This is a genomic window from Mycobacterium sp. MFM001, assembly GCF_003402475.1.
GTDB lineage: Bacteria > Actinomycetota > Actinomycetes > Mycobacteriales > Mycobacteriaceae > Mycobacterium.
The window spans coordinates 1-106,421 of sequence record NZ_BFAB01000014.1 but is presented as its reverse complement, the minus strand read 5'-3'; the positions used below and the strand labels follow the sequence as shown (position 1 = coordinate 106,421).

Annotated in this window: 103 protein-coding genes; 40 read left to right on the top strand and 63 right to left on the bottom strand. The window is 65.8% G+C overall.

The window, feature by feature from the left end; all coding sequences use genetic code 11:
* Positions 1-26 precede the first annotated feature (26 nt).
* Positions 27-428 (bottom strand): hypothetical protein, encoded by a 402-nt coding sequence (locus tag MFM001_RS20690; RefSeq protein WP_238159312.1) that lies wholly within the window; start codon positions 426-428, stop codon positions 27-29.
* A gap of 232 nt (positions 429-660) precedes the next feature.
* On the opposite strand from MFM001_RS20690, the gene MFM001_RS20685 reads away from it, so the two are divergent.
* The 3 genes from MFM001_RS20685 (at position 661) to MFM001_RS20675 (ending at position 2,695) form a co-directional block, all read left to right on the top strand.
* Complete coding sequence (locus MFM001_RS20685) at positions 661-1,425, top strand: hypothetical protein (RefSeq protein WP_116377146.1); 765 nt, start codon at positions 661-663, stop codon at positions 1,423-1,425.
* Positions 1,422-2,036, top strand: coding sequence for a hypothetical protein (locus tag MFM001_RS20680; protein WP_116377133.1), 615 nt, complete (start codon positions 1,422-1,424; stop codon positions 2,034-2,036). The genes MFM001_RS20685 and MFM001_RS20680 overlap by 4 nt, the downstream gene beginning before the upstream one ends.
* Positions 2,037-2,167: 131 nt before the next feature.
* Entirely contained in the window at positions 2,168-2,695 is a 528-nt protein-coding gene (locus MFM001_RS20675) for a hypothetical protein (protein ID WP_116377132.1), read from the top strand.
* Positions 2,696-2,715: 20 nt separating this feature from the next.
* On the opposite strand, the gene MFM001_RS20670 is transcribed toward MFM001_RS20675, so the two are convergent.
* Genes MFM001_RS20670 through MFM001_RS20615 form a run of 12 tightly spaced genes read right to left on the bottom strand, consistent with a single transcriptional unit; the run spans position 2,716 to position 17,190 of the window.
* Entirely contained in the window at positions 2,716-4,437 is a 1,722-nt protein-coding gene (locus tag MFM001_RS20670) for an MCE family protein (RefSeq protein ID WP_116377131.1), read from the bottom strand.
* Positions 4,438-5,712: an MCE family protein gene (locus MFM001_RS20665; protein ID WP_116377130.1), complete on the bottom strand. Its 1,275-nt coding sequence runs from the start codon at positions 5,710-5,712 to the stop codon at positions 4,438-4,440.
* Entirely contained in the window at positions 5,709-7,130 is a 1,422-nt protein-coding gene (locus tag MFM001_RS20660; RefSeq protein ID WP_116377129.1) for an MCE family protein, read from the bottom strand. The genes MFM001_RS20665 and MFM001_RS20660 overlap by 4 nt, the downstream gene beginning before the upstream one ends.
* Positions 7,127-8,245 (bottom strand): MCE family protein, encoded by a 1,119-nt coding sequence (locus tag MFM001_RS20655; protein WP_116377128.1) that lies wholly within the window; start codon positions 8,243-8,245, stop codon positions 7,127-7,129. The genes MFM001_RS20660 and MFM001_RS20655 overlap by 4 nt, the downstream gene beginning before the upstream one ends.
* Entirely contained in the window at positions 8,238-9,272 is a 1,035-nt protein-coding gene (locus tag MFM001_RS20650) for an MCE family protein (protein WP_116377127.1), read from the bottom strand. Before MFM001_RS20650 ends, MFM001_RS20655 begins: the two co-directional genes overlap by 8 nt.
* A complete protein-coding gene (locus MFM001_RS20645; RefSeq protein ID WP_116377126.1) occupies positions 9,269-10,456 on the bottom strand; it encodes an MCE family protein in 1,188 nt (395 codons plus the stop codon). Before MFM001_RS20645 ends, MFM001_RS20650 begins: the two co-directional genes overlap by 4 nt.
* 12 nt (positions 10,457-10,468) lie before the next feature.
* Positions 10,469-11,332 (bottom strand): ABC transporter permease, encoded by an 864-nt coding sequence (locus MFM001_RS20640; protein WP_116377125.1) that lies wholly within the window; start codon positions 11,330-11,332, stop codon positions 10,469-10,471.
* Complete coding sequence (locus MFM001_RS20635) at positions 11,329-12,141, bottom strand: ABC transporter permease (protein ID WP_116377124.1); 813 nt, start codon at positions 12,139-12,141, stop codon at positions 11,329-11,331. The genes MFM001_RS20640 and MFM001_RS20635 overlap by 4 nt, the downstream gene beginning before the upstream one ends.
* Complete coding sequence (locus MFM001_RS20630; RefSeq protein ID WP_116377123.1) at positions 12,131-13,300, bottom strand: thiolase family protein; 1,170 nt, start codon at positions 13,298-13,300, stop codon at positions 12,131-12,133. Before MFM001_RS20630 ends, MFM001_RS20635 begins: the two co-directional genes overlap by 11 nt.
* Entirely contained in the window at positions 13,297-14,469 is a 1,173-nt protein-coding gene (locus MFM001_RS20625; RefSeq protein WP_116377122.1) for an OB-fold domain-containing protein, read from the bottom strand. The genes MFM001_RS20630 and MFM001_RS20625 overlap by 4 nt, the downstream gene beginning before the upstream one ends.
* A gap of 13 nt (positions 14,470-14,482) precedes the next feature.
* On the bottom strand, positions 14,483-15,688 hold the full coding sequence (locus tag MFM001_RS20620) for a CaiB/BaiF CoA-transferase family protein (protein WP_116377121.1): 1,206 nt from the start codon (positions 15,686-15,688) through the stop codon (positions 14,483-14,485).
* A complete protein-coding gene (locus MFM001_RS20615; RefSeq protein ID WP_116377120.1) occupies positions 15,685-17,190 on the bottom strand; it encodes an aldehyde dehydrogenase family protein in 1,506 nt (501 codons plus the stop codon). Before MFM001_RS20615 ends, MFM001_RS20620 begins: the two co-directional genes overlap by 4 nt.
* A gap of 257 nt (positions 17,191-17,447) precedes the next feature.
* On the opposite strand from MFM001_RS20615, the gene MFM001_RS20610 reads away from it, so the two are divergent.
* The 4 genes from MFM001_RS20610 to MFM001_RS20595 are packed head-to-tail and all read left to right on the top strand — an operon-like array spanning position 17,448 to position 20,579.
* Entirely contained in the window at positions 17,448-18,149 is a 702-nt protein-coding gene (locus MFM001_RS20610) for an SDR family NAD(P)-dependent oxidoreductase (protein ID WP_116377119.1), read from the top strand.
* Positions 18,150-18,167: 18 nt separating this feature from the next.
* A complete protein-coding gene (locus tag MFM001_RS20605) occupies positions 18,168-19,028 on the top strand; it encodes a mycofactocin-coupled SDR family oxidoreductase (protein ID WP_116377118.1) in 861 nt (286 codons plus the stop codon).
* A gap of 10 nt (positions 19,029-19,038) precedes the next feature.
* Entirely contained in the window at positions 19,039-19,242 is a 204-nt protein-coding gene (locus tag MFM001_RS20600) for a ferredoxin (protein WP_116377117.1), read from the top strand.
* Positions 19,239-20,579 (top strand): cytochrome P450, encoded by a 1,341-nt coding sequence (locus MFM001_RS20595; protein WP_238159311.1) that lies wholly within the window; start codon positions 19,239-19,241, stop codon positions 20,577-20,579. The genes MFM001_RS20600 and MFM001_RS20595 overlap by 4 nt, the downstream gene beginning before the upstream one ends.
* A gap of 62 nt (positions 20,580-20,641) precedes the next feature.
* Here MFM001_RS20595 and MFM001_RS20590 read toward each other — a convergent pair whose 3' ends face one another.
* Both MFM001_RS20590 and MFM001_RS20585 read right to left on the bottom strand, forming a co-directional pair.
* Positions 20,642-21,820, bottom strand: coding sequence for an acyl-CoA dehydrogenase family protein (locus MFM001_RS20590; protein WP_116377115.1), 1,179 nt, complete (start codon positions 21,818-21,820; stop codon positions 20,642-20,644).
* Entirely contained in the window at positions 21,804-22,802 is a 999-nt protein-coding gene (locus MFM001_RS20585; RefSeq protein WP_116377114.1) for an acyl-CoA dehydrogenase family protein, read from the bottom strand. Before MFM001_RS20585 ends, MFM001_RS20590 begins: the two co-directional genes overlap by 17 nt.
* 317 nt (positions 22,803-23,119) lie before the next feature.
* On the opposite strand from MFM001_RS20585, the gene MFM001_RS20580 reads away from it, so the two are divergent.
* The 4 genes from MFM001_RS20580 to MFM001_RS20565 are packed head-to-tail and all read left to right on the top strand — an operon-like array spanning position 23,120 to position 26,641.
* Positions 23,120-24,208 (top strand): amidohydrolase family protein, encoded by a 1,089-nt coding sequence (locus MFM001_RS20580; RefSeq protein WP_116377113.1) that lies wholly within the window; start codon positions 23,120-23,122, stop codon positions 24,206-24,208.
* A gap of 16 nt (positions 24,209-24,224) precedes the next feature.
* Positions 24,225-25,370 carry an amidohydrolase family protein gene (locus tag MFM001_RS20575; RefSeq protein ID WP_116377112.1) on the top strand — a complete coding sequence of 382 codons (1,146 nt, stop codon included), beginning with the start codon at positions 24,225-24,227 and terminating at the stop codon, positions 25,368-25,370.
* Entirely contained in the window at positions 25,371-25,763 is a 393-nt protein-coding gene (locus MFM001_RS20570; RefSeq protein WP_116377111.1) for a Rieske 2Fe-2S domain-containing protein, read from the top strand.
* A gap of 11 nt (positions 25,764-25,774) precedes the next feature.
* Positions 25,775-26,641: an alpha/beta fold hydrolase gene (locus MFM001_RS20565; RefSeq protein WP_116377110.1), complete on the top strand. Its 867-nt coding sequence runs from the start codon at positions 25,775-25,777 to the stop codon at positions 26,639-26,641.
* A gap of 5 nt (positions 26,642-26,646) precedes the next feature.
* On the opposite strand, the gene MFM001_RS20560 is transcribed toward MFM001_RS20565, so the two are convergent.
* Complete coding sequence (locus tag MFM001_RS20560) at positions 26,647-27,099, bottom strand: hypothetical protein (RefSeq protein ID WP_116377109.1); 453 nt, start codon at positions 27,097-27,099, stop codon at positions 26,647-26,649.
* On the opposite strand from MFM001_RS20560, the gene MFM001_RS20555 reads away from it, so the two are divergent.
* The 8 genes from MFM001_RS20555 to MFM001_RS20520 all read left to right on the top strand — a co-directional run bounded on the left by MFM001_RS20555 (position 27,098) and on the right by MFM001_RS20520 (position 34,205).
* Positions 27,098-28,330 (top strand): NADH-ubiquinone oxidoreductase-F iron-sulfur binding region domain-containing protein, encoded by a 1,233-nt coding sequence (locus tag MFM001_RS20555; protein ID WP_116377108.1) that lies wholly within the window; start codon positions 27,098-27,100, stop codon positions 28,328-28,330. The genes MFM001_RS20560 and MFM001_RS20555 overlap by 2 nt on opposite strands.
* Positions 28,331-28,338: 8 nt before the next feature.
* Positions 28,339-28,638: a ferredoxin gene (locus MFM001_RS20550; protein WP_116377144.1), complete on the top strand. Its 300-nt coding sequence runs from the start codon at positions 28,339-28,341 to the stop codon at positions 28,636-28,638.
* On the top strand, positions 28,635-30,278 hold the full coding sequence (locus MFM001_RS20545; RefSeq protein ID WP_238159310.1) for an OB-fold domain-containing protein: 1,644 nt from the start codon (positions 28,635-28,637) through the stop codon (positions 30,276-30,278). Before MFM001_RS20550 ends, MFM001_RS20545 begins: the two co-directional genes overlap by 4 nt.
* Positions 30,275-31,141: an alpha/beta hydrolase gene (locus MFM001_RS20540; protein WP_116377107.1), complete on the top strand. Its 867-nt coding sequence runs from the start codon at positions 30,275-30,277 to the stop codon at positions 31,139-31,141. Before MFM001_RS20545 ends, MFM001_RS20540 begins: the two co-directional genes overlap by 4 nt.
* Positions 31,141-31,950: an NAD(P)-dependent oxidoreductase gene (locus MFM001_RS20535; protein ID WP_116377106.1), complete on the top strand. Its 810-nt coding sequence runs from the start codon at positions 31,141-31,143 to the stop codon at positions 31,948-31,950. The genes MFM001_RS20540 and MFM001_RS20535 overlap by 1 nt, the downstream gene beginning before the upstream one ends.
* A complete protein-coding gene (locus MFM001_RS20530; RefSeq protein WP_116377105.1) occupies positions 31,947-32,735 on the top strand; it encodes an NAD(P)-dependent oxidoreductase in 789 nt (262 codons plus the stop codon). The genes MFM001_RS20535 and MFM001_RS20530 overlap by 4 nt, the downstream gene beginning before the upstream one ends.
* Before the next feature lie 73 nt (positions 32,736-32,808).
* On the top strand, positions 32,809-34,014 hold the full coding sequence (locus MFM001_RS20525) for a cytochrome P450 (RefSeq protein ID WP_116377104.1): 1,206 nt from the start codon (positions 32,809-32,811) through the stop codon (positions 34,012-34,014).
* On the top strand, positions 34,011-34,205 hold the full coding sequence (locus MFM001_RS20520) for a ferredoxin (RefSeq protein WP_045384414.1): 195 nt from the start codon (positions 34,011-34,013) through the stop codon (positions 34,203-34,205). Before MFM001_RS20525 ends, MFM001_RS20520 begins: the two co-directional genes overlap by 4 nt.
* 158 nt (positions 34,206-34,363) lie before the next feature.
* On the opposite strand, the gene MFM001_RS20515 is transcribed toward MFM001_RS20520, so the two are convergent.
* From MFM001_RS20515 to MFM001_RS20455, 13 genes are all read right to left on the bottom strand, one after another.
* Positions 34,364-35,206: an SDR family oxidoreductase gene (locus MFM001_RS20515; RefSeq protein WP_116377103.1), complete on the bottom strand. Its 843-nt coding sequence runs from the start codon at positions 35,204-35,206 to the stop codon at positions 34,364-34,366.
* Position 35,207: 1 nt separating this feature from the next.
* Positions 35,208-35,495, bottom strand: coding sequence for a DUF1330 domain-containing protein (locus tag MFM001_RS20510; RefSeq protein WP_116377102.1), 288 nt, complete (start codon positions 35,493-35,495; stop codon positions 35,208-35,210).
* 8 nt (positions 35,496-35,503) lie between these two features.
* Positions 35,504-35,692 (bottom strand): ferredoxin, encoded by a 189-nt coding sequence (locus tag MFM001_RS20505; protein ID WP_116377101.1) that lies wholly within the window; start codon positions 35,690-35,692, stop codon positions 35,504-35,506.
* Positions 35,689-36,972: a cytochrome P450 gene (locus MFM001_RS20500; RefSeq protein WP_116377100.1), complete on the bottom strand. Its 1,284-nt coding sequence runs from the start codon at positions 36,970-36,972 to the stop codon at positions 35,689-35,691. The genes MFM001_RS20505 and MFM001_RS20500 overlap by 4 nt, the downstream gene beginning before the upstream one ends.
* Positions 36,973-37,081: 109 nt before the next feature.
* Positions 37,082-37,588, bottom strand: a complete 507-nt coding sequence (locus MFM001_RS20495) for a hypothetical protein (RefSeq protein ID WP_116377099.1) — start codon at positions 37,586-37,588, stop codon at positions 37,082-37,084.
* Positions 37,585-38,184: a TetR/AcrR family transcriptional regulator gene (locus tag MFM001_RS20490; protein WP_116377098.1), complete on the bottom strand. Its 600-nt coding sequence runs from the start codon at positions 38,182-38,184 to the stop codon at positions 37,585-37,587. The genes MFM001_RS20495 and MFM001_RS20490 overlap by 4 nt, the downstream gene beginning before the upstream one ends.
* 90 nt (positions 38,185-38,274) lie before the next feature.
* Positions 38,275-39,423, bottom strand: coding sequence for an acyl-CoA dehydrogenase family protein (locus MFM001_RS20485; protein ID WP_116377097.1), 1,149 nt, complete (start codon positions 39,421-39,423; stop codon positions 38,275-38,277).
* 3 nt (positions 39,424-39,426) lie between these two features.
* Entirely contained in the window at positions 39,427-40,572 is a 1,146-nt protein-coding gene (locus tag MFM001_RS20480) for a thiolase family protein (RefSeq protein ID WP_116377096.1), read from the bottom strand.
* Entirely contained in the window at positions 40,565-41,368 is an 804-nt protein-coding gene (locus tag MFM001_RS20475; protein ID WP_116377095.1) for an enoyl-CoA hydratase/isomerase family protein, read from the bottom strand. Before MFM001_RS20475 ends, MFM001_RS20480 begins: the two co-directional genes overlap by 8 nt.
* Positions 41,361-42,554, bottom strand: a complete 1,194-nt coding sequence (locus tag MFM001_RS20470; protein WP_116377094.1) for a CaiB/BaiF CoA-transferase family protein — start codon at positions 42,552-42,554, stop codon at positions 41,361-41,363. Before MFM001_RS20470 ends, MFM001_RS20475 begins: the two co-directional genes overlap by 8 nt.
* Positions 42,555-43,313 carry an SDR family NAD(P)-dependent oxidoreductase gene (locus tag MFM001_RS20465; protein ID WP_116377093.1) on the bottom strand — a complete coding sequence of 253 codons (759 nt, stop codon included), beginning with the start codon at positions 43,311-43,313 and terminating at the stop codon, positions 42,555-42,557.
* A complete protein-coding gene (locus tag MFM001_RS20460) occupies positions 43,313-44,479 on the bottom strand; it encodes an acyl-CoA dehydrogenase family protein (protein ID WP_116377092.1) in 1,167 nt (388 codons plus the stop codon). Before MFM001_RS20460 ends, MFM001_RS20465 begins: the two co-directional genes overlap by 1 nt.
* An 89-nt stretch (positions 44,480-44,568) precedes the next feature.
* The gene (locus tag MFM001_RS20455; RefSeq protein WP_116377091.1) at positions 44,569-45,864 is read right to left on the bottom strand and encodes an amidohydrolase family protein; all 1,296 of its coding nucleotides are present in this window, start codon (positions 45,862-45,864) and stop codon (positions 44,569-44,571) included.
* 234 nt (positions 45,865-46,098) lie between these two features.
* On the opposite strand from MFM001_RS20455, the gene MFM001_RS20450 reads away from it, so the two are divergent.
* Genes MFM001_RS20450 through MFM001_RS20420 form a run of 7 tightly spaced genes read left to right on the top strand, consistent with a single transcriptional unit; the run spans position 46,099 to position 51,721 of the window.
* Positions 46,099-46,629 (top strand): carboxymuconolactone decarboxylase family protein, encoded by a 531-nt coding sequence (locus MFM001_RS20450; RefSeq protein WP_116377143.1) that lies wholly within the window; start codon positions 46,099-46,101, stop codon positions 46,627-46,629.
* 4 nt (positions 46,630-46,633) lie between these two features.
* Positions 46,634-47,911: an aromatic ring-hydroxylating dioxygenase subunit alpha gene (locus tag MFM001_RS20445; protein ID WP_116377090.1), complete on the top strand. Its 1,278-nt coding sequence runs from the start codon at positions 46,634-46,636 to the stop codon at positions 47,909-47,911.
* Positions 47,895-48,230, top strand: coding sequence for a hypothetical protein (locus MFM001_RS20440; protein ID WP_116377089.1), 336 nt, complete (start codon positions 47,895-47,897; stop codon positions 48,228-48,230). The genes MFM001_RS20445 and MFM001_RS20440 overlap by 17 nt, the downstream gene beginning before the upstream one ends.
* 3 nt (positions 48,231-48,233) lie before the next feature.
* Positions 48,234-49,448 carry an amidohydrolase family protein gene (locus MFM001_RS20435; RefSeq protein ID WP_116377088.1) on the top strand — a complete coding sequence of 405 codons (1,215 nt, stop codon included), beginning with the start codon at positions 48,234-48,236 and terminating at the stop codon, positions 49,446-49,448.
* The gene (locus tag MFM001_RS20430; protein WP_116377087.1) at positions 49,432-49,851 is read left to right on the top strand and encodes a nuclear transport factor 2 family protein; all 420 of its coding nucleotides are present in this window, start codon (positions 49,432-49,434) and stop codon (positions 49,849-49,851) included. The genes MFM001_RS20435 and MFM001_RS20430 overlap by 17 nt, the downstream gene beginning before the upstream one ends.
* Positions 49,848-50,936, top strand: a complete 1,089-nt coding sequence (locus MFM001_RS20425; protein ID WP_116377086.1) for an acyl-CoA dehydrogenase family protein — start codon at positions 49,848-49,850, stop codon at positions 50,934-50,936. Before MFM001_RS20430 ends, MFM001_RS20425 begins: the two co-directional genes overlap by 4 nt.
* Before the next feature lie 50 nt (positions 50,937-50,986).
* Entirely contained in the window at positions 50,987-51,721 is a 735-nt protein-coding gene (locus MFM001_RS20420; protein WP_116377142.1) for an acyl-CoA dehydrogenase family protein, read from the top strand.
* Between the two features lie 79 nt (positions 51,722-51,800).
* Here MFM001_RS20420 and MFM001_RS20415 read toward each other — a convergent pair whose 3' ends face one another.
* On the bottom strand, positions 51,801-52,973 hold the full coding sequence (locus tag MFM001_RS20415) for an acyl-CoA dehydrogenase family protein (protein WP_116377085.1): 1,173 nt from the start codon (positions 52,971-52,973) through the stop codon (positions 51,801-51,803).
* A 195-nt stretch (positions 52,974-53,168) separates the two neighbouring features.
* Between MFM001_RS20415 and MFM001_RS20410 the strand changes: the two genes are divergently transcribed.
* The 4 genes from MFM001_RS20410 (at position 53,169) to MFM001_RS20395 (ending at position 56,946) form a co-directional block, all read left to right on the top strand.
* Positions 53,169-53,825, top strand: a complete 657-nt coding sequence (locus MFM001_RS20410; RefSeq protein WP_062540046.1) for a TetR/AcrR family transcriptional regulator — start codon at positions 53,169-53,171, stop codon at positions 53,823-53,825.
* A 270-nt stretch (positions 53,826-54,095) separates the two neighbouring features.
* Positions 54,096-55,226, top strand: coding sequence for a cytochrome P450 (locus MFM001_RS20405; protein WP_371685589.1), 1,131 nt, complete (start codon positions 54,096-54,098; stop codon positions 55,224-55,226).
* A gap of 40 nt (positions 55,227-55,266) precedes the next feature.
* A complete protein-coding gene (locus MFM001_RS20400) occupies positions 55,267-56,103 on the top strand; it encodes a mycofactocin-coupled SDR family oxidoreductase (protein WP_116377083.1) in 837 nt (278 codons plus the stop codon).
* A 15-nt stretch (positions 56,104-56,118) separates the two neighbouring features.
* A complete protein-coding gene (locus MFM001_RS20395) occupies positions 56,119-56,946 on the top strand; it encodes an SDR family NAD(P)-dependent oxidoreductase (RefSeq protein WP_116377082.1) in 828 nt (275 codons plus the stop codon).
* Here the strand turns inward: MFM001_RS20395 and MFM001_RS20390 are convergent.
* On the bottom strand, positions 56,943-58,154 hold the full coding sequence (locus MFM001_RS20390; protein ID WP_116377081.1) for an alpha/beta hydrolase: 1,212 nt from the start codon (positions 58,152-58,154) through the stop codon (positions 56,943-56,945). The genes MFM001_RS20395 and MFM001_RS20390 overlap by 4 nt on opposite strands.
* A 122-nt stretch (positions 58,155-58,276) precedes the next feature.
* Between MFM001_RS20390 and MFM001_RS20385 the strand changes: the two genes are divergently transcribed.
* Entirely contained in the window at positions 58,277-59,713 is a 1,437-nt protein-coding gene (locus MFM001_RS20385; RefSeq protein ID WP_116377080.1) for a wax ester/triacylglycerol synthase family O-acyltransferase, read from the top strand.
* Here the strand turns inward: MFM001_RS20385 and fadD12 are convergent.
* Positions 59,710-61,263: an acyl-CoA ligase FadD12 gene (gene fadD12, locus MFM001_RS20380; RefSeq protein WP_238159314.1), complete on the bottom strand. Its 1,554-nt coding sequence runs from the start codon at positions 61,261-61,263 to the stop codon at positions 59,710-59,712. The two genes, MFM001_RS20385 and fadD12, sit on opposite strands and share 4 nt — an antisense overlap.
* 73 nt (positions 61,264-61,336) lie before the next feature.
* Entirely contained in the window at positions 61,337-62,149 is an 813-nt protein-coding gene (locus MFM001_RS20375; RefSeq protein ID WP_116377078.1) for a lysophospholipid acyltransferase family protein, read from the bottom strand.
* Between the two features lie 140 nt (positions 62,150-62,289).
* Between MFM001_RS20375 and MFM001_RS20370 the strand changes: the two genes are divergently transcribed.
* Entirely contained in the window at positions 62,290-63,369 is a 1,080-nt protein-coding gene (locus tag MFM001_RS20370) for an NAD(P)-dependent oxidoreductase (protein WP_116377077.1), read from the top strand.
* Between the two features lie 68 nt (positions 63,370-63,437).
* Here MFM001_RS20370 and MFM001_RS20365 read toward each other — a convergent pair whose 3' ends face one another.
* The 10 genes from MFM001_RS20365 to MFM001_RS20320 all read right to left on the bottom strand — a co-directional run bounded on the left by MFM001_RS20365 (position 63,438) and on the right by MFM001_RS20320 (position 74,171).
* The gene (locus MFM001_RS20365) at positions 63,438-64,292 is read right to left on the bottom strand and encodes an LLM class F420-dependent oxidoreductase (protein WP_116377076.1); all 855 of its coding nucleotides are present in this window, start codon (positions 64,290-64,292) and stop codon (positions 63,438-63,440) included.
* Entirely contained in the window at positions 64,289-66,676 is a 2,388-nt protein-coding gene (locus MFM001_RS20360) for a CoA transferase (RefSeq protein WP_116377075.1), read from the bottom strand. Before MFM001_RS20360 ends, MFM001_RS20365 begins: the two co-directional genes overlap by 4 nt.
* Positions 66,677-66,679: 3 nt before the next feature.
* On the bottom strand, positions 66,680-67,639 hold the full coding sequence (locus MFM001_RS20355) for an enoyl-CoA hydratase/isomerase family protein (RefSeq protein WP_116377074.1): 960 nt from the start codon (positions 67,637-67,639) through the stop codon (positions 66,680-66,682).
* Positions 67,632-68,762, bottom strand: a complete 1,131-nt coding sequence (locus tag MFM001_RS20350; RefSeq protein ID WP_116377073.1) for a Xaa-Pro peptidase family protein — start codon at positions 68,760-68,762, stop codon at positions 67,632-67,634. The genes MFM001_RS20355 and MFM001_RS20350 overlap by 8 nt, the downstream gene beginning before the upstream one ends.
* The gene (locus MFM001_RS20345; protein WP_116377072.1) at positions 68,762-69,988 is read right to left on the bottom strand and encodes a Xaa-Pro peptidase family protein; all 1,227 of its coding nucleotides are present in this window, start codon (positions 69,986-69,988) and stop codon (positions 68,762-68,764) included. Before MFM001_RS20345 ends, MFM001_RS20350 begins: the two co-directional genes overlap by 1 nt.
* Before the next feature lie 21 nt (positions 69,989-70,009).
* A complete protein-coding gene (locus MFM001_RS20340; RefSeq protein WP_192887010.1) occupies positions 70,010-71,071 on the bottom strand; it encodes an amidohydrolase family protein in 1,062 nt (353 codons plus the stop codon).
* Between the two features lie 147 nt (positions 71,072-71,218).
* On the bottom strand, positions 71,219-72,460 hold the full coding sequence (locus MFM001_RS20335) for a cytochrome P450 (protein WP_116377070.1): 1,242 nt from the start codon (positions 72,458-72,460) through the stop codon (positions 71,219-71,221).
* Between the two features lie 3 nt (positions 72,461-72,463).
* The gene (locus MFM001_RS20330) at positions 72,464-72,658 is read right to left on the bottom strand and encodes a ferredoxin (protein ID WP_116377069.1); all 195 of its coding nucleotides are present in this window, start codon (positions 72,656-72,658) and stop codon (positions 72,464-72,466) included.
* Positions 72,655-73,341, bottom strand: coding sequence for a TetR family transcriptional regulator (locus MFM001_RS20325; protein ID WP_116377068.1), 687 nt, complete (start codon positions 73,339-73,341; stop codon positions 72,655-72,657). Before MFM001_RS20325 ends, MFM001_RS20330 begins: the two co-directional genes overlap by 4 nt.
* A gap of 17 nt (positions 73,342-73,358) precedes the next feature.
* Positions 73,359-74,171 carry an SDR family oxidoreductase gene (locus MFM001_RS20320; RefSeq protein WP_116377067.1) on the bottom strand — a complete coding sequence of 271 codons (813 nt, stop codon included), beginning with the start codon at positions 74,169-74,171 and terminating at the stop codon, positions 73,359-73,361.
* A 272-nt stretch (positions 74,172-74,443) separates the two neighbouring features.
* Here MFM001_RS20320 and pstS (MFM001_RS20315) point away from each other — a divergent pair, with 272 nt between their 5' ends.
* The 3 genes from pstS (MFM001_RS20315) (at position 74,444) to pstA (ending at position 77,542) form a co-directional block, all read left to right on the top strand.
* Entirely contained in the window at positions 74,444-75,565 is a 1,122-nt protein-coding gene (pstS, locus tag MFM001_RS20315) for a phosphate ABC transporter substrate-binding protein PstS (RefSeq protein WP_116377141.1), read from the top strand.
* A gap of 13 nt (positions 75,566-75,578) precedes the next feature.
* Positions 75,579-76,562 (top strand): phosphate ABC transporter permease subunit PstC, encoded by a 984-nt coding sequence (pstC, locus tag MFM001_RS20310; protein WP_116377066.1) that lies wholly within the window; start codon positions 75,579-75,581, stop codon positions 76,560-76,562.
* A gap of 74 nt (positions 76,563-76,636) precedes the next feature.
* A complete protein-coding gene (pstA, locus tag MFM001_RS20305; RefSeq protein WP_116377065.1) occupies positions 76,637-77,542 on the top strand; it encodes a phosphate ABC transporter permease PstA in 906 nt (301 codons plus the stop codon).
* A 12-nt stretch (positions 77,543-77,554) separates the two neighbouring features.
* On the opposite strand, the gene MFM001_RS20300 is transcribed toward pstA, so the two are convergent.
* Together MFM001_RS20300 and pstS (MFM001_RS20295) are read right to left on the bottom strand one after the other, a co-directional pair.
* Positions 77,555-79,519 (bottom strand): serine/threonine-protein kinase PknD, encoded by a 1,965-nt coding sequence (locus MFM001_RS20300; RefSeq protein WP_116377064.1) that lies wholly within the window; start codon positions 79,517-79,519, stop codon positions 77,555-77,557.
* A 22-nt stretch (positions 79,520-79,541) separates the two neighbouring features.
* Positions 79,542-80,651: a phosphate ABC transporter substrate-binding protein PstS gene (pstS, locus tag MFM001_RS20295; protein ID WP_116377140.1), complete on the bottom strand. Its 1,110-nt coding sequence runs from the start codon at positions 80,649-80,651 to the stop codon at positions 79,542-79,544.
* 166 nt (positions 80,652-80,817) lie between these two features.
* Here pstS (MFM001_RS20295) and MFM001_RS20290 point away from each other — a divergent pair, with 166 nt between their 5' ends.
* From MFM001_RS20290 to MFM001_RS20280, 3 genes are all read left to right on the top strand, one after another.
* Entirely contained in the window at positions 80,818-81,501 is a 684-nt protein-coding gene (locus MFM001_RS20290; protein ID WP_116377139.1) for a TetR/AcrR family transcriptional regulator, read from the top strand.
* Between the two features lie 111 nt (positions 81,502-81,612).
* Entirely contained in the window at positions 81,613-82,470 is an 858-nt protein-coding gene (locus tag MFM001_RS20285) for a metal-dependent hydrolase (protein ID WP_116377063.1), read from the top strand.
* Between the two features lie 17 nt (positions 82,471-82,487).
* Positions 82,488-83,375 carry a metal-dependent hydrolase gene (locus tag MFM001_RS20280; protein ID WP_116377062.1) on the top strand — a complete coding sequence of 296 codons (888 nt, stop codon included), beginning with the start codon at positions 82,488-82,490 and terminating at the stop codon, positions 83,373-83,375.
* Between the two features lie 69 nt (positions 83,376-83,444).
* Here MFM001_RS20280 and MFM001_RS20275 read toward each other — a convergent pair whose 3' ends face one another.
* From MFM001_RS20275 to MFM001_RS20195, 17 genes are all read right to left on the bottom strand, one after another.
* Positions 83,445-84,998, bottom strand: a complete 1,554-nt coding sequence (locus MFM001_RS20275; RefSeq protein WP_116377061.1) for a virulence factor Mce family protein — start codon at positions 84,996-84,998, stop codon at positions 83,445-83,447.
* A 3-nt stretch (positions 84,999-85,001) separates the two neighbouring features.
* Positions 85,002-86,123, bottom strand: a complete 1,122-nt coding sequence (locus MFM001_RS20270; protein WP_255422441.1) for a virulence factor Mce family protein — start codon at positions 86,121-86,123, stop codon at positions 85,002-85,004.
* Positions 86,120-87,676: a virulence factor Mce family protein gene (locus MFM001_RS20265; RefSeq protein WP_116377060.1), complete on the bottom strand. Its 1,557-nt coding sequence runs from the start codon at positions 87,674-87,676 to the stop codon at positions 86,120-86,122. The genes MFM001_RS20270 and MFM001_RS20265 overlap by 4 nt, the downstream gene beginning before the upstream one ends.
* Positions 87,673-89,220: an MCE family protein gene (locus MFM001_RS20260; RefSeq protein ID WP_116377059.1), complete on the bottom strand. Its 1,548-nt coding sequence runs from the start codon at positions 89,218-89,220 to the stop codon at positions 87,673-87,675. The genes MFM001_RS20265 and MFM001_RS20260 overlap by 4 nt, the downstream gene beginning before the upstream one ends.
* On the bottom strand, positions 89,217-90,257 hold the full coding sequence (locus MFM001_RS20255; RefSeq protein ID WP_116377058.1) for a virulence factor Mce family protein: 1,041 nt from the start codon (positions 90,255-90,257) through the stop codon (positions 89,217-89,219). The genes MFM001_RS20260 and MFM001_RS20255 overlap by 4 nt, the downstream gene beginning before the upstream one ends.
* Complete coding sequence (locus tag MFM001_RS20250) at positions 90,254-91,471, bottom strand: MCE family protein (protein WP_116377057.1); 1,218 nt, start codon at positions 91,469-91,471, stop codon at positions 90,254-90,256. The genes MFM001_RS20255 and MFM001_RS20250 overlap by 4 nt, the downstream gene beginning before the upstream one ends.
* Positions 91,472-91,476: 5 nt before the next feature.
* Positions 91,477-92,346, bottom strand: coding sequence for an ABC transporter permease (locus MFM001_RS20245; RefSeq protein ID WP_116377056.1), 870 nt, complete (start codon positions 92,344-92,346; stop codon positions 91,477-91,479).
* A 1-nt stretch (position 92,347) separates the two neighbouring features.
* Positions 92,348-93,064, bottom strand: a complete 717-nt coding sequence (locus MFM001_RS20240; RefSeq protein WP_116377137.1) for an ABC transporter permease — start codon at positions 93,062-93,064, stop codon at positions 92,348-92,350.
* Between the two features lie 247 nt (positions 93,065-93,311).
* A complete protein-coding gene (locus MFM001_RS20235; protein WP_116377055.1) occupies positions 93,312-94,145 on the bottom strand; it encodes an alpha/beta fold hydrolase in 834 nt (277 codons plus the stop codon).
* Positions 94,142-94,720 (bottom strand): NADPH-dependent FMN reductase, encoded by a 579-nt coding sequence (locus tag MFM001_RS20230; protein WP_116377136.1) that lies wholly within the window; start codon positions 94,718-94,720, stop codon positions 94,142-94,144. The genes MFM001_RS20235 and MFM001_RS20230 overlap by 4 nt, the downstream gene beginning before the upstream one ends.
* An 8-nt stretch (positions 94,721-94,728) precedes the next feature.
* Complete coding sequence (locus tag MFM001_RS20225) at positions 94,729-95,718, bottom strand: cyclase family protein (RefSeq protein ID WP_192887007.1); 990 nt, start codon at positions 95,716-95,718, stop codon at positions 94,729-94,731.
* Positions 95,706-96,500 carry a coniferyl-alcohol dehydrogenase gene (locus tag MFM001_RS20220; protein WP_116377054.1) on the bottom strand — a complete coding sequence of 265 codons (795 nt, stop codon included), beginning with the start codon at positions 96,498-96,500 and terminating at the stop codon, positions 95,706-95,708. The genes MFM001_RS20225 and MFM001_RS20220 overlap by 13 nt, the downstream gene beginning before the upstream one ends.
* The gene (locus MFM001_RS20215) at positions 96,497-97,798 is read right to left on the bottom strand and encodes an LLM class flavin-dependent oxidoreductase (RefSeq protein WP_116377053.1); all 1,302 of its coding nucleotides are present in this window, start codon (positions 97,796-97,798) and stop codon (positions 96,497-96,499) included. Before MFM001_RS20215 ends, MFM001_RS20220 begins: the two co-directional genes overlap by 4 nt.
* A complete protein-coding gene (locus MFM001_RS20210) occupies positions 97,795-99,507 on the bottom strand; it encodes an FAD-binding protein (RefSeq protein ID WP_116377052.1) in 1,713 nt (570 codons plus the stop codon). Before MFM001_RS20210 ends, MFM001_RS20215 begins: the two co-directional genes overlap by 4 nt.
* Positions 99,504-100,403: a 3-carboxyethylcatechol 2,3-dioxygenase gene (locus MFM001_RS20205; RefSeq protein ID WP_116377051.1), complete on the bottom strand. Its 900-nt coding sequence runs from the start codon at positions 100,401-100,403 to the stop codon at positions 99,504-99,506. Before MFM001_RS20205 ends, MFM001_RS20210 begins: the two co-directional genes overlap by 4 nt.
* Positions 100,330-101,991 carry a bifunctional 3-(3-hydroxy-phenyl)propionate/3-hydroxycinnamic acid hydroxylase gene (locus MFM001_RS20200; RefSeq protein ID WP_116377050.1) on the bottom strand — a complete coding sequence of 554 codons (1,662 nt, stop codon included), beginning with the start codon at positions 101,989-101,991 and terminating at the stop codon, positions 100,330-100,332. Before MFM001_RS20200 ends, MFM001_RS20205 begins: the two co-directional genes overlap by 74 nt.
* Positions 101,988-102,857, bottom strand: a complete 870-nt coding sequence (locus MFM001_RS20195; protein ID WP_116377134.1) for an alpha/beta fold hydrolase — start codon at positions 102,855-102,857, stop codon at positions 101,988-101,990. Before MFM001_RS20195 ends, MFM001_RS20200 begins: the two co-directional genes overlap by 4 nt.
* Before the next feature lie 99 nt (positions 102,858-102,956).
* Here MFM001_RS20195 and MFM001_RS20190 point away from each other — a divergent pair, with 99 nt between their 5' ends.
* Together MFM001_RS20190 and MFM001_RS20185 are read left to right on the top strand one after the other, a co-directional pair.
* A complete protein-coding gene (locus MFM001_RS20190; RefSeq protein ID WP_371685586.1) occupies positions 102,957-103,625 on the top strand; it encodes an IclR family transcriptional regulator in 669 nt (222 codons plus the stop codon).
* 11 nt (positions 103,626-103,636) lie between these two features.
* On the top strand, positions 103,637-105,235 hold the full coding sequence (locus MFM001_RS20185) for an FAD-dependent oxidoreductase (RefSeq protein WP_116377048.1): 1,599 nt from the start codon (positions 103,637-103,639) through the stop codon (positions 105,233-105,235).
* Here the strand turns inward: MFM001_RS20185 and MFM001_RS20180 are convergent.
* Positions 105,232-106,281 carry a phosphotransferase gene (locus tag MFM001_RS20180; RefSeq protein ID WP_238159306.1) on the bottom strand — a complete coding sequence of 350 codons (1,050 nt, stop codon included), beginning with the start codon at positions 106,279-106,281 and terminating at the stop codon, positions 105,232-105,234. The genes MFM001_RS20185 and MFM001_RS20180 overlap by 4 nt on opposite strands.
* Positions 106,282-106,421: the final 140 nt, after the last annotated feature.

The following is a 106,421-nucleotide window of genomic DNA, read 5'->3' as shown; positions in this document are numbered from 1 at the left end:
CTGACACTGAGACGACGGTAACGGCGCTACGTATCGGCGCGCACCCAGGTCGTATGACCGTCATGGCCTATACAGACCAGAAACAGACCGTCGGGCGCCTGCGCAACGTAGTTCTGGTACCGGGTGCAGTCGGCACCCTCCTCCTTGACTCCCGCCATCGGGGGCGACCGGAACCATCGGGGTTCGTATCGCCTCGGCGAGCCGCAAAACATCAGCCGCCCGGGCTGTGAAGTGACGGGAACTGTGTAGTCTGCGGTTCCGAAGACGTAATAGGTGGTGTTGTCGCACGGCGCACCCAGGACGACATGCGGCATGATGCCAGGGGTGCAGTCGGGGTAGTCGCAGACAGTTGGCCCGGCCGCCGCAGGCGGTGCCGCCAGCCCACCTATGCACAGCAACGCCGCAGCCACTGCCACGATGAATCGCACCCGATTACTCTGCCACAGTCGGAAAGAAAGTTCTTCTCTTCGGAGAAGACCGCCAGAACCGAGTAGCTCCCGGGCGTCGAATCTTGTGCAAACCGGTGCCCGCTTCGTTCGCGAACAATCGACGATTTGCCCACGTCGAGCGATATGGCTCTCACTGTTCGATCGCGGCGATGAACGCCTGGAAGCAAGTGATAATGTGGTTCTCCGTGCAGGAGCCGACCAGGAGGTCATCATGCCGCCGCGGCAGCGTCCACCGGAAGGGCTCGACGACGATCCGCGCGATGCTCCGGGCAACGAGTCCGATCCCGACGCAATTTCGGTAGCCGAAGCCGACGCGCAAGCCGCCCAGGCGGAAGCGCGCGCTAAGGAGGCCCGGGCACGCGCGACACGGCTGCGCCAAGCAGCCGATACCGCAACCAGCGACGAGAGGGACCTCGGCGAAACTGCCGGCGACGGCGACGCCGAGGAAACTGTCGCAAAACCAGCCAGTGCGCGGCTACGGTGGCTGCGCCGGCCGGGACGGAAAGCGGTAGTTGTTGGCGTCGGGGTTCTGCTCGCCTCCGCCTCGCTCGGCGCGAGCGGCTACATGGTGTGGCAGCACCGCGTCATCATGCACAAACGGCAGCTCGCCCCGGAGTTCGCTGCGGCGGCCCGGCAAGGGGTCATAACGTTCATGTCGATTGACCCCCACCATGCGAAGGAGGACGTCCAGCGCATCATTAATGCGTCCACCGGCGAGTTCAAGGCACAAATCGAGGCGCGATCAGCCTTCATGGTTCAACAAGCCGAGGAATCGAAGGTCGTCAGCAAGGCGACGGTGGAAGCCGTCGGTGTCGAGTCTGTGAACGACAATTCGGGAGTCGCACTTGTCGCGGCGAAATCTGATGTCACCAATGCTGATAACACAAAACGGCCTCCGATGTTGTGGCGGCTCAGCGTCAAGCTCGAGCGAGACGGTGGTCAACTCAAGATGTCCGGAGTTGACTTCCTGCAATGACTGTCGAGCAGAAGTCGTCGCCAGACACCATGGAGAATCCGTCTGTCAGCGATGCGGAGGACGGGTCTGCCGACAGATCCGCGCGCGCCAGCGGACTGGCCGTGATCACGCGCCTGGCCCTCCGCTGTCTGGCGGGCTGGCGTTCAATACTTGCGGCAGCCTTGGTCACTGCCGCCATCGGCGTTGCTGCCGGTTTGTTCTTTTTTCAGTACCGTCCGGATCAGCGGATCGGCGACACGGCGGCACGTCAGGCAGTCCAGGCGGCTTCGGACGGTGCCGTGGCGGTGGTGTCGTACTCATACGAGAATCTGGACCGCGATTTCGCGAAGGCGAAGTCGCACTTAACCGGTGAATTTCTGGCCTACTACAACAAGTTCAGCGAGCAATACCTCGCACCGACGGCGCGGGAGGGGAAACTCACGGCGACCGCCAAAGTGGTGCGAGCCGCCGTGTCGGAGTTGCATCCGGATTCGGCCGTCATATTGGTGTTCCTTAACCAGGACACGGCAAGTAAGGAAAAGCCACAACCGTTGACGACAGCCAGCAGTGTCCTGGTAACGCTGACAAAGGTCAACCGATCTTGGCTCATAGCAAAGTTAGACCCACTGTGATGGCTCCTGCGGCCGGTGCCGCGAATCGGCACCCCAACGACGGAGCCGGTGCTACTCTCATCGCTCAACGACGCCGTTGCCGGCGCCGAGAAACCCGTGTAAACGGTTCGAACTGCGTCAAGGAGGACGCAATGCGTTCAGCGGCAACGATTGCTACCGCGATAGTGTTGGCAGCCAACGCATTCGGCGCCTTAGGCCCCACCGCGTCCGCTGGGGCGACAACGAAGGAAGATGTCGCTCTCAACGGGACTTATCAAGTCACATCCAACGGCAATTTGGCCAAGATCAATCGCCAGTACAATCAAGAGGCGGTGGTCACCACAACGTGGACGATCAGCTCCACGTGCGCCACCTTCAATGAATGCAGCGGCACGGTGAAAAGCGCTCAGGGGTGGACCGAACCACTAAGTTTGCGTGACGGCCTCCAGTGGTATGTCACACACAACGTGCCCGACTGGGAAAGGTGCGAGGACGGTACCGCATTCACGGGGCGCCAGGAATTCTATTTCTATCCCGTGGACCCCAACGGCAGCGGTGCAGTGCAGATCGGGTCACCGACGCTGACTGGCAAGGATAAGACGATCGGTCCAAGCGGCGCCTGCGGACAGAACCAATGGCTTACCGTCGAAATGCCATTGCGGCTGGACAAGATCGGGTGATCGGGCGTCCGTAACCGGCTTCAGGTGGGCAGCATGTCCTGCCACTTCTTGGCCTCAGCCGGCTTCACCAAATCTGACTGCTGGTATACGTGGCCGTCACCACCGACATATCGACCGGTTCGCGGATCGTAACGGGCGGTCGCGACCCGCGGTATGGGCTTACGCACCTCAGGCGCGAACGAACTGGGAGCCGCCTGCGGACCCCCACCTTCGGCTTTGTCGGGTGGTGTGGGCATCGCGGGTGGTGAGGGCGGCGTCGGGCGTTGCGGAACCTCGCCCGGCGCAGGAACATCCAGCGGCGCTATCGCCGGAAAATCAGCCGCCTGTGTCGACATGTTGGCCGATGAAGGCACCGGTGGCGCGGCGTATCCCGGCCCCGGAGGTCCGTAGGTTCCTCGCGGCCCCGGCGGTGTACCGCGCGGGACCGCCCCGGGCGGCAGCGGTGTTCCCTCGACGGGTCCGAAGATCCTGTCGTTGACGGTAACCCGATCGTCAGGCGGGATCCCCTGCGAAAGCAGGTTCGGGTCCAGCGGGGACGGGCCGAGCGTATGCTGGCGCATCGCCAGCGGCATGTAGGGCTGATCGCTCTTGCAGATTTCCACTGTCGGGGCGCGCTTTCCGGGCTTGTCCATGCACGGGTAGTTGCGGGCGCCGCGCACCGAGAGTGGGGAATCCTGCGGCAGTTTGCAATACAGGCCGTCCGGAGTGTCGATGTCGCTTTCGTCGTCCGGCGATCGCCACTGGCTTTGTGGCATGAAGCCGACCGTGCAGATAGGCGGATCGTCGACGGTGAGCGCGAAGTCGCCATGGGCCAAACCGTTCGGCCAGTTCGTGCCGTTGGCCGTTTGCTCAACGGCAACCAGCGGCGGCAGCAACACCAGCAACTGCTCCAGTCCGGGGTGGTAGGTGACACCGATCTGGCCGATCGTGGTGAGGTTGGCCAGCAGAATCGGGAGCGTCGGTTTGACCTGCTCGAGCAGGGCAGTGGCTTGTTTTGCTGCTCCGGGTCCCTCTTGCAACACGGTGCGAACCTTCGAATCATCGGCAACCAACACATCCGAGATGCCGGCGAGGCTGCGCGCCCACGTTCTGATCGAGTCGGTCGTCTGGGCCTGCGCCTCCAGGAACGGTCCGCTGTCCTCGATCAGGGCGCGGGTGCGGTCGACGACGGCGTTGGCGTCGCCGGCGATCCGCGCGGACGAGTCCGAAAGTGACGCGAGATCGTAACCGGAGCCATTGAACGCCTGAAACGACTCGTCGAGTAATTGACCGAGTTTGTTCTTAGGGATGCTGTTGACCAGCGCACTGACTTGATCGAGCATAGGCCCCACTGCTTGCGGAATCGTGGTGTCGCGCATGGCAATTACTGAGCCGTCGCGCAGATACGGGGGTGAGTCGGTTCGTGGCCGCAAATCCACATATTGCTCGCCGACCGCGGAAACGCTGCGCACCTCGGCCTTCAGGTCTGCCGGGATCTTGGGCGAGGTACCAAGGGACAGCGTCGCTTTCGCGCCGTTAGGCGTCAGGTTTACCGCCGTCACCTTGCCGACTTGCACGCCGCGGTAAGTCACATTGGAAAACCGATAGAGGCCACCGGTGGCAGGTAGCTCCAACGTGACCGTCATCCGCCCAATGCCCAGCAGAGTCGGCGCTTGGATGTAGAAGAGAACCATCGCGACCACACCGATGATCCCGACGATGGCGAAGATCGCCAGCTGGATTCGGACGAAGCGCGACAGCATCTATCCGCCGCCTTCCATGGGCGGGATTCCCGGCTGCACAGCAGCGGGCCCCGGCGCGGGAGCAGGTGACGGCATATCCGCCGGCGGCACCGGTGGCGGATTGGCCGGTGGCGGTGGGCCCGGCAACGACGCAGCGTTAGGCGGTGGCGCCGGGCCGGGCGGTGCAGCACTCACGCCGGCGTGCAGGGGATCGAGTGTGTAATTCAAGTAAGGCGGGTCACCCGGTGCCGGTGGTTCGATGGCCTTCAGCTGCCCCCAGTGGGTTCCCAAGAACGGTCCTTGCTTGAGGCGCGGAATCGTAAGGTCGAGTTCTGCAAAAACATTGAAGTAGTCGCCGCGAACCGCACGATCGACAAAATTCTGAGTGAACGGAAAGACCGCCGACCCCGCGATCGCCGCATCGAGATCGGGCCCGACGTCGGCGAGCGCTCGGAGCGTCGGCTCCAGGTTTTTCAGGTTCTTGACCAGGTCGGCCTGGCTGTCATTGACAAGCTTGGTAGCGGTATCGCTGAAGACCCGAAGTTTGTCCAGCGCTTCCGTCAGGCGCGGCCGCTCATTGATCAGCACCTCCAACGCCGGGGGGACCTTGCGCAGCGCCTCGGTGAGGACGTCGTGCTGTGCGGCGAAGGTGCTGGCAAGCTGGTTCAGCGCCTGGATGGACGACACGATGTTGTCGCGCTGTTGGTCGAGCGTGCCCACGAACTTGTCCAGGCGGGTGAGCAGATCCCGCACGGCGCCCGCCCGACCGGACAGGGCGGCGCTGAAATTGTGGACGATTTCACCGAACTGCCCCAGCCCGCCGCCGTTGACGACCACCGATAGCGACGAAAGGGTTTGCTCTGTCGATGGATACGTCGACGCCCGGTTCAGCGGGATGGTGGCGCCCGGTTGCAGTCGCCCGACCCCCGGCTGACCGAGCGGCGGATTGAGCTCCAAGTGCATCGACCCGAGCAAGCTCGTCTGACCTACGCTGGCTACCGCGTTGGCGGGGATGACGACATCGCGCTTTACCGAGATCTCGACGTCGGCGTGCCATCCCTTCACTGTCATCGGACCGACGCTGCCGACAATGACATCGTCGATCATCACCGGCGAATTCGACTCCAGCGTAGCGACATTAGCGATCTCAACGTGATAAGTGTCGGCACCCGCCCCGCGTCCGACCGCGCCTGGCAGTGGTAGTGAATTCAGTCCGTGAAATGCGCATCCGGTCGCGGTCAGCACCACGCAGCAGCCAGTGGCGACCACTCGCCGAACGGCGACCCGGGCCGTCATGGCTGCGGCCCTTCAGCGGGCAATGGCCCCGGCAGAGGCGGTGGCGGTGGCGGTGGCGGTGGCGATTCCATCGGTACCGATGGCGCGGGCGGCAACGGCATCGCGGCACCCGGTATCCGCGCCGGCGGCACCGCCCCCGGGGGTCCCACCGGGTCACCCGGCAAGCCGGTGTACGCGGACACCGCCGGCGGGATCTCGGGCGCTCCGGGCTTCGGACCTTCCCCACCGGGCGCCAGGCGCGGCTCTGCGTAAATGATGTTTTCCGGGTTCGCCGACGGCATCAGGAATGGGTTGACCGGGAACGGCAGGTTGTTGTAGTTGAGCACCCGCAATCCGGGGCCGAGGAACAGGGCGCACAACTTGCCCGACTCGACCGAAGTGACATTCTCGACGCTTGCCATCTGCGAGCAGCCGGGAATCGGCAACGGAACAATCGCACCCGACTGGGTAGAATTCGCGAAATTCACGATTCCGAATCCACCGTTGATGGTTCCGGTGTCCGGGTTGTAGTCGTTCATGAAGTTAGCGATCGCCGTCGGCGCGCCGTGCAGAATGTTCTCCAGCGCCATGTGCTGGTCGACGAGCGGCTGGGTGGCGTCCGCCAATCGCGCAATCTGCTCACTGGTCTGGTCGCGGGTTTCCGCAATGAACCGCTGCACCTCGCCGACCGCCGTGGACAGATTTGTCAGCGCGGCGTCCAGGTCGGATTTGCTGTCGTTGACCACGCTGGTGAGGGTGGCCAGCCGGTTGTTGAACTGGACGACCTGGACGTTGCTGTCACGCAGCGCGGTGACGAAAGTCTGCAGATTCTTGATGATATCGACGATGTTGCCGCTACCGTCGGCCAGGATTCGGCCCACCCCCGACAGTTGGGCCAACGTCTGACGCAATTTGTCGCCGTTACCCTCCAGCGCGTTGGCGGCACTGTCAATGAACCGGCCTACCGACGTGCCCGACACGCCACTTCTTGGCCCCAGATCGGTTGCCAGCCGCATCAATTGGGTCTTGACCTCATCCCACTCGACAGGCACCGCGGTGCGTTCGACCGGTATCGAAGCGCCGTCGCGCATGACCGGGCCGCTGTCCCGGTAGGTGGGCGTGAGCTGGACGTAGCGGGCAGCGACCAGATTCTGCGCGACGATCACCGCTTTCGCGTCTGCTGGAATGGGCACGCTGCGGTCCACGTGCAAGATCATCTTGGCCCGCGTCCCCTCGGGCTGGATGGACTTGATCGTGCCGACCTTCACACCGGAGACGCGCACCTCGTCACCCGGATAGATCGCGGTAGTGGTAGTGAAGTAGGCCGTGATGGTCTTGGGGCGGAAGAACGTGTTGCGGACAAGCACAGCCCCACCGACAACGACGAGTCCCGCCAAGGCGATTGCGAGCCAGACCGTCAGCCTGTTGCGCGGGATCATTGTGTCCCTCCGATTCGGCCGCCCAACGTACAACCAGGGCACTCCGGAATCCCGTTGTACGGGAAGGGGATCAGCGACCGCGGTACGGGCGACGGGAAACCCGGACCGCGAGCCGTATCGAAGGTGCGGAACCCCCACAAATAATCGAGGAACGGCCCGAAGATCTGCGGAATAGAGAGGTTCGGCACGAACGCCGAGTAGGAATACATGCTGGAAACGGCCTCGCCAAGCGTGATTTCAAATTTCGCGAGGCCCGGCAGCGCTTTGGCGATGTTGTCGCGGTTCTTCTCCAGCATCGCAGTCACCGAATTCAGCTTCTGCAGCGTCGGCGCCAATTTGCTCTCGTTGTCGTGTACCAATCCCGACAACTGCTGGGCCACCACCGACGTATTGGCCAGCAATTCGACGATCTCTTGCCGCCGCGCGACCAGCACTTGGAGCAGGTCGTCGGAATTCAAGATCAGCTTGTTTATTTGCTGGCTGCGTTCGGACAGGATCCCGGTGACGTCGCTGGCGCTCTTGAGCAGTTGGCCAAGTGATTGATTGCGGCCGTTGAGGGTTCGCGACAGCCGGGTCAGCCCGTCAAAGGTCGGACCCAGTTGCGGCGCGATCTGGTCTAGCGTCGCGGACAACGTGTCGAGCGACTGGTTCAGCGATTGGGTGCTGGTCTCCGAGGTGTTGGTGGTGAGGTCGCTGACTGCTTCGGTCAACGAGTACGGCGATGACGTGCGCGAGGTTGGGATCACATCCATCGGATGCATCATGCCGCTGCCCGCCGACTCCAACGTCAACATGCGCGCGCCCAGCAACGTACCGGTCTTGATGTGCGCGGTGGTCTCCGACCCGAGCGGGATGTTGCCCTTGAGCGTGAACGTCACCAGTGCATCGCCGTGACGCAGGGCGACATTTGACACCGAGCCGACCTTGATGCCGGACACCGTCACATCGTTGCCCACGGCAAGGCCGCCGGCTTCAGAAAACAACGCCTGGTACCTGACGGCCGTCGCCATCGACACCAGCCGGTCAGGCGACAAGCCAACCAGGATGACAAGCACAATCAAGACTGCGCCGATGAATCCGGCCTTGATCAGCCCAACTCCGCGGTACTTAAGCATGGGGTTCCGCGCACCTTCCCGCTTCTGACCTAAACAATGGGGCTACTACGGTCTTGCCGTTCAGATCGGTGCCCCGGATCGTCAAATAGCAGACGTAGTACGGAATCGTGGCACCCATGGTGCCCAGTCGCACCAGTTTGCGGTAGTTCTTCGGCATCAGCTGGATTGTGGCGTCGATTCGGTCTTTGTCCTGGTCGAGCAGTGGCGCCACCCGACTCAGCTGTTCCACCGTGCCGGCCAACGGACGCCGTGCGTTGGACAGCAGATCCGCGAGCGACGCGGTTCCATTGCTCAACGACTCGATCGCTCTACCGATGGTGTCGCGATCGCCCGATAATCCGGTGACCAGTCTCTCGAGGCGATCGACTGCGCCGGAAAATTTGTCGCCGTCCTTTGCGAGGGTGGCCACCACGGTGTTGAGACTGTCGATGAGTTGCTGGACCGTTTGGTCGTTGTCGGCCAGGGCATTCGAGAACGATGTGGTCTTCGAGAACAGCGACTCCAGATCTCCGCCTTCACCCTGAAAGATCTGGATGAGCGATGCGGTCAGCGCGTTCACGTCTTGTGGATTAAAACCCTGGATAACGGGTTTCAGCCCGCCAAGCAGCAGATCGAGATCAAGCGCCGGTGCGGTCCGGCCGACGGGAATCTGTCCCCCGGCCGGCAGCCGCTTGGTCGACCCCGGGCCGTCGACGAGTTCCAGATAGCGATCGCCGACCAGGTTGAGGTAGCGAACGGCAGCCTTGGTGCCCTCGGTGAGAACGATGTTGCGGTCGGCGTTGAATTTCACCAGGACCTTTTTGTCCGGGAGCAGCGAGACGCCGCCAACCGTTCCCACCCGAATGCCGGCCACTCGCACCGAATCTCCGGTCTTCAGGCGCGATGCGTCGGCGAACACCGCCGAATATCCGGTCGTCGAACCGGTTCGGTATTGGCCGAAGATGAAGAACAGGAACGCGGTCAGCATCGCCATCACGACCCCGAAGACCCCGAACTTGACCGCCGTCGCGCGCATGGAGCCTCTCATCCGGGCTGCCCGATCTGGGCGGAGTTGCGCGGCGGCCCCTCAATCGGCCCGTACAGCAACTGCTTGAGTCCGTCAAAATTGAGCAGCAGCTGCTGGTTCCCGTACTTAAACGGGTTGGCGCCGGTGTCGGCGACCACATACTTCGCATAGGTGTTGAAGGGCACCTTCGGCAGATACATACACTGCGGGCCGCCCGTCGCCGCAACCTTGGGCAAGTCGGTCGGATAACGATAACGTTCAGAGCCCCACAGAATAGTGGCCGAAATGTAGATGCCCGGTTCCGTTAGCGGCGGAGAATGTGACAATACGGCGAGGCCGCCGAGACCGCAGTTGAGGGCCTCGTTGTACTGATTAGTGAGATCGGTGGTTGGCACCAGCAGATGTAGCACATTTGTCAGCGGCTGGCGGTTGGTGCCGAGGACATCATTGCCGGCGTCCGCCAAACCGATGGCGCTGAGCAATAACTCGTCCAGATTGCGTTGCTCATCGACGATTGACTTGCTGATCGTTGCCGCATTGTCGACGGTCTTGACGAGGTCCGGCGCCGCGTCGGCATAGGCGCTGGCAACTGCGGGAAAAATTGCGGTGTCTCGGCTCAATGCGGATAGGCTTGGATCCAGCTTCGCCAGAAACGAATCCAGATCGCTGAGCGCCTGACCGATCTTTTCGCCCCGTCCGCTGAATGCCTTCGCCAAGGCCCCCAGGGTTTCGTTGAGCTTGGCGGGATCAATCCTGTCCAATACCGACGTGAGTCGTTGGAAGACCGTGTTGATTTCGACCGTGACGTGTTGGCTGTCGAGCACCTGACCGGCGTGGAGCGACTGCGGCGAAGGCTCCGCCGGCGGCACCAGGTCGACGAACTTGGCGCCGAACACCGTTGGCGACGTGATGTCGACGAGCACGTTGGCCGGAATCAAGTGCATATTCGAGGGATACATCGCCAGGTGAAGAACCGCTTGGCCGTTCGGCCGCGACTCAATCGAGGCAACTCGACCCACTTGCACCCCGCGCATTTTCACCTTGGCGTCCGGGTTCATCACCAGGCCCGCCCGTGACGAGATCACAGTCACCGGCACGCTTTCGGTGAAACCGCCCTGGAACAAGCCCACGGCGACGGCGACGATAGCAGCGATTACGGCCACGGTCGCCAGACCCGTCAGTGCGCGTATCCCAGTGTGTTGCATCGAATCCTTTCCTTATCCCGAGAGGTTGAAATTTCCGTTGGAGCCGTAGATGGAAAGCGAAACCAGCAGCGTTACCGATATCACGACGATGAGCGAAGTACGGACCGCATTGCCCGTTGCGACCCCAACGCCCTCGGGCCCGCCCGAGGCGAAATAGCCGAAGTAGGTGTGTACCAATAGGACTGTGACCGCCATCAGGATGGCCTGCAAGAACGACCACAACAAGTCGATCGGATTCAGGAATGTATCGAAGTAGTGGTTGTAGAGGCCAGCTGATTGGCCGAACAGCACGACTGTGGTGAATTGGCTTGCAAGGAAAGACAGAATCACGGCAATGCTGTACAGGGGGGTGATCGCCATCAGACCCGCGATGATCCTGGTGCTGACCAAGTACTCAATGGGGCGGATCGCCATGGATTCCAGTGCATCGATCTCTTCGCTGATCCGCATGGCACCCAGCTGTGCGGTAACACCGGCACCGAAGGTGGCTGCCAAACCGATCCCGGCAACCACCGGCGCAGCGATGCGGACATTGATGAATGCCGCCAGGAACCCGGTCAGCGCTTCGATACCGATATTACCCAGCGAGCTATAGCCTTGAACCGCGAGCGTGCCGCCCGCGGCCAGCGTCAGGAATCCGACGATCACGACGGTCCCTCCGATCATCGCCAAAGTCCCTGCGCCCATGCTGATTTCGGCGATCAGGCGAATGACCTCGCGCCGATAGTGGACGACCGCGTGGGGCATGCCAGCGATCGCACGGCCGTAGAACAACGTGTGATCACCCAATGCGGCCAAAGTGCCGACCGGCCTACGCCATTGGCCCAGGACACGAAACGTCCGGGGGTAGGTGGCTCGCAGCGTTCGTACAGTCATGATTTGCTCGAGAATCGGATGCCGATCGCGGTGACCACCACGTTGATGACAAAGAGCGACATGAATGCGTACACCACGGTCTCGTTGACGGCGTTGCCCACCGCCTTGGCGCCCCCGCCGGAGACTGTCAGGCCCCGATAGCAGGCCACCAAGCCGGCAATCACCCCGAACAAAGCTGCTTTGATGCAAGAGATGATCACCTCGGGCACCCCGGTCAACAACGTGATGCCGGCGGCGAACGCGCCCGGATTGACGTCCTGGACAAACACAGAGAAGATGTAGCCCCCCAATATTCCGATGATCACGACGAGGCTGTTGAGCAGCAGGGCCACTAATCCCGACGCGAGCATGCGTGGCGTCACCAGGCGCTGCACCGGGTTGATCCCGAGCACCTCCATCGCGTCGATCTCCTCACGGATGGTTCGCGACCCGAGATCGGCGCACATTGCCGTCGCCCCAGCGCCGGCCACGATCAACACGGTCACCAGCGGACCGACCTGAGTGACCGCCCCGAACGCGGCACCCGCGCCGGACAGATCGGCAGCACCTAGTTCGCGCAGCAGGATGTTGAGAATGAAGCTGACCAGCACCGTAAACGGTATGGCCACCAGCAGCGTCGGCGCTAATGAGACCCGCGCGACGAACCACGACTGCTCCAAAAACTCGCGCCATTGGAACGGTCGGCGGAACACGAATTTCACCGCGTCGGCAGACATCGCGAAAAGCCCGCCGACAGCCTGCATTGCGCCGGAAAGGCCGCCCGGCAGGCTGATCCCTGTAGACCAGCGCTCCGCCCCTTTACTCGCCATCGGCGCCCGGTCCTTCCAGGATTGTGACGGCAGAAACCGCCGTCGGACCACCGATGTTGTGCGCCAAGCCAATTCGTGCACCGTCGACCTGGTTGACCGCCTCGCCGCGCAACTGGGCGAACAGCTCAACGCATTGGGCCACCCCAGTTGCCCCGGGCGGGTGGCCCTTCGACTTCAGGCCGCCGCTGGGGTTCACCGGCAACGCGCCACCGACACTGGTCACTTCTTCCTCGACGAGTTTGTGCGCGCCGAATCGTTCGGCGAATCCTAGGTCTTCGTAACTGATCAGCTCGATCCCGGTGAAGTAGTCGTGGACTTCGGCGACGTGCACATCCGACGGCGTCAGACCGGCCATCGCGAACGCGCGTTTGGCGGCGCGAACACTGGCCGGAAATGTCGTCATATCCGGCTTGTGTTGGTGCATCACCGAATCCAACCCGAGCCCGACACCCCGGATCCACACCGGACGGTCGGTGAACCGGTCGACCACATCCTCCGCAGCGAGCACCAGCGCGGCGGCGCCGTCGCTCTGCGGCGCACAGTCGTAGAGACCGAACGGGCTGACCACGGTCGGCGCATTCAACGCCTGCTCGAGGGTGATCTCGAAACGCAAGCGCGCCTTGGGATTGTTGACTCCGTGCCGGTGATTCTTGACCGCGACCATCGCCATGTGTTCTTTGGTGGCGGCCGACTCGTGCAGGTAACGCGCGACGTGCAGGGCGAATCCGGCGGGCGCGACCAAGCCCAGCGGATAGTCCCACGCCATGTCGCGAGCCATCGCCTCCCACTCCCACAGCAGGTCTTTCGACGCGGTTTCGCGGAGCTTATCGGCGCCCATGACCAGTGCGACGTCGAATGCGCCAGATGCGACCCCGAAGAGCGCGTTGCGCACGGCGTCGTTGCCGGTGGCGCAGGAGTTCTCCACCCGGGTGACCGGGAGGTCGGGCAGCCCGAGGGTGTCGGCCAGGATGCCCGACGGGAAGCCGTCGGTGGTTCCCATAGCGCCGAACCAGGCGGCTTGCAGATCGCGCTTGGCCAGCCCCTTGTCAACGCTTGCCGCGCAGTCGGCGAACGCCATCGGCAGCAGGTCTTTGATGCCCAGCGCGAAGTGCTCGGCGAAAGGCGTCATGCCGGCGCCGACGATGGCCACTCGCCTCACGCCGCCTCCTCGGGTTCGAAGGCGTAACCGTAGTCGGGAACACCCGACCGCACGGCGATTCTGCGCAAAACGAGACGCCCCTTCTCGCCGATCCGGACGCTGTCGGGCTCGGCGCCGGTCACTTTCACCAGTGCCCGCACGCTGCAGTCGTCGAGCTCGACGATCACCAGCGCATACGGCGTCCGCAAGCCCGGCACCGGCATGTGCACCGAGACCGCGGTGTAGACGGTCCCGGTACGCGGCAGCGGCACCAGCTCGTAGTCGGTGGCGAGCGCGCCGTCGTCACCGACGCGGTAGCGCGGCGGGAAGTCCAGGTCGTCGCTGTCGGCGTATTTGCCTGCCTCCCAACGGACTTTGGCCTCGAATGCCCGCTCGTAAGCGGCCAGCGAGATCGCCAGATCGGTGCCGGCGATGAACGTGGTCTCCGGCATCTGGCGCGCCGGCGGCTGATGCCGGTAGATCCGCGCCGCCCCGCCGACCACGGTGATCCCGGACAGGCTGGCCTGCTCGACGGCCACCAGCCGCCCGGTGGTTTCCGAGGCCGCCATGTCGGCGAGCGCGAACAGCCCTGAGCTTGCTCCGATGGTGGGTAGCCGGGGCTGCTGTCCGGTGGACAGTTCGAGTGCCTGCTCGTGTTCCACACCGGCCACGGCCAACGGAGTGTCGACCCAGGCCGCCTCCAGTGAGGCCACCACGCCGCGTTGCTGCAGCAGCCGCGGATCGCCGTAATCGTGCACCACCCCAACGGCGTTGCGGGTACGCACCGGCAGGCTGCGCGCGATACGGGCAGCGGTTCGGACATGCAGACCGTGCTCGGCGGTCAATACCGCTGCCGCGCCGGCCGGATCGAGGTCCATGCCGATGATCAGCGTGCGCGGGCGCGCCGAGCTCAACGCGTCCAGCGTCGCCGGCGCCCCGCCGAGCCGTTCGTCGACCTCCAGTTCGGGATCCAGGCCCAGCCCGGCCAGCAGCACCGCCGCGTTGCTGCTCTCGGTCAGCGGCAGACATCGGCTCACCACGACAACCCGCTCCACCGCGCCGCCGCCGCTCAACGCCGCGCGGCCCGCTTCGACGGCCAACGTGATGGCGTCCTCGTCGTCGCCGGCCACCCGCCGATGGGGCGCGCCCCAACACGGCAGGTAAGTGCCAATAGCAGCGACGTGCGGCATCGAGTCCCCCGACTTATGTGACGGCGCCGGCCGTCTTGAGCTCGATAATGCGGTCCCAGTCGTAACCGAGTTCCATCAAGATATCGTCGGTCTGTTCGGCGAACCCGGGCGCGGGGCCGGTTGCGGGTGCGGCGACGTCGAATTGCACCGGGTTGGCGACCAATTCGAGTTCGCCGGCCCGCACCACGTATTCGTTGGCCCGGATCTGCGCGTCGTTGGCGGCTTGCAGGGTGTCCTGCACCGGCGCCCACGGCCCGGACAGCGTCGCGAACCGTTCGCTCCATTCCGCCAGCGTGCGGGTGGCCATCACCTTGGACAGGATCTCCACCGCCTCCGCGGTGTTGGCGGCGATCTTCTCGTCGGTGGCGAAGCGCGGATCGTCGGCGAGTTCGGGCTGATCGATGTGCCGGCACACGTCGGCCCAGAACTTGGACGCCTGCATCATCACGAAGGAGATGTAGCGGTTGTCCGACGTCGCATAGAGCCCTACTAGCGGGTTGATCGGCGAACCGTGCACACCGGGCGGAAACGCCTCCATCCGCTGGCCGAGGTGGACGGTCAACGCCACGGTGTGTCCCAGCGACCAAAGGCCGCTGCCCAACAACGAGACGTCGACCACCGACGGCTCGCCGGTGCGTTCGCGTTTGAGCAGTGCGGCTGCGATGCCGCCGGCCAGGTTGGTCCCGGAGATGGTGTCGCCGTAGGCAGGTCCGGGCGGCCCGATCATCCCTTCCATTGCGGGCGGGGTGATGGTCGCGGCGGTCCCGGCGCGGCACCAGAAGGCGGTCATGTCGTAGCCGCCCTTTTCTGATTCGGCCCCCCGCGGTCCCAGGGCACTGCCACGCGCGTAGATGATCTTCGGGTTGACCGCGCGGATGTCGTCGACGTCGATGCCGAACTTCTTGCGGTGTCCCGGAAGGAAACTGGTCAGGAAGACATCCGAACGCCGGGCCAGCTCGAGGAGCACGTCCTTGCCTTCGGGTACCGACATGTCCAGGCCGATGCTGCGCTTGGCGCGGTTGGCGTGCTCGATGTTGGGATTGGGATCGCCTTCGACCCGCAACAGACCGGTCTGGCGCAGCCCGCGCTGGGGGTCGCCGGTGACCGCGTGCTCGACCTTGATCACGTCGGCGCCCCACTCGGCCAGCACCGCGCCGGCCGACGGGACGAACCCGTACATGGCGACCTCGAGAACGCGGATACCTTCTAACGGTTTCATCCCGCCGCCTTAACGGGTGCGGCAAACGTCTTGCGCTCCAAGAACTCCTCCAGTCCGGCGACGCCCATCTCCCGGCCGATACCGGACTGTTTGAAGCCGCCGAACGGGCTGTTGGCGCCGAAGTAGTTGCCGCCGTTGATCGAGAACGTTCCAGTCCTGATCCGGCGGGCCACGGCCAGCGCGCGGTCCGCATCGGCGCTGAACACCGCGCCGGACAGGCCGTAGATGGAGTTGTTGGCGATCCGCACGGCGTCGTCGTCATCGTCGAACCCGATGACCACCAGCACCGGCCCGAAGATCTCCTCCTGGGCGATCTCGCTGTCCGGGTCGACGTTGGTGAGCAGGGTCGGCGCGTAAAAGTAGCCCGGGTCGATCTTCTTGCCGCCGGTGACCAGCGTGGCGCCGGCGGCCACAGCGCGCTGCACCATGCCGTCGACCTTGTCGCGCTGGCGCTCGTTGATCAGCGGGCCCATATAGGTTTTCGGGTCGGCCGGGTCGCCGTGGCGGACATGCGCGAAGTTGGCAGCGACCATGTCGACGATCTCGTCGTGGTGCTTGCGGGGCACCAGCAGCCGGGACGTGAGAGCACAGCCCTGCCCGGCGTGGGTGACCATCGAAAAAGCCGCGAACATGCTCGCGGTGGCGAAGTCGGCGTCGTCAAGCATGATGGCCGCCGACTTGCCGCCCAGCTCGAGGAACACCCGTTTGACGGTCTCGCTGGCCGCGGCCATGATCTTGCGGCCGGTGGGCGTGGACCCGGTGAAAGTGACGACGTCGACGTCCGGGCTGGTGGTCAGCGCGGCGCCGACGGCCGGGTCCGACGACGTCAAAACGTTCACCACGCCGGGCGGAATGTCGGTGTGGTTGGCGATCACCTCGCCGAGCGCCAAGGTGACCAGCGGGGTGTCCGGTGCGCCCTTGAGCACCACGGTGCATCCGGCGGCCAGCGCGGGCGCCAGCTTGGCCAGCGCCAGCTGGTTGGGGTAGTTGTAGGCGATGATGGCCCCGACCACCCCGGCCGCTTCCTTTTCCACCCAGCGGTGATGAAGCATGCCGCGCGATTCGACCTCGCCGATCTCTTCGGTCATCGGGTAGGTCCGCAGCAGATCGGCGTAGTAGCGGACGATCCCGATCGGCTCGTCCAGTTGCGCCCCTTGGGTCAGCGCTCGGGTGGCGCCGACCTCGGCGATCGTCAGCGCCCGCAGTTCCTCGGCGTTGTCGAGCAGAGCCTGATGCAACTGGTCCAGGCAGCGGATCCGTAAGTCGACGTCGGTCGACCAGTTCGTGGTGTCGAATGCGCGACGGGCTGCGGCGATGGCTTGTTGGGCTTCGGCAGCTCCCGCGTCCGGCGCGTAACCGAGGACGTCGCCCGTCGCCGGATTGACCGAAGCGAAGGTGCGGTCGGCGGTGACCAGCCGGCCGTCGATCAGCAGCCGCCGGTCGCCGGCGTCGCTCCCCGCGTCAGCACCTGCGATGGTCGCAGCCGCGTCCTGCGATGGCATGCCAGCCTCCTCGGCACATCGGTAATTTCATTCTCATCCCCGGCGAATCATACATTCAGCGTGCGAGAATTCAACCAAACGGGAGAAACGAGACTGCCGTACTCGCAGGGCGGCGGCCCGCTTCGACCGGACGCCGTCTGCGCAGGCAGATCACGGTTTCCGGTGAGCCTTGCGGCACCGCGCGGCGTGAGAGTAGGGTTCTCATATTCGGAAGGGAGATTCTTTGTGACTGAGACGGCCTCTGGCAAGGTCGGGGCATGAGGACCGCCGTCGTCACCGGTGGTGGATCGGGCATCGGCTTGGCCATCGCGCAGCGGCTGCGCAAGGACGGCCTTCAGGTCGCGACGATCGATCTCAAACCCTCGGACACCGAGCTCGCGTTCACCGCGGACGTGACCGACCGTTCGCAGGTCGACGCCGCGCTGTCGGCGATCCGCGAGCAGCTCGGCCCGGTCACCGTTCTGGTCAACGCCGCGGGCCTCGACGGGTTCAAGCGGTTCACCCACATCAAGTTCGAGGACTGGCAACGCGTCATCGACGTCAACCTCAACGGGGTGTTCCACATGATCCAGGCGGTGCTGCCCGACATGCTGGAGGCCGGCTGGGGCCGCATCGTCAATATCTCTTCCTCGAGTACGCATTCCGGCACCCCACACATGGCCCACTACGTGGCAGCCAAGTCCGCGGTCAACGGGCTGACCAAGTCGCTGGCGCTGGAGTACGGCCCCAACGGCATCACCGTCAACGCGGTGCCACCCGGCTTCATCGACACCCCGATGCTGCGCAAGGCCGAGGAACAAGGCTTTCTCGGCGATATCGAGAAGAACATCGCCGCTACTCCGGTGCGCCGGATGGGCAAGCCGGAGGACATCGCCGCCGCGTGCGCCTTTCTGGTCTCCGAGGAGGCCGGCTACATCACCGGACAGATCTTGGGCGTCAACGGCGGTCGGAACACATGAGTATCGAAAGGAAACCCTGTGGGACGTGTTGAGGGCAAAGTCGCATTCGTCACCGGCGCGGCGCGCGGTCAAGGGCGCAGCCACGCGGTGCGGCTGGCCGAAGAGGGCGCCGACATCATCGCTGTCGACGTATGCCACGACATCGAGACCATCGGCTACCCGATGGCCTGCCCCGAAGACCTCGACGAGACCGCCCGGCTGATCGAGAAGACCGGCCAGCGCGTGGTGATCGCGCAGGCCGACGTTCGCGAAGCGTCGCAACTTCGTACCGCATTGGACAGCGGGCTGGCCGAATTCGGCAAGCTCGACATCGTGGTCGCCCAGGCCGGCGTTGCGGGTATGAAAGGCCAACCGCCGCTGCAGGCGTGGTGCGACGTGATCAACACCAACCTGATCGGCACCATCAACGCGATTCAGGTGGCGTTGCCGCACCTGAAGGAGGGCGCGTCGATCGTCGCCACCGGATCCACTGCGGCGCTGATGGACACGGCCAAGAAGGACAACCCCGGCAACGACCCGGGCGGCATGGCCTACGTGCACTCCAAGCGGGCACTGTCGACCTATGTGCACGACCTCGCGACCGAGCTTGCGCCGCTGGGGATTCGGGCCAACGTCGTGCACCCGACGAACACCAACACCCCGATGCTGCAGAGCGAGCCGATGTACCGCTCGTTCCGGCCGGACCTCGAGAACCCGACCCGGGCCGACGCCGAGCCGGTTTTCGGTGTGCAGCAGGCGATGCGGATTCCGTTCGTCGAGCCCGAGGACATCAGCAACGCGGTGCTGTGGCTTGCCTCCGACGAAGCGCGGTACGTCACCGGCGTGCAGTTGCGCGTCGACGCCGGCGGCTACCTGAAGTGGTACGACTTCAGCAAGTAAGGGGAAGACGATGAAGGTTTGGGTCGACCCGGAACGCTGCCAGGGCCACACACTGTGCGCCATGATCGCGCCGGATTCTTTTGAGCTCGACGACATCGAAGGGCACTCCTCGGCGGTCACCGAAGACGTTCCGCCCGAGCAGGAGTCGAAGGTGCGCGAAGCGGCTCATTCCTGCCCGGAGCAGGCGATCATAGTGACGGAGACGGGGCGTTGAGCGACCGCAAGAAGAATCAGTATCACTTCGACCGGCACACGCCCGAATACCGGCTGCAGTTCGAGAAGATCACCGAGGAGATGCACGCCAAGTGCCCGGTGGCCTGGACCGACACCTACGGCGGGCACTGGGTTGCCGCCGGCAGCCAGGCGGTGTTCGAGCTCGCCCGTTGCCCCGCCGTCTCCAACGATCACGACGTCAATGGCGAACGCCGTGGCTACCAAGGCATTTCGATCCCGGTGGCCAAACGCGCCAGCGGCGTTCGGGGCGGCATCCTGGAGATGGACGAGCCGGAGCACCGCACCTATCGCAACGTGCTCAACCCGTACCTGTCGCCGGCCGCGGTCAAGCGCTGGCAGCCGTTCATCGACGAGGTGACGCGCGCGTGCCTGGACGAGAAGATCGAGGAAGGTCGCATCGACTTCGTCGACGACCTGGCCAACATCGTGCCGGCCGTGCTGACCTTGGCAATGCTGGGCATCCCGCTGAAGAAGTGGTCGATCTACAGCGAGCCGGTTCATGCGTCCGTGTACACCCCCGAGCACTCACCCGACATGGAGCGGGTCGTGGCCATGCACCGCCAGATGGGGCTGGATCTGCTCAACAACATGCTGGAGATTCGCGAGAACCCGCGGCCCGGCATTGTGAATGCGTTGCTGCAGATGAGAATCGACGGTGAGCCGGCTCCCGACATCGAGATCCTGGGCAACCTCGGGTTGGTGATCGGCGGCGGGTTCGACACCACCACCGCGCTGACCGCTCATGCGATGGAATGGCTCTCACAGCACCCCGACCAGCGGGAGCGGCTCAGCCGCGAGCGTGACACCCTGCTCGATCCGGCGACTGAGGAGTTCCTGCGCTACTTCACCCCGGCGCCCGGCGACGGCCGCACGTTCTCGGACGATGTGGAAGTCGAGGGAACACACTTCAAAGAGGGTGAGCGGCTGTGGATCTCGTGGGCGATGGCCAACCGTGATCCGTCGGTGTTCCCGGAGCCCAACGAGATCGTGATGGACCGTAAGGGTAACCGGCACTTCAGCTTTGGCATCGGCGTGCACCGCTGCATCGGGTCCAACGTGGCCCGCACCGTGTTCAAGTCGATGCTGACCGCGGTGCTCGACCGGATGCCCGACTACCAGTGTGACCCCGAAGGCACCGTGCACTACGAAACGATCGGTGTCATCCAGGGCATGCGAAAGTTGCCGGCCACCTTCACTCCCGGCCGCCCGCTCGGCGCCGGCCTGGACGAGACGCTGGAGCGGCTGCAGCGAATTTGCGACGAGCAGGGCCTCGCGAGGCCGATTACCGAACGCAAAGAAGCGGCCGTCATCGACTGAGCCGCCCACCCCACGTGGAGCCGGCGTCACGCTCAACGTCGCGCGTGGCGCCGGCTTCACACTTACCCGTGCGGCAGGCCGAGGACCCGCTGGGCGATGATGTTGCGCTGGATCTCCGACGTGCCGCCGGCGATAGTGCCAGAGAAGCTGCGGGCATAGCGCTCGAACCAGCTGGCGAAGTAGTGGTCGAGATTCATTGGCGCATAAGGCCCCGTGAGTGCGGGGTGGACGAGCCCGTCGGCGCCTGCCGCCGACAGCGCATGCTCGGAAGCCTTGAGCTCCGCCTCCGAGCCGAGCAGCTTGAGCACGGACACCGCCGACACGTCTTGTTCACCGCGGGCGGCGCGCGCCAACGCCGCCGACCCCAACAGGCGCAACGCCTGGTGATCCATCACCAGGGTCGCGTACTGGTCGCGCTCCAGCGCGGTCTTCGGGTGGAAGTCGCTGATCAGGTTGTCCAGCCGGTCGGCGAACCCCAGCCACATCATCGTGCGTTCGTGCCCGAGCGACCCGTTGGCCACTCGCCAGCCCTGGTTGAGCGGCCCGACGAGATTCTCGGCCGGCACCCGGGCATCGGTGAAGAACACCTCGTTGAAATCCAGGTCGTCGATCGAGCAGATCGACGGGAACGGCCGGCGAGCCACCCCAGGGGTGTCAGTGGGAATCAGTAATGCGCTGATGCCCTTGTGTTTTGGTGCGTCGGGGTCGGTGCGGACGAACGTCAACAGCACGTCGGCGTCGTGCGCGCCGGACGTCCAGACCTTCTGCCCGTTGACGACGAACTCGTCGCCGTCGCGCACGGCCTTCGTGCGCAGCGACGCCAGATCCGAACCCGCACTCGGCTCGCTCATCCCCAGCGACGCGGTGATCTCGGCGCGAAGGATCGGCACCGCCCAGCGCTGCTTTTGCTCGTCGCTGCCGAACGAGAGCAGCGACGCCGCAACGATATTCACGCCCTGCGGGTTGAAGCTGTGGTAGATCCGTCGCCGGCACAGCTCCTCGAGGTGGACGAACTGCTGCAACACCGTGGCGTTGCGCCCGCCGAACTCCGGTGGCTGCCCGGGCAACAGCCAGCCGTTGTCGAACAGCAGCCGCTGCCAGCGGCGCGCCCAGGCGGGCATGTGCGACACGGACTTCGGCCGTTCCACCGCTTCGGCGGCCGCCGCGGGCAGATGCTCGTCGAGGAACGCGGCGAATTCGGCGCGAAAAGCCTCGACGTCGGAATCAAAGGTGAGTTGCACGGTATTCCTCGGCGATCATGGCCCGGTGCTCCGCGGCGCCGCCGAGCATCAGCTCGCCGGCCTTGGCCCGCTTGAGCGCGAATTGCAAATCGTTCTCCCACGTGAAGCCCATCGCGCCGTGCAGTTGCAGGCCGTGGCGAAACACCAGCGATTGGCACTCACCGGCCGCCGCCTTGGCCATCGCGGCCGCCAGTCGGCGCCGGGGATCGTCTTCGGCGATCGTCAGCGCGGCGAAGTATGCCAGCGCCCGGGCCCGCTGCACCGCCACGTACATGTCGACGGCCTTGTGCTGGACGGCCTGGAACGAGCCGATCGGAACGCCGAATTGCTGCCTGCTGCTTACGTGTTCGAGAACCAGGTCGAGGATGCGTTGGCAGGCGCCGACCATCGTCATCGCCATCCCGGTCAGCGCGACGTGGCGTGCGCGCTCGGTATCGGCGCCGAGCCGGGCGGTGTCGGGCACCCGGACCCCGGCGAACGTCACGTCGGCGACGTGCAGCACCGGGTCGAACACCGATGCGCGACGGGCGGATACCTGGTCGGCGCCGACGACGAACACCGCCGCGTCGGTGACCACCGCCAGCCGCTCGGCCCGATCCCCGTCCAGGACATGGCGAGCGGTGCCGTCGAGCACCCAGCCGTCACCGTCCCGGCGCGCGGAGACGCCGCTGTAGACGGCGGTCCCCGACCCGTGCGGGTCGAACCGATCGCCGACCAGCGGTGCGAACTGGGTCATCGTCGCCAGATAGGGAGTGGGGTCGGTGGCGCGGCCCAATTCCTCGGTCACGATGGCCAGCTCCACCGCGCTGGCCGGATCGTTCAGCTCGGTCCAGCCGAGGTCGACATAGACCTTCCACACCGCGGAGGGGTCGGCGCCGTCTTCGGCCACGCTGCGCACCAGCGCCGGCGGGCACTGCTTGGCGACCACATCGCGCACCGTTTCCTGCCACAGCCGCTGATCAGCGTCGAACTCTAGAAGCATCGTCCGAGAATAGCATTCTCATTAGCGAAAGTATCCATCTCAGTCGAGGCGAAACGGCTTGTTGCCCTGAGTCCCTGGGCTTATGGGTCTTCAGCGGCGGAGGCCCGTGCGACATGGGCCAGCTGGGCAGGGCCGTCCCAGAATGTTATTCTCGCGCTGGAAGAACTTGACTTACAGTAGGGCGCGGCCACCAGCCGTTCGATTAATCGAAACGCTTACCGGAAACCCGTTGAATGGCGGTAAAGTGGAATGTTAGGTTACCTAGCGGATCGCCAACTGGCCCGACGCAGCGGTCGGAGCCGCGGAGGGTGGTTTAGGTGATAGAACACCCGGACGGAACCCGCACGCCGGTCATCGACGCCAGCGTGCACATCTTCTTCGCGTCCACCCCCGAGTTGCGCGAATTCCTTCGCGAGCCGTTCAAAAGCCGCGGATTTCCCGACTACGAGATGGATTGGTACGGCGCCCCGGGCAGCGAATACGCACCCGACACCCACGGGCCCGACCGTGGCTACCCCGGATCGGATCCGGATTTCGTCGGCCACCAGCTGTTCAACGAGCGCGGCGTCGACGTCGCGGTCCTACACCCCATGGGCCGCGGCATCATGCCCGACCGGCACCTGGGCAGCGCGCTGTGTGCGGCGCACAACGAGATGCTGGTGTCGCGCTGGCTGGAGCACGGCCAGTACGGTCAGCGGTTCCGCGGCACGATCCGGCTCAATCCCGACGACATCGCCGGCGCGCTGCGCGAACTCGCCCGCTACAAAGACCACCCGCAGGTGGTGCAGATCGGCATCCCGCTGCAGTCGCGCGAGCTCTACGGCAAGCCGCAATTCTGGCCGCTGTGGGAAGCGGCCGCCGAGGCGAACCTTCCGGTGGCGGTGCACATCGAAACCGGTGAGGGCATTGGGTTTCCGCCGACGCCGTCGGGACACACCCTCACTTACGAGCAGTACGTCAGCTTCATGTCGCTGAACTACCTGTACCACTTGATGAACATGATCGCCGAGGGCGTGTTCGAGCGGTTCGAAACGCTGAAGTTCGTCTGGGCCGACGGCTGCGCAGACTTCGTGACGCCGTTCATCTGGCGGATGGACACCTTCGGACGTCCGCATCTCGAACAGACGCCGTGGGCGCCGCGGATACCGAGCGACTACCTGCCCGGTCACGTGCACTTCGTCGCGGGCCGCTTCGACGGGCCGGGCGACGTCGAGTTCGCCGGCGAGTGGTTCGGCTTCACCGGCAAGGACGACATGGTGATGTTCGGGTCCAGTTACCCGCACTGGCACATGAGCACGCTGTCGGTGCCGAGCGCGTACACCGCCGAGCAGCGCGACAAGTTCTGCTGGCGCAACGCCGCCGAGCTCTACGGCATAGACATTCCGGCCCCGTTGGCCGCACAGTAGATAAAGGGAGGCCACGATGACGCTCACACAGACTCAAGAACGGGTTCCCGCCGCCGAGCGCATCGCCGTGCGGTGCGTGGACTCCGACGTCCACCCAGTGCCCAAGCGCGGCGAGCTGACTCAATACATCCCGGAGCCGTGGCGGAGCAAGTTCTTCCTCGACCACAAAGTGGGCGAGCTGATCTACTACGACGCTCCGGACTACGCGCACGCCTTCGCGATGCGGGTGGATACCTTCCCGCCGGACGGCGAATTCCCGGGCAGCGACCCGGACATGGCGTTCCGCCAACTGATCATGGAGGCGGGTTCCGACATCGCGATCCTGGAGCCGGCTGGCCGCACTCCGCGGCTGCCCGAAGCGCACCAGGCGATGTGCGCCGCGCTCAACGACTGGCAGGCCCACCACTGGCTGGACAGCCACAACAACTGGCACGAGCGTTGGCGCGGCTCGATCTGCGTCGCGATCGAGGACCCGCAGGGCGCGGCCCGCGAGATCGAAAAGTGGGCCGGCCACCCCTACATGGCGCAGATCCTGATCAAGGCCGAGCCGCGGCCGTCATGGGGCCACCCGATGTACGACCCGATCTGGGCGGCCGCCACCAAGCACGACATCACCGTGAGTTGCCACCTGTCGCGCAGCAACTACGAGATGCTGCCGATGCCGCCGGTCGGATTCCCCAGCTACAACCACGATTTCATGGTGACCTACTCGCTGCTGGCCGCCAACCAGGTGATGAGCCTGATCTTCGACGGCGTCTTCGACCGCTTCCCCACCCTGCGAATCGTGTTCGTCGAGCACGCCTTTTCCTGGGTGCTGCCGCTGATGTGGCGGATGGACGCCATCTACGAGGCTCGCAAGCCGCGAATGGACATCAAACGCAAGCCGTCCGAAATCCTCAAGGAGCACATCAAATTCACCACCCAGCCGCTGGACTACCCGGAGGACAAGACCGAGCTGACGCGGGCGCTGGAGTGGATGGAGTGCGACAAGATCCTGCTGTACTCCTCGGATTACCCGCACTGGACCTTCGACGATCCGCGCTGGCTGGTCAAGCATTTGCCCAAAGCCGCCCGTGAGGCCGTCATGTTCAAAAACGGCATCGAGACCTATCACCTGCCGGAGACGGTTCCGGTGCTCGAAGGTCAAGTACGGGTGTTCTGAATGCCCGAAGAAGTCAAGCGGCCCCGGCTTGCCCAGGGTCGCGAGCACGTCGTCGCGACGGTGGACGAAATTCCGCCCGGCACACATAAATTGGTGCCGATCGGGCGGCACGGCGTCGGCGTGTACAACGTCAACGGCACGTTCTACGCGATCGCGAACTACTGCCCGCACCAGGGTGGACCGCTATGTTCGGGGCGCGCCCGTGGCCGTACGGTCGTCGATGAGTCCGCGCCCGGCGATGCGGTGATGGTCCGCGACCTGGAATACATCTACTGCCCCTGGCATCAATGGGGTTTCGAGCTGGCCACCGGGACGACGGCGGTCAAACCGGAATGGAGTATCCGCACCTACCCGGTGCGGGTCGTCGGCAACGACGTGATGGTGCAGGCATGAGCGGAGCAGGGGTGTCTTCCATCGAGATCAACGGCGGCAACGTTGTCTACGAAATCCTCGGCAGCTCAGGCGACCTCATCGTGTTGACACCTGGCGGCCGATTCAGCAAGGAGATCCCCGGTCTTCGCCCGCTGGCCGAGGCGCTGGTCGACGGCGGGTATCGGGTGCTGCTGTGGGACCGGCCGAACTGCGGGGCGTCCGATGTGCAGTTCTACGGGCAGAGCGAGTCGCACATGCGCGCCGAAACACTGCACGGCCTGCTGACTCGGCTCGACCTCGGGCCGTGCATCATCGCCGGCGGCTCGGGCGGCGCACGGGATTCGATGCTGACCACGATGCTCTATCCCGAGCTGGTGACCAAGCTGGTGGTGTGGAACATCGTCGGCGGCATCTACGGAACCTTCGTCCTCGGTTCGTATTACGTGATTCCGAGCATCCTCGCGGCGCGCGGCACCGGGATGGAGGGGGTGGTGAAGGTCCCCGAGTGGCGCGAACGCATCGAGGAGAACCCCAACAACAAGCAGCGATTCCTCGATTTCGACCGCGACGAGTTCCTCAAGGTGATGCTGCGCTGGCTCAACGCCTTCGTGTCCAAGCCGGGCCAGACCATTCCCGGGGTGGACGACGAAATGTTCGACCGGATCACGGTTCCCACACTGATCATCCGCGGCGGGGAGAACGACTGGGATCACCCCAAGCGCACTTCGCTGGAGGTCAGCTGCCTGATCAAGGGATCGAAGTTGATCGATCCGCCGTGGCCCGAGGACGCCTGGGAACGTGCAGCCGAAGAACGGGCGGCGGGCAAGGTCGACCGCTTCAACATGTTCGACACCTGGGTGCAGGCCGCCCCCGCGATTCTCGAGTTTCTGGACGGCTGATGGCTTTACGTGGTGAGAATGTGGACCTCGCAGTTCAGCGAGGCCTCCAGCGCGGTGTGAATGCGGCTTTCCGGGATGCGCTCCAGATCGGCCTCGCGCAGCGTCACGTACACGACGTCGAACCCCTCGTGGCCGGGAACCCGCCGGATCTCGCCGGTGAGCCCGAAGCCGGCCAGTACGCCGTACGCGTCGTCGTCGGTGCCACGGCTGACATAGGTGACGACCCCCGGCACCGGATTGGTGCCGAAAGCCTTGGCGCACAACTCGACAGCGGTCTCCTTGACCGCGTCGGCGCCGCTGCCGGCGATCAGCAGCTGTACTTCGCGGGGGGACACCGGCAGCACCTCGGCGCCGGTCGCCTGCGCCAGTTCCAGGAGGGTGGCCATGCCCTTGTCTAACTCTGCCTCGGTGAGCGCGCCCGACGGGTCGACACCGACCCGCACCACCGCAGTCCGCATGGCCCCCAGCCTAACCGTCGCCGCCTGGCCCGACCTTGCACCGCGACTACTGGGCGATGCGCCCAGTAGTTACCGCCCCTTGGCGTCGGCCGACGACCTGCTCGGCGAGGTCGACCGCAGCGGGCTGCTCGGCCGCGGGGGTGCCGCGTTCCCGCTCGCGGTCAAACTGCGCACGGTGCGGGACAACGGCCGCGCTGCGGGTGGCGCTGTCGTCGTCGCGAACGGCGAAGAGGGAGAACCGGCTTCGGTCAAGGACCGCTGGCTGCTGCGCAACCGGCCGCACCTGGTGCTCGACGGGCTGCGCCTGGCGTCAGCGATCGTGGGCGCAGACCGCGCCTATGTCTATGTGTCCGACCCGCAATCGGCGCGCAGCGTCGAGGAAGCGGTGTTCGACGACCTCGGTGTTGCGGTGAGCGTGCGACTCGTCGATCCGGGCTACGTGGCCGGCGAAGAGACGGCAGCGGTACGCGCTCTCAACGGTGGCCCGGTCAAGCCGACCGACAAGCCGCCCCGCCCGTTCCAGGAGGGGGTCGGTGGGCTGCCCACGCTGGTAAGCAATGTCGAGACGCTGGCCAATCTGCCCTATTTGCAGGAGCATGGCGCCGCGGCGTTTCGCGCCCAGGGCACGCCGCTGTCGCCGGGCACCTTCCTGATGACGATCACCGGCGCCGGCCGGCCGCCCGGGCTCTACGAAATCCCGCACGGTCTGCCGTTCACTGAACTGCTTGGGCTGCATGGTATTTCACCTGACCATGTCAAGGGTGTGCTGATGGGCGGCTACTTCGCGGGGCTGCTCAACCGCGACGTGCTCGACGCGACGCTGGACCACGAGACGCTGCGCAGGCTCGGTAGCGGGCTGGGCGCCGGCGCCATCACGGTGCTCACCGACGACTGCGCGGTCGCCGTCGCCGCGTCGGTGCTGGCGTACTTCGATCGCGAGAACGCCGGGCAGTGCGGCTCGTGCTTCAACGGCACGGCGGCGATGGCAGCGGTGGCCGGCGCGTTGCGCGACGGGGTGGCGACCAGTGAGGACCTGACCCGGCTGCGGCGCTGGTCGGTGATGCTGCGCGGTCGCGGCGCCTGCGCGACGCTAGACGCCGCCTGCAATATGGCGGCCAGTTTGCTCAACCAGTTCCCGCATGCGGTGGATCGCCACCTCGAGAACGCCTGCGAGACATGCCATGCCGCGGTGTTTCGCGCCCACCGACCCTACGAGGTGGAGTCGCTATGACCGAACGCATGACGATCCGCCTGGACCGCACCATCTGCGACGGCTTCGGCATCTGCGCCAGACACGCCCCGAAGTATTTCTCGCTCGACGACTGGGGTTACGCGTCGCTGATCGGCGACGGCACCGTCGCCGAGGAAGACCACGACGCCGTCATGCGCGCACTGCTGGACTGCCCGGTGCACGCGATCATGGAGGTCGGCGAGCACCGACCCACCGGCACCCATCCCCCGTCGTCCGCCACTGCGGAGGACCCTGCCGCCGGCGTCAAAGCCGAGGACAACGAAGCGGAGTGGGGGTTCACCCGGTGACCGGACGCCCGCTGCCCCTGCTCACGCCCGACAACGAGTTCTTCTGGAAGTCAGGCGAAGACGGCACGCTACGGCTGCAGGAATGCACCGACTGCAATGCTTTGATCCATCCGCCCGCTCCGGTGTGCCGGTATTGCCGGTCCCACAACATAGGTGTGCGGGCGGTGTCGGGTCGAGGCACGCTGGCCGGCTTCACCGTCAATCACCGGTTCAGCCTGCCGGACCTGCCGGCGCCGTACGTGGTGGCGCAGGTGGCGATAGCCGAAGATCCGCGAGTCCGGTTGACCACCAACATCATTGAGTGCGAGCCTGATCAGCTTCAGCTCGGCCAGCCGGTGGAGGTCGTCTTCGAGCAGGCCGACGACGTGTGGCTGCCGTTGTTCCGGCCGGTAGCAGGTCCCCTAGGCGCTCTACCCGTCGACGAGATCGCGCCGGAGAGTTTCGGTGCGCACGTGCGGCCGATGCTGCGCCGCGAGAAGTTCGAGGACAAGGTCGCACTCACCGGGATCGGCATGTCGGACATCGGCCGCCGGCTGATGGTGCCGCCGCTGCAACTGACCGTGCAGGCCTGCGAGGCCGCGATCGCCGACGCCGGCCTGAGTCTCGACGACATCGATGGCCTGTCAACATATCCCGGCGGCGGCAATCTCGGCGGCTTCGGCGAAGGCGGGGTCACCGCACTCGAAGCTGCGCTCGGAATCCGGCCGGTGTGGCACAACGGCGGCATCGAAACCTTCGGACCGGGCGGGTCGGTGATCGCCGCGATGCTTGCGGTTGCCGCCGGCCTGGCCCGCCACGTGCTGTGCTTCCGCACCTTGTGGGAAGCCACGTACAACGAGTTGATGAAGCAGGGCAAGATCGTTCCGCCCGCCGGGCGAACCGCCAGCTGGCAGTATCCGTTCGGCGCCACCTCGGCCGCGCACACGCTGGCGATGAACGCGCAGCGGCACATGCACCGGTACGGGACGACGAAGGAGACGCTGGGCTGGATCGCGCTGAATCAGCGGGCGAATGCCGAACTCAACCCGTCGGCGGTCTATCGGTCGCCGATGACGATGGAGGACTACCTGGGCGCGCGGCCGATCACCACGCCGTTCGGGCTCTACGACTGCGACGTGCCCTGCGACGGAGCCATCGCCGTCGTCGTGTCCGCCGTCGACGCAGCCCGCGACCTGGCCAAGCCGCCGGTACTGGTGGAGGCGGTGGGCACCCAGATCATCGAGCGGATCGACTGGGACCAAAGCACGTTGACCCACGAGCCTCAGGTGCTCGGCCAGTCGGCACACATGTGGTCGCGAACTTCGCTGCGGTCCGAGGACGTCGACGTCGCCGAGTTGTACGACGGGTTCACGATGAACTGCCTGTCCTGGATCGAGGCGCTGGGCTTTTGCGAGATCGGGGGCGCCCGAGAGTTTTTGGACGGCGGCAAGAACATCGCCCGCGATGGCCTCCTGCCGCTGAACACGCACGGCGGCCAACTGTCCCACGGCCGCACCCACGGCATGGGCCTGCTGCACGAAGCGGTCAGCCAACTGCGCGGCGAGGCCGGCGAACGCCAAGTCGCCGATGCCAGCGTCGGCGTGGTCAGCAGCGGCGGCCTGACACCGAGCGGCGTGCTGCTGCTGCGGGCCGACACATGACCTCGCCGGGCCCCCGGGTGGTGATCGTCGACGGCGTCCCGATGTCGGCGCTGGTCGCTGAGGCCAGCGAGCCGCGGGCCGTCGTCGTCGCACTGCACGGCGGAGGCACCACCGCAACGTATTTCGACTGCCCAGGCCATCCGTCGCTGTCGTTGCTGAGAACCGGTGCAGCGCTTGGCTTTACGGTGATTGCACTCGACCGACCGGGCTACGGCAGCTCCGCGCCCTACCCGGAGGCAATGGTCGAGCCCGAGCAACGGGTCCGGCTGGCCTACGGCGCCGTCGACCGCATTCTCGGCGACCGTCCGAGCGGGTTGTTCGTGGTGGCCCACTCGAACGGCTGCGAGCTGGCGCTGCGGATGGCCGCCGATCCGCGCGGCGAAGATCTGCTCGGAATCGAAATGGCCGGCACCGGAAGGCATTACCATCCGGCAGCACGCGAGGTTCTCAAGGCGGCCAGCGCGACCCACCGGCCGCCTGGCCTGCGCGAGCTCCTGTGGTATCCCACGGAGCTGTATCCGCCCGAGGTACTCGGCGGTCTCACAAACTCCGCCACCGGCGCGCCGTACGAAGCGGCGATGGTCACCGACTGGCCTCGCCGTGACTTTCCCGCACTGGCCGCGCAGGTGCGGGTTCCGGTACGATTCAGTGTCGCCGAACACGAAAAGGTGTGGCAGTCCGATGCCGCGGCGCTGGCCGAGATCGCTGCCATGTTCTCCGCCTCGCCGCGATTCACCGTCAACGAGCAACACGGCGCCGGCCACAACCTCAGCCTCGGCCACACCGCTGCCGAATACCACCAAAGCGTGTTTGCTTTCGTCGACGAATGTTTAGCCCCCGACGCGGATTTGGAGGCCGGTTGATGCATGTCGGATTTATCGGGCTGGGCAGCCAGGGCGCCCCGATGGCACGGCGGATCCTCGAAGCCGGCTACCCGACGACGTTGTGGGCGCGCAGGCCTGCGTCGCTCGAGCCGTTCGCCGACACGGCGGCCAAGGCGGCCGGCTCGCCGGCCGAACTTGCCGCGGCCAGCGACCTGATGTGCCTGTGTGTAGTGGGTGACGCAGACGTGGAGGAAGTCGCCGACGGGCTGTTGGCGGGCGCCAAGCCGGGCAGCGTGATCGTCGTACACAGCACGGTGCATCCCAAGACATGCCAAGAGTTGGCCAAGAAGGCCGCGGCCCAGGATGTCTCGGTGATCGACGCACCGGTGAGCGGAGGCGCCCCGGCCGTCGAACAAGGTCGTCTCCTGGTGATGGTCGGGGGTGACCCCGAGGTGGTGGAGCGCTGCCGCCCGGTGTTCGAGACCTACGCCGATCCGATCGTGCACCTCGGTGCGCTGGGCTCCGGACAGACCACCAAGCTGCTGAACAACCTGCTGTTCACCGCGAACCTGGGAACCGCGGCAACCGCCCTGTCGCTCGGCAAGGCACTGGGCGTCTTGCCGGACCGCCTCACTGAGGTCATCTCGCGCGGTAGCGGGAACAGCTTCGCGCTCAACGCTCTTGGCGGCGACACCGATGGTTTGGACCGCCTTGCCGGGCTTGCCGGTGCGCTGCTGCAGAAGGATGTCCGCCTGGTCGCCGACATCGCCGAGACCGCCGGCGTCGACGGCGGCGCGGTACTTGATGCGGCCGACGCCACGCTGGCGCTGATGGAACATCCCCGGTGAGAGTCGGATTCATCGGCGCAGGACGGATGGGCCGGCCGATGGTGGCCCGGCTGGTCGAGGCGGGCCATGCTGTCCGGGCGCTGGGCCGATCCGACGAAAAGCGGGCAGCCGTCAGTCAATTGGGTGCGACGGCGGTGGCGGACGTCGCATCGGTGGCAAGCCAGGCCGACGTCGTGGTGGTCTGCGTCTTCAGCGACGAACAGGTGCGCCAGGTCTGTCTGGACGGCGGCCTCTCGATGGCTCCCGGATCGGTATTGGTCGTGCACACCACCGGAAGTCCGCGCACGGTTGAGAACATCGCCAGGTCGCTTGCGGTCGAGGTGGTCGATGCCCCGGTCAGCGGCGGCCCGCACAACGCGGCCGCAGGCGAGCTGACGTTGTTCGTGGGCGGCACCGACGAGGCGGTGGCGCGGGCGCGACCGGTATTGAGCTGCTACGGCGATCCGGTGCTGCACGTAGGCCCGCTCGGCGCCGGCCAGAAGGTCAAGCTGGTCAACAATGCGCTGTTCGCGGCGCAGATCGGGTTGCTGTCGGCGTCAGTCGACCTCGGGGATCGGCTCGGTATCCCCGAGCCGACGCTGCTGGCGGCACTTCCGCATGGCAGCGCCGCCAGCCGGGTACTGGACCTGGTCGCGGCGGGCGGCTCCGTCGCATCGTTCACCCAAATGGCCGGTGAATTCGTCGGCAAAGACGTCGCCGTGGTGCGCGGCGTCGCCGCCGAACTGGGCAGTGATCTCGGGGTGCTGGAAAACGTGATTGAGGTGTTTTCTTCCCGAGAAAAGTGATTTACCGTTAGCGTTACAGTCAAGCCTTCCGTCGTAAAGGCTCCAGCCGCCAGCCCGCCGCTGAGGAGATGCAATGACCAAGCCAAAGGTGGTCTTCGATCCGTTCTCCGAGGAGTTCTTCAACAATCCGTTCGAGATATATCGACGAATGCGCGAGGACGCCCCCCTCTACTACGACGAGCGAGAAGACTTCTACGCGTTGACCCGCCACGAGGACGTTGCCGCAGCCCTCAAGGACTTCGAGACCTTTTCCTCCAGCCGTGGCTGCGACTTGGCGATGGTGCGCAAGGGCATTTCGCCCGAGCAGAGGTCGATCATCTTCATGGACCCGCCCGAACACCGGCACATGCGGAGTCTGCTCAACAAGGCGTTCACGCCCCGCGCCGTCCAATCGCAGCAGCCGACGGTCGAGGCGGCGATCGACAAGTACCTGAGCAAGGCCGATCCCGACAACTTCGACGTCGTGCAGGACTTCTCCGCGCCTTTCCCGGTCGAAGTCATCACCACGATGGCCGGGGTCCCGGAGGAATACCGCCAACAGGTGCGGCACTGGATCGATACCAGCCTGCACCGGGAACCGGGACAAATCGAAATCTCCGAAGCCGGCATGCAGGCCAACGTCGAGACCGCAATGTATTACTACGGGTTGGTGCAGGAGCGCCGCGAAAAGCCGCAGGACGACATGATCAGCCGACTGATCGCCGCCGAAGTCCCCGGCGAAGACGGCAAGATGCGCCGCCTCGACGACATCGAGATCTGCGGTTTTGCGACGTTGCTGGGCGGCGCGGGCGCAGAGACGGTGACAAAGCTAATCGGCAGCGCGGCAGTGATCTTCGCCCGCCACCCCGACCAATGGCAAAAGCTCTACGAGGACCGCAGCAAGATCCCGGGTGCCGTCGAGGAGTTGTTGCGCTACGAGGGGCCAGTGCAATACAACGTCCGCTACACCTTGAAAGAAGCACACGTCAGCGGTGGCACGATTCCCGCCGGCAAGCCGGTGTTCTTGATGAAGGCCGCGGCGAACCGCGATCCCGATGCCTTCACCGACGCCGACACTTTCGACATCGAGCGCGATCACACCGAGGCGCAACATCTCGGGTTGGGATACGGGATTCACAGTTGCCTGGGCGCGGCATTGGCCCGAATGGAAAGCCGTATCGCACTGGATAGGTTGCTGGACTTCATGCCCCGCTACGAGGTGAATTGGGAAGATTGCCGGCGGGTGACCATGCAGAATGTTGCGGGCTGGCTGAATGTGCCGGTGAAGGTGCTGCGATGAAAAAAGTCGAAGTCGATTTCGGTCTGTGCGAAAGCAATGGCGTCTGCATGGGCATCATCCCCGAGGTGTTCCACCTCGGCGACGACGACATGCTGACCGTCCTGCAGGACGAAGTCACCCCGGAGAACGAGGAACAAATCCGCGACGCGGTGCGACAGTGCCCGCGGCAGGCCATCTCGATCAAGGAGTAGCGGCGGGCGGACCCCGCAGCATCGGTGCCGCCAGGTATCGCCGATCGGCAAGCAAATATACGCAAATCGGCGAAACCCTTGCTGCGAATCGGCGACATAAAGACCGCGAATCGGCGACACCTTGCGAGCCACCACCGTTCTAACTGCGGCTCAACCGGTTACGGCTTGCGCCCCACGGTCAGCTTGTCCCGCAATGTCATCGAGGCCACCGTTCCGCCGTCGCACAGGATGTCGGTACCGGTGAGGTAGCCGGCTTTCTCGCTCGCGCAAAACGCCAGTAGTTCGGCGATCTCCTCCGCCTTCCCGAATCGCTTGAGCGCGGCGTAGTTGACCATTGCACCGGCACCGCTTTGCTCTTCCAGCCGGCCCATCGCGGTGTCGATTGAGCCCGGCGACACCGACAGGATACGTGCGCCGCGGCTCCCGAATCGGCCCGCCTGCGACGTGCAATACCACCGCACAAAACTCTTGCTGATGCTGTACGCCATGCCCGGTCGCGCCCTCTCCGGAACCAGGCCGCACACCGCCATCATCTTTTTCATGAATGCGCGCTCGTCGCGCAGCGCTGTGCTGAATCGTTTTGTCGGAACAAACGATTCAGGCAACATATGTGCTGCCATCGACGCGACGTTGACGATCGCGGAGCCTTCACCGACGACCTTGAAGAAACTCTCGTTGACGTTGACCGTGCCCACCGCATTGATCCGCATGATCATCTCGGCGCCGCCCATGCTCGGACTCACGCCCGCCGTGTGAATGACGGATGCGACCGTTCCCAGCGCGCTCGACGTCTCGACAAGTTCCGCGACGGACTCCCGGTCGGTGATGTCACAGACCACCGCCGTAGCTACGATGCCCGAGTCCTTCAGCTCGGTCGCCGCGTCATCCAGCCGATCACCGTCGACATCGCTGATGACGACGGGATACTCGCGGCCGACGATCTTCGCCGTCGCCAGTCCCATGCCGCCGGCCCCGCCGGTGATGACCGAAACTCCTTGCACGTCAGGCAAAACCGGCGAGGATCACCGCGTTGCAGTCGGCGGCCGCCTGCCGCAACTTGGCCGCTTTCTGGTAGCCCTCGGATTCATACCAGGCACGTGCGGCATCGACCGATTCGAATTCCAGCACGACGGTCTGGTCGCCGTGCCAGCTGCCTTCGACCACCTTCGGGGCGGTATCGACCGCGAGGATGTTGACGCCGGCCATCGCGCCTCCGGCGGCCTTGGCGTAGGCCTTCATCCCCTCCGGATCTTTGATGGCCTCGGTGAGAATGACGTAGCCCTTTGGCATTTGAACCCCTAACTCGCTTCGATGGCCTGCTCGGGACAATCTTTGACGGCGTCCCGGACCGCGTCCTCGAACTCGGCGGGAATCTCGGCCACGGTGACGACCGAATAGCCGTCGTCGTTGATTTCGAACACCGACGGGCAGATGGTGGTGCAGATCCCGTGCCCGCGGCAGCGCTCCTCGTCGACTCTGGCCTTCACCGACCATCCTCCAGATCGAATTCAAGGTGCAGTTCGGTCAGGCCGCGCAGGATATAGGTCGGCACATACTGATAACGCCGCTCGCCGGCCGGCCCGTGCTTGCTCTCCGAAATCCTGATCTCGGTGGTGCGGTCGAGCAACCGCTCGATCGCCACCCGAGTCTCTGCCCGCGCCAACGGTGCACCGGGGCAGCTATGAATCCCCCGGCCGAATGCGATGTGCTGTCGCGCGTTCTTGCGGGCCGGGTCGAAGGTGTCCGGGTTTTCGAATCGCCTCGGGTCCCGGTTGGCGGCCCCGTTGACCACCATCACCGTTGTGCCCGCAGGGATTTCGACCCCGCCGACGCTGGTCGACACCCGGGACAGCCGGAAGTCGCCCTTGACCGGGCTCTCGATGCGCAACGCCTCCTCGATGAAGTTGGGGATCAGACTGCGGTCACTGCGCAACCGCTCCTGAATGTCGGGACGCTCTCCGATGACTTGCAGTGCCGCGCCGAGCAGCCGCACAGTGGTCTCCTGGCCCGCTGAGAACACGTTGGTGGCGACGCGAGCCACGTCGGTCACATCCGGAACCGATCCGTCGGGGAACGTGGCGGTCGCCAGTCCGGTCAGCACGTCGTCGCGGGGCGATCGGCGCCGATCCTCGATGTAGTCCGAGAACGTGCCGTACAGGAACTCAAGTGGACTGTGCGACAACGACTTTTCACCGGTGCTGCCGACCCCGCCGCCCGCGTTGCGGTGAATGCCTTTGACGAACTCGCCGCGGTCTTCTTCCGGCACACCCAAAAGGTCGGCGATCACCAGCAGCGTGAACGGGCCCGCGAACCCCTTGATGAACTCGCCGTGACCCGGCGCCAGGAAATCGTCGAGCACCCGATCGGCCAGCACCCACATGGCGTCTTCGTTCTCCTTGAGACGCTTGGGCGTAATCAACCGCATCAGCAGCGCACGGTGATTGGTGTGGGTAGGCGGGTCGAGCGTGGGCAGCTGGTCGCTGAACGGCAACTCGTCACGATGCTGCTCGATCAGCTCGGTCACGTCGTCGCCCTCGAGCGGCACTGGGAAGCCGGGGAACGGACCCGTCACCGAGATGCACGACGAGAACGTCTCGGCGTTGTTGGCAACCTCGACGGCCTCCTCCCACCCGGTCACCATCGTCACCCCGTGATGCGGTTCGCGGGTGACCGGGCACTTGCCGCGCAGCGCGTCGAAGTAGGCGTAGGGGTTCTCGAGGAGCCGGTCGTCCCGGAAGAAATCCATCGCGGTCAACTCGTCCGCCATCCTGCTGCTCCGTTCGCGCAATCTCAGCTAGTGAGAATGTCCCTCTCAGCTATGAGTATTACATTTCCATAGGGAGCGCTTCGACGTCAACGGAGCAGAGTGGCGGGGGTTAGCTGGCGGGAATGAGGTCGGCCGCGACGGACGGGGACACCATCGCGCCGCTGCGGAAGGACTCGACATCGCCGATGGGGCATGCCGGCATCCCGGCCGCCGCGAGGGCCTGGGCCTTGAAGGCTCGGGCGGCGGCGCTGAGCCGGTGCTGGACGAGCCCGACATTGTCGTTCAGCTCGGGCGGCCAGGTCTCTCCCCACAGCGTTACCTCGGTGACGCCGTGGTCGAGGGCCTGCAGCACGCCCTGCCGAACCCTCGAATCGCATCCGATGAGGTCGGCGGCGGCGGCCAGGGTCTGCGGACGCGGGCGCTGCCCCACCGTCGCCAGCGCGTATTCGAGGTCGACAACCCCGGCGCCGAGGATCTGCAGCGGCCGCTCGTCGGGATGGTCGGCGACCAGGACCGTCACGTCCCAGCCGGCCATCGCCCGGTCGAACAGCCAGCCGCCGGCGAACTTCACCACGTCGACGACGTCGGCGGCGACCACATCGAGCTGGTACCTCACGTCGTCCTCGGCGGTGCCAGGTCCCGAGCCAGCGATTCCGCGTACTCCTTGAACGCTTCGGTCAGTGGTATCGAAGGGTCGAGCAACCATGTGGTCTCCATTCCGGTGATGAAGGCGAGAATCTGCACCGCCTTGACGGTGACGTCTATATCCATGCGGAACTGGCCGGCCTCCTGGCCGCGCCGGATGAGGCCGGTGATGATCCCGACCGCGTCCTGGTAGCGGGTGAGCAAGCGGTCGTGCAGCGGCGCGTCGGGGTCCATGTTTTCGGCCAGCAGCACGGTGTAAGTCCCGACCAACTCGGGTGAGCGGTGGAAGCGATCCGCAACCGCCGCGATTTCCGAGATCAGGTCGCCGGCCCGGTCGGCGTGGGCGTCGTCGTCGGCGTCGCGGGCATCGACCACCGCGTGCAGCAGCTGTTCCTTGGACTCGAAATGGTGCAGCAAACCGGCCGGGCTGACGCCGGCCTCACCGGCGATCTGCGCCAAGGTCGTGTTGCGCCACCCGTTGCGGGTCAGCAGCCGCTGCGCGACCTTGAGTATCCGCTGTTTGCGGTCCTCGCCTTTGGCCAGCAGCGTCTCATACGGCCGCGTCACCGGACTCCTTCGAATCAACCAACTGAACACACAGTAGGTTGGTTGAGGCGATGTGACAAGGGTCTCAGCCCGCACATTTTCTGCGGGCGGTCACAACCCGAGCGACTTGGCGATGATCACCTTCATCACCTCGCTGGTTCCCGCGTAGATGCGGGCCACCCGCGCATCGGTGTACAGCCGGGCGATCGGATACTCCATCATGTAGCCGTAGCCGCCGAACAGCTGCAGACAGCGGTCGACGACGCGGCCCTGCATCTCGGTGCAGAACAGCTTCACCCTGGCCGCATCCGCGCCGGACAGCTGGCCCGCGACCAGTTCGGCGACGGCCCGGTCGACCATCGTCTGCGCGGCCTCGATCTCCGCCGACATCGCCGCCAGTTCGAACTTGGTGTTTTGGAACGACGCCACCGGCGTGCCAAAGGCCTTGCGCTCCTTGACATAGTCGATCGTCGCGGCGACGGCCGCTCGGGCCTGGGCCACCGAGCCGACGGCGACGGTCATCCGCTCCTGCGGCAGGTTGTGGCCGAGGTACCCGAACGCCTCACCTTCCTCACCGAGCCGATTGGCCACGGGGACACGGACATCCGTGAACGACAGCTCGGCGGTGTCCTGCACCTTGCAGCCCATCTTGTCCAACGCGCGGCCCTTGACGAAGCCGGGCATGCCGTCCTCGACCACCAGCAGCGTCAGCCCGCGCCGGCGGTTGTCCGGATCGGTCGACGTCCGCGCCACCACGATGACGAGGTCCGCCAGAAGGCCACCGGTGATGAACGTCTTGGCGCCGTTGAGGACGTAGTGGTCGCCGTCGCGCACCGCGGTGGTGCGGATACCGGCCAGATCGGAACCGGTGCCGGGCTCCGTCATCGCGACCGCGGTCAGCAGCGTGCCGGCGGCCAGACCGGGGAACCAGCGCTGCCGCTGCTCGTCGTTGGCGTAGTGCAGGAAGTACGGAAGGATCACCTCGAGCTGCGTGCGGACGGTGCCCATCGTGACCAGGGCCCGGGCGGCTTCCTCTTGCAGGATGACGTTGTAGCGGTAGTCGTTTAAGCCCGAGCCGCCGTACTGTTCCGGGATGGCCATGCCCAACATGCCCAGCGCGCCGAGCTTTTCGAAGATCTCCCGCGGCATCCGGCCGGCCTTCTCCCAGTCGGCGTAGTGCGGTTCGATCTCTTTCTCGACGAAATCGCGGGCCAGTTGGCGGAACGCCTCGTGGTCTTCGGTGAACAGGTCGCGACGCATATCTCAGGCCACCAGTTCCACCAGCGTGGCGTTGGCGGTGCCGCCGCCCTCACACATGGTCTGCAATCCGTAGCGAATCCCATTGTCCCGCATGTGATATGCCATCCGGGTCATCAGCACCGCACCGGAAGCGCCGAGCGGGTGGCCCAGTGCGATGGCACCGCCCAGTGGATTGAGCCGGTCTGGATCGGCGCCGGTTTCGGCCAGCCAGGCCAACGGCACCGGCGCGAACGCCTCGTTGACCTCGAACACGCCGACGGCGTCGATCGAGACGCCGGCCTTCTTCAGCACCTTCTCGGTGGCCGGGATAGGGCCGGTGAGCATCAGCACCGGATCCGCTCCGGTCACCGCCCCGGCTCGATAGCGCACCAGCGGAGTCAGCCCGAATTCCAGTGCCATCGCGGCGGTCGTCACCAGCAGAGCCGCCGCCCCGTCCGAGATCTGCGACGAGTTCCCGGCGTGGATGACGCCGTCGTCGAGGAACGCCGGCTTCAGCCCGGCCAGCTTCTCCACCGTGCTGCCGCGGCGCACTCCCTCGTCCTGGTTGATGACGTCGTCGCCGACGAACACCGGGACGATCTGCGCGTCGAACGCGCCGTTGTCCTGGGCTGCAGCGGCCAGTTCGTGCGAGCGCACCGAATACTCGTCCAGTTGGGTGCGGGAAAAACCCCACTTCTTGGCGATCTTCTCCGCGGAGATGCCTTGGTTGAACGAGAAATTGTCATAGCGCTCAAGGACTTTGGGTCCGTACGGCATCCCGGTGGCCCGCGCGGCGCCCAGCGGCACCCGGCTCATCACCTCCACCCCGCCGGCCACCACGACGTCCTGCTGACCCGACATGACCGCCTGCACCGCGAAGTCGAGGGCCTGCTGGCTTGAGCCGCACGCCCGGTTGATCGTGGTACCCGGAATGCTCTCCGGCCAGCCCGCCGCCAGCACCGCGTAGCGACCGATGTTGCTCGACTGGTCCCCGACCTGCGACACGCAGCCCCACACGACGTCGTCGACGATCCCCGGGTCGATCCCGGTGCGTTCCACCAATTCATTGAGGACGATGGCCGACAGGTCGGCGGCGTGCATGCTCGACAGCCCGCCGTTGCGTTTGCCGACCGGGGTGCGCACCGCCTCGGCGATGACTACTTCACGCATCTGTCTGCTCCGATCTCGAAACCGCCCACCGACCAGTAAACGACGGCTCGCGCTTCTCGGCGAACGCGGCATAGGCTTCTGCCGCGTCGGCGGTGGCGAAGTTGACGGTCTGCGCGCGGGCCTCGTTGGCCAGCGCATCCCGCAGCGTCCGGTCGGCACCCTCGTTGAGCAGTGCCTTGGTCTGCGCCAGCGCGATCTGCGGCCCGGCCACCAGTTTGGCGGCCAGGTCGGTGACAAAGGCGTCGATCTCGTCGCCCGCCACCACCCACGTCACTAGATCCAGCGCCTGGGCCTCGTCGGCGTCGATGGTTTCGGCCAGCAGCGCGAGCCGCTTGGCCTGTTGCAGCCCAACGATTTTCGGCAACAACCACGACCCGCCCAGATCCAGTGACAGTCCGCGCTTGGCGAAAATCTGGCAGAACCGCGATTCCGGCGTGGCCACCACGAAGTCGCATCCGAGCGCCAGGTTCCAGCCGGCGCCGACGGCAACTCCGGTCACCTTGGCGATCGTCGGTCGCGGTAGTTCGTGCAGCGCCAGCGCCACGTCGGTGAGTAGCTGTAGTTTGTCGACGGGATGCGCGTCGTCGGGTGTGGAGATGTCGGCGCCGGAACAGAATGCCCCGCCGGCTCCGGTGACCACGACCGCGCGCACGTCGGGGTCCTTGCCGGCGGCGGTCAGCGCCTTGGCGAGCGCGATCCACAGCTCCCGGTTGATCGCGTTCTTGCGCCGCGGCCGGTTCAGGGTCAGCGTGCGCACGCCGTCGCGGTCGCTGGACAACAGCACGGGCTCAGGCATACGCAGGTCCGATGGCGCCTTGCGCACGCAGCGCGGCGATTTCGTCGTCGGCCAGGCCGAGTTCGGCGAGCACAGCGTCGGTGTGCTGCCCGAGTCCCGGCACCGCGCCCATCGGGGCCTGGTAGCCGGCGACGACGGGCGGCGGCAGCAGAGCGGGGATCGGGCCTGCCGGGGTGTCGACCTGACGCCAGCGGTCGCGGGCGCTCAACTGCGGGTGTACCAGCACCTCGCTGGGCACGTTGTAGCGCGCGTTGCCGATTCCCGCGGCGTCTGCGGTCTTCTGCACGTGCTCGAGGTCGTGCTCGGCGCACCAGGCGCCGATCGCCTCGTCGAGGACGTCGCGGTGCGCGACCCGGCCGGCGTTGGTGGCGAACCGCGGATCGTCGGCCAGGTCGTGGCGCTGCAGAATCTCACGCGAAAGCCGTTGCCACTCTTGGTCGTTGGTGGTGCCCAGCACGACCGTCTGGCAGTCGGCGGTAGCGTAGGCGCCATACGGCGCCACCGCCGGCGAGCTCATGCCCAGCGGCTGCTGGTCGATACCCGAGTGCTGGGTGTAGGTCAGCGGGTAGCCCATCAGGTCGGTCATGGTGTCGAACAGGCTCACGCTGACAGACCCGCCGCGTCGCGAATACAGCAGCGCCAGGATGGAGATCGCCGAATACAGCCCGGTGCTGATGTCGGCCACCGGCGGACCGGGCTTGGCCGGGGCGCCGGGATAGCCGGTGACGGCGCACGCACCGGATTCGGCTTGGGCCAGCAGGTCGTAGGCGCGTTTGTGCGACAGCGGGCCGCCTGCGCCGTAGCCGTCGATCTCGACGGCGATCACATCGGGGTGGCGCTGTGCCAGAGCATCGGACCCGATACCGAGCCGGGCGGTGGATCCCGGCGCCAGGTTGGACACCAGCACGTCGGCACGGTCGAGTAACCGATGCAGAAGATCCAGACCCGCAGCGGTTTTCAAGTCGAGCGTCACCGACTCCTTGCCGCGGTTGGCCCAGACGAAGTGCGCGGCAAGCCCGTTGACGACGTCGTCGTAGTAGCGGGCGAAGTCTCCGCCCTTCGGGTTTTCCACCTTGATCACCCGTGCACCGAAATCGGTGAGCACGCGGGTGCACATCGGGGCCGACACGGCCTGTTCCAGCGCCACCACGGTGACTCCCGCGAGTGGCGCCTGTGATTCGGGCATCTACATCACCATGCCGCCGTCCACCGGCAGCACCTGACCGGTGATGTAAGACGCCGCATCGGAGGCGAGAAACACGAACGCGCCGGCGACCTCGTCGGGCTCTGCCCAGCGCTTCAAGGGAATGCGGTTCATCATGTTGGCCGCGAATTTCTCGTTGGTCCGGATGGTTTCCGTCATCGGCGTCGCGGCCAGCGGCGCCAGTGCGTTGACGAGGATGTTCTTTGTGGCGAACTCGCGCGCAAGGGATTTGGTGAAGCCGATGATGCCCGCCTTGGCCGCGGAGTAGTTGACCTGCCCCAGCGTGCCGGTCAGCCCGGCCGCCGACGTCACGTTGATGACGCGCCCGGTGCCGTCGGTGGGAATGTAGGGCAGCGCGGCCTGAGTGCAGTTGAACGCGCCCATCACGTGGATGTCGAACAACAACCGGAACGACTCTTGGCTGGTCTTCTCGAACATTGCCGGCCGCGTCACACCCGCGTTGTTCACCAGGATGTGCAGCTTGCCGTCGGCGAGAGCAGCCGCCTGAGCGGCCGCGGCGTCGGCCGAGTCGCGATCCGAGACGTCCAGCGCAACGGCCTCGGCGCGCCCGCCCGACGACGAAATGCGTTCTGCCACAGCAGCGGCCGCATCCTTGTCGACGTCGGTGACAAGCACCGCCGCACCCGCGTCAGCCAGCGCCGTCGCGACGGCGGAGCCGATGCCGCCCGCTGCTCCGGTGACCAGCGCGGCGCGGCCGGACAAGTCGAAATACCGGCTCATCAATAACTCCTCGGCAGTTTGAGTGTGTGCGATCCCAGGAAATTCAGAATCATCTCCTGGCTGATCGGCGCGATCTTCATCAGGCGGGCCTCGCGGAAGTAGCGGGCGACGTTGTACTCCTCGGCGTAGCCCATGCCGCCGTGGGTCTGCAGCGCCCGGTCGGCGGCGGTGAATCCGGCATCGGCACACAGGTATTTCGCGGTATTGGCTTCGCGCCCACAGGATTTGCCGTTGTCGTAGAGCCAGGTGGCCTTGCGCAGCATTAGCTCGGCGGCGTCCAGCCGGGCCAGCGAGTCGGCCAGCGGGAACTGGATGCCCTGGTTCATCCCGATCGGCCGGCCGAAGACCTCGCGGTCGGTGGCATATTTCACCGCCCGGTCCAGCGCGACCCGCCCGATGCCGAGCGCCTCGGCGGCGATCAGCATCCGCTCCGGGTTCAGCCCGTCGAGAATGTACTGAAAACCCTTGCCCTCCTCGCCGACCCGGTCCCCGACCGGCACCTCCAGGTTGTCGATGAACAGCTCGTTGGAGGACACCGCGTTGCGGCCCATCTTGCGGATGGGCCGCACGTCGACCCGGCTGCGGTCGAGGTCGGTGAGGAACAGCGTCATGCCATCCGTCTTCTTAGTGACCTCGTCATAGGTCTGGGTGCGGGTCAGGAGCAGGATTTTCTCGGACTCCATTGCTTTGGAGATCCACACCTTGCGGCCGTTGACCACGTAGTGATCGCCCTGCCGCTTGGCGAACGTGGTGATGCGCGAAGTATCCAGGCCCGCACCGGGTTCGGTGACGCCGAAGCAGACGTGCAGATCACCGGTGGCCACCCGGGGCAGGGTGCGTGCCTTGAGCTCGTCGGAACCGTGTACCACCACCGGCTGCATCCCGAAGATCGACATGTGGATCGAGCTGGCGGCGTTCATGCCGCCGCCGGACTTGGCGACCTCCTCCGCCAGCAGCGTGGCCTCGGTGATACCCAGGCCGTGACCGCCATACTCGGTCGGGATCGTCATCCCGAGCCAGCCGCCGTCGGCGATGGCCCGGTAGAACTCGGAGGGGAATTCGTGCGCCTGGTCGCGCTCCATCCAATAGTGGTCGTCGAACTTCGCCGCCAGCTCTGCGACCGAGCTGCGGATCAGCTGCTGATCATCGGTCAGCTCGAAATCCATGCTCTACTCCTTCGCGCGAGCAGACGCAGAATCGCACGATTGCCGCCCGAATGGTGCGATTCTGCGTCTGTTCGCCAGCGGGTGCCGCCTCAGTCAGTGTTGCCGGTCAATGACTTCGCGCTGGCGGCGAACTCCGCGAACGACGAGCCCGAGCGCTCCTTGTGCTGCGCCAAAGCCCGTATCGAAACGTCGTGTCCCTCAGCGGCTTTGCGCAGCGCGCCGACCGTCGCCTGCTCGCGGGAGATGTGGCTGAACGGGTCGAACGAGTACCAGCGCATCGCGTTTTCGTGGGTGATCTTGTTGATCTCGTCGTCGGGCACGTTGTTGTCGGACAGCACCTGCCACAGCTCCTCGGGAGCGCCCGGCCACATCGAGTCGCTGTGCGGGTAGTCGGCCTCCCAGCAGATGTTGTCGATGCCGATCATCTTGCGCAGCGTCACACCCACCGGGTCGGAGATGAAGCACGTCAGGAAGTGGTCGCGGAACACCTCCGACGGCAGCTTGCCGCCGAAGTTCTGGTGCGTCCAGGTCGAGTGCATCTCGTAGGTGCGGTCGACCCGCTCCAGGAAGTAGGGAATCCACCCGGTGCCGCCCTCGGAGAGTGCGATCTTGAGGTCCGGATACTGCTTGATGGGCTTGGACCACAACAGATCTGCCGCCGCCTGCACGATGTTCATCGGCTGCAGGGTGATCATCACGTCCATCGGTGCGTCCGGTGCGGTGATCGCCAATCGGCCCGACGACCCGATGTGCACGTTGAGCACGGTGTTGGTGTCGCACAACGCTTTCCACAACGGGGTCCAGTAGTCGTCGTGGAAGCTGGGGTAACCCATCGCGGCCGGGTTCTCGGTGAACGTCAGCGCGTGCACGCCCTTCTTGGACACCCGACGGACCTCGGCGGCGCATTTCTCGGCGTCCCAGATCACCGGCAGCGCCATCGGGATGAACCGCGCCGGGTACGCCCCGCACCATTCGTCGATGTGCCAGTCGTTGTAGGCCTGCACCAGCGCCAGCGAGAAGTCCGGGTCTTCGGTGGCGAACAGCCGCCCGGCGAATCCCGGGAACGACGGGAAGCAGATCGAGCCCAGGATGCCGCCGGCATTCATGTCCTTGACCCGCTCGTCGACGTTGTAGCAGCCGGGCCGGATCTCGTCGAGCCCGGTTGGCTCGATCCCGTACTCCTCCTTCGGACGGCCGGCCACCGCATTCAGCGCGACGTTGGGGATCACGGTGTCGCGGAACTGCCAGGTGTCGGAGCCGTCCGGGTTGTGCACCAGCCGCGGAGCGTCGTCGATGTACTTCTTCGCCAGGTGGTTCTTGAACATGTCGGGCGGCTCGACGATGTGGTCGTCGACGCTGATCAGGATCATGTCGTCTTTGTTCATTGGACGGTCCTTTCCCTCTCTATGAAAATTAGCTTCTCAGATCGCGAGAATCAACATCTTGCTCCGCGTAGCGGCGCGCTGACGGCGCAACGACGCTACTCCTGAGCCGGCCTCCGCGGCCCTTGTTTGCGCAGGTGGCCACCACCTTCTTTGCCGCTATTGACCAATCGGGCGGATCGTGGAAATCTATTGGTCAAATATGAGAATATGATTCTCCAAACCGAGGAGGACTCTATGCGGCTGTCCCCGCTGCCGGCGGACGAGTGGGACGACGCTGTCCGGCATGCGGTGGCCGGGATGCTGCCCGAGGAGCGGCGGAACCCGGACGATGCGGGCAACCTGCTGGCCACCCTGGTGCGCCATCCCGACCTGACCCGCGCGTTCCTGCGGTTCAGCTTCTACCTGCTGTCCGCCTCCACGCTGCCGCCCCGCATCCGCGAGCAGGTGATCCTGCGGGTCGCGCACCGGCGAGGCTGCACCTACGAGTGGACACACCACGTGAAGCTGGGCAAGAAAGCCGGCCTGTCCGACGCCGACATCGCCGCGATCCAATCCGGCGACCCGGCAGATGATTTCGACCGCGCGGTGGTGGGCGCCGTGGACGAGCTCGACGAGAAGTCCAACCTATCGGATGCGACCTGGTCCGCGCTGAGCGATCGGCTGGACGAAAAACAGCGGATGGATCTGGTCTTCACGATCGGGGGCTACACCGCACTGGCGATGGCCCTGAACACCTTTGGCGTCGAAGTGGAACAAGAGAGGTAGAACCGTGCCACATTTTACCAAGCCGGCCGCGGGAAGCTGGACCGAGAACTATCCGGACCTGGGCACCGGGCCGGTGGACTACACCGACTCGATCGACCCCGCGTTTTTCGAAGCCGAGCGCGAGGCGATCTTCAAGCGGACCTGGCTCAATGTCGGCCGGGTGGAACGGCTGCCACGCACCGGCAGCTACTTCACCAAGGAGCTCCCGTCGGCCGGACCGGGTATGTCGGTGATCGTCGTCAAGACCAAGGACGGGTCCGTCAAGGCCTATCACAATGTGTGCCGTCACCGCGGAAACAAGCTGGTATGGAACGACTTTCCACACGAGGAGACGTCGGGCACCTGCCGGCAGTTCACCTGCAAATACCACGCGTGGCGCTACAACCTCGACGGTGAGCTGACGTTCATCCAGCAGGAGGACGAGTTCTTCAACGTCGACAAGAGCCAATACGGATTGGCGGGAGTCCGGTGCGAGGTCTGGGAAGGCTTCATCTTCATCAACTTCGACGACAACGCGGCACCGCTGATCGACTACCTGGGACCGCTTGCCAAGAGCATCGAGGGCTATCCCTTCGGGGAGATGACCGAGACCTACTCCTACCGGGCCGAGGTCGGCAGCAACTGGAAGCTGTTCATCGACGCGTTCGTCGAGTTCTACCACGCGCCGATCCTGCACCAGGGGCAGTACACCAAGGAAGAAGCCGCCAAGATCCAGAAGTTCGGCTACGAGGCACTGCATTACGAACTGGCCGGCCCACACAATCTGCAGTCGACCTGGGGCGGTCAGGCACCGCCCCCGGACATGTCCATGGTCAAACCGATGGACCAGGTGTTGCGCAGCGGGCTGTTCGGCCCATGGGACAAGCCGGAGATCATCGAGAACCTCGAGCTGCCACCGGGCGTCAACGTGAAGAGGGTGCCGCAATGGGGCATCGACTCGTGGCTCTTCTACCCGAACTTCATGCTGTTGATCTGGGAGCCGGGCTGGTTTTTGACCTACCACTACTGGCCTACCGCGGTGGACAAGCACATCTTCGAGTGCACGCTGTATTTCGTTCCGCCGCGCAACGCCCGCGAACGCCTGGCCCAGGAACTGGCCGCAGTGACGTTCAAGGAGTATGCGCTGCAGGACGCCAACACGCTGGAAGCGACCCAGACCATGATCGGCACCCGGGCCGTCAAAGAGTTCCTGCTGTGCGACCAGGAAGTCTTGATCCGCCATCTGCACAAGACGACCGCAGACTACGTGAAGGAGTACCGCAACAATGGCCACCGCAAATAAGCTCCCTGCCGAGTTCGCGGATCTGGAGCCGTTTTTGGATTGGGATCTGGCCACCGAGCCGGAGCGCTACGCCAAACGGCTGGCCTCGTCGATGAGCGAACTGCAGGAGTTTTACGACGTCGCCTTCCCCCGCCTGAACGACGTGATCGCCTACTGTGACAAGTTCCCGTTGGATGACCTGCCAGAGGACGCCCGCACACTCATGCACATGATGCAGTCGTTGATCATGGTGTCATTTCCGGTGGAGGCGTGGAAGCAGCCCCGCGTCCCCGACAGCGGCGCCGCATGGGTGGAGCTGATCAGGGAGCCGGTGATCTGAACCGTGTTGACGCTCAAGGCAGCTGGGCTTCTCGACGTCGACGCCGGCGAGATCGTCCGGCCCGGCGTCTTGCGGATCGACGGCGAGCGGATCGTCGGTGTCGGCGGCGCACCGGAAGGTGACGTCATCGATCTCGGCGAGGTGATCCTGCTGCCCGGACTGATGGACATGGAAGTCAACCTGCTGATGGGCGGCCGCGGCGAAAAGCCCGGCCTGTCACAGGTTCAGGACGACCCACCGACCCGGATGTTGCGCGCGGTCGGCAACGCGCGCCGCACGCTGCGAGCCGGGTTCACCACCGTGCGCAACCTCGGGCTGTTCGTCAAGACCGGCGGGTATCTGCTCGACGTCGCGCTCGGCAAGGCGATCGACGCCGGCTGGATCGACGGCCCGCGGGTGGTGCCGGCCGGACATGCGATCACCCCGACCGGCGGGCACCTGGATCCGACGATGTTCGCCGCGTTCGCGCCGCACGTGCTGGACCTGACCGTCGAGGAAGGCATCGCCAACGGCATCGACGAGATCCGCAAGGCGGTGCGCTACCAGATCAAGCACGGCGCCCAACTGATCAAGGTGTGCTGCTCGGGCGGTGTCATGTCGATGACGGGACCGCCTGGCGCCCAACATTATTCCGACGACGAACTGTGCGCGATCGTCGACGAGGCGCATCGGCGGGGCCTGCGGGTCGCCGCGCACACACACGGCGCCGACGCGGTCCGGCATGCGGTGGCAGCCGGGATCGACTGCATCGAGCACGGCTTTCTGATCGACGACGACGCCATCGCGATGATGGTCGAGCACGGCACCTTCCTGGTCACCACCCGCCGGCTGGCCGACGCGATGGATGTCTCGCATGCGCCGCCCGAGCTGCAGGAGAAGGCCGCCGAGATGTTCCCCCGGGCGCGCAAGTCGGTGCTGGCCGCGTACGAGGCCGGCGTCAAGATTGCGGTCGGCACGGATGCCCCGGCGATTCCGCACGGCCGCAACGCCGACGAGCTCGTCACGCTGGTGGAGCTGGGGTTGCCGCCGCTGGCGGTGCTGCGGGCGGCGACGGTCACGGCGGCCGAACTGATCGACGTCACCGACCGGGGACGGCTGGCCGAGGGGCTGCTCGCCGATGTCATCGGTGTGCCAGGAGATCCGTTGTCCGACATCAGCGTTACCCAGAATGTGCAGTTCGTCATGAAAGGCGGCAAGGTGTATGCCAACAAGAACTGACGACCTCGTCGAGATTCAGCAGCTGCTCGCCCGCTATGCGGTCACCATCACCCAGGAAGACATCGACGGGCTGGTAGCTGTGTTCACGCCGGACGGCACCTACAGTGCGTTCGGCGAAACCTATTCCCTGGACCGGTTTCCCGTGCTGGTGGACGCGGCCCCCAAAGGCTTGTTCCTGACGGCGACACCGGTGATCGAGATCTCCGGAGACACGGCGACCGGCACGCAGCCACTGTGCTTCATCGACCATGCCACCCACGACATGCGCATTGGCTACTACAACGACACCTATGTGCGCACGGCCGACGGCTGGCGGCTGAAAACCCGCGCGATGACGTTCATCCGGCGCAGCGGTGTACACGACTCCGGGCGACCGCATGCCGTCGGTCGTCCTCCTGCATGAAAGTCGAGCAGTTCCGGGCCGATCTGCGCGCCTGGCTCGACGACAACGACCTGACGCCGGGGCCGGATCGTTCGCTGCAGGGCCACATGCGCCAGCTCGCCCGTGTGCACCGGGCGCTGTACGACGCCGACTGGATGCGCTACGGGTGGCCCGTCGAGGTCGGCGGATTGGGCGGCCCGGCAATGCTTCGCGCGGTCGTCGGCGAAGAGGTGGTCGGCCGCGGGCTCGCCGAGCCCGGCCCGTATTCGATGGTCGAGGTCCTTGCGCCCACGATGATCGATTACGCCCCGCCGGAACTCGCCGCCGACATGGTGCCGCGGCTGCTGTCCGGTGCCGAGCAATGGTGTCAGGGCTTTTCCGAACCGGGTTCGGGCAGCGATTTGGCGTCACTGACCACCCGCGCGGTGCCCGAGGGAAACGACTGGATTGTCAACGGGCAGAAGGTGTGGACCAGCTTCGCGCAGTACTCGACGCGATGCATCCTGCTGACCCGGACCGCGCCCGGCCACGACGGCATCACGGCGTTCTTCGTCGACATGGACACGCCGGGCATCACCGTTCGGCCGCTGCGCACCATGCACGACGTCGACGAGTTCTGCGAGGTGTACTTCGACGACGTGGTGATCCCCGGCGACCGAATGCTCGGCAAGCCCGGAGACGGCTGGCGACTCGCGATGGACCTGCTGCCCTACGAACGCTCCACCTGCTTCTGGCAGCGCATCGCGTATCTGTACGCGCGCTTCGACCGGCTGATCGCCGAGGCGATGGATACGGACGATTCCGCCTTAGGCACAGCATTTTTAGCGCTGCACACTCTGCGCTGCCGGTCCCGCGCCACCCTGCACCGGCTCGCCGACGGTGCGCGGCTGGGGCCGGAGACCTCGATCGACAAGGTGTTGCTGGCCGGCGCCGAGCAGCGCCTCTACGACACGGCCCGCGACCTGCTGCCCGGCGTCGTCGAGCTCGACGAGTCGGACTGGCGCACCGAATTCCTCTACTCCCGCGCTGCGACCATCTACGGCGGCACCGCCGAGATCCAGCGCAACATCATCGCGCGCCGCCTGTTGGATCTGGGCAAGGAGTGAGCGTGGACACCGAATCCTTGCAGCTGCTCGAGGATGCGTTGCGCAAGACGATGGCGACGGCCTCGGGCGGGGAACTCGACGCGGCGCTGGCCGACCTCGGCTGGCTCGACATGCTCGACGAAATGCCCGACACCGCAATCCCCTTGGTGTTCCGCCTACTCGGCGAGTCCGGTGCCCATGCGCCGGTGCTCAACGACGTCGTGCTGCGCGCCGCCGGACGAGACGGCGGCGGAACTGTGCCGCTGCCGTACGCCGGCGGTTCGTGGGTCGTCTGGGAACGCAGCGGAACGCCCGGTTCGGTGCTCGGCGGTGACCTGCCGCTACAGCGGGTGGACGGCGGCGAGCCGGTGCCGCTGGCCGCCGGACGGCATGCGCTGGGCTGGTGGCTGGTGGGCGCCGGCAGGGCGATGCTGTCGCTGGCCCGCCAACACGCCTTGGACCGTGTGCAATTCGGCCGACCGGTCGCGTCGTTTCAGGCGATCCGGCATCGGCTGGCCGAAACGCTCGTCGCGGTCGAGGGCGCGGAGGCCACGTTGCTTGCCGCGTCCGACGACCTGGGCTGCTTATTGGCCAAGGCCGCCGCCGGCCAGGCGGCGTTGACCGCCGCCCGCCACTGCCAGCAGGTGCTCGGCGGGATCGGCTTCACCGCCGAGCACGAGCTGCATCGGCACGTGAAGCGAGCCCTGGTATTGGATGGATTACTCGGCAGCACGCGGGAACTCACGAAGGAGGCGGGAGCCATCCTGCGGGCCAACGGAGCTGCACCGCGGCTGGCTCAACTCTAAAACCGACATTGACTCTGCGTCGACGGCGCAAAAGTGCGAGTAGGTAAGGCCGTGGACGCAGAGTCAACGAGCGTGTGGGTTAGCGCGGCAGGCCCAAGACCCGCTGAGCGATGATGTTGCGCTGAATCTCCGACGTGCCGCCGGCGATCGTGCCGGCGAAACTGCGAAAGTAGCGATCGAACCAACTGCCGCAGTGGGCATCGAGGTTCAGCGGCGCGTACGGACCCGTGACGTCAGGGTGGACCAGTCCGTCGGTGCCCGCGGCGTTCAGCGCATGCTCGGAAGCAATCTGCACGGCCTCCGATCCCAGCAGTTTCAGCACCGAGAGGCCGGGCACATCCTCCTCGCCGCGGTCGGCGCGGGCAAGGGCCGCCGATCCGAGCAGACTCAACGCCTCGAAATCCATGGCCAGCGTGGCGTATTCGTCGCGCTCCAGCACGCCCGACGGACGGAAATCGACGATCAGCTCGCGCAGCCGGTCGGCGTAGCTCAGCCAGAGCATCGTGCGCTCGTGGCCGAGCGAGCCGTTGGCCACCCGCCACCCCTCGTTCAGTGGGCCGACCAGATTCTCGGCGGGCACGCGTGCGTCGTTTAAGAACACCTCGTTGAAGTCGACGTCGTCGCGGCCCGACGCCGACGCGAACGGCCGGCGCGTCACGCCGGGAGTATCGGTTGGGATCAGCAATACGCTGATCCCCTTGTGTTTTGGCGCGTCGGGGTCGGTGCGCACGAACGTCAGCAGCACGTCGGCGTCGTGGGCACCCGACGTCCACACCTTCTGCCCGTTGACCACGAAGTGATCCCCGTCGCGCACCGCCCGCGTGCGCAGCGAGGCCAGATCCGAGCCTGCCCCCGGTTCGCTCATCCCCAACGCGGCGGTCATCTCGGCGCGCAGGATCGGTACCGCCCACCGCTGCTTTTGCTCGTCGGTTCCGAAAGAGAGCACCGACGCCGCGATGATGCCGATGCCCTGCGGGTTGAAGCTCTGATAGACCCGTCGCCGCGACAACTCTTGTAAGTGCACGTACTGCTGCAACACGGTGGCGTTGCGTCCACCGAACTCCGGCGGGTTGCCCGGCAGCAGCCAGCCGTGGTCGAACAACAGCCGCTGCCACTGCCTTGCCCACTCCGGAATGTGCGACGTCGAGCGTGGCCGTTCGGCCGCGCATGCTTCGTCGGGCAAATTCTCGTCGAGAAACGCGACGAATTCGGACCGGAACGCTTCGACATCGGCGTCAAACGCGAGCTGCACGGGTACTCCTCGGCGACAGAGCCCGCAGTTACGGATTTCGCTTCCGCGGACAACGCGAAGAGAATACTATTCTCATGATGAGAAAGTTACAATCTCGGACACGTCGTCCGTGAGGGGGTCTAGACACCGATGGCACGGCGTTCTCCGGTACAGTCCAATCATGTTCTCCCCTCACGGCAATCGTCCGGGCCGCCGGTGACAAGCCCGAGCGAGGAGCCTGCCTGGAAGCAGCGCGCGGTCGAGCGCTCCATCAAGACGGCAAAGCTGCGGGCGGCACAGCGCGTCCAACGCTTCCTGGACGCCGCCCAGGCCATCATCATCGAAAAGGGCAGCACGGACTTTACCGTCCAAGAGGTCGTCGACCGCTCGCGGCAATCGCTGCGGAGCTTCTACCTGCAATTCGACGGCAAGCACGAGCTGCTGCTGGCACTGTTCGAAGACGCGTTGAGCCGGTCCGCCGACCAGATCCGCGCCGCGACCGCCAGCCACGCCGACCCGCTCGAGCGGTTGAAGGTCGCAGTCGAGCTGCTGTTCGAGGCGTCGCGCCCAGACCCGACGGCCAAGCGACCGCTGTTCACCGACTTCGCGCCCCGGTTGCTGGTGTCACACCCCGCCGAGGTCAAAGTGGCTCATGCGCCGCTTCTGGCGTTGCTGACCGAGCTGATGGAAGAGGCTGACGCGGCCGGGCAGCTCCGGGCCGGCATCAGCCCCAAGCGCATGGCCGCGATGACCATGCAGACCGTGATGTTCATCGCGCAGTCCAGCGGCGGTACCGACGACGCGACGGTGCACCCGATCACCGCCGATGAGGTGTGGGACTTCTGCTCACGCGGATTCGTGGGCGAGAAGTAGGCACTCGGGCGCAAGGGAATTCGTTCACATATCGCACAATCATGCCGCTGCGAGAAGCGTATTCTCGGATAATGAGAGCATAAGATGCCGTAAACGGATTCGAGATTGACACTCCGTAGCCACGGGTGACAGAGTTCAGGTGCAATAGGGACGCAGATCCCCGCGAGAACATGGTTCCGGTGAGAGGCAGCAATACCCGTGACACTCAGCGCTACCAGCGAGGCGTATTACGACCCGTACAACCCCGAACTCAACGCCGACCCCTACCCCATGTTTCGCCGGCTTCGCGAGGAAGCGCCGCTGTACTACAACGAAGCGCATGACTTCTACGCGCTGAGCCGCTTCGCCGACGTCGACGACGCACTGGTCGACCACGAAACGTTCAGCTCGGCCCGCGGGGCGATCTTGGAACTGATCAAAGCCAACATCGAAGTCCCTTCCGGTGTCCTGATTTTCGAGGATCCGCCGGTCCACGACATCCACCGCAAGCTGCTCGCGCGGATGTTCACGCCGCGCAAGATCAACGAGCTGGAAAGCAAGATCCGCGAATACTGTGTGCGCTGTTTGGATCCGCTGATCGGCGCCGATCGGTTCGACTTCGTCGCCGATCTCGGCGCGCAGATGCCGATGCGGGTGATCGGCATGCTGCTGGGCATCCCCGAAACCGATCAGGAAGCCATCCGGGATCGCTCGAACGCCACGATGCGCACCGAAGAAGGCAAGCCGATGGAAATCGCGCAGCAGGGCTTCGATACCGGTGAGGCCTTCGCGCAATACATCGACTGGCGTGCCGAGCACCCGTCCGACGACATCATGACGGAGTTGCTCAACGTCGAGTTCGTCGACGAGACCGGCACCACCCGTCGGCTGACTCGCGACGAGCTGCTGATCTACGTCAACGTGGTGGCGGGCGCGGGCAACGAGACCACCACCCGGCTGATCGGCTGGACGGGCAAGGTGCTGGCCGAGCACCCGGACCAGCGGCGCCAACTGGTCGACGACATGTCGTTGATTCCGCGTGCCATCGAGGAGTTGCTGCGTTTCGAGCCGCCGGCTCCGCATGTCGCGCGCTACGTCACCCGGGACGTCGAATACTACGGCCAGACCGTCCCGGCGGGCAGCGTGATGATGATGCTGATCGGGGCCGCCAACCGCGACCACCGCCAATTCCCGCCCGACGGCGACGTTTTCGACATCCACCGCGAGCTCCGCCAGCACCTGTCATTCAGCGTCGGCACGCACTACTGCCTCGGATCGGCGCTGGCCCGGCTGGAAGGACGCATCGCGTTGGAAGAGGTCTTGAAGCGCTTCCCCGAGTGGGACGTCGACCTCAGCGTCGCCAAGCTGTCCCCGACCTCCACGGTACGGGGTTGGGAATCGATGCCGGCTGTGATCCGCTGAGCCGCAGCAGGTTTGAAACGTCAACGGAAACGAGGTAACGATGGCAGGGCGAGTTGAAGGAAAGGTCGCGTTCATCACCGGCGCGGCACGCGGCCAGGGCCGGGCGCACGCAGTGCGGTTGGCGCAGGAGGGCGCCGACATCATCGCGGTCGACATCTGTAAGCCGATAGACAGCGTGCAGATTCCGCTGTCCACACCGGAAGATCTGGCCGAGACCGCCGATCTGGTCAAGGGTCTCAACCGCCGCATCTACACCGCCGAAGTCGACGTGCGGGATTTCGACGCGCTCAAGGCCGCTGTCGACGCCGGGGTAGAGCAGCTCGGTCGGCTGGACGTCATCATCGCCAATGCCGGTATCGGCAACGGCGGGCAGACGTTGGACAAGACCAGCGAACGCGACTGGACCGACATGATCGACGTCAACCTGTCCGGGGTGTGGAAGAGCGTGAAAGCCGGTGTGCCGCACATACTTGCCGGCGGCCGCGGCGGTTCGATCATCCTGACCAGCTCGGTCGGCGGCCTGAAGGCCTACCCGCACACCGGTCACTACGTCGCCGCCAAGCACGGCGTGGTGGGGCTGATGCGGACGTTCGCAGTTGAGCTGGGCCAGCACATGATTCGGGTCAACTCGGTACATCCGACCAACGTGAACACCCCGCTGTTCATGAACGAGGGCACGATGAAGCTGTTCCGGCCCGACCTCGAGAACCCGGGGCCCGACGACATGAAGGTCGTCGCGCAGATGATGCACACGCTGCCGATCGGCTGGGTGGAGCCCGAAGACATCAGCAACGCCGTGCTGTTCCTGGCGTCCGACGAATCCCGCTACATCACCGGTGTCACCCTGCCGGTTGATGCGGGCAGCTGCCTGAAGTAGCTAGAGTCCCGTCTCATGGACGGGTTCGACGGGCGTGGCGCGGTCATCACCGGCGGCGCGAGCGGCATCGGCTTGGCCACCGCGCGTGAGCTCGCCCGCCGCGGTGCCGGCGTGGTGCTGGGAGACATCGAACAGGCTGCGCTCGACGCGGCCGTGGCGGGTTTGCGCGCCGACGGCTTCGAGGCGCACGGCGTGGTCTGCGATGTCCGGCACCGCGACGACGTCGCCCGGCTCGCCGACGACGCGTTCCGATTAATCGGCGGCGTCCACGTCGTTTTCAACAACGCCGGCGTCGCGGTGGCCGGGCCGGTTGCGCAGATGTCGCACGACGACTGGCGCTGGGTGATCGACGTCGACCTCTGGGGCCCGATTCACGGCGTCGAGGCCTTCTTGCCGCGACTCCTCGAGCAAGGCGAAGGTGGCCATCTGTTGTTCACGTCGTCGTTCGCCGGGCTGGTGTCCAATGTCGGGCTGGGGCCCTATTCCGTTGCCAAATATGGCGTTGTCGCGCTCGCCGAAGCGCTGGCCCGCGAGGTGAAACCGGACGGTATCGGGGTGTCGGTGCTGTGCCCGATGCTCGTCGCCACCAACATCGGCAACTGCGAACGCAACCGCGGCGCCGACTACGGAACGCCGGCGACGCAACCGGTTTCGGAGCCGGTCACCGTCGGACAAGACGATGTCCTCGGCGCCGACGACGTCGCTCGGCTGACCGTCGAGGCGATGCTGGCCAACCGGCTCTACATCCTGCCGCACCGAGAATCACGCGGCTCGATCCGCCGGAGGTTCGAACGTATCGACCGCACCTTCGACGACCAGGCCGCCGACGGGTGGGACTACTAGCTGGCGGGATTGACCAAGCGCGCCAGGTGGTTTCGGTGCATCTCGTTGAGGAACAGCCCGATCGCGGTGACCGATGTGCCGGTCCGCGCGCGATCGACCAGATCGAAGCCGTGCCCAGCGCCGGGCAATTCCAGATAGCTGACCGTCGATCGGGAGACCGCGTGCAGCCGCTCCACGAACGCGCGCGCCTCGTCCACCGGGATCACGGTGTCGTTGGTGCCGTGAACCACGAGAAACGGTGGCGCATCGCTGCGGACGTGTGTGATCGGCGAAGCTTTGCGGAAGACGTCCGGATGATCGACGAACGTCTTGCGCACGACGATTCCTTCCAGGAACCGCACGAACTCCGCCCGTTGCGGCGCGGAGCGATCCTCCCAGTCGTAGCGCCCGTAGATACCGACCACGGCGTCGACCGATGTGTCGGCGTCGGCCGCTAGTTCGGCGCTGAATTCCCTGTCGTCACAGGTCAATCCGGTCAGCGCAGCCAAATGACCGCCGGCCGAGCAACCTGCGATGGCCACGAAGTTCCGGTCGCCGCCGAACTTGTCGGCGTTAGCACGCGCCCACGCCACGGCGGCCTTCACATCCAGGATGTGCCTGGGCCAGCGATGCCGCGGCGAGACACGGTATCCGACCGACAGGCATATCCAGCCTTGCGCGGCCAGATGCGACATCAGGGTGTAGCCCTGCAACTTTCGTTCGCCGATGATCCAGGCGCCACCCGGCACGAACACCAGTACCGGGGCAGGGCGATTGGGTAGATCCGGCCGCCGCCACACGTCAAGCACCTGCTCCGGCGCGCTGCCGTAGCGCACACTGCTGCGGTACAGGAAACGTTGGCGCTGCCGGCCGGCCCGCAACACCGGCGGCAGCCGGTCTTCGGCCGCCCACTGCACATCGAGACGATCTATCGGCAAGAACTGGCTCAGCGCAGCTGCGGCCGCTGCGGTGGTCTGTTCGCGGACCGTGCCCGGGATCAGGGCGTCGGCGCCGTTCGGCTGCTTGCGGCGTACCGCGGAGCCGAGAACCGTGGGAGCGTTCCGCGCGCACCACGCGCCCATCGCCGCGACGACGCCAACCGGGGCCAAATGCTTGCCGATCACCGGCAGGGCGGCACACGCGTCGCTGACCGCGATCGCACAGTCGATCGGACGAGCCCTGCGCAGCCACTTGGCTGGTAAAAGCGGCGCAGGTCGCGGTGGGCGCATTTCGGCAGCTTACCCGGCGGAGCGCGCCGATAGTCGGAATCTGGACAGGCAATTCGAGTTTCGTCAAATCGCCAGATCAGGACGGCCCCAAGTGGTTCCATTGTCGCGGAGCGAGGTGGGTTATGAAGCGACTCAACGGCATGGACGCCATGCTGCTTTACAGCGAGACACCCAACCTGCACACCCACACCTTGAAGATCGGGATTGTCGACGCCGCCGGCTTCGACGGTGAATTCGGCTTCGAAGCGTTTCGGCGGGTTGTCCCCCAGCATGTCCGGCTCCTGGCACCTCTGCGCTATCGGCTGGTGGAAATTCCGTGGCGGCTGCACCACCCGATGTGGTTGGAGAATTGCGAGCCGGACCTCGACTACCACGTACGACGGGTGCGCGTTCCCGCCCCGGGCGGTCGACGACAACTCGACCAGGTGATCGGCGACATCGCCAGCACCCCGCTGGACCGCAGCCGTCCGCTGTGGGAGTTCCACTTCGCGGAGGGCTTGGCGGACAATCACTTCGCGATCATCGGCAAGGTGCACCACGCGCTGGCGGACGGGATGGCATCGGCGAACCTGCTCGCAAAGATGGTCGATTCCCCGAACTCGGTCCAGGTTTCGCAAGGCAGCACCGCTTTAGGCGCCGAGCCGTCGACGTCAGAGCTCCTGCGGGCGGCCGGCCGCGATCACCTGCAGCAGGTCGCCGCGCTGCCCGGTCTGGTTCGCGACGCCGCTCGTGGGTTCCGGCAGGTGCGGCAACGATCCAAGGAGCGCGACGACAATCCTGATCTGGCCAAGAACTTCAACCCGCCACCCACATTTCTCAATCACGTGGTGTCGCCGGTGCGGACGTTCGCGACGGCGGCACTGGCGCTCACGGACGTCAAGCAGACCGCGAAACACCTCGGCGTGACGTTCAACGACATCGTGCTGGCGACGGCCGCTGGCGGGTTGCGCGAACTGCTGTTGCGCTACGACGGCAGAGCAGACCGGCCGATTCTCACGTCGGTACCGATCAGCACCGACAGGTCGCCGGACCGGATTACCGGCAACGAGATCAGCGGCCTGTCGGTGTCGCTGCCGGTGCACATCGACGACCCACTGGAACGGGTGAAACTGACTTCGTTGTCGACGGCGCGGGCCAAGGAGGACCTCGATCTGCTGGGCCCGAAACTCCAGGGCCAGCTGATGGAATACCTGCCGCCGCTGCTGGCTCCTGCTTTGTTCCACCGGCAATCGAAACGTGCCACTCGCAACAGAGCGATGAACATCGCGGTTTCCAACGTGCCGGGACCGCGGGAACGCGTGCACGTCGAAGGCGTACCAGTGTCCGAGTTCTATTCCGTGGGAATCCTTTCGGCGGGCAGCGCCTTGAACATCACGGTTTGGAGCTACGCCGACCAACTGGACATCTCAGTGCTCTCCGACGACCGTACCTTCAACGATGTACATGAGGTGACCGATGCACTGGTGCACGCGTTCGGCGAAACACGCAGAGCGGCAGGGCTTCCCGGGGAGCTGACAGTTGTCGACACGGCGATGGCTCCCGCTGGCCCGCCCGATTAGTCGTCGCCTACTTTGGCCCGCAGCTCGGCACGCAGGATCTTGCCGGTACTGCTGCGCGGCAGCTCGTCGAGCACGATGATCTCGCGCGGCACTTTGTAATTGGCCAGGTTTTCCCGGATGTGCGCCTTGAGCGATTCCGGCGTGGCCGATGCGCCCGGCACGAGCACGACGAACGCCGCCAGGCGCTGGCCGTACTCGACGTCGTCGACGCCGAGCACCGCGGACTCGGCGACCTCCGGATGCGCCGCGAGCGTCTTCTCCACCTCGATGGGGTACACATTTTCGCCGCCGGAGACAATCATCTCGTCGTCGCGGCCGACCACGAACAACCGGCCTTCCGTGTCGAGATAACCCAAGTCGCCCGAGGCCATGAAGCCGTCGTGAAAATCCTTGGTTTTACCTGACGTGTAGCCCTCGAACAGGGTGCCGCTGCGGACGTAGATCTGGCCCACCTCGCCGGTCGGCAGCTCGTGCAAATCCTGGTCCAGGATGCGGATCTCGGTGCCCGGGGCCGGCTTTCCGGCGGTATCGGGTGCCGCGCGCAGGTCTTCGGGTGTGGCGCTGGCGATCAGGCCCGCTTCGGTCGCGTTGTAGTTGTTGACGATCACGTCGCCGAATTCGTCCATGAATGCGGTGACCACATCCGGGCGCATTCGCGATCCCGACGCGGCGGCGAACCTCAGCGACCGGCAGTCGTATCGCTTGCGCACCTCCGGCGGCAGATCCATGATGCGGTCGAACATCACCGGAACCACTGCTAATCCGGTGGCGCGGTGCCGGTCGATGAGTTGCAGGGTGGCTTCCGGATCGAACTTGCGCCGCGTCACGATCGTGCACGCCATCGACGCGGCGAAGATCAACTGGGAGAACCCCCAGGCATGAAACATCGGCGCGGCGATCACGACGGATTCCTCGGCGCGCCAGGGCGTCCGGTCCAGGATCGACTTGAGCGCGCCCACTTCACCGCTGGTCATCCGGGCGCCTTTGGGCGTCCCGGTGGTGCCAGAGGTCAGCAGCACTGTTCGCGCTTTTTCCGTGGCGCGCTTGGGTTGTCGGCCGGCATGCGCCTCGATCAGCTTCTCGACAGTGACGGCGTCACCTGTCGGGTTGTCCGTCCAGGCGACGATCCGTCTCGCGTCGGGCCGGTCGGCCAGCGCGCGCTCGACGCTGTCGGCGAACTCTTCGTCGTAGACCACGGTGTCGGCGCCTTCGCGGGCCACCACCTCGGCCAGCGCCGGTCCGGCGAACGACGTGTTGAGCAGCAGCACGTCGGCGCCGATGCGGTTGGCCGCAACCACTCCCTCGACGAAGCCGCGGTGGTTACGGCACATGAGCCCGATGGTTTTCGGTTGGCCACCGGGCTGGTTTTGCAGCGCAGCGGCGAAAGCGTCGCAGCGCTGGTCGAGTTCGCGCCAGGTCAACATGCCCAGTTCGTCGACGAGTCCGGGGCGTTCCGGACATCGCTGCGCCGCTGAGGCGAAACCTGATGTGGCAGCTAGGTTTTCGCGACGCATCACGGCAGCCATCCGGATGTACTTGTCCGGCCGCATCGGCGCGATCAGCCGCGCCCGCCACAACGTGTCCAGCAGGCCGATCGTCTGGCCGACACGGTCGATCACGGTGTCAGCCCAGCACCGGGAAACGGCGCTCGCGCGCCAACTCGTCCAGGGCCCGCTGCATCACCTCGCGCACATACTCGTCGACCTCGTCGACGTCGGGTTCGTCGCCGAACCGGGCGACGATGTCGATCGGCTCGAGCACGTGGGTGACGATCTTGGTCGGCAGCGGCAAGTTGGGCGGGAAAGTGGCGAAAACGCTGAACCCGAACGGGAATCCGAACGACAGCGGCAGGATTTTGGTCCGGGCCGCACGCGCGATCGGACCGAGCAGTTTCGCCAGACCCGTCCCGCGCATCAGGTACAGCTGGGTTTCCTGACCGCCGATCGACACCGCCGGCACGATCGGCACACCCGCCTCGATAGCTGTCCGGACATACCCCTTTCGCCCGGCGAAGTCGATCGTGTTCTGCTGCAACGTGGGCCGCATGGCGTCGTAGTCGCCGCCCGGAAACACCACCACCAGGTGGCCCGACCGCAAGGCATTCGCGGCGTTCTCCGGATTGGCCCGAATGAAACCGGTCCGCAGCAACGCCGTGCCGATCGGCCCGATGAAGATCATGTCGTGGCTGAGCGTGTGGATCGGGCGGTCATAGCCGAACTTCTCGTAGAACTCGACGGCAAGGATCGGCACGTCGGCCGCCAGCTGGCCGCCGGAGTGGTTGGCGACGAGCAATGCGCCACCGGCAGGCGGAATGTTGTCGAGGCCGCGCACCTCGGTGCGGAAGTAGCGGCGCAACACCGGCCGCAGGGCGTCGATGATTCGTTTGGTGAACCGGGGATCCCATTTGGCAAGCTCCGCGATGTCGGCTTCGCTCATCGTTCTTGGTTCTCCCCTTGACTACAGCCCGCCCGATACGCCGGAAAGAGCGCATTATCTGCGGATATAGTACTCTCTGAAATCGAGAATGTCATATTCACGCCGGGCGCGGCCATGTCCGGGGGGCGTAGGGGGTGAGCATGTCCGAAACGGTGCTTGTCACGGGTGGGTTCGGGCTGGTCGGGTCGGCGACGGTCCGGCGCCTGGCTGCCGACGGGCGCCGGGTGGCGGTGGCCGACCTCGGCACTGCCGCCAACCGCAAAGCGGCACGTACGCTGCCGGCCGGGGTCGAGGTCCACCTGACCGACCTGACCGAGCCCGGTCAGGTGGATCGGCTGGTGTCCGCGGTAGCGCCGGCCGCAATCGTGCACCTGGCGGCCGTGATCCCGCCGACGATCTATCGCCACGCCCAACTCGCTCGCAGGGTCAACGTCGACGCCACCGCGGCACTGGTGGCCGCCGCCGAGGCTCAGCCGAATCCGCCGCGCTTCGTCCATGCGTCGAGCAACGCCGTCTACGGTGCTCGCAACCCGCACCGCATGTCCGGTGCGGTCACCGCGAGCACGCCGGTTCGGCCGTCCGACCTGTACAGCCAGCACAAGGCGGAAGCCGAACATCACGTGCGATCGTCGAGCCTGGAGTGGGTGGTGCTGCGACTCGGCGGTGTGCTGAGCGTCGATCCGGCCGCTATGCCGTTCAGCGCCGACGCACTGTTCTTCGAAAGCGCGCTGCCCACCGACGGGCGTATGCACAGCGTCGATGTTCGCGATGTGGCAGCAGCGTTTGCGGCGGCCACCACCGCGGACGTGGCACGCGAGATCTTGTTGATCGCCGGTGACGAGTCACACAAGGTGCGGCAGGGCGAAGTGGGGCCAACCCTTGCCGCCGCTCGCGGGATGGCCGGAGTGCTCCCGACGGGCCGACCGGGTGATCCGAGCCGCGACGACGCGTGGTTCGTCACCGATTGGATGGACACCACGCGCGCGCAGCAAGCGCTGAAGTTCCAGCGGCACTCGTGGCCCGACATGGTCGCCGAGATGCACTCCCGCGCAGGCTGGAAACGCTACCCGATGCGCGTTGTGGTCCCGTTCGCGCGGGCGCTGCTGCGACGGCGGGCGGCCTACCGCGACAGCCCCGGCCGGTACGCCGATCCGTGGGGAGCCATCCGCTCCAGGTTCGGCGACCCGGCACCGGATCGTCAGAGCACCCAGGTGGATTAGCCGGGTCCCAGCTTGGGCTGCCCGGTCTGCCGGCCAGCTGAATGTCGGAGGGGCCGATCGCCACGAAATCAGCCTGCCACAGGGGATTTCGCGATGTACTCGTCGGCGAATCTGGCGATCCCGTCGAGCGCTTCGCGGGTGCGCTGCCACGGCGCCACGATCAGCCGGTCGATGCCGGCGTCGGCGGCGCGCCGCACGTCGGCCACGGACGTGATCGGCACCGACGTGGTGACGGACGGCTTACCGCTGCGACCCTGCTCGGTCCACAGCCGGGTCAGCGTGCGCACCGAGTCCGGGAGCCGGTCCAACGTGTGGTTCATCGGCAGCCAGCCGTCGCCGAATCGGGCCACCCGGCGCAGCGCGGCCTTGGCGTCGCCGCCGATGTGCAGTGGCGGCCCGCCCGGCTGCACCGGCTTGGGCTCGAACATGACTTCGCCGAAATCGAAGAAACGGCCGTGATGTTCGATGCTGGGCTGGGTCCACAGCGCCCGGCAGACCTGCAGCGCCTCGTCGACGCGGGCACCGCGGCTGTCGAAGTCCAGCCCGACCGCGTCCCATTCCTCACGCAGCCAGCTGGCGCCGACCCCGAAATCGAATCGCCCTCCGGACACGATGTCGAGGGTGGCCGCGGCGCGGGCGCTGACGAACGGATGGCGCAGACCGATGTTGTAGACGTAGGTGCCCAGCCGGATGGTGCGGGTCTGCGCGGCAAGGAAGGACAAATAGTTCAGCGCGTCGAAGATCGGCGTCTGCGGCGGCACCGGCGGGTGCGTGTCGCCGTGGTGCGGGCTGCCGCTCATCGCGGCGGGCAGCACCAGATGCTCGGGCAGCCACACCGACTCGAATCCAAGCTCCTCGGCGCGGCGGGTCAACTCAGGCCACACCCCGGGATGCGCGCGGGCCAGCGGAATACCGAACTTCATTGTGCCTTGGCCTTTCTCGCGGCCCCCGGTGCTCGTCCGATGATGCCATCGGCCTCCAGCTCGGCGATCTGCGGGTCGGTCAGCCCCAGTTCGGTGAGCAGCTCGTGGTTGTGCTGGCCGAGCAACGGCGCGGGTTGGCGATGGAATCGCTGCGGCCCGCCGGACAAGCGCATCGGCACCGTGCTGTGCGGAGCCGAGGCGTTCACCGGGTGCTCCACCTGTTCGAAAAAGCCGCGAAAAGCTAACTGCGGCAACTCGGTCTGCCGGTGAGGCTGCATCACTTTCGCCACCGGCACGCCGGCGCCCCACAGGCGACCGACGATCTCGTCGCCGCGGCGGTCCTCACACCAGGCGGCCAGGTGCGCGTCGATCAGATCGTGGTGTGCTCGACGGCCGGCCTCGGTGCCCAGCGCCGGGTCCGTCACCCACTGCGGTCGGCCCAGCGCGTCACACAGGGCTGCCCATTGCTGGTCGGTGGCCACGGCGATCGCCACCCAGCTGTCCAGCCGGCCGAATTCGTCGACGTCGGCGGTGCGGTAGAGGTTCTGCGGGGCGGCCGTCGGCCCGCGATTGCCTGTCCGCTCCAGCAGTGCCCCGTAGGCCGAGTATTCGATGACCTGCTCGGCGGCGATGTTGACCGCGGCGTCGACCATTGCGGCTTCGACCAATACGCCCTGGCCGGTGCGGCGCCGGTGTTCCAGCGCCAGCAGCAGCGCGTTGAGCGCATGCACTCCCGCGTTGGGATCGCCGACCGAGTAGGGCTCGTAGGGGTTGCGGTCGGGATAGCCGGTCAACCAGCTCAGCCCCGACGCGGCCTCGATCACGTAGGCGAACGCGGGGTTGTCGCGCCACGGCCCGTCGAGCCCGAATCCGGGCATGCGCAACAGGATTGCGTCGGACCGCAGCTTTTGGACGGCGGCAAAATCCACACCGATCTGGTCGAGCACCCGCGGCGTGAAGTTCTCGACGATCACGTCGGACGTTGCGATGAACCGGCGCAGAAGATCTCGTCCCGCAGACGTCTGCAGGTCCAGCGTCACGCCTCTCTTGTTGGTGTTCAGGCCCGAGAAGATCGGTGAGCGTTCCCACCATTGGTCTTCGCTCGTCGGGACGCCCGCGATCAGTCGGGTGCCGTCGGGCTTGCTGGTGGACTCCACGTGGATGACCTCGGCTCCGAGCATCGCCAGATAATGCGTGCAACATGGACCGGCCCAGAACGTCGTCATGTCCAGCACGCGTAAGCCATTGAACGGCAAGCGATCCGAAGTTGACCCGGAAGGCTGCCGTGCCGGGCCAGGGGCTTGACGGTACTGTGCGGTGTGCTCACCGAGCCGCGGCGCGGGCTGCGGCGCACGCAGAAACGCCGGCGTCATGCGGTAAGGGTGGTCGGGCCGGCAGAACCCGTCGCGGGGATTCGTGGTGAACGACCGGCGATGCTGGAAGTGGTCCAGGCCGGTGATGTTGGCGCCGTTGGCCACCGGCGCGTTCGGGATCCGGAATGCGGTGGCCAGCTCGCGGGTCTCGTCGACGGTCTGGCTCGCCACCCATTCATAGATCTCGTCGGCCTTCTCGTTGGCCTGCTCGGTGATCGACAGCGGCGAGTCCTCGTCGATCCACTCCTGGTGACCGGTCATCGCGCACAGGTCGAACCACTGCTGCGCGGTTCCACAGCCGACGTCGACCAGGCCGTCCTTGGCGCGGGCGATACCCGGGACGGTGAGCTTGCGGGCGTCCCGCCACGGCCGGCCCAGCATTTCGAAATACGTGACCGGGTAATAGGTGAGGCCCAGGATCGCCGTTTCCAGCATGGACAGATCTATGAGCTGACCGCCGCGCTGAAGAAAGGTCAGCGTCGCGGCACTGGCATAGGCGCCTGCGAAGTATTCCCCGACCTGCCCGCCGACGAACACCGGTGCGCGATCAGGTGATCCACGGCCCAGCCCGACGATTCCGCCCGACCAGGCCTGCAGGGTGAATTCGGTGGCAGCGCGGTCGCGCCACGGACCCTCCAGCCCGAATGGTGTGATCGCGGTGACTACCAGATGCGGGTGGGCGCGGTGCATCTCAGCCGGTTCGAATGCGTCCGCGATTGTCGAACCGCACGACCACACCACGGCGTCCGCCGATGCCAGCAGTTCGTTCACGAAGTCGACGTCGGTCGCGGGGTCGGCGACGACACTGTGCTTGGAGCAAGCCAGGAAGCTGAACAGCGCGCCGTCGGTTTCGATGTGAGCGCCCGAGGCCGACCATCGGCGCAGCGGATCTGCTTGCGGCGACTCGACTTTGATCACCCGGGCACCGCCGTCGGCCAGCAGTTTGGTGCAATAGGCGCCCGCGATACCGCTGGAAAGGTCGACGACCGTGTAGCCGTTCAGCGGCTCCACCGGCTACCCCTTCTTCTTGTTCTTCTTGCGGCTGGACTTGCTCAACCGAAACTCCGGCGGAAACTTGCTGTCGTTGTCTTTGACCGCGTCGCCCAGGCCGCTGTCGATGGCGTCGTCGAGCATCAGATCGTCCCCGTCGGGGGTGACACCGCTGCCCATCGACTCGAAGAACGCGCTCAGCAGGCTGCCCATGTATTCGCCCTGGTACTGCTTGACCACCTCGAAGAACATCTTCTGCATGAAGACGGTGTCGGTGGGCCGGTTACGCGCGCACGCCAGCGCATACTTGTCGACCTCGGCCTCCAGCTCGTCGCGCGGCACGACCTTGTTCAGGAAGTTGCAACCGAACATCTCGTCGGCGGTGAAAGGCCTTCCGGTGAAGACCATTTCCTGAAATTTGCGCAGCCCCATCGTCTGGACCCAGGTCCACATTCGCGGTCCCCAGCCGTAATAGCGGAACGACGGGTGACCGAACAGCGCGTCGTCGGAGGCGATCACCAGGTCGGCGTCGGCGGCCTGATAGAAATGCCAGCCGTAGCAGTATCCTTTCGCCTCGACGATGCTGATTTTCTTGAATTCCTGAAGCGCTCGGTTGCCGGCTTGCGAATTCGCGTACCACGCGCTGATCGTGGCGCCGTGGCGAAACGACCCCTTCGGCGGGTATTTAACAGCATCGTCGTCCAGCCGCAGCTCGGCGAGCCGGAAGGCGGGCGAATCCTGGCCTTCCATGAACTCGGGCAGGTCGGCGCCGCTGCCGAAGTCGTCGCCCACGCCGCGGATCACCACCACCTTGACGTCGTCGTCGACATTGGCGCCGCGCAGCAGATCGGCGTAGCGAAGCCGCGCCGCCACGGTGGGCGCGTTGAGAAACTCGGGACGGTCGAACGTGATCGTCGCGATCTTGGTCTTCGGGTCCTTCGCGTAGCGGATGATCTCTTCTGGCGGAGGAGCCTTGTCAGGCATGGACTACGCCTTGCCACGACGGGCTCGACGTCAGCACCTCGGGGCCGTCGGCCGTGACCAGCACCGCCTCTCGGCCGAACACCGCGCCGACGCCGCGTTCCCAGACGTAGCCGGTGACCGCCAGCACCATGCCGGCCTCGAGGTGTTCCTCGGCTGCGGTGGCCGGCAAATGCGCCGACACCACCGGCGGGTCGAAGCCCATGCCCAACCCGCGCGCCACCGGCATCGGCGGCAGCGGCTCGCCCGCGGCGTGATACGCGGACAGCAGCTCCGCGGCCGGCGCGCCCGGTTGGCACGTCTCGTACAGCCTGCCCCACAACAAATCCCAGCGGCGGTACAGGTCGGCGGCGCCATCGGATTCGCCGACGGGCCAGGTGCGCCCGACCTCTCCGGTATAGCCGCCGCCGAGCACGCCCGCAGAGAACGCCACCAGGTCGCCGGCCTGCACGCGCCCGTCGTCGCTGCCGCGCCGCCACGGGTGCTCCCGCGACGTCACCCACGCGGCGTCCTGTGTCGACGGAGTGCTCACGCCGCCGGCCGTCATGGCCTCCAACAGGACGCCGGCCAAGGTCTTTTCGGCGACGCCGGGGCGCAGCTCGGTAACCGCAGCGGCCAGCGCGTGCTCGGCGACGCGGATGGCCTCGCGCAGCGCGACCACCTCCTCGGCGGTCTTGATGCGACGGGCGGCACGCATGGCCGCCTCGCCGTCCACCAACTCCGCGTTAGGGAAAGCCACCGGCAACAACTGGGCGAAGCCTGGGGAAAGTGCGTCGGTGCCAACACGTTTCGCGTCAGCGGCGCCGTCGATGCCCTGCAGCACCGAGATGGTGTTCATCGGGTTCCAGGCGATGCCGTAGAGGTTCTCGTGCGGGATGTCGTCCGGAACGCCCTCGTCCCAGGTGGACAGCAGGTGGATCGCCCCTGTCGCCCGGACGACAACACAGGTCGGTCCGAACGGGCGCGTGCCAGCCACCCACAGTTGCGGTGCCCCGGCGACATAACGCACGTTGGCTTGCCGCCCGAGCACCAGCACGTCGAGATCGTTTGCTTCCATCTGGGCCAGCGCGCGCTCGCGACGCCCGGACCGCAGCGCCCGGTCGTCGGGCAGAACCTCAGTGGCCATCAGCGCGCCCCATAGGGGTCATAGGGGTAGTCGGTCAACCGGATCCAGCCTTCCTCGGTGATGACGATGATCTCTTCGCTGCGATAACCGCCGGTGCCGTCCTCCCACACCACTGGCTCGAGCACCAGCACCATTCCCGGCTCGAACACGAAGTTCTCGTCGAACTCGTCGCCCAGATCGGTTCCGATCATGGGTGTTTCGGCGGCGTTCACACCGATCCCGTGGCCCAGGTAGAAGTGCGGCAGCCACGGTCTGGTGCCCCCGTTGGCCTTCGTCGCAGCCCGGCCCAACTCGGCCGCGGTGGCGCCGGGTCGGGTCACCTCGAGCACCGCGGTCATGATCTCCTGCCACCGATGGAACTGCGCCTGCTGGCGCGGTGTCGGCTCGCGGCCGACTACCCAGGTGCGGCCGAAGTCCGAGCAGTAGCCGGCGTAGGTGATGGACACATCGGTCCACAGCACGTCGCCGGCGGTCAGTTCACGCTCAGTTGTCAACAGCGGCAACGCTAAATCACCGTGAGTGGTCCACACGCCGTCGGCCTTGCTCGAAGGCATCACCTGCCAGATCGGCTCCAGCATGCTGGCCATCGCGCCCAGCTCGAACGCGCGGCGCAGGAAGCTCGCCGACAGGTCGATCTGCCGAATGCCCGGCGCGAGTGCGGCCTGCACGTCGACCATCGCCTGGTCGGTGATCCGGCATGCAGTGCGAATGCAGGCCAGCTCGTCGGGCGTCTTGATGAGCTTGGCGGCGCCGATCACCTGGGCAGCGTCGACGGGCCGGCCGGCCCGGAACAGCCGCTGCTGCGCGCGCCGCATCGCCCCGGTCAATTCGTCAACGGCGACAACCGCGTTCGCGGGAACCAGTTCGGCGACGGTGCGCGCGAAGCTTTCCACGCCCTCGTCGAATTCCAGATACACCGGGCCGTGCAGATGGTCGGCGGGCAGCCCCGACTCCGACGACGTGCCCTCGCGGAACGGCAGGAACAGGTGCGGCCAGGGATCGTCGGCGCGCACCACCGCGACCGGGCGCTCGACGTAGGACAACCCAGCGTCACCCAACGGCCAGCTAGCCCCGGTGGCATAGACGACGTTGTTGTTGCCCAACAGGATCAACGCGTCCACCCCGCGGTCGGCCATCGCCGCACGCAGCCGCGCACCAGTCTCCGAACGCATCCGGTCAAGGTCCGGGGTATCCGGGATCTGCAGCGCAGACGGCGGAGCCTGCATAAACGTCGTCACGAAACCGCCTTACAGACCAAGGAACTCGGTGATGTTGCCGCTGACGATCTTTGCGGCGGCTTCCGGCCCGACGGCGTCGACGACCGCGGCCAGCGACTTCTCCGAATAGCCGTACGTGCTTTCGTTGTGCGGATAGTCGGAAGACCACATCACCTTGTCGACACCGATCTTGTCGATCAGCTGCAGGCCCAGCGGGTCCACCATGAACGACGCGCTCATGTGCTTGTCCCAGTAGTAGCGCACGTCATGCTCGACCGGCCGGTTGAACATGTGCTGATACGATGCGACCAGGTGCTCGGCGTCCTGCAGAGCCCATGGCACCCAGGCGATCCCGCCCTCGAACCACCCGATCCGCAGATTGGGGTGGCGATCGAGGATACCGGCGAAGATGTACTTGGAGAACGTCTCCCGGAACCCGTCGATGTTGATCATCATGCCGACCACCACACTGTTGAACGCGCACGGCGTTTTCGGCGGAGTCTCGCCGATGTGGTGGGTGACCGGCAGCCCGGACTCCTCGATTTCGTCCCACACGGGGCTCATCGCATCACTTGCGTAGTCGATGATGTTGCCGTCGTCGTCCTTGCCCGGGTTCAACGGCAGCAGGAATGTCTTGAGGCCCAACGATTTCAGCTCGGCGAGTGTCCGGCGGGTGCCCTTCGGATCCCACCAGTTGATCAGGCCCGCGCCGTAGAAGTGACCGCCGGAGCGCTCCTGCAGCTCGGCGATGTACTCGTTGTAGATGCGGAAGGCGAGCTCGCGAAGTTCCTTGTCCGGGTAGTGGAACAGCGCCAGGATCGCGTTGGGGAACGCCAGCTCCTTCTCGACGCCGTCGTCGTGCAGCTCCTGGATGCGTGCCTCGATGTTGGTGCTGCCGGCGCCCGGCAGATCGTCGTATTGCATCAGCACCGCGCTGAAATCGCCCGGCAGGAACGACTGCCCCTTGCGGCCGACCTGATAGGCGCCGTCCTCGTACCAGATGCGCGGCGCCTTGTCTTTGAGGTTCTCCGGGAAGCGCTCGTAGAAGATGTCCTCGGCCAGCGAAATGTGGTTGTCCGCAGAGAAAACCACTGTGCCTTCGGGCAGGCCGACGTTGCCGAGGTCGGCGTGTCCGCGCCGATCCTTGGGGGCGCCGTAACCTTCGGGCGGGTAGAGCGAGACGGTGCTCGTCATGATTGATCCTCCAATCGGATCGGCTCGGGTTTGAGGGTAGTCATCTCACCAGGCCACCGGAAGTTCGTAGACGCCGTACGCGAGGCGGTCGTGTTTGAACGGAATCTCCTCGATCGGCACGGCGAGCCGCAATGTCGGGATGCGGCGCAGCAGTGTGTGAAAGACGATCTGCAGTTCGGCGCGGGCGAGCTGCTGGCCCACGCATTGATGTCTGCCGTAGCCGAACGCGACGTGCTGACCTGCGCCCTCGCGGGTCACGTCGAGCTCGGCCGGCTCGGGGTAGACCTTGGCGTCCCAGTTCGCCGGCGCCAGATCGATGATGATGCCCTCGCCGGCCCGGATTGTCTCGCCGGCGATTTCGATGTCCTCGATCGCGACGCGGCGCTGGCCGTTCTGGATGATCGACAGGTAGCGCAACAGCTCTTCGACAGCGTTCGCAACGACTTTCGGGTCGTCGGTGTCGCGAAGGGCTGCCAGCTGGTCGGGGTTTTCCAGCAGCGCCAGCACCCCGAGCCCGATCATGTTGGCGGTGGTCTCGTGCCCGGCGATCAGCAGGCCGGTGCCCAGTTGGGCGGCTTCGCGCACACTGAGCTCGCCGGCCTTGACGCGCTCGGCCAGGTCCGACACCGCGTCCTCGGCCGGGTTATCCATCTTGGTCTCGACCAGGTTCGCCAGGTACTTGGCCAGCCCGGCCGCACCCTTGGCGGTGTCCTCGCCGGTGGCATAGCGGGCAAGCCCGATGTTGGCGTGGCGCTGGAAGAACTCGGCGTCTTCGTACGGCACACCCAGCAGTTGGCTGATCACAAGCGACGGCACCGGTAAGGCCAGGGCGGTGACGATGTCGGCGGGTTGCGGCCCGGCCAGGATCGCGTCGATGTGCTCGTCGGTGATCTGCTGGATCACCGGGCGCAGACCCTCAACCCGCTTGAAGGTGAACGGCTTTGACAGCATCCGCCGGAACCGGGTGTGCTCCTCGGCGTCCGAGGTGAACACCGACCGGGGGCGCTTGTGCACGGTCGACAGCATGCCCTCGTTCCAGTGCGGAAAGCCGGGCCGACGGTCGTCGACGCTGACCCGGGAGTCGGCGAACAGCGCCCGCACTTCGTCGTAGCCCGTGATCAGCCACGGTGTGCTGCCGTCCCAGATCCGCACCCGCGACAGCGGTTTGGCTTCCGCGAGTGCCATCACGTCCGGTGGCGGCGCGAACGGGCAGCCGCCGTCGCGGGCCATCGGATATTCCGGTACGCCCGAGGCGGTATCGGTAGTGCCGGTGAGGGTGTCGGACACGTCTCACTCCTCGATGTAGATGGCCGACGCGGGACAGCCCGCAGCGGCGCTGCGGGCGCCCTCGGCCTGCTCGGGCGACGGGTTCTCGTTGAGCAGCACGACGACACCATCCTCGTCGCGCTGGTCGAAGATCTCGGGGGCGCGCATCACGCAGTTGCCCGACGACGCGCACTTGTCTTGGTCGACAACGACTTTCATCGGCTACTTCTTTCGCTCACCGGCGCCAGCCACAAGCCCACGATCGCGTCGATGAGGCCGGATCCGGCCGTCTGCCACGACGAGCGGGATGCCGATGTACCGCTCGCCATTGCCCGTTCACGATCCGCGCACGTGTGCATCAGCAGATTGCGGGCCATCACGTTGCGCTCCACCCGGACGTCGTGGGGCAATTCGGGAAGGCAGCTGTTGATGCCGTCGATCACCCGAACCAGCGACGGGGATGTCAGCGCATCTTTGACGATGATGTTGTGGTAGGCCGGGTCCGTCATCACCTGCGCGGCGAAGCGCGCATACCAAGTGGGATTGCCCAGCGCCGCAAGGTGATCGGTGAGCGGCCGCACCAGACAGGCCACCCAGTCCCGCATCTCGGTGGACTCGCCCATCTCGGCCACCATCTGCTCGCGCAGTCGCTCGATGGGCACCCGGTGCTTGTGCTCGATCGCCCGCACCAGATCGGTTTTGGTGCCGAAGTGATAGCCGACGGCGGCGTTGTTGCCCTGCCCCGCGGCCTCGCTGACCTGGCGGTTGGACACCGCGAACACACCGTGCTCGGCGAACAGCCGCTCGGCCGCAGTCAGGATTGCCTCCTGCGTTGTGCTGGCCCGCTCGCTGCGCGCGGCCCTCGCCGTGGTCACGGGGTTAGTCAACCCCTCCCCGCGCATTAAGTCAAGCGATTGATTTAATCCTTCGGAGCGCTGCGCCGCCGGATCGGCTTGCCGATCGAGGTGCCGCCGTCGACCGGCAGCACGGTCCCGGTGACATAGCGGGCGCGATCGGTGGCGAAATACAGCGCGGCCTCGGCGACGTCGTCGGGCGTGCCTTCGCGCTGCAGCGGACGGTCGGCGCGCATCTGCTCGCGGGTCATCCGTTCGAAACGCTCGAGTTGTTCCGGCGACATGCCGCTCGCCGAGGAGGTCAGCAGAGGCGTGGGGATACTGCCAGGCGCGATGCAGTTGACTCGAATGTCGTAGTGCGCCAACTCGATTGCGGCGGATTTGGTGAACTGGATGACCGCCGCCTTGGAGGCCCGATATGTCATCACCCCGCCGCCGGCCTGAATCCCGCCGATCGACGACACGTTGACGATCGAGCCGCCGCCCGTGTTCGCCATCTGACGCGCGGCGTCACGGGTGCCCGCCATGACACCGAGCACGTTGACCGCCATGACGCGCTGGAAGTCGGCGAGGTCGTCCTCGAGGAAACTGCGGTGCATCCTGCTGGAGATGCCGGCGTTGTTGACCATGACGTCGAGGCCGCCGAACCGCTCGACCGCGAATGACACCAGAGCGCCGACCTCGTCGGGCTCGGCCGTGTCCGTGCGCCGGAAGGCGGCCTGCCCGTGCGCGTCCGCGATCACGCTGCCGCGGTCGGCGTCGATATCGCCGACGACCACCCGGGCGCCCTCCGCCAGGAACCTCTCGACGATGCCGGCGCCGATACCCGATGCTCCGCCGGTGACGATCGCGACCTTGCCGGCTAACTCGTTGACCACATCGAAGAGTTAATCGGCGCGCTCTCGGTTAAGTCAAGTGCTTGATTTAGCGGCAGCGGCGGACCCGTCGTCGCCGTTCGCCGAAAAAGCACCTGGAATTCTCGACTGGGAGGTCGTCGTGCTGATACGTTCGCCTCGGTGGGGCCCTTGATCAACGATGCGTCTACGCGGTGCCGGCCTTCAACGGCTGCGGACCCACTGGCCGTGCGGTTCGGCCTGACCCGTAGGCGCGGTGAAAGTTGTCGTCACCTCTACTGTTCGAAGGAGCCGATTTGAAACTCAACCGATTTGGCACCGCACTGGGTGTCATGGCCACTGGTGCACTGGTGCTGTCGGGGTGTGGCAGCAACAACAACAACACCAACGCGAATGAAGGCCAGGCGCCGTCCGGTTCGTCGTCTGCAAAGGTCACCTGCGGCGGGCAGAAAACGCTGAAGGCCAGCGGGTCGACGGCACAGGCCAATGCGATGGCCCGCTTCGTCAACGCGTTCGAACAGGCATGCTCGGGTCAAACGTTGAACTACACCGCCAACGGCTCTGGTGCAGGGATCAACGAATTTCTGGGCAAACAAACCGATTTCGCGGGCTCGGACGTGCCGCTGAGCGCAGACGAGGCAACCAAAGCCCAGGAGCGGTGCGGCTCGCCGGCGTGGAACCTGCCGACGGTGTTCGGGCCTATCGCGGTCACCTACAACATCAAGGGCGTCGACAAACTGGTTCTCGACGGGCCGACCGCAGCCAAGATCTTCAACGGCACGATCAAGACGTGGGACGACCCTGCGATCAAGGGCCTCAACGGCGGCGCCAACCTGCCCGCCGAGCCGATTCACGTCGTGTTCCGCAGCGACGAGTCCGGGACCACCGCCAACTTCCAGGAGTATCTCGACGCGGCCTCGGACGGCGCCTGGGGCAAGGGCGACGGAAAGACCTTCAACGGCGGTGTCGGTGAGGGCGCCAAGGGCAACGACGGCACGTCGGCGGCGGTGAAGAACACCGAAGGGTCGATCACCTACAACGAGTGGTCGTTCGCCCAGGCGCAGAAGCTGAACATGGCCCAGATTGTCACCTCGGCCGGTCCCGACCCGGTGTCGATCAGCAGCGACTCGGTCGGCAAGACGATCTCCGGCGCGACGATCAAGGGCCAGGGTCACGACCTTGTGCTCGACACCAACTCGTTCTACAAGCCGACGCAGGTCGGCTCGTACCCGATCGTCCTGGCCACCTACGAGGTCGTCTGCTCGAAGTACCCCGACCCCCAGGTCGGCACCGCGGTGAAGGCCTTCCTGGAGACCGCCATCGGCCCGGGCCAGGATGGCCTGGCGGACAACGGGTACATCCCGATCCCCGACAAGTTCAAGTCGAAGTTGTCGGACTCGGTCAACGCCATCTCCTGATCCCCCAGGCTTGATGGCCCGACGTTCGCCGCCGCGTCCCGGTACGCCGGAGTTGACGGTGACGAGTGTGGAGGCTGCGCGGCGCGGCGACCGACTGTTCAAGTCGGTCGCCGTCGCCGCCGGTTTGACAATCGTCGCCGCGATCGCGCTGATCGCAATATTCCTGCTGGTCAACGCGGTGCCCTCGCTGCTGGCGAATCACGCGAACTTCTTCACCAGCGCACAATTCGACACCACCGATCCCGAAAATCTGGTGTTCGGCATCCACGACCTGTTCATGGTGACGGTGCTGAGTTCGTTGTTCGCTCTAGTGTTGGCCGTGCCGGTGGCGGTCGGGATCGCGGTGTTCCTCACCCAATACGCGCCGAGCCGACTCTCGCGTCCGTTCGGCGCAATAGTCGACCTCCTTGCCGCGGTGCCGTCGATCGTGTTCGGGCTATGGGGAATTTTCGTGTTGGCGCCGATGCTCGAGCCGTTCGAGCTGTTGCTCAACCGGGACCTGGGCTGGTTGTTTCTGTTCAAGAAGGGCAACGTGTCATTGGTCGGCGGCGGCAATATCTTCACCGCCGGGGTCGTGCTCGCCGTGATGATCCTGCCGATCATTTCGTCGGTTTCGCGAGAAGTGTTCCGGCAGACTCCGCATCCGCAAATCGAGGCGGCGCAAGCGCTCGGCGCGACGAAGTGGGAAGTCATCCGAATGACCGTCTTCCCGTTCGGCCGTAGCGGTGTCATCGCAGCGTCGATGCTGGGTTTGGGCCGCGCGCTGGGCGAGACGGTGGCGATGCTGGTCATCATCCGCGCTGCGGCCCAGCCCGGGAATTGGTCCCTGTTCGACGGTGGCTACACGTTCGCCTCCAAGATCGCCTCTGCGGCAAACGAATTCACCGAACCGCTGCCGACCGGTGCCTATATTTCCGCCGGATTTGTGTTGTTCGTCCTGACATTCATCGTCAACGCGGCTGCCCGCGCGGTCGCCGGCGGGAAAGTCAACGCATGACCCGCGTCGGCGACGATGCAGAGCCGGAGTGATGTGGGGGTACCACCCGCTTGCGGGGGAGAGGAGCGGCGCACATGAGCAGCGTCACGCTTTATCGGCCGGTCAAGGGCGCGGCGTTTCTCCACATCAGCATCGGGCGGCGGATCAAGGACAGCGTCGCGCGAATACTTTTCCTCACCTCGTTCGTCGTCGCGATGGTGCCGTTGGTCTGGGTGCTCTGGGTGGTAGTCAAACGAGGCTGGTACGCCATCACCCGGCCCGACTGGTGGACTCATTCGCTACGCGGTGTCCTGCCGGAACAATTTGCCGGCGGGGTGTATCACGCGCTCTATGGAACCCTGGTGCAGGCCGGGGTTGCCGCCCTGCTGGCGGTGCCGCTCGGAATCATGACCGCGGTGTACTTGGCGGAATATGGTCCGAGTCGCCTGACCCGGTTGACCACGTTCATGGTCGACGTACTCGCCGGGGTGCCCTCGATCGTGGCGACGCTCTTCATCTTCAGCCTGTGGATCGCGAACTTGGGATTCGAGCAGAGCGGCTTCGCCGTATCGCTGGCGTTGGTGTTGCTGATGTTGCCGATCGTGGTGCGCGCCACGGAGGAAATGCTCAAGCTGGTCCCTGACGAATTGCGAGAAGCCAGTTACGCCTTGGGTATTGCGAAATGGAAGACGATCGTGCGGGTCGTCATCCCGACAGCACTGCCGGGCATCATCTCCGGTGTCCTGTTGTCCATCGCACGCATCATCGGCGAAACCGCGCCGGTGCTGGTGCTGGTCGGCTACAGCCGCTCGATCAACTACGACATCTTCAGCGGCAACATGGCCACGTTGCCGCTGCTGATCTACACCGAGCTCGACAACCCCGAACACGCCGGCTTCTTGCGGGTGTGGGGCGCGGCGCTGACCCTGATCCTTGTGGTGGTGGTCGTTAACCTGATCCCTGCCGCGGCGACCCGCCTGCTGGCAGCGCGCCGACGTTAGCGCCCGCCAACGTCAGCTTGGCGGCAGCTTCACCACCCGGTCGTTGCCCCGGTCGGCAATGTAGACGTTCCCGTCTTTGTCCACCGCCACATCCAATGGGGTGTTGAGGCCGGTGAACGGCAGCACGACCGGCTTGTCCGACCCCGCCGGCAACTTCACCACCTGACTGTTGTCGTGTTCGGTGACGTAGATGCTGCCCGCACCGTCGACGGCGATACCCCAGGGCGCGGACAGACCGGTGAACGGCAAGTCGCTCTGGTTGTTCGACCCGGCGTCCAGCTTCACCACCCGGTTGTTGTCGGTGTCGGTGACGTAGACGTTGCCGGCACCGTCCACCGCCACACCATCCGGGTTAGTGAGGCCGTTGAACGGCAGATCGGTCGGGTTGCTCGAGCCGGCGTCCAGCTTCACCACCCGGTTGTTGCCGCGGTCGGCGACGTACACCGCACCGGAACTGTCCACCCACAGACCCTCGGGATAGTTGAGGCCGTTGAACGGCAACGTGGTCTGACTGTTCGACCCGGCGTCCAGCTTCACCACCCTGTTGTTGAAGTCGGTGACATACACGGCGCCGGCACCATCCACGGCGACCCCTTGCGGCTCGTAGAGTCCGGTGAACGGCAGCACCGACGGGCTGCTCGACCCGGGTGCCAGCTTCACCACCCGGCCGTACATGCCCTGGTTGGTGACATACACGTTTCCGGAGCTGTCCAGCGCCACCCCGCCGGGCGAGAGGCGGAAGTTCAGGCCGTTGAACGGCAGCACCGATTGTCCGCCCGCGTTCTGGGAGGGATGCGACGGCCCGAACAGCAGGATCGCAGCGGCAACCACGACGCCGACGACCACGAGTGCGATGGCGCCCATGATCGCCCAGCGCCTGCGTTGGTCGTCGGCCTCGGGTGCCTTGCTGAAGTCCGGCGCACCCGCGGGGCCGGTCGAGGCCGGGGCAGGAGGCTGGCTCTGCCAGCGACTGCCGCCGGTGTCGGGGGGCGGTGACCACGCCGGCTGGGTCCACGTGTCGGGGCGGGGACCCGAGCCGGTGGAATGGTCGCGGAAACCGGCCAGACGCGGATCGGCCGCGCTGCCCAGCAGGGTGGCATTCTCGCCTTGCCGCAGAATCGAGGTGGCCTGGTGCTGGTCGGTTGTGGTCAAGGTCTCGTGGGCGGCCGCGGCCAGGTCCCCTGCGCTGCGGTAGCGATCCTCCGGATTCTTGGCCATGCCTTTGGCGATCACCTCGTCCAGGGCAGCCGGCACCTCGGAGGGCCGCTGCTGGCTGGGCCGCGGAGCGGGTTGCATCAGGTGCGCCGCGATCAGCTGTTCGATGCTGTCCACCCGGTACGGCGGCGCGCCGGTCAAACACTCGGCCAATACACAAGCCAGCGCATAGATATCGGACTTGTAGGTGACGTCACTGCCCGAAAACCGTTCCGGGGCCATGTAGTTGTAGGTTCCGATCGCGGTGCCGGTTTGGGTCAGCCCAGGATCGGTTGCGGCGCGGGCGATCCCGAAATCCACCAAGTAGGCGAAGTCGTTGCCGGTGATCAGAATGTTTTCCGGCTTGACGTCGCGGTGAGTTACCCCGGCGGCGTGCGCGGCGTCCAGCGCGGAGGCGATCTGGCTCACGATAGCCACCGCCCGCGCCGGGCTCAGTGGACCGTTGCGCGCCAGCAGAGCGCGCAGCGAGGTGCCTTCGATCAGCCGCATGTCCACGTAGAACTGGCCGTTGATCTCGCCGTAGTCGTGGATCGGCACGACGTGCGGTTCGGTCAAGCGTCCCGCCGTGTCGGCTTCGCGTTGCATCCGCGCGCGAAACTCCGGGTTGCCGGAGAACTGCGCCGAGATCAGCTTCAGCGCCACCACCCGATGCTTGCGGGTGTCCTCGGCCTCGTAGACCTCACCCATACCGCCGCGGCCCAGCAGCCGCCTCAGCTGGTAGGGCCCAAACCATGACCCCACCCGCGAACCCGGCTCGGTCACCGTCGACGCTCCCTTCGGCTCATCACGAGATGGCGTTCACTGCCGTCTCGAGTTTCGATTGGAAAGACCTCGGCAGCGGGATGGACCCGTACTGGTCCAATCCATCTTGTCCCGAGCCAATTGCGGCCTGCAAAAACGCTTTGACAGCGGGCCCGGTCGCGGGATCCGGGTACTTCGAGCAGACGATCTCATAGGTCGCCAGCACGATCGGGTAGGCGCCGGCTTGCGTCGGCTTGTAGAACGACGACGTGTCCAACACCAGGTCGTTACCCTGTCCCGCGATTTTGGCCCCGCTAATCGTCTTGCCGACTGTTTCGCTGGAGATCGAGACCGGGTCCGGACCGGCCGACGTGATGATCTGAGCCATGCTCAACTGCTTGCCCACCGCGAACGACCACTCGTTGTAGGTGATCGACCCGTCGGTTTGTTGCAGAAGCGCCGACGTGCCGTTGTTCCCTGCGGCGCCCTGGCCCACACCCCCGTTGAACTCCTCCCCGTCGCCTTTACCCCACGCACCGTCGGACGCGCCGTCGAGATATTTCTGGAAGTTTGCGGTGGTCCCGGACTTGTCGCTACGGAAGATGACGGTGATGGGCGTGGACGGCAGGTTGGTGCCTTTGTTGAGCCCGGCGATCGCCGGATCGTTCCACGTCGTGATGCCGCCGTTGAATATCTTCGCCGTCGTGGGTCCGTCCAGGCTCAGCGAACTCACGCCCTTGAGGTTGTAGGTGACGGCGATCGGACCGAACACAACCGGCAGGTCCCAGGCCGGCGAACCACACCGCGCCGCCGCCCTGTCGGGTTGGCCCTTCGATGGATCCAGCGCCACATCCGAGCCCGCTAAATCGGTTGCGTTACCGATGAACTGCTCCACCCCTTTGCCAGAACCGATTGCGGCGTAGTCGAGCGTGTGGCCCGGGCATGCGCGGATATAGGCGTAGACGAATTGTTCCATCGCATTTTCTTGTGCGGTCGAGCCGCTGGCCTTGAGCCGCTGCTTGCCGCCGCACTGCACCGGCACCGACGCGGCGCTGGATTGCGATGAGCTGTTGGAATTGCTGCCGCACGCGGAGAACACCAGCGCACTGGCGGCCAGCAGGCTCAGCGCGGCGCTGCATCGCTTGAACTTCACGCAAACCACCTTCCGTCGCATACCTGCGTCGTTGCTTGGCAACAGTCGGCATAGAACGCCGAGCCTACCGACAACCCTAGGCGTTTCGAGGATGAACGACCGTGCGTTTCGGCCCGCCGCAATCGAGTACGTGCTGTTCAGCACGGCCTGCGGATACCATTGGCTGGTGTCCACGGAGGCTCTCGGCGGGCGACTGCCCGAATTGACCGGCGACGCCAGAGTCGATCGCTGGCGTGAGCACCGTGCCGCGGTACGGGCCGAGTTGGTCGAGGCGACGCTGCGGGCGATCGAGGAATACGGCCCAGACCTGTCCATCGACGACGTGGTGCGCACGGCCGGCGTTCCGCGGCCGAAGCTCTACCGGTTCTTCGCCGACAAGGACACGTTGTTCAGCGCCGTGGGCGAACGGGTGCAGGCCATGGTGCTCGAGCGCGTGGTTCCCCGTTTCAGCGAGGCCGGCACCGCGCGGGAGTTGGTCCGCTCGGCGGTGACAACCTATATCGACCTGGTCGACGAGCGGCCCAATCTATTCCGCTTCCTGGTCGGGTCCCAGTTCACCGAGCGCCGCTCGACCGAGGCGTTGATCGAGGGCGGCAGGCCACTGGCCAACGCCACCACCGAGGTGGTGGCCGGCATCTTGCGGGCGCGCGGCGGGCAGGCGGACGACCTGCAATACGCCGTCGATGCTTTGCTGGGCGGGGTGGCGCTCGGCGTGCTGCGCTGGCTGAACGAGCCGACGATCAGCAAAGCCGAGCTCATCGAGCAGCTGACCACCTTCCTGTGGGGCGCGTTGTCGGCAACCGCCGCCGCGCGTGGTCTGGCGCTCGATCCGGACGAAAAACTCTCCTAGCGCTGGTTTCCCTGACTCTTGCGGGCCGTGGTGGCCCGCGGTACTGTGACGACAGGCACATGGTACTGGTAGTACTAGGTACTGGAAGTTCGAAGAAGGGCCATCGGAGTCATGGCGAACGCGACGCAGGCCAGTTATCCGACGACGAGGCGGATCCGCTTCCGGTTCGGCCAAGACGAGACGTACGGCAAGTACTTCGTCAACAACGACATGGTGTTCAGCCACTTCGTGGCGGGGCTGTCAGGCTCCTTCCCGCCGGGCGAGGAAGCATTCATCCGATCGGTACGCCGATACTCCGACCGGATCACCGAACCGGTGCTCAAGAAACGGGTCAACGGCTTCATCGGCCAGGAGTCGACCCACGGGCAGGAGCATCGGCGGCTCAACGAGAAGCTCATCGAGAGGGGTTACCCGATCGGTTGGTGGGACTCAGAGTCGTTGAAGCAGAAGCGACTTCGGTTCGAAGAGTGGCTGGGCGGCCGGCGCCACCTGGCGCTGACCGCGGCCGCCGAGCATTACACCGCGGTGCTCGCCGAAAGGGTGTTGTCCAGCGCTGAAATTCAAGCGATTCCCGGCGACGCGGAAGTGTGGAACCTGCTGAACTGGCATGCCCTGGAAGAGCTGGAACACAAGTCGGTGGCGTTCGACGTGTATCGCGCGGTAGGCGGTTCCGAACGCACCCGCATCACGGTGATGGCCGTGCTGCTTGCGGTGATGATTCCGCTCACCACCGTCTTGTTGGCGATCGGTCTGGCGCGCGACCCGATCGCACGGCGGCATCCGCTGCGGCTGCTGCGCGAGACCTACGACTTGTACCGGGGTCCGTTCTTCAAGGGCTTGATCGGCCAGCTCGCGAAATACCTGCGTCCGGGCTTCCACCCGGACGACATCGACACGACAGCACTTTTGGAGCAGTGGCGCGAAGAACTCTTCGGCTCCGAGGGCGTCCTCGTCGACCACCTCAAGTAACCAAGGAGAAGATCGTCATGGGTGCTGTGCAGCGGGCGACAGCCGAAACCCTTTCGCCCAGAGCGTATCCCAAGGTCCGGCGGATCCGGTTCAGGTTCGGCGATCCCCGCCCGATGAAGCGTCACTTCGTCGAGGGCGACATCGTGCTGAGCCACCTGACCGCGCTGCTGTCGGCGATATTTCCGCCTGGCGAGGAGGGATTCATCAGGTCGGTGCGGCGCTTCGCCGACCATGTGACCGACCCGGAGCTCAAGAAGAGGGTCGCCGGATTCATCGGCCAGGAGTCGGTGCACGGCCAAGAGCATCGACGGCTGAACGAGCAACTGGTCGCGATGGGTTACCCGCTGGTGCGCATGTTCATGTTCGACCACGACAGCCGACGCCACAAACTGATAGTGCGCTGGGAGAACCGGGTGCCGGGCTACCTGCATTTGGCGTCGACGGCGGCGGCCGAGCACTACACGGCGACACTGGCTCAGCGGATGCTCTCCGACGAGATGCAGGCCATCCCAGGCGATCCCGAGGTCCGCAACCTGCTCAACTGGCATGCCATCGAGGAGCTGGAACACAAGTCGGTGGCGTTCGACGTCTATCGGGCGGTCGGCGGGCCGGAGTGGATCCGCATCGGGGTGATGGCGGTGATCTACGTGCTGACCATTCCGATCGTCACGGGCGGCGTGATTCTGTCGATCATGATGGACCCCAGCGGATGGCACCCGATCACGGTGTGGCGCCAGACGATCGGGGTCTTCCGGGGACCGCTGCTCAAAGGCGTGATGGCGGATCTGCGCAAGTACATGAGGCCGGGTTTCCACCCCGACGACATCGACACCAGCGAGCTGCTGGAAGTCTGGCGGCGGGAATTGTTCGGCACCGACGGCGCCCTGGTCGACCACCTCAAGTAGGCGGCCGGCTCACTTTGAGATCGCGTGCAGGGTCGTGATTTTCGCGAATCAACAGCCCTGAGCGCGATCTCAACGAGCCGGAGCCGGCGCCAGCATCTGCTTCCACCCGTCGTCGCCGATATCGCCGGAGTTCTCCAGGTTGTACTTGACGCCGTCGGGGCCCACCACTTCTCCGCTGGACGGTAGATAGACGGCCGCCGGGCTCGACGGTGTGTAGACACACGGGTTGGGCTGCTGTCCGTTGCACTGCACCGTGCCCGAACCCGGCCGGGACAGCGGATCGTTGACCGGTGGCGGTGTGCCGGGCACCTTGTCGGCCTGCAGCGGGTTCAGTCCGTTGTTGACCGACGGCGCCGGTATCACCTGGCCGGGGTTGACCGGCTGGTCACAGCGGGCGCCGGGCGCCGGGCAGTTGCGAATCTGGTTGGGGTCGCCGTACCACGGGTTGGTGCCCAGGGGCACATACGGTTTGGGGTCGCGGCACTCGCGCGGCGTCGCGGCACGTTTGCCCGGCACGTCGACGCAGGGCAGGTTGCGCGCCCCGCGCACCACGTTGGCCGGAGTGTCTTGGGGGATCTTGCAATACGTGCCGGTCGGCAGCGGCGCCGTGCTGGTGTCGGCCGGCGACCGCCACTCCGACGCCGGCAGGAATCCGGTCAGGCACGGCGGCGGATTGTTGAGCGACAGGTTGAAGTCCATCAGCACCGACCCCGGGGCCGACGCGATTGCGGACTGCGCGACAGACCCGATCTCCGGCAGGAACACCAGCAACTGCTCGAGACCTTTGTTGTAGCGCTTGAGCATGTCGGCGACGATTTCGAGGTTGGCCACCGTCTGCGGCAGCGCCTCGCGGACGTCGCTGAACACCTCGGCGACCTGATCGGCGGTCGGTGGGGCCTTCGACAGGATGCGTTGCAGGCTCGTGTCGTTCTGGGCAACCTGCGCCGTCAGGACGTTCAGGTTGTGAGACCAGCGTTCGATCGAATCACCTGAGGTGACTTGGCTGTCGATGATCGGTGCGGAATTCTGGATGATGTCGTTGACGTCGGAGAGGTTGTTCTTGAAGTCGCCGACGATCGTCTGGGTCGAGTCGACCAAGCGCTGCAGCGCGGGCCCCATGCCGCCGACCGCTTGCGCGGTCTCGTCGAGCAGCGAGGCGATCTTGTTCTTGGGCAACACCGACAGGCCGCGGTTGGCGGCGTCCAGCGCAGGCCCGATCTCGCTGGGCACCGTGCCCTTGGTGATGGTTTGGCCGGGCGAGAAGAACTTTCCCGGATTGCCGGTGGACACCAGGTCCAGGTATTGCTCGCCGACTGCCGACACCGAATGCACGTTGGCGGTGGCGTCGACGGGGATTCGGTAGCGCCTGTCGATCGACAGGGTGGCCCGCGCGCCCGTCACCGTCGGTACAACCTTGGTCACTTTGCCGATCTGGATGCCGCGATAGGTCACGTTGGAGGTGCGATACAAACCGCCCGAAGCGGGCAGATCCGCGGTCAGCGTGTATTGGCCGATGCCGATCATGCTCGGGATGCGCAGGTAATACCAGCCCAGGGCGACGAGTGCGACCACCGTCAGAATGGCGAACACGATCAGCTGGTAGCGGATGAAGCGGGTCAGCATCGGTTACTCACCCCGTTCCACCGGGGCGTCGGCCGGGTTGAGCGAGAACCGGATGTCGGGGACCATGGTTGCCGGGTCACGCCCCCACGACTGCTCGAGCGCGCGCAGCATTCCCGAGATTCCGGTTCCGGAAAAGACCGCATTGTCGATGGTGCTCAGCGTGAGGTCGAACGACCCGGAGACGTTGATGTAGTCGCCGCGCACGATCTTCGGCACGCTGTCGATGGTGAACGGCGGGGAGAGCAGCAGCCCCAGTGCGTCCACCAAATACGGTGAGGCAAGGCCGAGTTGCTTCAGCGGTCGCTGCAGCAACTGCAGATCCTGGTGCAGATCGCCCCGTGAAGCCGACAGCGTCTGGTCGGTGATGTCGCTGAGCCGGCCCACCGCGTCGACAGCGTTGATGAACAGATCTCGCTGGTCCGCGAAATGCTTTGCCAGGGGCGGGAATTCGGTGAGCGCCCGATCGATGACATCGGAGCGTCCGCCCACGTAGCCCAGCAGCCGGTTGGTCGAATCGATCGCGTGGGTGACATCGCCGCGCTGCTGGTTGAGCTTCGCGACAAAGGTGTCCAGCTTGTGCAGGAAGTCCCGGAACTGCTGGGCCCGTCCATGCAGCATGTTGTAGACCTCGTTCTGGATCACCTCGATGTTCGGAATCCCGCCGCCGCGCAGCACCATCGCCAGGCTGGCCAAGGTCTGCTCGATCGAGGGGTAGGCCGATGCGTTCCTCAGGGGAATGGTGTCGCCGTCCTTCAGCAACTGCGGCGACGGGTTCGGCGGCGCGGCCAGTTCGACGTGCTGAGAACCCAGCAGACTGGTCTGGCCGATCTTGGCGGTGGCGTTCTTCGGCAGCCGAACACCCTTCTCCAGGTCTATCGTCAGCGTGGCGACCCAGTTCTTCAGGTTGATGGCGCGCACGGTGCCGACGAAGACGTCTGCCACCAAGACCCGGCTGTTTCCGTTGAGCGCCAACGTGTTCGGTATCTGCACGTAGACGGTGTAGGAGCCTGGCCCGCTGCCTGGCCCGCCGGGCAGCGGCACATTGGAAATGCCGCGCCAGTTTCCGCACGACGTCAGCACCATCACGGCCACCAGCACCGCCAGTGCTTGGCGGACGCGCCTCACTGGCTTGGCCCTTCGGCGGCGCCGAGCGGAGCTTGCGCCGGCGGCGGTGGCGGCGGGGCGGCCGTCGGCGACGGCAGCGGCTGCGGATACCACGGCGGCGGCAGCGGGTTGTTCTGGTCGTAGGCATTGGGCGGCCCGGGCATGTTCTGCCCCGCCGGTGGCGGGGTGATGTCCGGGCCACCCATCAGCTCCTCCAACGATTCCGGCGTCAACATCGCTGCCGTGAACGGTCCGACCTGAACGCCCTGCATCCCCGGCGCGACGATCCAGCCCGGCTCCGAGTTTCGGTGCGACCACGGGGTATCCCGCGAAAAGATCCCGGGAACCGTAGTGTCCTTGTACCCGGGCGGCGGCTGCAGCCGCGGCTCGGAGTAGGCGATGTTCTTGGGCAAGGTGTCGGCGGAGCTGAACAGGTTCATCCCGAACGGCGCGTAGTTGAACTTGATCGCGTCCAGAATCGGCGCCAGATACTGCGCACACAGCTCGGCGGATTCCTGATAGCCCAGCCGGCTGCCGGCCTGAATTGCGCTGCAGATGAACTGCATTGGGTTCGCGAAGTTGACCAGCGCGGGCACCCCGGTCAGGCTGCCGTGCGCGGGCTCGTAGATCCCGAGCACGTTGGCGGCCATCGTGGGCAGGATGTGTAGCGCGGTCTCCAAACCGTCCCTCGGGGTTTCCTGCACGATCGCGGTGGTCGCTTCGGAGAGGTTGTTGACGTCGTGGGCCAGCACCTCACGGTTCTCCGAAAAGAACGTGCGGGCCGTGTCCAACAAGTCGTCGGTCTGCTGAATCGCGTTGGCGGCGGCCTGATCTGAGGTGGTCAGCGCATTCGTGAACTGGGCCAGGTCCTTGTTCAGCGCGACGAACTGTTGATCGTCTTGGTGCAGGGCGTTCACGAACAGCGCCAGGCTGCGCAGCACGGCGAAGAAATCGCCACGCCCCTCGTCGAGCGTGGTCAGGGCCTCGGACAGGTTGTCCAGCGTGGCGTTGATCTGCTTGCCCTTGCCGGCCAGCCCGTCGGCGAACGATTCCACGATGTCGCCGAACGGGCCCTTGGGCTGTTCGGGTGTGGGGCCGAGTTTGTCGATGATGTTGGTGAATTGGTTGCGCAGGTCGTCCCATTCCACCGGTACCTGGGTGCGTTCGATGGGGATCACCGCGTGGTCGGCCAGCACCGGGCCGCCCTTGTACGGCGGCTCCAGCTGGATGGCCCGCGACGCCACCAGCGTCGGGTTCAGAATCACCGCCTGCGCGTTGGCCGGCACTTTGTAGCGGCTCTGGTAGTGGAAGGTCACTTTCATCTTGTCGCCGGCCGGCTCGATCTTGTCGATCGCGCCGACGCGGATGCCCATGATCTGGACCTTGTCCCCCGAGTACAGCGCGTCGGCTTGCGGAAAGTACGCCACCACAGTGGTATTCGTCAGCCGGTGATAGACCTGCCAACCGACGAATGCGGCGATCAGACTCAGCAGCAGCACTGCCGACCCGATGACGACCGACGCCCGCGACAGCGACGGCAGCCGCAGGTTGTGGATGTCGAAGATGGTGCTCAATACTGGCCTCCGGTCCCGTCAGGCGTGATGAACGGCGCGGGGAGTTGCGGGCCGGGTCCGGGCGGTGCCGGCGGTCCCGGCGGCAGCCCGGGCGCGAACGTCGACGGCGGCGCGGCCGGGCCAGGCGGCCCCAGCGGCTCGCTGCGCGAGCCCGGCGGCCCCGGCGCGATCGGCACCGGAGTGCCCGGAACGTCCGGCGGCGCCTCGCCCGGCCGCCCGGCGATCGGGATCCCCGGCGTCGGCGGTAGCCCATGGGCGTTGGGAGGCAACGGCCGAACGTCGGGTAACGCCGGGTACGGCCCATTCGGCCCGAACGGGCCTTGCTCCTGATCGACGCCCGCACACGGCATCGGATTACCGGGCCGGGGCAACAATTCCGGCGGCGGCGCATACGAACACGGCGAACCGGGCGCCACCGCGGGCCCTGGATGATCCGGGGTGCCCTCCAACACCGGCGGCGCGGGCGGCGGCGCACCGTTGGGGAACCGGGTGCCGTTGGGGTCGGGGAACCGGAACGCCGGCAATCCCGCGCTGCGCCAGAAGTCTTCGGGATCGATGCCACGCTTCTTGAACGCCGCGTCCACCCACGGCTGCAGAATCCAGTACGGCAGGATGTTTGCGACCATCACCTTGAAGTACGGGCCGGAGCCGACCGCCTCGCTCAGCGCCGCGGTGTAGTTCCGCAGCGTGGTCAGCACCGACGCCAGGTCGTTCTTGTGCTTGGCCAATACGTCGGTGACGGTGCGCAATTGCTCGAGCAGGTGATGCAGGTTGGGGTTGTCGCGCATGAGCCCGCGCACCTGGGTCGAGAACGACGCGACGTTCCTCAGCAGCGCCTCGACGGCGCGCCCGCGTTGGTTGAACGCTGCCAGCAACGCCTGGGCGTTCACCAGCAGTGCGTTGATTTGCTTGCTGCGGTCACCGAGGACGTCGGCCACCTTTCTGGCCCGCTCGAGCAGGTGCCTGATCTCCTCGTCGCGTTTGCCCACCGTCTCGGAGAACTTGGCCACCCCGTCCAGGGCGGCGCTCAAGTGCGGGTAGGTCTGATCGATGGTGTGCGACAACACATTCAGCGACCGCTTGACGGTCTCGATGTCCCAGCCGGCGGCGGCCTTGGTGACGTCGAAGAACGCATCGTAAATCTGGTATGGGGTGGTGCTTTGGCCGAGCGGCAAAACGCCTCCGGGGCGCAGCTTTTCGTGGCCGCGCGGCTCGATCTCGAGCACCTTCTTTCCCAGGATGGTCTCGGTCTTGATCGCCAGCCGGCTCTCGGTGCCGACGGTATGCGTGCCCGTCGAGAACTTGATCAGAATGTGATCGCCGTCGATTTTGAGGCTCTGCACAATGCCGACGTCCTTGCCGGCGATGCGCACCTTGTCGTTCTTGCTCAATCCGCCGGTGTCGGTGAACTGCCCGTAGTAGCTCGGGCTGGCGAACAGCATCGGGACACTGCTGAAGCTTTGGCCCACGCCGACGACGAGCAGCGCCACCACGATCGCCAGCGCCCCGATGCGGACCCGGTTGGCGGGTTCGAGCGTTCTCATTGCCGGGTGCACCTACCCGTCGGCTGCTGCCAGAGCCTGACCGTGCGGACCGGTCCGCCGGGCTGCAGCCCGTTGACCGTGAGCGACGCGTCGCACAGGTAGAAGTTGAAGAAGTCGCCGTAGATGCCGCTGGCGCGACCGATGCGGTTGAACGCATCCGGCAGCTTCGACAACATGTTCTCGAGCCGGTCGCGCCCGTCGACCAGCGGCTGCGCGATGACCTCGAGGTGGCTTACGGTGTCGTGCAGCAAGCTTCGGTTGTCGGCCAGCAGATCGGCCACCGTCCCGGCGGCGTTGCTGATATGCGCCGTGCCGGCCGCCAGCGGATCGGCGCGGTCCTTCAAACCGGTGACCAGTTTCTCGACGTTGTCGACGGTCGCGTCGAACTCCTTACGGTGCTTGACCGTGGTGTCCAGCACCGTGTTCAGGTTCTTGATCACCTCGCCGATCGCGTCGTCGCGCTGCGCCAGATGTTCGGTCAGCTGCGCGGTTTGGTCGAGAATGTCGTTGATGGTGCCGCCCTCACCCTGGAACACGGTGATGATGGCCGACGCGAGGCTGTTGACCTTCTCGGGATTGAGCGCCCGAAACAGCGGCTTGAAACCACCGATCAGCGCGTCCAGGTCCAGCGCCGGCTGGGTGCGGGCCAGCGGGATGAATCCGCCGGGCGGAAGCACCCGGTCGGCGTTTTCGCCTGTGCCGCGGTCGAGTTCCAGATAGCGGTTGCCGATCAGGTCCTGATAGCGGATCGCTGCGGTTGTCGATTGGTACAGCTGGATCGAGCGGTCGACGGTGAAGTCGACCCGGATTCGCTTGTCCCCGTCTATCAGGTCGACGCTTTTGACCTTGCCGACCTCGACACCCGAGGCGCGGACGAACTGCCCGGCCCGCAATCCGCTGGCATTGGAAAACTCTGCGGAATAGCTGTTGGTTTTGTCGAATCGGATCTGGCCGAAAACAATGACGATGACGGCGGTGAACAACAGCTGCACTGACGCGATGGCGGCGAGTCGAATAATTGTTCCGCGGATTTTCATGGGTTGATCGTGTACTCCCCGTACTGGCGTCCCCACACGTATTCGGTGGCGATAGGCTGGCTGATTTCAAAGTGGTTGTACGGCGCGATGCTGTTGCCGGTGTCCATCACCAGGTAGGGCGCCGGCCACAGGTCGCGAGTGATCGGCTGCCAGCAACCCGCCGAGCCGCCGGGTCCGCCGCGGGCGTTCACCCGCGGCAAGTTGTCCGGATAGATGTATGGGTTCTCCGCTCCGTTGAGCGAAACACCAAGCCGCGCAGAGTAACTGTTGCCGCTTTCCAGTTCCCCGATCTTGGGGACGAGTTTGGCGAAGTTGCGGAAGGTGCAGAGGATCTCTGGGCTGTAGGTGTCGAGCAGCCGGGCGGTGGGCACCAGATCGGCGAGCAGGCGCTGCAGGTACGGCCCCGCCTTCTCGAAGGTGTCCGCCGCGGTGTTGGCGAAGCCGGTCGCCGCCAACAGCGCGGCATCCACGTCGGCCTGTTGGCGGTTCAGCGTGCGGGCAGTGGTGATCGCATTGTTCAGGGCGTCAAAGAGATTCGGTGCATTGTCGGCGTAGATGTCGCCGAGGGCCGCGAGCTGCTGGATGTCGTGGCGGATGGTGGGCATCTGCGGGTTGACGTCGTCGAGGATCGCGTTGCCGTTGACGATCGACTGACCGAACCGCTCGCCCAGCCCGCTGAGCGCCTGCGCGGCCGCGGAGAGCGTCAGGTTCACCTTGACCGGGTCGACCTTCTCGGCAATCTGGGTGATCGTCTCGAACAAGGTGTTGAATTCGGTGGTCACCGAGATCGCGTTGATCACGTGCTGCGGTGTGATCCGTTGCGGCGACGGGTTTTGCGGCGACGTGAACGACACGTACTTGTTGCCGAACACGGTCGTCGCCTGGATCTTGGCTTTGACGTTGGACGGAATCAGTTGCACGTACTGCGGATCCACGTCGAGGGTGAACTTGGCGGCCGGCTCGCCTTCGTGCTGAACCTCGGAGATCTCGGCCACCCGGCCGATACTGACGCCGTTGAAGGTGACCTTGGAGCCGCGATCCATCACCAGGCCGGCCCGGCCGGCCAGCATCGTCAACCGCGTCTTGGGTGTGAAATTGCCGCGAAACTGCCAGTACGTCAACGAAAGCACCAGGGCGCACGCCAGCAACAACCCCAGGCCCGCCACCAGGTCCGGCCAGCTTCGCGTCTTGCGTTCCTTGATCGGAATCGTCATGGCGGCTACACCGTGAGGTTGAAATTCGGGTCGACGCCGTAGAGCGCAAGGGAGGTCAGCAGGACCACGATCACCGTCGACACCAGCGAGAAACGCATCGATCGGCCGACCGCCTCGCCCACCCCGACCGGTCCGCCGCTGGCGGTGTAGCCGTAGTAGCAGTGGGTGATCATCACGATCACCGCCATCACGATGACCTCCGCCCCCGACCAGAACACGTCCTCGGTGCGCAGGAACGTCCGGAAGTAGTGCTCGTAGGTGCCCACCGACTGTCCGTAGAACAGCGTGGTGACGGTCTGCCCGGACAAAAACGACATGACGAGCGCCATCGCATACAGCGGGACGACCACCACCAGCCCGGCCATCAGACGGGTCGACACCAGAAACGCGATCGACTTGATGCCCATCACCTCGAGCGCGTCGATCTCTTCGCTGATCCGCATGGCGCCCAATTCGGCTGTGGCGCCGGCACCGACGGTCGCGGCCAGCGCGACGCCGGTCACGACCGCCGTGACGACGCGGACGTTGGCCAGTGCGGCGAAGAATCCGGTGAACGCCTCGACGCCGATGTTGCCGAGCGACGCGAAGCCCTGGATCGCGATCAGCGAGCCGCCGGACAGCGTGGTGAACCCGATGATCGACGCGGTGCCGCCGATGACGGCCATCGCGCCGGTGCCCATGCCGATCTGGGCGATCAGCCGCAGCGTCTCGCGGCGGTAGCGGCGCAGCGCCCAGCCGATCGACCAACTGCCGACAAGCGCGAACCGGGTCATCTGCCCGGCGCGACTGATTGCCCGGGTGGTGCCGCCGACATAGTGCTCGAGGTTGGCGACAGTGCGCGGGTAGCGGGCGCGAATGACGGTGGCAGTGGACATCTCAGCGCCCCGTCCCGAACCGCACACCGATGGTGGTGAGCACCACGTTGACCGCGAACAGCGCGAGCACGCACAACACCAGCGTCTCGTTGACCGCCACGCCGACACCCTTGGGACCGCCCTTGGTGGTCAGGCCGCGGTAGCAGCCCACCAAACCGGCGATCACGCCGAATATCGCCGACTTGACCATGGCTATCACCACTTCGGGCAACCCGGTGACCAAGGTCAGCGTGGCGAGATAGGCGCCGCCCGAGACGTTTTGGAGCTTGACGCCGAAGAAGAAGCCGCCGATCAGACCGATGGTGATCACAGTGCCGTTGAGCAGCGTGGCGACGAACGTCGCGGCGACGACCCGCGGCACCACCAGCCGGTGGATCGGGTCGATGCCGAGCACCTCCATCGCGTCGATCTCCTCGCGGATCGTGCGCGCGCCGAGGTCGGCGCAGATGGCCGTCGACCCGGCACCGGCCACCACCAGCACGGTGGTCAGCGGCCCCAGCTGGGTGACCGCGCCCAGCGCCGCACCGGCGCCGGACAGGTCGGCGGCCCCGAACGCCGACAGCAGAGTGTTGAGCGTGAAGACGATCAGCACGGTCAGCGGGATCGAGACCGCGATGGTGGGCAGCAGCGCGACCCGCATGATGAACCAGCACTGGTAGATGGTTTCGCGCCAATGGAAAGGCACCCGGAACAGCGACTTTCCGGTCAGCACACACATCCGGGCAAAGCCGCCGACCGTGGCCAGCGGAGGCTCGAGTTGCTCGCGAACGTATTCGGTGAGCCGGGCCGGCGCCTGCGTCGCCGTCGTCACCGTTGCCTCGTCCCCCCTGGAGCACGCGTTGGGCAGCACGCGACGTGACAACTCAGGTTCCCCATGGGCCACACTATGTAACAAAAATCACACTAAGCGCACGAGACACGCTGCAGTTGTCGCAACTAAGTCAATGGCGATTCGTGGAGCTGTATCAACTGCTGCGTTGCGGACGGAGGAAGTCCAGCAGCAGCTGGTTGACCGTCGCCGGTTGCTCGATCTGCGGACAGTGTCCGGCCGCGTCGACCACTGCCCAGCGGCCGTCGGGAATCTGGTCGGCGATCTCTTTGGCCCAGCCGGGCGGGAGCAGCTTGTCGCAGGCGCCCTCGACCACCAACGTCGGGACCGCGATGCGCCCGTAGGCGCGCTGGCTCGACGGCGACGGGGGCGGGGGCGCGCCGGGCCGGCGGAACCGCGCCGCCGCGATGGCCTCCCAGGCGCCGGGCGCGGTGGCCGATTCGTGACGCCGCTGCACGTACTCGTCGTCGGCTGGGAAGGCGGGATCGCAGAACAGCGCCTCGACGATGCGGCGCATCCCCTCGATGGTGGCGTCGTAGTCGTAGAGCGCTTCCATGTGCTGGTTGCGCTGGATCTCGCCGCCGCCGCAGATGGTCACGATGCTGCGCGCGGGCAGGAGCGGCGAATCGGAGGTGGCGTCGACGAGCAAGTTGATCGCACCCATCGAGTTGCCGACGAAATGTGCCGACTCGACGTCCATTTCGGCGCAGAACCGCGCGATGTGACGGATCCGCATTCCGCGTCCGTCGTTGAAGTCGATGACTTTGGCCGTCTCCCCGAATCCCAGCATGTCCGGCGCGAGCACATGGTAGTGCTCGGCGAGCGCTGGAATAGTGTGCTCCCAACCGATTTCGGCGCTGGCGCCGAATTCTCCGCCGTGCAGCAGGACCACGGGGTCGCCGGCGCCGGCTTCCAGAAAGCTGGTGATCAGTCCGTCGACGACGACGGTTTTGCGCTGCCAGGGGTTCATGAAGTGCCCGGGGCCGACCGGGTGAACGTCAGCACCTGCGAGGCCAGCAGATCGAGCTGGGCCCGCACAGCGGCGTCCGCCAATCCGCCGGCCTCGTCCCAGATCTGGTCTGCCGAGTTGATCGCGACCCCTAGCGGAGTGGGCCAGGCGCGCAGTGCATGGCCGATCGCCCGGAGCTGATCCAGCGTGCCCACCGCCGCCTGCCATCCGTAGGCGCAGCTGATGCAGCCCCACGGCTTGTTGTCGAGGTAGACCCGGGAGTCGTCGCGCATGTCCTCGATGTAGTCCAGCGCGTTTTTCACCAGCCCGGAGACCCCGCCGTGGTATCCGGGTGAGGCGACGACGACGGCGTCGGCCTCCCGCAGCGCGCCGATCAGTTCGACGGCTTTGGCGGTGCGGGCCGGATCGTGCGGGTTGTACATCGGCAGCTCGATGTCCTCACCGCAGTACAGTTTGGTTCGGCCGCCTTGTCGCTCAACGGCTTCCAGGCAGTGCCGCAACGCCCGCTCGGTCGACGAGTTCGAACGCAGCGTGCCGCCCACACCGACGACCAGTGGTCCAACAGCTTGTGTCATCTTCATCCCTACTTGATCGCGATCGGATTCACCGGCGAGCCCACGGCACCGACAACTCGCAACGGCGGTGCGACGAGCTGGAATTCGTAGACCCCGTCGGCCGCACAGTCCGCCGCCAGCGCGGTCAGATCCCAGTACTCGCCGAGCATCAGGCCCATGTCGCGCAGGCACAGCAAGTGCATCGGCAAGAACGTGCCCTCGACACCGGACACCGGGTCTTCGACCATCAGATTGTCGGCGGCCACGGCGGCGACGTCGTGGTCGTGGAACCAGGAGGCGCAGCGCCAGCCCAGTCCCGCGCCCGGCTCACTGCCGTCGCCGGTCGTCAAAAACCGTGCCCACCAACCGGTCCGGATCAGCACGATGTCTCCCCGGCCGACCGTCACGCGTTGCGAGCGAGCGACGTCGTCGAGCTCTTCGGGCGTGATCGGGTTGCCGTGCTCGAGGAAGGTGTCCGCGCCGCGGTGGCGGACCACGTCGAGCAGCACACCGCGAGAGGTGATGCCTTTGCCGTCGACCTTGTCGATCCCGCAGTGGAAGGCGCCGTAGCTGGTGACCGAACTGGCCGGGAACCCGTTGTACAGCTGGTCTTCGTAGTACACGTGGGACAGCGCATCCCATTGGGTGGCCGCCTGCAGCGGCATGATGATCATGTCGTCGTTGAAACGCAGCAGGCCGTCGCCGAAGTAACCGCTCACTTCCTGCGCGACCGAGTTGCGGGTCCATTTCGGACCGTACTGCGCCAGGGTGGCGGCGTCGCCGCCGTCGACGGTCATGACGTGGATCGGGTTGTGCCGGAACTGAAATGCGCCCTGTGGCCCCGCAGAGCCGAAGTCCACGCCGAGCGGGAAGACTGCGCCGCGTTTGACCAGGCTTGCGGCCTGGGCGACCTTGTCGGCGTCGATGAAGTTCAACGTGCCCAGTTCGTCGTCGTCACCCCAGCGGCCCCAGTTGCTGACGTCTTTTGCGACCTTTCGGAATTCGGTCAGGCCGGCCACGACGCGGATCCCTCCTCGAGTTCGGCGGCGATCGCCCCAGCCACTGCCCCGCCGTCGACCCAGATGACCTGCCCCGAAATGTAGCTGGCCGCTCGGCTGTTCAGGAACACCAGCACCGATGCCTGCTCGTCGGGTTCGGCGGCCCTGCCCAGCGGCTTGGGGATGTCGTCGAGGTATGCCTGGCCGTAGGCTGAGCGCAGTTGGTCGAGGATCGGGGTTTCGGTGACGCCCGGGCCGGTGCAGTTGATCCGAATGCCCCGGGCGCCGAGGGCGGCGGCGGATTTCATGGTGTAGAGAATGACTGCTTCTTTGGCCAACCGGTAGCCCCCACCGGTTAGCGCGTCGGGGTTGCGGCGGCACCAGTCGATTCCCTCGGGCATCGTTGTGGTGTTCAGCAGCCCGGCCACCTCGTGTTGGTGCTCGCGGTAGCCGGCCGCCGCCAGCGAGGACACGCTGACTACCGCCGAGCCGGGCGGCATCGACGGGGTGAGCGCCTCTGTGAGGTGGCGCAGGCCAAGGAAGTTGACGGCGACGACGCGCAGCGGATCGCCGATGCCGGAGGACACCCCGGCGATGTTGAATAGCGCGTCGACTCCGGTGCCGATCGAGGCGACGGCGCGGTCGATCGATTCGGCGTCGGCGAGGTCCATCTCCTGGAGATCCAACCCGACGACGTCGGCACCCAGCTCGGTGAGCTGCCGTGCGACGTGCGCGCCGATTCCCGACGCGCAGCCGGTGACCACCACGCGGCGGCCGTCGTATCGCCAGCGTTGCTCGATCACTTCCGCTGTTCTTTGGCGCGCTGCGCAGCCTGGACCCGGCCTTCGTTGATCTCGGCCATGGCCTCGGGGATCTCGCTGGCGGTGAACTTGCCGCCACGGCCGGTGGGCAAGCCGCCGAACGAGTAGCTTTCGTCGAATTCCGGTGCTGTGGAGGCGCTGCGGCGTGCCTCGACCTTCTCGATGACCGGCTCCAGCCGTTTCGCCTTGTCGGCCACGGCTTTTGCGTCGCGCTCGATGAACTCGGGCAGCACCTCTTTGCCCATGATCTCGATGGACTCCATGGTGCCTTCGTGGCTGCGCGGGTTGAGCAGCAGGATGATCTCGTCGACGCCGCTCTCCTCGTAGCCGCGCAGGAACTCCCGGACGGTGGCCGGCGAGCCGATCGCGCCGCGACCGGGACCGTAGGCCAGTGTCGGATCCTTCTCGACTTCTTCGAGATAGCGCTTCCACACCCCGGTCCGGCCCGGCGTGTGCACACCGGTCATGTAGTAGTGCATGATCCCGAACGAGAAGAAGCCGCCGCCCTTTCCGAGACGTTCCAGCGCCTGCTCGTCGGTCTTGGCGACCATCATCGACAGGTCGCCGCCGATTGCCAGGATGTTCGGGTTGATCGCCGGGGTGACCGGCACGCCGTTCTCCTCGAATTCCTTGTAGTACCCGTTGACCCGCTCGGTCAGCGGGCCCGGGCCGGTGTAGGCGAAACTCAATGCGCCGATGCACTTTTGGGCGGCCATCTGCACGGTGGCCGGTCTGGTGCACGCCACCCACACCGGCGGGTGCGGCTTTTGCATCGGCTTGGGGATCACGTTGCGCGCCGGCATCTCGACGTGCTCACCCTTGAACCCGGTGAACGGCTCTTCGATCATGCAGCGGATCGACACCTCGAGCGCCTCCTCCCACTGGGCGCGCTTGTCGGCGGGATCGATGCCGAAGCCGCCGAGTTCGCCGACCGACGAGGATTCGCCGGTGCCGAACTCCACCCGCCCGTTGGACAGCAGATCGAGGGTGGCGATTCGTTCGGCCACCCGGGCGGGGTGGTTGACCACCGGCGGCAGATGCATGATGCCGAAACCCAGCCGGATGTTCTTGGTGCGCTGGCTCGCCGCGGCCAGGAAGATCTCCGGAGCGGTGGAATGGCAGTACTCCTCGAGGAAGTGGTGCTCGGTCAGCCAGACCGTGGAGAAACCCGCCGCATCGGCGGCCTCCACCTCGTCGAGGCACTCCTGCAGCAGGATCCGCTCGTCGTCGGGCACCCAGGGACGGGGCAGCGCGAATTCGTAGAACAGTGAGATTTTCACTGGTTACCTCCAATAAGGGTTGACCGTTGGGTGACAAGGTGTTTGGCCGCGACGTAGCCGAACGTCATGGCCGGTCCGATCGTGGCGCCTGCGCCGGCGTAACTGCGACCCATCACCGGCGCCGCGGTATTGCCCACCGCGTACAGGCCGCGCACCACGCTGTCGTCGGCCCGCAGCACACGGGCATGCTCGTCGGTGCGCAAGCCGCCCGACGTGCCGAGGTCGCCGAGGATGATCTGGAACGCGTAGTAGGGCGGTTTGCCCAGGGGATACAGGTTGGGATTGTCCAGGGTGGGGTCTCCGTAATAGTTGTCGTAAACGCTGTCACCTCTGTTGAAGTCGTCGTCGTGGCCCTTGCGGGCCAGCTCGTTGAATCGTGTTGCGGTGTCTTGCAGCGCGGCGGCGGGGACTCCGATCTTGGCGGCCAGGTCCGCCCAGCTGGTGGCGGACTTGACCACACCGGATTCCAGCCACGCTTGCGGCACCTTGCGGCCGGTGGGCACCGGCGCGCCCGGAATCTTCGGCAGCGGAAGGTGTCCGGCGACGACGTACCGGTTCCAGGACCGATGGTCGGTGATCAGCCAGCACGGGATGTGGGTGACACCGGTTTTCTGTCCCTCGAGCATGGCGTGGCCGAAGTCCATGTAAGGCGCAGCCTCGTTGAAGAAGCGTTTCCCGTCGCCGTTGACGATGAACTGCGACGGCATCATGCGCTCGTTGAGCATGAATTGCAGCCTGCCGTCGGGCCATTGGATGGCGGGGAACCACCACGCTTCGTCGAGTAGGTCGGCGGCGGCGCCGACCTGCTGGCCGGCGCGGATGCCGTCGCCGGTGGCCGCGGCGTTGCCGAAGCTCCAGTCGTGGTCGACGACCGGCTGGTGTTCTTTGCGCCAGGCGAGGTCGTGGTCGAAACCGCCGGTCGCCAGTATGACGCCGCGGCGGGCGTGGATCCGCTGTGGCACACTGTCTTTGACGACGACGGCGCCGGTCACCGAGCCGTCGGCGTCGGTGATCAGCTGCGTCATCGGCGAGTCCAGCCACAGCGAGATGCCGCGGTCCCTCATCGCCAGCCGCAGCCGTGCCGCCAGCGACTGGCCGATGGCCGCCATCCGGTCGCCGAAAACCCGCGCCCGGACCATGCGCCACACTAGTTTGACCAGAACTGCCTTGCCCGCCCACGACTGGCGAACCTGATAGAAGGACCGAAGCTCTTTGGGGCCCAGCCAGATTCCCCGCGGCGCCAGCGCCAGCGGCTGCAGCAGGTGCTGCTCCTCGTCCCCCAGCGTGCGCAGGTCGATCGCCGGCACGTTGATCGTGCTGCCCAGCCCCGAACCGCCGGGCAACTCCGGGTAGTAGTCGGCGTAACCGGGCTTCCAGACGAATTCGAACCACGGGCTGAGCTGTTCGAGGAACTCCATCATCTGCGGCGCCGCCTCGACGTATTGGCGGATCCGGGCGTCGCTGACCAGTCCTTCGGTGATGCGGCGCAGGTACTCGACGACACCGTCGGGCGACGGGGTGTAACCCTCGCGGCGTTGCGCAGGCGCACCGGGCACCCAGATCCCGCCGCCGGACAGCGCGGTGGAACCCCCGAAATGCGAAGACTTTTCGACGACCAGCGTCTCCAGCCCGGCGGCGTCGGCCGTCAGCGCGGCCGTCATGCCGCCGCCGCCGGAACCGACCACCAATACGTCGACTTCATGCGTCACGTCGGCACCGCCGTCCGGATGGCGAAGCCGGCGATGAGCTCGGCGGCCGCTTTGTAGTAGCGCACCGTGGTCCGGTACGGCCCTGCTGCGGCCATAGCCGCGAAAGCGGCGACCCAGGTGCGGATTTCGTGCGCGGAGTTGCCGCCCTCGTGGGTGATGAACGAGTTGGACCAACCGTCGAGGTCGGCCAGCTGTCCGGAGTCGACGATGTCGAGGAAGCGATGATCCCAGGCGGGATTGATCGGTTGGCGGTCGCTGGTGCCATCGGCATAGGTCCTGGCCGCGTCGATCACGGCCGTCTGGCGGGCCTGCCGCTGCTCGGCGGTCATCGGCCCGTCGCGCACAGTCACAGGCGGATCATGTGAGAGCCCACCGGATCCGAGCACCAGCACCCGCTTGTCCAGCGTGGCCAGGTGACTGCCGACAGCGTCACCGAGCGCCCGGCACCGTTGCAGTGGTCCGAGGGGGGTGGCGACCGAGTTGATGAAGAACGGAATCACCGGCCGGGCCGTGGCGTCGCCGAACAGTTTCTCCAGCGGCTGGGCGGTGCCGTGGTCCACGTCCATGCACGCGGATATCGCGATGTCGACGCCCGCTGCGAGAACGGCTTTCGCGCAGCCGGCGGCAATGTCCTCGGGGACGTCGAGCGGTCCGGCGTACGTGCCGTAGTCGCCTACGCCCTGGGCGGATGTGCCGATACAGAACGGCGGCATCAGCTTGTAGAAGAACCCGTTGTAGTGGTCCGGCGCAAAGACCACGACGAGTTCGGGGTCGAAATCGTCGACGAAGTCGCGAGCCTGGGCGAGTGCGGCGTCGATGTCATCAAGGAGGTCCTGCGACGGCCCGGGCAGATTCAGTAGCGGGCTGTGAGACGTACAGCACAGGGCTAGCGGCACGGTTTCCTCCCGGAGTCAAGGTGAGGACGTCGAAGAGCTTGGCGCTCAACTGCGGTGCGAGTTGGGCGATGCAGGCGCCGGCGATGCAGCGATCGGGACGCAGGAACAGCACGGATTCCCGGCGGGCGTCGAACCAGGCTTTCAGGTCACCGTCACGGTCGCCGACGATCACCACGTCGGGGTCGTCGTGTCCGGTCCAGTGCAGCTGGGTCAGGGGCCGCGCCGCCACGAACCGGGCGCCCAGCTTTTGCCAATCGGAAAATGCTGCGGCGCCGAGGATTTCACGTGGGTTGTTGTTCCAGCACAGCACGGCGAAACCGGTGCCCAGCACGTCGTCGAGCATGACGTTCTGCTTGTCGCGGATGTCCACCCGGGGTTGCACGAACAAGGTGCCGACCGGTGAGTCCGGTGTGGTGTGCACGACGGCGCCGTGCTCATAGCGCGGCATCGGTTTGAACCGCATCTCGAGCACATATCGCTTGAGCGAAGGCACAATTGACGCCGACCGCACCAGCAGGTCACGGACGGCGGCCACCCGGCGGTTGGTCGGCGAGATGACCCGGCCCACCATCGTGGACAGGTCGATCATCGCCCGGGCGTGCTTGCGTCGTTCCACGTCGTAGGTGTCGAGCAACGCGTCGTCGGCCTGACCGTTCACCACTGCGGCCAGCTTCCAGCCGAGATTGGCGGCGTCCCGGATACCGCTGTTGTAGCCCTGCCCCTGCCATACCGGCATCAGATGCGCGGCGTCGCCGGCGAGCAGCAGCCGGCCGCGCCGGAACGCGCCGGCGATCCGGGAGTGGTGGGTGTACACCCGGCGGCGGATCACGTCGACGCGGTCCGGGTGCGGGACGAACGGCGCGAGCATGCGCGCGAGAAACGCTGGGTCCTCGGCCTGCTCGTCGGTCTCGTCGGCGTGAATCATGAACTCGAACCGGCGAATTCCGTGCGCGATCGATATCGACGCGTACGGGCGTTCGGGGTCCGCGCCGACTTCGCTGTTCGGATGGCCGAGTGGATCGTTGGCGAGGTCGATGACCAGCCAGCGGGTCGACGAGGTGGTGCCGTCGAAGGACACCCCCATCAGCCGCCGGGTGGTGCTGCGCCCGCCGTCGCAGCCGACGACATAGCGTGCGCGCACGCTGTCACCGCCACCGAGCTCGACGGTCACCGCATCGGCGGCCGAAGCGCAGGAGGTCATCGGGCGGTCCCACCACACCTCGACGTGCTCGAATCTGTCCAAGCCGCGCAGTAATTCCGCGTCGACCAGCGGCTGGACGAAGCCGTTGCGCTTGGGCCAGCCGAACCGGGCGTCGGCCGGGGCCATCTCGGCCAGCACCCGCCGCTTGGCGTCGACGAACCGCAGGATCTGGTTGGGCACCGTGTGCGGCAGGATCGTGTCGACCAGACCGATCGCCTGGAAGGTCCGCAACGCCTCGTCGTCCAGACCGACGCCGCGCGGATAGTCGATCAGCGACGCACGCTCGTCGACCACCAACGTCCGAACACCTTGCAGCCCAAGGATGTTGGCCAACGTCAACCCGACAGGGCCGGCCCCGACCACGACGACGTCTACGTCGGTGGTCACTGCATACGTCCCAGCAGGAAGTCGAGATGCAGCCGGTTGAATGTCTTGGCGTCCTCGTACTGCGGCCAGTGCCCGCAGCCGGGCATCACCTCGAAGCGCGCACCGGGGATCATCGAGGCGATGCGGCGGCCCTCGTCGACGTCGGCGGTAGGGTCGTCGCTAGTCCACAGCACCAGGGTGGGCGCGGTGATGGCGCCGTACTCAGCCGGGCCGAGCAGGTTGCGTGCCCGGATCTCGGGATCCTGCAGCGCCATGATGTCGCGCATCGCGGCAACGAAACCCGGTTGCCGGTAGACACGTTGGCGGCTGGCCACCAAATCGTCGTAGTCCTTGGACTTGTCGGCCATCAGCCACTTGATCCGCGCCTGCACGGTCTCCCAGGTCGGATTCTCGGCGGCCGCCATCGACAGCGTGATAATCCGTTGCATCACTTCGGGATCGGCCTGCGAGCCACCGGCGGTGTTGAGCACGAGACGGTCGACCCGCTCCGGGTGGTCGACGGCGGCCCGCGCGGCCACCCAGCCGCCGAGCGACTCACCGGACAGGTGCGCACGCTGCGCGCCGATGGCGTCCAGCACCGCGATCAGATGCTCGACGTAGTGCGGTATTTCGAGCGGATGACCGGGCTTGTCGGTGTAGCCGTGGCCCAACATGTCGATCGACCAAGTGGAGAAGTGTTCGGCGTGGGCCTCCAGGTTGCGGACGTACGCCTCGGCGTGGCCGCCGGAACCGTGCAGGAGGACCAGCACCGGCCTTTCGAGGTCACCGGCATGTAGATAGCGGGTTCGGACGCCGCCCGCCTCCACGTAGCCCTGCTCGAACGGAACACCCTGCAAGTCGCTCCAGACGCTCTCGTACTCCGTCACCGGAAATCCCATTCTCGTATCCGCTCAGGTCGTGTGCTAAAATCGCACACTAATGTGCAATATCTGTAGAGCATCACTCTCTATCGGTGGTCTGTCAAGGTGGTGAACGGTTCGCAGACGCTGGCCAGGGGGCTGGCCGCGCTGCAACTGGTCGCCGCCGCGCCCGCGGGCATGACGGTCCAACAGGTCGCCGACGGCGTCGGGGTGCACCGCACGATCGCCTACCGGCTGCTGGGCACGCTGGCCGAGTTCCGGTTGGTCGCCAAGGGCGAAGACGGCCGGTACCGCCCGGCGGCGGGGCTGGCGGTGTTGGGTGCGTCGTTCGACCGCAACATGCGCCAGCTGAGCGTGCCAACGCTGCGGGCGTTGGCCGACGATCTGGGCACCACGGTGTCGCTGCTGGTGGCCGAGGGCGACCAGCAGGTGGCACTCGCGGTGATCGTGCCCACCCAGGTCGCCTACCAGCTGGCGTTCCACGAGGGCAGCCGCTACCCGCTGCACCGCGGCGCGGCCGGCATCGCGCTGCTGGCGAGCATGCCGCCGCGGCCCGGGGAACGCGACCTGGTCTCGCGGGCCCGCGAGCAGGGCTGGGTGATCACCCACGGTGAGATCGAGCCGAACACCTACGGCCTGGCAGTGCCGGTGCATCGCCAACCGCCGTCGCCGCCAACGTGTATCAACCTGATCTCGCACCGCGAGGACGTCGTGCTGCGCGGCAAGGACGCGGTGATCAAGGCGGCCAAGGAATTGTCGGCAATTCTGAGCTGAAAGGACTCTCGATGCCTTCTTGGGACCACGAAGTCGACGTCGTCGTGCTCGGCAGCGGCGGCGCCGGCCTCACAGCCGCCCTGACCGCAGCCGCCCACGGCGCCTCGGTGGCGGTGTACGAGAAGGCGCCGACGGTTGGCGGCACCACCGCGGTGTCGGGTGGCGTGGTGTGGATTCCGGCCCACAACCGTTGCCCGGACGGCGAATTGACGGTCGACGACGCGTTGAGCTACCTGCGGGCACAGTCTTTCGGGTCGATGGACGAGCCGCTGGTCGAGACGTTCGTGCAAACCGGCCCGGCGATGCTCGATTTCGTCGAGGCGCACAGTGGCCTGCGCTTTGAAATCGCGACCGGTTTCCCCGACTACAAACCGGAGCTGCCGGGCGGGCGGCCTACTGGCGGTAGGTCTTTTTCCGCTGCGCCTTACGATCTGGCGCAGTTGGGCGAGTGGCGTGATGCGATCACGTCGTTTCCCGCCGACTGGTCCAATGTCGGGTTCGACGCCGAGACCCGCGCGCGGCTGCACGCAGACGTCGATGAAGGCGCCGACCTGTGTGTGGCGGGCACCGCGCTGATCGCCGGGTTACTCAAGGGATTGCTGGACTTGGGTGTGACGCCGCAGACCGGTGCGCGCGCAGAGGAACTTGTTGCCGGCGGCGACGGCATCGCGGGCGTCAGGGTGGGTTCACGAACGGTTCGCGCGCGTCGCGGCGTCATCCTGGGCACTGGTGGCTTCGAGTGGAATCCGCTGTGGGTCAAGGCTTTTCTGCGCGGGCCGATGCATGGTGCGGTCTCGCCGCCGAACAACACCGGCGACGGGCTGCGGATGGCGATGTCACAGGGCGCCGAGCTGGCCAACATGGGCGAAGCCTGGTGGGTGCCGATTGTGCAGATCCCCGGCGACACCATCGACGGGCATCAGCGCAGCCGCAGCGTACGCCTGGAACGAACCCGTCCGCGCAGCATCATCGTCAACCGGGCCGGCCGCCGGTTCGTCAACGAGGCGTGCGACTACAACTCGATGGCCGGCGCCTTCCATTACCTCGATCCGCGCGACGGCTACGTCAACGACCCGGCGTGGATCGTCTTCGACTCGCTGCACCTGAAACGCTACGGGTTCCTCGGGGTCGCACCAGGGGAGCCGGTGCCGGACTGGTTCAACGCCTCCGCCGATTTTGCCGAGCTGGGCACCAAGACCGGCATCGACGCCGACGGGCTGGCTCGCACCGTCGAACACTGGAACCGCGACGTCGCGGACGGATCCGATCCCGAATTCGGGCGCGGCTCAAGCGCATACGACGGCTACTGGGGCGACGAACGCGCCACCACGCCGGCGGGAAAGACATTGGGTCCGATCGACACCGCCCCCTACTTTGCGGTGCCGGTGTCGGTGGGCGCGATGGGCACCAAGGGCGGTCCGCGCACCGACCGCGACGGGCGGGTGCAGCACGTCAACGGAGCGCCGATACCGGGGCTGTTCGCCGCCGGCAACGCGATGGCCGGGGTGACCGGGCGGGCCTATGGCGGCGCCGGCGGAACTATCGGCCCGGCAATGGTTTTCGGCTACCGCGCCGGTTACTGTGCGGCGACGGGTCAGTCTGTGGACTAATCCATATCCTGCGCCAGCGTCCACGCCATCTGTGCCAGCTCGCGATAGCGCTCCCGGAACGTGGCTGCCCGCGAATCCGCCGCGTTCCCTTCGATTCCGCGCCGATAGACGCCCGCCCCGATCGATGCCAGCCGAAACATGGAGAACACCACGAAGACGTCGAGCGAGTCAGGGATTTCCCGGCCCGCATGGCGGCAATAGCTCGCGACAAATGCGTCCTCGTCGGGAATGCCGGTGCCCGCCAAGTCCTCGCCCGCCACGCCACTTCGGCCGGTGGAGTCGGCCGGAAGGTGGTAGGTCAGGCAGGCATAGGCCAGGTCGGCCAGCGGATGGCCGATGGTCGCGAGTTCCCAGTCCAGCACCGCGACCACGCGCGGCTCGGTCGGATGGATCAGCACGTTGCCCAACCGGTAGTCGCCGTGGGCGATGCATGCCGGCTCGTCGTCGGGCGGCAAGTGCTCGGGCAGCCACGCCGCCAGCATGTCCATCGCCGGGGTGTCCTCGACCTTTGCGGCGTGCCACTGTTTGGTCCACAGCGCGACCTGCCGCTGCATGTAACCCTCGGGCTTGCCGAAGCCCTCGAGACCGACCGCGCGCCAATCCACGCAGTGCAGCGCCGCCAGCACCCGAGCCAGATCCTCATAGATCGCGGCGCGGTGCTCGGGTGTGCACTCGCGCATCACCCGGTCGGGAAAGATTCGCCCGGGGACATGGTCCATGACGAAAAATGTTGTGCCGATCACCGATTCGTCGTCGCACAGTAGCCGCATCCGTGGCACTGGCACGTCGGTGTCGGCCAGGGCTGCCATCACGCGGTACTCGCGCTCTACCTCGTGGGCACGCGGCAGCAGCGTGCCGGGCGGCTTCTTGCGCAGCACGTACTCGCCGGCAGCGGTACTCAGATGAAACGTCGGATTACTCTGGCCGCCCTGAAACTGACGCACTTGCATCCCGGTGTCGAACCCCGGCAGCCGCCCGCCCAGATAGCGTTGCAGCGCGGCTTCGTCGAACTGGTGGGCCAGCAGGACCGGCACCAGCTCCGCCATGCCATCCATCTACGACGCCTCCATGAATCGGCGGGTCAGGCGGACCAGTTGAGACGCTGGTCATTTACCTTTGGTGAGCAGACGCAAAGTTACCTTTTTCCCGGCGTGTCGAGGGGACTTTGCGTCTCTCTCGAAAATAG

Bases quoted from the DNA above. Each gene is read 5' to 3' on its own strand.
- MFM001_RS20560 (WP_116377109.1), bottom strand. From the start codon at position 27,099: ATGCGGACTGCGGTGGTGCGGGTCGGTGTCGACCCGTCGGGCGCGCTC.
- MFM001_RS20235 (WP_116377055.1), bottom strand. From the start codon at position 94,145: ATGAACCCCTGGCAGCGCAAAACCGTCGTCGTCGACGGACTGATCACC.
- MFM001_RS20500 (WP_116377100.1), bottom strand. From the start codon at position 36,972: ATGGCGGACGAGTTGACCGCGATGGATTTCTTCCGGGACGACCGGCTC.
- MFM001_RS20665 (WP_116377130.1), bottom strand. From the start codon at position 5,712: ATGACGGCCCGGGTCGCCGTTCGGCGAGTGGTCGCCACTGGCTGCTGC.
- MFM001_RS20275 (WP_116377061.1), bottom strand. From the start codon at position 84,998: ATGCTGACCCGCTTCATCCGCTACCAGCTGATCGTGTTCGCCATTCTG.
- MFM001_RS20425 (WP_116377086.1), top strand. From the start codon at position 49,848: ATGAAAGTCGAGCAGTTCCGGGCCGATCTGCGCGCCTGGCTCGACGAC.
- MFM001_RS20625 (WP_116377122.1), bottom strand. From the start codon at position 14,469: ATGCCGCACGTCGCTGCTATTGGCACTTACCTGCCGTGTTGGGGCGCG.
- MFM001_RS20575 (WP_116377112.1), top strand. From the start codon at position 24,225: ATGACGCTCACACAGACTCAAGAACGGGTTCCCGCCGCCGAGCGCATC.
- MFM001_RS20475 (WP_116377095.1), bottom strand. From the start codon at position 41,368: ATGCCTGAGCCCGTGCTGTTGTCCAGCGACCGCGACGGCGTGCGCACG.
- MFM001_RS20325 (WP_116377068.1), bottom strand. From the start codon at position 73,341: ATGCGCGGGGAGGGGTTGACTAACCCCGTGACCACGGCGAGGGCCGCG.
- MFM001_RS20180 (WP_238159306.1), bottom strand. From the start codon at position 106,281: ATGGCGGAGCTGGTGCCGGTCCTGCTGGCCCACCAGTTCGACGAAGCC.
- MFM001_RS20245 (WP_116377056.1), bottom strand. From the start codon at position 92,346: ATGTCCACTGCCACCGTCATTCGCGCCCGCTACCCGCGCACTGTCGCC.
- MFM001_RS20610 (WP_116377119.1), top strand. From the start codon at position 17,448: ATGAGGACCGCCGTCGTCACCGGTGGTGGATCGGGCATCGGCTTGGCC.
- MFM001_RS20455 (WP_116377091.1), bottom strand. From the start codon at position 45,864: ATGAACAAAGACGACATGATCCTGATCAGCGTCGACGACCACATCGTC.
- MFM001_RS20510 (WP_116377102.1), bottom strand. From the start codon at position 35,495: ATGCCAAAGGGCTACGTCATTCTCACCGAGGCCATCAAAGATCCGGAG.
- MFM001_RS20400 (WP_116377083.1), top strand. From the start codon at position 55,267: ATGGCAGGGCGAGTTGAAGGAAAGGTCGCGTTCATCACCGGCGCGGCA.
- MFM001_RS20430 (WP_116377087.1), top strand. From the start codon at position 49,432: ATGCCAACAAGAACTGACGACCTCGTCGAGATTCAGCAGCTGCTCGCC.
- MFM001_RS20370 (WP_116377077.1), top strand. From the start codon at position 62,290: ATGTCCGAAACGGTGCTTGTCACGGGTGGGTTCGGGCTGGTCGGGTCG.
- MFM001_RS20540 (WP_116377107.1), top strand. From the start codon at position 30,275: ATGACCTCGCCGGGCCCCCGGGTGGTGATCGTCGACGGCGTCCCGATG.
- MFM001_RS20355 (WP_116377074.1), bottom strand. From the start codon at position 67,639: ATGCCTGACAAGGCTCCTCCGCCAGAAGAGATCATCCGCTACGCGAAG.
- MFM001_RS20365 (WP_116377076.1), bottom strand. From the start codon at position 64,292: ATGAAGTTCGGTATTCCGCTGGCCCGCGCGCATCCCGGGGTGTGGCCT.
- MFM001_RS20280 (WP_116377062.1), top strand. From the start codon at position 82,488: ATGGGTGCTGTGCAGCGGGCGACAGCCGAAACCCTTTCGCCCAGAGCG.
- MFM001_RS20555 (WP_116377108.1), top strand. From the start codon at position 27,098: ATGGCCCCCAGCCTAACCGTCGCCGCCTGGCCCGACCTTGCACCGCGA.
- MFM001_RS20535 (WP_116377106.1), top strand. From the start codon at position 31,141: ATGCATGTCGGATTTATCGGGCTGGGCAGCCAGGGCGCCCCGATGGCA.
- MFM001_RS20460 (WP_116377092.1), bottom strand. From the start codon at position 44,479: ATGGATTTCGAGCTGACCGATGATCAGCAGCTGATCCGCAGCTCGGTC.
- MFM001_RS20240 (WP_116377137.1), bottom strand. From the start codon at position 93,064: ATGTGTGTGCTGACCGGAAAGTCGCTGTTCCGGGTGCCTTTCCATTGG.
- MFM001_RS20230 (WP_116377136.1), bottom strand. From the start codon at position 94,720: ATGACACAAGCTGTTGGACCACTGGTCGTCGGTGTGGGCGGCACGCTG.
- MFM001_RS20260 (WP_116377059.1), bottom strand. From the start codon at position 89,220: ATGAGAACGCTCGAACCCGCCAACCGGGTCCGCATCGGGGCGCTGGCG.
- MFM001_RS20675 (WP_116377132.1), top strand. From the start codon at position 2,168: ATGCGTTCAGCGGCAACGATTGCTACCGCGATAGTGTTGGCAGCCAAC.
- MFM001_RS20350 (WP_116377073.1), bottom strand. From the start codon at position 68,762: ATGGCCACTGAGGTTCTGCCCGACGACCGGGCGCTGCGGTCCGGGCGT.
- MFM001_RS20600 (WP_116377117.1), top strand. From the start codon at position 19,039: ATGAAGGTTTGGGTCGACCCGGAACGCTGCCAGGGCCACACACTGTGC.
- MFM001_RS20405 (WP_371685589.1), top strand. From the start codon at position 54,096: ATGTTTCGCCGGCTTCGCGAGGAAGCGCCGCTGTACTACAACGAAGCG.
- MFM001_RS20585 (WP_116377114.1), bottom strand. From the start codon at position 22,802: ATGCTTCTAGAGTTCGACGCTGATCAGCGGCTGTGGCAGGAAACGGTG.
- MFM001_RS20345 (WP_116377072.1), bottom strand. From the start codon at position 69,988: ATGCAGGCTCCGCCGTCTGCGCTGCAGATCCCGGATACCCCGGACCTT.
- MFM001_RS20440 (WP_116377089.1), top strand. From the start codon at position 47,895: ATGGCCACCGCAAATAAGCTCCCTGCCGAGTTCGCGGATCTGGAGCCG.
- MFM001_RS20465 (WP_116377093.1), bottom strand. From the start codon at position 43,313: ATGAGCCGGTATTTCGACTTGTCCGGCCGCGCCGCGCTGGTCACCGGA.
- MFM001_RS20185 (WP_116377048.1), top strand. From the start codon at position 103,637: ATGCCTTCTTGGGACCACGAAGTCGACGTCGTCGTGCTCGGCAGCGGC.
- MFM001_RS20615 (WP_116377120.1), bottom strand. From the start codon at position 17,190: ATGCCATCGCAGGACGCGGCTGCGACCATCGCAGGTGCTGACGCGGGG.
- MFM001_RS20640 (WP_116377125.1), bottom strand. From the start codon at position 11,332: ATGACTGTACGAACGCTGCGAGCCACCTACCCCCGGACGTTTCGTGTC.
- MFM001_RS20285 (WP_116377063.1), top strand. From the start codon at position 81,613: ATGGCGAACGCGACGCAGGCCAGTTATCCGACGACGAGGCGGATCCGC.
- MFM001_RS20375 (WP_116377078.1), bottom strand. From the start codon at position 62,149: ATGAGCGAAGCCGACATCGCGGAGCTTGCCAAATGGGATCCCCGGTTC.
- MFM001_RS20485 (WP_116377097.1), bottom strand. From the start codon at position 39,423: ATGCGTCGCGACCTGTTCACCGAAGACCACGAGGCGTTCCGCCAACTG.
- fadD12 (WP_238159314.1), bottom strand. From the start codon at position 61,263: ATGCGGCCGGACAAGTACATCCGGATGGCTGCCGTGATGCGTCGCGAA.
- MFM001_RS20250 (WP_116377057.1), bottom strand. From the start codon at position 91,471: ATGACGATTCCGATCAAGGAACGCAAGACGCGAAGCTGGCCGGACCTG.
- pstA (WP_116377065.1), top strand. From the start codon at position 76,637: ATGAGCAGCGTCACGCTTTATCGGCCGGTCAAGGGCGCGGCGTTTCTC.
- MFM001_RS20470 (WP_116377094.1), bottom strand. From the start codon at position 42,554: ATGCCCGAATCACAGGCGCCACTCGCGGGAGTCACCGTGGTGGCGCTG.
- MFM001_RS20480 (WP_116377096.1), bottom strand. From the start codon at position 40,572: ATGCGTGAAGTAGTCATCGCCGAGGCGGTGCGCACCCCGGTCGGCAAA.
- MFM001_RS20255 (WP_116377058.1), bottom strand. From the start codon at position 90,257: ATGAAAATCCGCGGAACAATTATTCGACTCGCCGCCATCGCGTCAGTG.
- MFM001_RS20680 (WP_116377133.1), top strand. From the start codon at position 1,422: ATGACTGTCGAGCAGAAGTCGTCGCCAGACACCATGGAGAATCCGTCT.
- MFM001_RS20660 (WP_116377129.1), bottom strand. From the start codon at position 7,130: ATGATCCCGCGCAACAGGCTGACGGTCTGGCTCGCAATCGCCTTGGCG.
- MFM001_RS20550 (WP_116377144.1), top strand. From the start codon at position 28,339: ATGACGATCCGCCTGGACCGCACCATCTGCGACGGCTTCGGCATCTGC.
- MFM001_RS20670 (WP_116377131.1), bottom strand. From the start codon at position 4,437: ATGCTGTCGCGCTTCGTCCGAATCCAGCTGGCGATCTTCGCCATCGTC.
- pstC (WP_116377066.1), top strand. From the start codon at position 75,579: ATGGCCCGACGTTCGCCGCCGCGTCCCGGTACGCCGGAGTTGACGGTG.
- MFM001_RS20525 (WP_116377104.1), top strand. From the start codon at position 32,809: ATGACCAAGCCAAAGGTGGTCTTCGATCCGTTCTCCGAGGAGTTCTTC.
- MFM001_RS20520 (WP_045384414.1), top strand. From the start codon at position 34,011: ATGAAAAAAGTCGAAGTCGATTTCGGTCTGTGCGAAAGCAATGGCGTC.
- MFM001_RS20650 (WP_116377127.1), bottom strand. From the start codon at position 9,272: ATGAGAGGCTCCATGCGCGCGACGGCGGTCAAGTTCGGGGTCTTCGGG.
- MFM001_RS20450 (WP_116377143.1), top strand. From the start codon at position 46,099: ATGCGGCTGTCCCCGCTGCCGGCGGACGAGTGGGACGACGCTGTCCGG.
- MFM001_RS20330 (WP_116377069.1), bottom strand. From the start codon at position 72,658: ATGAAAGTCGTTGTCGACCAAGACAAGTGCGCGTCGTCGGGCAACTGC.
- MFM001_RS20635 (WP_116377124.1), bottom strand. From the start codon at position 12,141: ATGGCGAGTAAAGGGGCGGAGCGCTGGTCTACAGGGATCAGCCTGCCG.
- MFM001_RS20390 (WP_116377081.1), bottom strand. From the start codon at position 58,154: ATGCGCCCACCGCGACCTGCGCCGCTTTTACCAGCCAAGTGGCTGCGC.
- MFM001_RS20395 (WP_116377082.1), top strand. From the start codon at position 56,119: ATGGACGGGTTCGACGGGCGTGGCGCGGTCATCACCGGCGGCGCGAGC.
- MFM001_RS20385 (WP_116377080.1), top strand. From the start codon at position 58,277: ATGAAGCGACTCAACGGCATGGACGCCATGCTGCTTTACAGCGAGACA.
- MFM001_RS20570 (WP_116377111.1), top strand. From the start codon at position 25,371: ATGCCCGAAGAAGTCAAGCGGCCCCGGCTTGCCCAGGGTCGCGAGCAC.
- MFM001_RS20645 (WP_116377126.1), bottom strand. From the start codon at position 10,456: ATGCAACACACTGGGATACGCGCACTGACGGGTCTGGCGACCGTGGCC.
- MFM001_RS20420 (WP_116377142.1), top strand. From the start codon at position 50,987: ATGGCGACGGCCTCGGGCGGGGAACTCGACGCGGCGCTGGCCGACCTC.
- MFM001_RS20620 (WP_116377121.1), bottom strand. From the start codon at position 15,688: ATGAAACCGTTAGAAGGTATCCGCGTTCTCGAGGTCGCCATGTACGGG.
- MFM001_RS20655 (WP_116377128.1), bottom strand. From the start codon at position 8,245: ATGCTTAAGTACCGCGGAGTTGGGCTGATCAAGGCCGGATTCATCGGC.
- MFM001_RS20685 (WP_116377146.1), top strand. From the start codon at position 661: ATGCCGCCGCGGCAGCGTCCACCGGAAGGGCTCGACGACGATCCGCGC.